At 61.8% G+C, this 112,215-nt stretch carries 105 protein-coding genes and 2 pseudogenes (1 of these 107 only partly in view); 53 read left to right on the forward strand and 54 right to left on the reverse strand.

Translation table 11 applies throughout. The annotated features are described in order from the left end of the window. Positions 1 to 61 precede the first annotated feature (61 nt). Positions 62 to 2,128 (reverse strand): carbon starvation CstA family protein, encoded by a 2,067-nt coding sequence (locus AD665_RS05505; RefSeq protein WP_053191313.1) that lies wholly within the window; start codon positions 2,126 to 2,128, stop codon positions 62 to 64. A gap of 158 nt (positions 2,129 to 2,286) precedes the next feature. Here AD665_RS05505 and AD665_RS05510 point away from each other — a divergent pair, with 158 nt between their 5' ends. Continuing rightward, positions 2,287 to 2,643 (forward strand): PilZ domain-containing protein, encoded by a 357-nt coding sequence (locus AD665_RS05510; protein WP_024780335.1) that lies wholly within the window; start codon positions 2,287 to 2,289, stop codon positions 2,641 to 2,643. Positions 2,644 to 2,662: 19 nt separating this feature from the next. Here the strand turns inward: AD665_RS05510 and radA are convergent, their stop codons facing one another. From radA to katB, 3 genes are all read right to left on the reverse strand, one after another. Further along, positions 2,663 to 4,030, reverse strand: coding sequence for a DNA repair protein RadA (gene radA / locus AD665_RS05515; RefSeq protein WP_024780334.1), 1,368 nt, complete (start codon positions 4,028 to 4,030; stop codon positions 2,663 to 2,665). 93 nt (positions 4,031 to 4,123) lie between these two features. Continuing rightward, positions 4,124 to 4,672 carry an ankyrin repeat domain-containing protein gene (locus tag AD665_RS05520; protein WP_024780333.1) on the reverse strand — a complete coding sequence of 183 codons (549 nt, stop codon included), beginning with the start codon at positions 4,670 to 4,672 and terminating at the stop codon, positions 4,124 to 4,126. Between the two features lie 78 nt (positions 4,673 to 4,750). Continuing rightward, positions 4,751 to 6,292, reverse strand: a complete 1,542-nt coding sequence (gene katB, locus AD665_RS05525; protein WP_053191315.1) for a catalase KatB — start codon at positions 6,290 to 6,292, stop codon at positions 4,751 to 4,753. Between the two features lie 280 nt (positions 6,293 to 6,572). Here katB and mscL point away from each other — a divergent pair, with 280 nt between their 5' ends. Further along, positions 6,573 to 6,986, forward strand: coding sequence for a large-conductance mechanosensitive channel protein MscL (mscL, locus tag AD665_RS05530; protein ID WP_024780331.1), 414 nt, complete (start codon positions 6,573 to 6,575; stop codon positions 6,984 to 6,986). A gap of 116 nt (positions 6,987 to 7,102) precedes the next feature. On the opposite strand, the gene AD665_RS05535 is transcribed toward mscL, so the two are convergent. Continuing rightward, positions 7,103 to 7,879 (reverse strand): ferredoxin--NADP reductase, encoded by a 777-nt coding sequence (locus AD665_RS05535; RefSeq protein ID WP_053191317.1) that lies wholly within the window; start codon positions 7,877 to 7,879, stop codon positions 7,103 to 7,105. Between the two features lie 293 nt (positions 7,880 to 8,172). Between AD665_RS05535 and AD665_RS05540 the strand changes: the two genes are divergently transcribed. Beyond that, complete coding sequence (locus AD665_RS05540) at positions 8,173 to 8,886, forward strand: autoinducer binding domain-containing protein (protein WP_024780329.1); 714 nt, start codon at positions 8,173 to 8,175, stop codon at positions 8,884 to 8,886. Between the two features lie 177 nt (positions 8,887 to 9,063). Continuing rightward, the gene (locus AD665_RS05545) at positions 9,064 to 10,194 is read left to right on the forward strand and encodes a methyltransferase (protein WP_024780328.1); all 1,131 of its coding nucleotides are present in this window, start codon (positions 9,064 to 9,066) and stop codon (positions 10,192 to 10,194) included. A 37-nt stretch (positions 10,195 to 10,231) separates the two neighbouring features. Here the strand turns inward: AD665_RS05545 and AD665_RS26710 are convergent, their stop codons facing one another. Genes AD665_RS26710 through AD665_RS05555 form a run of 3 tightly spaced genes read right to left on the reverse strand, consistent with a single transcriptional unit; the run spans position 10,232 to position 12,866 of the window. Next, complete coding sequence (locus AD665_RS26710) at positions 10,232 to 10,396, reverse strand: DUF2474 domain-containing protein (protein WP_069018334.1); 165 nt, start codon at positions 10,394 to 10,396, stop codon at positions 10,232 to 10,234. Positions 10,397 to 10,415: 19 nt separating this feature from the next. Further along, on the reverse strand, positions 10,416 to 11,423 hold the full coding sequence (cydB, locus tag AD665_RS05550) for a cytochrome d ubiquinol oxidase subunit II (protein WP_024780327.1): 1,008 nt from the start codon (positions 11,421 to 11,423) through the stop codon (positions 10,416 to 10,418). A 3-nt stretch (positions 11,424 to 11,426) separates the two neighbouring features. Continuing rightward, on the reverse strand, positions 11,427 to 12,866 hold the full coding sequence (locus tag AD665_RS05555; protein WP_024780326.1) for a cytochrome ubiquinol oxidase subunit I: 1,440 nt from the start codon (positions 12,864 to 12,866) through the stop codon (positions 11,427 to 11,429). 483 nt (positions 12,867 to 13,349) lie between these two features. Between AD665_RS05555 and AD665_RS05560 the strand changes: the two genes are divergently transcribed. Beyond that, a complete protein-coding gene (locus AD665_RS05560; RefSeq protein WP_024780325.1) occupies positions 13,350 to 14,600 on the forward strand; it encodes an MFS transporter in 1,251 nt (416 codons plus the stop codon). Here AD665_RS05560 and AD665_RS05565 read toward each other — a convergent pair. Genes AD665_RS05565 through AD665_RS05575 form a run of 3 tightly spaced genes read right to left on the reverse strand, consistent with a single transcriptional unit; the run spans position 14,578 to position 18,286 of the window. Continuing rightward, on the reverse strand, positions 14,578 to 16,779 hold the full coding sequence (locus tag AD665_RS05565) for a xanthine dehydrogenase family protein molybdopterin-binding subunit (protein ID WP_053191319.1): 2,202 nt from the start codon (positions 16,777 to 16,779) through the stop codon (positions 14,578 to 14,580). The two genes, AD665_RS05560 and AD665_RS05565, sit on opposite strands and share 23 nt — an antisense overlap. Then, positions 16,776 to 17,765: an FAD binding domain-containing protein gene (locus AD665_RS05570; RefSeq protein ID WP_024780323.1), complete on the reverse strand. Its 990-nt coding sequence runs from the start codon at positions 17,763 to 17,765 to the stop codon at positions 16,776 to 16,778. The genes AD665_RS05565 and AD665_RS05570 overlap by 4 nt, the downstream gene beginning before the upstream one ends. Then, complete coding sequence (locus AD665_RS05575; RefSeq protein WP_024780322.1) at positions 17,762 to 18,286, reverse strand: (2Fe-2S)-binding protein; 525 nt, start codon at positions 18,284 to 18,286, stop codon at positions 17,762 to 17,764. Before AD665_RS05575 ends, AD665_RS05570 begins: the two co-directional genes overlap by 4 nt. A gap of 202 nt (positions 18,287 to 18,488) precedes the next feature. On the opposite strand from AD665_RS05575, the pseudogene AD665_RS27800 reads away from it, so the two are divergent. The 3 genes and pseudogenes from AD665_RS27800 to AD665_RS05585 form a co-directional block, all read left to right on the forward strand. Continuing rightward, positions 18,489 to 18,623 (forward strand): annotated as a pseudogene (locus tag AD665_RS27800) (type II toxin-antitoxin system RelE/ParE family toxin); the annotation flags it as partial. 159 nt (positions 18,624 to 18,782) lie between these two features. Further along, positions 18,783 to 18,926, forward strand: a pseudogene (locus AD665_RS26720) (type II toxin-antitoxin system RelE/ParE family toxin); the annotation flags it as partial. A 14-nt stretch (positions 18,927 to 18,940) separates the two neighbouring features. Then, positions 18,941 to 19,228 (forward strand): HigA family addiction module antitoxin, encoded by a 288-nt coding sequence (locus tag AD665_RS05585; protein ID WP_024780321.1) that lies wholly within the window; start codon positions 18,941 to 18,943, stop codon positions 19,226 to 19,228. 6 nt (positions 19,229 to 19,234) lie between these two features. On the opposite strand, the gene AD665_RS05590 is transcribed toward AD665_RS05585, so the two are convergent. Both AD665_RS05590 and AD665_RS05595 read right to left on the reverse strand, forming a co-directional pair. Then, entirely contained in the window at positions 19,235 to 19,801 is a 567-nt protein-coding gene (locus tag AD665_RS05590) for a DJ-1 family glyoxalase III (RefSeq protein ID WP_024780320.1), read from the reverse strand. 148 nt (positions 19,802 to 19,949) lie between these two features. Beyond that, on the reverse strand, positions 19,950 to 20,393 hold the full coding sequence (locus AD665_RS05595) for a DUF4879 domain-containing protein (RefSeq protein ID WP_053191321.1): 444 nt from the start codon (positions 20,391 to 20,393) through the stop codon (positions 19,950 to 19,952). Between the two features lie 214 nt (positions 20,394 to 20,607). Here AD665_RS05595 and AD665_RS05600 point away from each other — a divergent pair, with 214 nt between their 5' ends. From AD665_RS05600 to AD665_RS05615, 4 genes are all read left to right on the forward strand, one after another. After that, entirely contained in the window at positions 20,608 to 21,903 is a 1,296-nt protein-coding gene (locus AD665_RS05600; RefSeq protein WP_053191323.1) for an NCS2 family permease, read from the forward strand. Further along, positions 21,900 to 22,979 carry a tRNA (uridine(54)-C5)-methyltransferase TrmA gene (gene trmA / locus AD665_RS05605; protein WP_053191325.1) on the forward strand — a complete coding sequence of 360 codons (1,080 nt, stop codon included), beginning with the start codon at positions 21,900 to 21,902 and terminating at the stop codon, positions 22,977 to 22,979. The genes AD665_RS05600 and trmA overlap by 4 nt, the downstream gene beginning before the upstream one ends. Before the next feature lie 306 nt (positions 22,980 to 23,285). Continuing rightward, positions 23,286 to 23,726 carry a type II 3-dehydroquinate dehydratase gene (gene aroQ, locus AD665_RS05610; RefSeq protein WP_024780316.1) on the forward strand — a complete coding sequence of 147 codons (441 nt, stop codon included), beginning with the start codon at positions 23,286 to 23,288 and terminating at the stop codon, positions 23,724 to 23,726. A 5-nt stretch (positions 23,727 to 23,731) separates the two neighbouring features. Continuing rightward, a complete protein-coding gene (locus AD665_RS05615) occupies positions 23,732 to 24,583 on the forward strand; it encodes a shikimate dehydrogenase (protein WP_053191327.1) in 852 nt (283 codons plus the stop codon). Between the two features lie 104 nt (positions 24,584 to 24,687). Here the strand turns inward: AD665_RS05615 and AD665_RS05620 are convergent, their stop codons facing one another. Both AD665_RS05620 and quiC read right to left on the reverse strand, forming a co-directional pair. Beyond that, entirely contained in the window at positions 24,688 to 25,365 is a 678-nt protein-coding gene (locus tag AD665_RS05620) for a TetR/AcrR family transcriptional regulator (RefSeq protein ID WP_024780314.1), read from the reverse strand. A gap of 102 nt (positions 25,366 to 25,467) precedes the next feature. Further along, positions 25,468 to 27,369, reverse strand: coding sequence for a 3-dehydroshikimate dehydratase QuiC (quiC, locus tag AD665_RS05625; protein WP_053191330.1), 1,902 nt, complete (start codon positions 27,367 to 27,369; stop codon positions 25,468 to 25,470). A gap of 274 nt (positions 27,370 to 27,643) precedes the next feature. Between quiC and AD665_RS05630 the strand changes: the two genes are divergently transcribed. Further along, positions 27,644 to 28,981, forward strand: a complete 1,338-nt coding sequence (locus tag AD665_RS05630) for an MFS transporter (RefSeq protein WP_053191332.1) — start codon at positions 27,644 to 27,646, stop codon at positions 28,979 to 28,981. A gap of 156 nt (positions 28,982 to 29,137) precedes the next feature. Here AD665_RS05630 and AD665_RS05635 read toward each other — a convergent pair whose 3' ends face one another. Both AD665_RS05635 and AD665_RS05640 read right to left on the reverse strand, forming a co-directional pair. Then, positions 29,138 to 30,016 (reverse strand): DMT family transporter, encoded by an 879-nt coding sequence (locus AD665_RS05635; protein WP_024780311.1) that lies wholly within the window; start codon positions 30,014 to 30,016, stop codon positions 29,138 to 29,140. A 37-nt stretch (positions 30,017 to 30,053) separates the two neighbouring features. Beyond that, positions 30,054 to 30,830, reverse strand: a complete 777-nt coding sequence (locus tag AD665_RS05640) for an IclR family transcriptional regulator (protein ID WP_024780310.1) — start codon at positions 30,828 to 30,830, stop codon at positions 30,054 to 30,056. A gap of 219 nt (positions 30,831 to 31,049) precedes the next feature. On the opposite strand from AD665_RS05640, the gene ypfJ reads away from it, so the two are divergent. Together ypfJ and AD665_RS05650 are read left to right on the forward strand one after the other, a co-directional pair. Next, positions 31,050 to 31,931: a KPN_02809 family neutral zinc metallopeptidase gene (gene ypfJ / locus AD665_RS05645; RefSeq protein ID WP_024780309.1), complete on the forward strand. Its 882-nt coding sequence runs from the start codon at positions 31,050 to 31,052 to the stop codon at positions 31,929 to 31,931. Further along, the gene (locus AD665_RS05650) at positions 31,932 to 32,879 is read left to right on the forward strand and encodes a hypothetical protein (RefSeq protein WP_053191334.1); all 948 of its coding nucleotides are present in this window, start codon (positions 31,932 to 31,934) and stop codon (positions 32,877 to 32,879) included. It abuts the gene before it with no gap. 120 nt (positions 32,880 to 32,999) lie between these two features. Here the strand turns inward: AD665_RS05650 and AD665_RS05655 are convergent, their stop codons facing one another. The 3 genes from AD665_RS05655 to AD665_RS05665 form a co-directional block, all read right to left on the reverse strand. Continuing rightward, positions 33,000 to 33,593 carry an HAD family hydrolase gene (locus AD665_RS05655; RefSeq protein WP_053191336.1) on the reverse strand — a complete coding sequence of 198 codons (594 nt, stop codon included), beginning with the start codon at positions 33,591 to 33,593 and terminating at the stop codon, positions 33,000 to 33,002. Continuing rightward, complete coding sequence (tesB, locus tag AD665_RS05660; protein ID WP_024780306.1) at positions 33,590 to 34,459, reverse strand: acyl-CoA thioesterase II; 870 nt, start codon at positions 34,457 to 34,459, stop codon at positions 33,590 to 33,592. The genes AD665_RS05655 and tesB overlap by 4 nt, the downstream gene beginning before the upstream one ends. Positions 34,460 to 34,553: 94 nt before the next feature. After that, complete coding sequence (locus AD665_RS05665) at positions 34,554 to 35,123, reverse strand: GNAT family N-acetyltransferase (protein WP_024780305.1); 570 nt, start codon at positions 35,121 to 35,123, stop codon at positions 34,554 to 34,556. Between the two features lie 122 nt (positions 35,124 to 35,245). On the opposite strand from AD665_RS05665, the gene AD665_RS05670 reads away from it, so the two are divergent. Then, positions 35,246 to 36,166 carry a histone deacetylase family protein gene (locus AD665_RS05670; RefSeq protein WP_024780304.1) on the forward strand — a complete coding sequence of 307 codons (921 nt, stop codon included), beginning with the start codon at positions 35,246 to 35,248 and terminating at the stop codon, positions 36,164 to 36,166. 280 nt (positions 36,167 to 36,446) lie between these two features. Beyond that, the gene (locus AD665_RS05675; RefSeq protein ID WP_024780303.1) at positions 36,447 to 37,682 is read left to right on the forward strand and encodes a TIGR03862 family flavoprotein; all 1,236 of its coding nucleotides are present in this window, start codon (positions 36,447 to 36,449) and stop codon (positions 37,680 to 37,682) included. 111 nt (positions 37,683 to 37,793) lie between these two features. Here the strand turns inward: AD665_RS05675 and rhlE1 are convergent, their stop codons facing one another. Then, positions 37,794 to 39,131 (reverse strand): RNA helicase RhlE1, encoded by a 1,338-nt coding sequence (rhlE1, locus tag AD665_RS05680; protein WP_053191338.1) that lies wholly within the window; start codon positions 39,129 to 39,131, stop codon positions 37,794 to 37,796. A gap of 58 nt (positions 39,132 to 39,189) precedes the next feature. Then, entirely contained in the window at positions 39,190 to 40,092 is a 903-nt protein-coding gene (gene yedA / locus AD665_RS05685) for a drug/metabolite exporter YedA (RefSeq protein WP_024780301.1), read from the reverse strand. Between the two features lie 161 nt (positions 40,093 to 40,253). Between yedA and AD665_RS05690 the strand changes: the two genes are divergently transcribed. Continuing rightward, the gene (locus AD665_RS05690; protein WP_024780300.1) at positions 40,254 to 40,706 is read left to right on the forward strand and encodes an Lrp/AsnC family transcriptional regulator; all 453 of its coding nucleotides are present in this window, start codon (positions 40,254 to 40,256) and stop codon (positions 40,704 to 40,706) included. Between the two features lie 230 nt (positions 40,707 to 40,936). On the opposite strand, the gene AD665_RS05695 is transcribed toward AD665_RS05690, so the two are convergent. The 3 genes from AD665_RS05695 to AD665_RS05705 all read right to left on the reverse strand — a co-directional run bounded on the left by AD665_RS05695 (position 40,937) and on the right by AD665_RS05705 (position 42,963). Then, entirely contained in the window at positions 40,937 to 41,548 is a 612-nt protein-coding gene (locus tag AD665_RS05695; protein ID WP_024780299.1) for a 3'-5' exonuclease, read from the reverse strand. Positions 41,549 to 41,570: 22 nt separating this feature from the next. Continuing rightward, entirely contained in the window at positions 41,571 to 42,050 is a 480-nt protein-coding gene (locus tag AD665_RS05700; protein ID WP_024780298.1) for a LabA-like NYN domain-containing protein, read from the reverse strand. A 139-nt stretch (positions 42,051 to 42,189) separates the two neighbouring features. After that, the gene (locus AD665_RS05705; protein ID WP_053191339.1) at positions 42,190 to 42,963 is read right to left on the reverse strand and encodes a DUF2076 domain-containing protein; all 774 of its coding nucleotides are present in this window, start codon (positions 42,961 to 42,963) and stop codon (positions 42,190 to 42,192) included. 177 nt (positions 42,964 to 43,140) lie between these two features. On the opposite strand from AD665_RS05705, the gene AD665_RS05710 reads away from it, so the two are divergent. Together AD665_RS05710 and AD665_RS05715 are read left to right on the forward strand one after the other, a co-directional pair. Further along, positions 43,141 to 43,800, forward strand: a complete 660-nt coding sequence (locus tag AD665_RS05710; RefSeq protein WP_024780296.1) for a membrane protein — start codon at positions 43,141 to 43,143, stop codon at positions 43,798 to 43,800. After that, positions 43,797 to 44,876, forward strand: coding sequence for an endonuclease/exonuclease/phosphatase family protein (locus tag AD665_RS05715; protein ID WP_024780295.1), 1,080 nt, complete (start codon positions 43,797 to 43,799; stop codon positions 44,874 to 44,876). The genes AD665_RS05710 and AD665_RS05715 overlap by 4 nt, the downstream gene beginning before the upstream one ends. Before the next feature lie 258 nt (positions 44,877 to 45,134). Here the strand turns inward: AD665_RS05715 and hrpB are convergent, their stop codons facing one another. Continuing rightward, positions 45,135 to 47,651 carry an ATP-dependent helicase HrpB gene (gene hrpB / locus AD665_RS05720; RefSeq protein ID WP_053191341.1) on the reverse strand — a complete coding sequence of 839 codons (2,517 nt, stop codon included), beginning with the start codon at positions 47,649 to 47,651 and terminating at the stop codon, positions 45,135 to 45,137. A gap of 93 nt (positions 47,652 to 47,744) precedes the next feature. On the opposite strand from hrpB, the gene AD665_RS05725 reads away from it, so the two are divergent. Then, complete coding sequence (locus AD665_RS05725) at positions 47,745 to 48,164, forward strand: hypothetical protein (RefSeq protein WP_024780293.1); 420 nt, start codon at positions 47,745 to 47,747, stop codon at positions 48,162 to 48,164. Positions 48,165 to 48,192: 28 nt separating this feature from the next. Continuing rightward, positions 48,193 to 49,086 carry a cation diffusion facilitator family transporter gene (locus AD665_RS05730; protein WP_024780292.1) on the forward strand — a complete coding sequence of 298 codons (894 nt, stop codon included), beginning with the start codon at positions 48,193 to 48,195 and terminating at the stop codon, positions 49,084 to 49,086. Positions 49,087 to 49,237: 151 nt separating this feature from the next. On the opposite strand, the gene AD665_RS05735 is transcribed toward AD665_RS05730, so the two are convergent. Next, positions 49,238 to 50,251, reverse strand: a complete 1,014-nt coding sequence (locus tag AD665_RS05735) for a DUF6515 family protein (protein WP_053191343.1) — start codon at positions 50,249 to 50,251, stop codon at positions 49,238 to 49,240. Positions 50,252 to 50,685: 434 nt separating this feature from the next. Here AD665_RS05735 and AD665_RS05740 point away from each other — a divergent pair, with 434 nt between their 5' ends. Continuing rightward, positions 50,686 to 51,165 (forward strand): Lrp/AsnC family transcriptional regulator, encoded by a 480-nt coding sequence (locus tag AD665_RS05740; RefSeq protein WP_024780290.1) that lies wholly within the window; start codon positions 50,686 to 50,688, stop codon positions 51,163 to 51,165. A gap of 239 nt (positions 51,166 to 51,404) precedes the next feature. Beyond that, the gene (locus AD665_RS05745) at positions 51,405 to 51,614 is read left to right on the forward strand and encodes a DUF2788 domain-containing protein (RefSeq protein WP_003185724.1); all 210 of its coding nucleotides are present in this window, start codon (positions 51,405 to 51,407) and stop codon (positions 51,612 to 51,614) included. Here AD665_RS05745 and AD665_RS05750 read toward each other — a convergent pair. From AD665_RS05750 to AD665_RS05765, 4 genes are all read right to left on the reverse strand, one after another. After that, positions 51,609 to 52,244 (reverse strand): pseudouridine synthase, encoded by a 636-nt coding sequence (locus AD665_RS05750; protein ID WP_024780289.1) that lies wholly within the window; start codon positions 52,242 to 52,244, stop codon positions 51,609 to 51,611. The two genes, AD665_RS05745 and AD665_RS05750, sit on opposite strands and share 6 nt — an antisense overlap. 73 nt (positions 52,245 to 52,317) lie before the next feature. Next, positions 52,318 to 53,817 carry an AMP nucleosidase gene (gene amn / locus AD665_RS05755; RefSeq protein WP_162164417.1) on the reverse strand — a complete coding sequence of 500 codons (1,500 nt, stop codon included), beginning with the start codon at positions 53,815 to 53,817 and terminating at the stop codon, positions 52,318 to 52,320. A gap of 320 nt (positions 53,818 to 54,137) precedes the next feature. Further along, positions 54,138 to 55,787: an acyl-CoA dehydrogenase family protein gene (locus AD665_RS05760; RefSeq protein ID WP_053191345.1), complete on the reverse strand. Its 1,650-nt coding sequence runs from the start codon at positions 55,785 to 55,787 to the stop codon at positions 54,138 to 54,140. Between the two features lie 73 nt (positions 55,788 to 55,860). After that, the gene (locus AD665_RS05765; protein ID WP_024780854.1) at positions 55,861 to 58,245 is read right to left on the reverse strand and encodes a hybrid sensor histidine kinase/response regulator; all 2,385 of its coding nucleotides are present in this window, start codon (positions 58,243 to 58,245) and stop codon (positions 55,861 to 55,863) included. Between the two features lie 302 nt (positions 58,246 to 58,547). Between AD665_RS05765 and AD665_RS05770 the strand changes: the two genes are divergently transcribed. The 4 genes from AD665_RS05770 to AD665_RS05785 all read left to right on the forward strand — a co-directional run bounded on the left by AD665_RS05770 (position 58,548) and on the right by AD665_RS05785 (position 62,080). Further along, on the forward strand, positions 58,548 to 59,345 hold the full coding sequence (locus AD665_RS05770; RefSeq protein ID WP_024780853.1) for a hydroxymethylpyrimidine/phosphomethylpyrimidine kinase: 798 nt from the start codon (positions 58,548 to 58,550) through the stop codon (positions 59,343 to 59,345). Between the two features lie 29 nt (positions 59,346 to 59,374). Next, the gene (gene thiE / locus AD665_RS05775; protein ID WP_024780852.1) at positions 59,375 to 60,001 is read left to right on the forward strand and encodes a thiamine phosphate synthase; all 627 of its coding nucleotides are present in this window, start codon (positions 59,375 to 59,377) and stop codon (positions 59,999 to 60,001) included. Positions 60,002 to 60,024: 23 nt separating this feature from the next. Beyond that, positions 60,025 to 61,308, forward strand: a complete 1,284-nt coding sequence (gene hemL, locus AD665_RS05780) for a glutamate-1-semialdehyde 2,1-aminomutase (protein WP_024780851.1) — start codon at positions 60,025 to 60,027, stop codon at positions 61,306 to 61,308. A gap of 217 nt (positions 61,309 to 61,525) precedes the next feature. Beyond that, positions 61,526 to 62,080, forward strand: coding sequence for a tetratricopeptide repeat protein (locus AD665_RS05785; RefSeq protein WP_024780850.1), 555 nt, complete (start codon positions 61,526 to 61,528; stop codon positions 62,078 to 62,080). 139 nt (positions 62,081 to 62,219) lie between these two features. Here AD665_RS05785 and AD665_RS05790 read toward each other — a convergent pair whose 3' ends face one another. After that, a complete protein-coding gene (locus tag AD665_RS05790) occupies positions 62,220 to 62,549 on the reverse strand; it encodes a DUF1820 family protein (RefSeq protein ID WP_024780849.1) in 330 nt (109 codons plus the stop codon). A 133-nt stretch (positions 62,550 to 62,682) separates the two neighbouring features. On the opposite strand from AD665_RS05790, the gene miaB reads away from it, so the two are divergent. The 5 genes from miaB to lnt all read left to right on the forward strand — a co-directional run bounded on the left by miaB (position 62,683) and on the right by lnt (position 68,139). Continuing rightward, positions 62,683 to 64,011, forward strand: coding sequence for a tRNA (N6-isopentenyl adenosine(37)-C2)-methylthiotransferase MiaB (gene miaB, locus AD665_RS05795; protein ID WP_053191347.1), 1,329 nt, complete (start codon positions 62,683 to 62,685; stop codon positions 64,009 to 64,011). Between the two features lie 238 nt (positions 64,012 to 64,249). Then, complete coding sequence (locus AD665_RS05800) at positions 64,250 to 65,257, forward strand: PhoH family protein (RefSeq protein WP_024780847.1); 1,008 nt, start codon at positions 64,250 to 64,252, stop codon at positions 65,255 to 65,257. Further along, a complete protein-coding gene (gene ybeY / locus AD665_RS05805) occupies positions 65,250 to 65,708 on the forward strand; it encodes an rRNA maturation RNase YbeY (protein ID WP_024780846.1) in 459 nt (152 codons plus the stop codon). The genes AD665_RS05800 and ybeY overlap by 8 nt, the downstream gene beginning before the upstream one ends. Positions 65,709 to 65,748: 40 nt before the next feature. After that, the gene (locus AD665_RS05810) at positions 65,749 to 66,588 is read left to right on the forward strand and encodes a CorC family transporter (RefSeq protein ID WP_024780845.1); all 840 of its coding nucleotides are present in this window, start codon (positions 65,749 to 65,751) and stop codon (positions 66,586 to 66,588) included. Between the two features lie 27 nt (positions 66,589 to 66,615). After that, positions 66,616 to 68,139 carry an apolipoprotein N-acyltransferase gene (gene lnt, locus AD665_RS05815; RefSeq protein ID WP_053191349.1) on the forward strand — a complete coding sequence of 508 codons (1,524 nt, stop codon included), beginning with the start codon at positions 66,616 to 66,618 and terminating at the stop codon, positions 68,137 to 68,139. A gap of 156 nt (positions 68,140 to 68,295) precedes the next feature. On the opposite strand, the gene AD665_RS05820 is transcribed toward lnt, so the two are convergent. Then, on the reverse strand, positions 68,296 to 69,057 hold the full coding sequence (locus AD665_RS05820) for a YdcF family protein (RefSeq protein ID WP_053191351.1): 762 nt from the start codon (positions 69,055 to 69,057) through the stop codon (positions 68,296 to 68,298). Between the two features lie 115 nt (positions 69,058 to 69,172). Next, positions 69,173 to 69,493: a hypothetical protein gene (locus AD665_RS05825; protein ID WP_053191353.1), complete on the reverse strand. Its 321-nt coding sequence runs from the start codon at positions 69,491 to 69,493 to the stop codon at positions 69,173 to 69,175. Positions 69,494 to 69,785: 292 nt separating this feature from the next. On the opposite strand from AD665_RS05825, the gene leuS reads away from it, so the two are divergent. The 5 genes from leuS to AD665_RS05850 all read left to right on the forward strand — a co-directional run bounded on the left by leuS (position 69,786) and on the right by AD665_RS05850 (position 75,984). Then, positions 69,786 to 72,392: a leucine--tRNA ligase gene (leuS, locus tag AD665_RS05830; protein ID WP_053191355.1), complete on the forward strand. Its 2,607-nt coding sequence runs from the start codon at positions 69,786 to 69,788 to the stop codon at positions 72,390 to 72,392. Between the two features lie 90 nt (positions 72,393 to 72,482). After that, positions 72,483 to 73,088 carry an LPS-assembly lipoprotein LptE gene (locus tag AD665_RS05835; RefSeq protein ID WP_053191357.1) on the forward strand — a complete coding sequence of 202 codons (606 nt, stop codon included), beginning with the start codon at positions 72,483 to 72,485 and terminating at the stop codon, positions 73,086 to 73,088. 39 nt (positions 73,089 to 73,127) lie between these two features. After that, complete coding sequence (holA, locus tag AD665_RS05840) at positions 73,128 to 74,165, forward strand: DNA polymerase III subunit delta (protein WP_024780839.1); 1,038 nt, start codon at positions 73,128 to 73,130, stop codon at positions 74,163 to 74,165. A 259-nt stretch (positions 74,166 to 74,424) separates the two neighbouring features. Further along, entirely contained in the window at positions 74,425 to 74,589 is a 165-nt protein-coding gene (gene arfA, locus AD665_RS05845; RefSeq protein WP_041022108.1) for an alternative ribosome rescue factor ArfA, read from the forward strand. 72 nt (positions 74,590 to 74,661) lie between these two features. Then, positions 74,662 to 75,984, forward strand: a complete 1,323-nt coding sequence (locus tag AD665_RS05850; RefSeq protein ID WP_024780837.1) for a lytic murein transglycosylase — start codon at positions 74,662 to 74,664, stop codon at positions 75,982 to 75,984. Between the two features lie 110 nt (positions 75,985 to 76,094). On the opposite strand, the gene AD665_RS05855 is transcribed toward AD665_RS05850, so the two are convergent. From AD665_RS05855 to AD665_RS05915, 13 genes are all read right to left on the reverse strand, one after another. Then, a complete protein-coding gene (locus AD665_RS05855) occupies positions 76,095 to 77,045 on the reverse strand; it encodes a S66 peptidase family protein (RefSeq protein ID WP_053191359.1) in 951 nt (316 codons plus the stop codon). Positions 77,046 to 77,481: 436 nt separating this feature from the next. Next, positions 77,482 to 78,504: a lipoyl synthase gene (gene lipA / locus AD665_RS05860; protein ID WP_024776648.1), complete on the reverse strand. Its 1,023-nt coding sequence runs from the start codon at positions 78,502 to 78,504 to the stop codon at positions 77,482 to 77,484. Position 78,505: 1 nt separating this feature from the next. After that, entirely contained in the window at positions 78,506 to 79,153 is a 648-nt protein-coding gene (gene lipB, locus AD665_RS05865) for a lipoyl(octanoyl) transferase LipB (RefSeq protein ID WP_024776647.1), read from the reverse strand. Next, positions 79,153 to 79,428, reverse strand: coding sequence for a DUF493 domain-containing protein (locus tag AD665_RS05870; protein ID WP_024776646.1), 276 nt, complete (start codon positions 79,426 to 79,428; stop codon positions 79,153 to 79,155). The genes lipB and AD665_RS05870 overlap by 1 nt, the downstream gene beginning before the upstream one ends. Before the next feature lie 79 nt (positions 79,429 to 79,507). Next, on the reverse strand, positions 79,508 to 80,665 hold the full coding sequence (locus AD665_RS05875) for a D-alanyl-D-alanine carboxypeptidase family protein (protein WP_053191361.1): 1,158 nt from the start codon (positions 80,663 to 80,665) through the stop codon (positions 79,508 to 79,510). 167 nt (positions 80,666 to 80,832) lie between these two features. Beyond that, complete coding sequence (locus AD665_RS05880; RefSeq protein WP_024776644.1) at positions 80,833 to 81,858, reverse strand: septal ring lytic transglycosylase RlpA family protein; 1,026 nt, start codon at positions 81,856 to 81,858, stop codon at positions 80,833 to 80,835. Next, positions 81,858 to 82,865 carry a lytic murein transglycosylase B gene (gene mltB / locus AD665_RS05885; RefSeq protein WP_024776643.1) on the reverse strand — a complete coding sequence of 336 codons (1,008 nt, stop codon included), beginning with the start codon at positions 82,863 to 82,865 and terminating at the stop codon, positions 81,858 to 81,860. The genes AD665_RS05880 and mltB overlap by 1 nt, the downstream gene beginning before the upstream one ends. A gap of 17 nt (positions 82,866 to 82,882) precedes the next feature. Beyond that, positions 82,883 to 83,986 (reverse strand): rod shape-determining protein RodA, encoded by a 1,104-nt coding sequence (gene rodA, locus AD665_RS05890; protein WP_050593776.1) that lies wholly within the window; start codon positions 83,984 to 83,986, stop codon positions 82,883 to 82,885. A gap of 31 nt (positions 83,987 to 84,017) precedes the next feature. Beyond that, complete coding sequence (gene mrdA, locus AD665_RS05895; RefSeq protein ID WP_024776641.1) at positions 84,018 to 85,913, reverse strand: penicillin-binding protein 2; 1,896 nt, start codon at positions 85,911 to 85,913, stop codon at positions 84,018 to 84,020. A 10-nt stretch (positions 85,914 to 85,923) separates the two neighbouring features. Continuing rightward, positions 85,924 to 86,391, reverse strand: a complete 468-nt coding sequence (gene rlmH / locus AD665_RS05900) for a 23S rRNA (pseudouridine(1915)-N(3))-methyltransferase RlmH (protein WP_003185785.1) — start codon at positions 86,389 to 86,391, stop codon at positions 85,924 to 85,926. A 9-nt stretch (positions 86,392 to 86,400) separates the two neighbouring features. Next, entirely contained in the window at positions 86,401 to 86,895 is a 495-nt protein-coding gene (gene rsfS / locus AD665_RS05905) for a ribosome silencing factor (protein ID WP_024776640.1), read from the reverse strand. Positions 86,896 to 86,965: 70 nt separating this feature from the next. Next, positions 86,966 to 87,685 (reverse strand): nicotinate-nucleotide adenylyltransferase, encoded by a 720-nt coding sequence (nadD, locus tag AD665_RS05910; RefSeq protein WP_033034070.1) that lies wholly within the window; start codon positions 87,683 to 87,685, stop codon positions 86,966 to 86,968. Next, positions 87,654 to 88,925 carry a glutamate-5-semialdehyde dehydrogenase gene (locus tag AD665_RS05915; protein WP_024776638.1) on the reverse strand — a complete coding sequence of 424 codons (1,272 nt, stop codon included), beginning with the start codon at positions 88,923 to 88,925 and terminating at the stop codon, positions 87,654 to 87,656. Before AD665_RS05915 ends, nadD begins: the two co-directional genes overlap by 32 nt. 186 nt (positions 88,926 to 89,111) lie before the next feature. Between AD665_RS05915 and AD665_RS05920 the strand changes: the two genes are divergently transcribed. Together AD665_RS05920 and AD665_RS05925 are read left to right on the forward strand one after the other, a co-directional pair. Further along, on the forward strand, positions 89,112 to 89,792 hold the full coding sequence (locus AD665_RS05920) for a DNA-3-methyladenine glycosylase (RefSeq protein WP_053191363.1): 681 nt from the start codon (positions 89,112 to 89,114) through the stop codon (positions 89,790 to 89,792). Positions 89,793 to 90,071: 279 nt separating this feature from the next. Next, positions 90,072 to 91,388, forward strand: coding sequence for a bifunctional DedA family/phosphatase PAP2 family protein (locus tag AD665_RS05925; protein WP_024780110.1), 1,317 nt, complete (start codon positions 90,072 to 90,074; stop codon positions 91,386 to 91,388). Positions 91,389 to 91,527: 139 nt separating this feature from the next. On the opposite strand, the gene AD665_RS05930 is transcribed toward AD665_RS05925, so the two are convergent. From AD665_RS05930 to AD665_RS05940, 3 genes are read right to left on the reverse strand one after another with little or no spacing between them, the layout of a single operon-like run. After that, on the reverse strand, positions 91,528 to 92,118 hold the full coding sequence (locus AD665_RS05930; RefSeq protein WP_024780109.1) for an LON peptidase substrate-binding domain-containing protein: 591 nt from the start codon (positions 92,116 to 92,118) through the stop codon (positions 91,528 to 91,530). A gap of 9 nt (positions 92,119 to 92,127) precedes the next feature. Beyond that, complete coding sequence (locus tag AD665_RS05935) at positions 92,128 to 92,844, reverse strand: LrgB family protein (protein WP_024780108.1); 717 nt, start codon at positions 92,842 to 92,844, stop codon at positions 92,128 to 92,130. Then, positions 92,841 to 93,209 (reverse strand): CidA/LrgA family protein, encoded by a 369-nt coding sequence (locus tag AD665_RS05940; RefSeq protein ID WP_024780107.1) that lies wholly within the window; start codon positions 93,207 to 93,209, stop codon positions 92,841 to 92,843. Before AD665_RS05940 ends, AD665_RS05935 begins: the two co-directional genes overlap by 4 nt. 230 nt (positions 93,210 to 93,439) lie before the next feature. Between AD665_RS05940 and AD665_RS05945 the strand changes: the two genes are divergently transcribed. The 3 genes from AD665_RS05945 to AD665_RS05955 all read left to right on the forward strand — a co-directional run bounded on the left by AD665_RS05945 (position 93,440) and on the right by AD665_RS05955 (position 96,385). Next, positions 93,440 to 93,895, forward strand: coding sequence for a MaoC family dehydratase (locus AD665_RS05945; protein WP_024780106.1), 456 nt, complete (start codon positions 93,440 to 93,442; stop codon positions 93,893 to 93,895). Positions 93,896 to 93,997: 102 nt separating this feature from the next. Beyond that, complete coding sequence (locus AD665_RS05950; protein ID WP_024780105.1) at positions 93,998 to 95,716, forward strand: C13 family peptidase; 1,719 nt, start codon at positions 93,998 to 94,000, stop codon at positions 95,714 to 95,716. A 27-nt stretch (positions 95,717 to 95,743) separates the two neighbouring features. Next, positions 95,744 to 96,385, forward strand: coding sequence for an oxidoreductase (locus tag AD665_RS05955; protein WP_024780104.1), 642 nt, complete (start codon positions 95,744 to 95,746; stop codon positions 96,383 to 96,385). 165 nt (positions 96,386 to 96,550) lie between these two features. Here the strand turns inward: AD665_RS05955 and AD665_RS05960 are convergent, their stop codons facing one another. From AD665_RS05960 to AD665_RS05975, 4 genes are all read right to left on the reverse strand, one after another. Then, the gene (locus tag AD665_RS05960; protein ID WP_024780103.1) at positions 96,551 to 96,835 is read right to left on the reverse strand and encodes a YceK/YidQ family lipoprotein; all 285 of its coding nucleotides are present in this window, start codon (positions 96,833 to 96,835) and stop codon (positions 96,551 to 96,553) included. Further along, positions 96,828 to 97,475, reverse strand: a complete 648-nt coding sequence (gene ubiX, locus AD665_RS05965; RefSeq protein WP_024780102.1) for a flavin prenyltransferase UbiX — start codon at positions 97,473 to 97,475, stop codon at positions 96,828 to 96,830. Before ubiX ends, AD665_RS05960 begins: the two co-directional genes overlap by 8 nt. Beyond that, positions 97,472 to 98,821 (reverse strand): UDP-N-acetylmuramate:L-alanyl-gamma-D-glutamyl-meso-diaminopimelate ligase, encoded by a 1,350-nt coding sequence (gene mpl, locus AD665_RS05970; RefSeq protein WP_024780101.1) that lies wholly within the window; start codon positions 98,819 to 98,821, stop codon positions 97,472 to 97,474. The genes ubiX and mpl overlap by 4 nt, the downstream gene beginning before the upstream one ends. 184 nt (positions 98,822 to 99,005) lie before the next feature. Beyond that, complete coding sequence (locus AD665_RS05975) at positions 99,006 to 100,913, reverse strand: sigma-54-dependent Fis family transcriptional regulator (protein WP_053191365.1); 1,908 nt, start codon at positions 100,911 to 100,913, stop codon at positions 99,006 to 99,008. Positions 100,914 to 101,384: 471 nt separating this feature from the next. Between AD665_RS05975 and exaC the strand changes: the two genes are divergently transcribed. From exaC to AD665_RS06025, 10 genes are all read left to right on the forward strand, one after another. Beyond that, entirely contained in the window at positions 101,385 to 102,905 is a 1,521-nt protein-coding gene (gene exaC, locus AD665_RS05980; protein WP_053191367.1) for an acetaldehyde dehydrogenase ExaC, read from the forward strand. A gap of 234 nt (positions 102,906 to 103,139) precedes the next feature. Continuing rightward, positions 103,140 to 104,510, forward strand: a complete 1,371-nt coding sequence (gene eat / locus AD665_RS05985) for an ethanolamine permease (RefSeq protein WP_024780099.1) — start codon at positions 103,140 to 103,142, stop codon at positions 104,508 to 104,510. A 240-nt stretch (positions 104,511 to 104,750) separates the two neighbouring features. Then, positions 104,751 to 106,145 (forward strand): ethanolamine ammonia-lyase subunit EutB, encoded by a 1,395-nt coding sequence (locus tag AD665_RS05990; RefSeq protein WP_024780098.1) that lies wholly within the window; start codon positions 104,751 to 104,753, stop codon positions 106,143 to 106,145. A gap of 11 nt (positions 106,146 to 106,156) precedes the next feature. Then, on the forward strand, positions 106,157 to 106,981 hold the full coding sequence (eutC, locus tag AD665_RS05995; RefSeq protein ID WP_053191469.1) for an ethanolamine ammonia-lyase subunit EutC: 825 nt from the start codon (positions 106,157 to 106,159) through the stop codon (positions 106,979 to 106,981). Between the two features lie 107 nt (positions 106,982 to 107,088). Then, entirely contained in the window at positions 107,089 to 107,553 is a 465-nt protein-coding gene (locus AD665_RS06000; protein ID WP_024780096.1) for a GNAT family N-acetyltransferase, read from the forward strand. Between the two features lie 296 nt (positions 107,554 to 107,849). Then, complete coding sequence (locus tag AD665_RS06005; RefSeq protein ID WP_024780095.1) at positions 107,850 to 108,497, forward strand: DedA family protein; 648 nt, start codon at positions 107,850 to 107,852, stop codon at positions 108,495 to 108,497. A 6-nt stretch (positions 108,498 to 108,503) separates the two neighbouring features. Then, a complete protein-coding gene (locus AD665_RS06010) occupies positions 108,504 to 109,316 on the forward strand; it encodes a M90 family metallopeptidase (RefSeq protein WP_024780094.1) in 813 nt (270 codons plus the stop codon). 110 nt (positions 109,317 to 109,426) lie between these two features. Continuing rightward, on the forward strand, positions 109,427 to 109,954 hold the full coding sequence (ppa, locus tag AD665_RS06015) for an inorganic diphosphatase (protein WP_024780093.1): 528 nt from the start codon (positions 109,427 to 109,429) through the stop codon (positions 109,952 to 109,954). Between the two features lie 195 nt (positions 109,955 to 110,149). Beyond that, positions 110,150 to 110,881 carry a LexA family transcriptional regulator gene (locus tag AD665_RS06020; RefSeq protein WP_024780092.1) on the forward strand — a complete coding sequence of 244 codons (732 nt, stop codon included), beginning with the start codon at positions 110,150 to 110,152 and terminating at the stop codon, positions 110,879 to 110,881. Positions 110,882 to 111,467: 586 nt separating this feature from the next. Then, positions 111,468 to 112,215 carry the 5' portion of a restriction endonuclease gene (locus tag AD665_RS06025; RefSeq protein WP_024780091.1) on the forward strand. It continues 164 nt past the right edge of the window, so 748 of the gene's 912 nt are visible here — the first part of the coding sequence; the start codon lies at positions 111,468 to 111,470; its stop codon lies off the right edge, out of view.

Consider the following 112,215-nt stretch of genomic DNA (forward strand, 5'->3'; position numbering starts at 1 on the left):
GGCCTGACCGAGGTATTTACCGAGGCGACTCAAGTCATTGAACATTGTTGCAATCCTCGCGTCAGGCGTCCGGCAGGGCCTGGAATGGTGCTTCTTTATCCGTGCGCTCTTTCGTCCCCCAGGCGGCAACACCGACCTTGATCGCGTAGAACAGGATACTGAGCACCACGAACAGGAACAGCGTTGTCAGCGTGGCGTTGGTGTAGGCGTTGAACACCACATGCTGCATCTGCTCGATGCTCTTGGCCGGGGCCAGGATCTGCCCTGCCGCCAGGGCATCGTTGTATTTGCGCGCCAGGGCCAGGAAGCCGATCGCCGGATTGGCGTCGAACAGCTTGATCAGGCCCGCCGTGGTGGTGCAGATCAGCAGCCAGGCCGCCGGTAGCAGCGTGACCCAGATGTAGCGCTGGCGCTTCATCTTGATCAGCACCACGGTGCCGAGCATCAGGGCAATACCGGCCAGCATCTGGTTGGAGATGCCGAACAGCGGCCACAAGGTGTTGATGCCGCCCAGCGGATCGATCACGCCCTGGTACAGCAGGTAGCCCCACAGCGCCACGCAACCGGCGGTGGCGATCAGGTTGGCGGTCCAGGATTCGGTGCGCTTGAGCGAGGGCACGAACGAGCCCAACAGGTCCTGCAGCATGAACCGCCCGGCACGGGTGCCGGCGTCTACCGCCGTGAGGATGAACAGCGCTTCGAACAGGATCGCGAAGTGGTACCAGAACGCCATGGTGTCCTCACCCGGCAGCACCGAATGCAGGATCTGCGCGATACCGACCGCCAGGGTCGGCGCACCGCCGGCACGGGCCAGGACGGTGGTTTCGCCAATGTCCCGGGCCACCGCCTGCAGCGCGTCCGGAGTGACGGCAAAGCCCCAGCCGCTGATGGTCTGGGCCACGGCCACGACGTCACCGCCGACCACCGCCGCCGGGCTGTTCATGGCGAAATACACGCCCGGTTCGATCACCGACGCGGCAACCATCGCCATGATCGCCACGAAGGACTCCATCAGCATGCCGCCGTAGCCGATGTAGCGGGCGTTGGTTTCATTGTCCAGCAGCTTGGGCGTGGTGCCCGAGGAGATCAGCGCGTGGAAACCCGAGACCGCGCCGCAGGCGATGGTGATGAACAGGAACGGGAACAGCCCGCCCTTCCACACCGGGCCCATGCCGTTGGTGAACTGGGTCAGCGCCGGCATTTTCAGCTCGGGCATGGTGATCAGGATGCCGATCGCCAGGGCGACGATGGTGCCGATCTTGAGGAAGGTCGACAGGTAGTCCCGCGGGGCCAGGATCAGCCACACCGGCAGCACCGCCGCGACGAAACCATAGCCGATCAGCATCCAGGTGATCTGGATCCCGGTAAAGCTGAAGGCCTTGGCCCAGACTGGATCGGCAGCGACCTGCCCGCCCAGCCAGATCGAACCCAGCAGCAACAGCACGCCAATGAGCGAGATTTCACCGATGCGGCCCGGGCGGATATAGCGCATGTAGATGCCCATGAACATCGCGATCGGAATGGTTGCCATCACCGTGAAGATCCCCCACGGGCTCTCGGCCAGGGCCTTGACCACGATCAGCGCCAGCACCGCGAGGATGATGATCATGATCAGGAAGCAGCCGAACAGCGCGATGGTGCCGGGGATGCGGCCCATTTCCTCACGGACCATGTCACCCAGGGAGCGCCCGTTGCGGCGGGTGGACAGGAACAGGATCATGAAGTCCTGCACGGCCCCCGCCAGCACCACGCCGGCGATCAGCCAGAGCGTGCCGGGCAGGTAGCCCATCTGCGCCGCCAGCACCGGCCCGACCAATGGCCCTGCGCCGGCAATGGCGGCGAAGTGGTGACCGAAGAGGATATGCTTGTTGGTCGGAACGAAGTCCAGGCCATCGTTGTTGAGCACGGCAGGGGTGGCCCGGCGCGCATCGAGTTGCATCACGTTGTTGGCGATGAAGAGGCTGTAGTAGCGGTAGGCGACCAGGTAGATGGCCACGGCTGCGACGACGATCCAGAGGGCGTTGATGGGTTCGCCGCGGCGCAAGGCCACTACGCCCAGGGCGCATGCGCCTGCAACGGCCAGCAGGAGCCAGGGTATATGGCGCAGCAGGCTATTATTGTTTTTCATTTTTTTATTCCAGCCAGGGTTGGACAAGAAAGACAGCCACCGAAGTTTAGCCCTAACGACAGCAAAGGCCATCCCGGCATTCTCCTGTCTCCGGTCGAACGGTGACGATGACGCTTCAGTTGGGTCTATAGTCAGTGAATATTCAGAGGGATTGGGCTATGAGCGAACGCCGCCGCTTCGTACGAATCGAGTTTCATGCCAGGACCGAACTGAGCCAGGGCGAGTACATCTGGCCAGTGAAGCTGCTGGACCTGTCTCTGAAAGGCCTGCTGATCGAGAAGCCCGAGCCATGGCTGGGTGACCCCGAGCAGCCTTTCGAAGCCGATATCCACCTGGGCAAGGATGTCGACTTGAAAATGGAGGTTCGACTCGCCCACGACGACAACGGCCACTTGGGTTTTGTCTGCGAACATATCGACCTGGATTCCATCGCGCACCTGCGCCGCCTGGTGGAGTTGAATCTGGCCGATCACAACGAGCTGGAGCGGGAATTGGCGGCGTTGATCCAGATCTGACAGATATGCAGCCGCTGCACTACTCGAACAACGCGTCCAGCGCCTGCTCCAACCGCGTCACGGCAATGATCTGCAAACCTGCCGGCGCTTCCTTCGGCGCGTTGCCCTTGGGCACGATGGCGCGTTTGAAACCATGCTTGGCCGCCTCCTTGAGTCGTTCCTGCCCGCTGGGCACCGGTCGGACTTCGCCCGACAGACCGACTTCACCGAACACCAGCAAATCATGGGGCAGCGGTCGATTGCGCAGGCTGGACATGACGGCCGCCATCAACGCCAGGTCGGACGCGGTTTCCAGTACCTTCACGCCACCCACCACGTTGAGGAAAACGTCCTGGTCATGGGTAGGAATACCACCGTGTCGATGCAGCACGGCCAGCAACATCGCGAGCCGGTTCTGATCCAGCCCCAGCGTGACCCGGCGCGGGTTCGCCAGGTGGCTGTCGTCTACCAGCGCCTGCACTTCCACCAACATCGGTCGAGTCCCTTCCCAAGTCGCCATGACCACGCTGCCCGGCACTTCTTCCTGGGCACGCGTCAGAAAGATCGCAGAAGGATTGGAGACCTCTTTCAGGCCCCTGTCGGTCATGCCGAACACACCCAGCTCATTCACGGCACCAAAGCGATTCTTCACCGCCCGTAACAAACGCAGGCGACCATCGGACTCGCCCTCGAAATACAGCACGGTATCGACCATGTGCTCCAGCACCCGCGGCCCCGCCAGCGCACCTTCCTTGGTGACATGGCCTACCAGGAAGATCGCCGTGCCGCTCTGCTTGGCGTAACGAACCAGCAACGCCGCGCTTTCACGAACCTGGGACACACCACCCGGCGCCGATTGCAGTTGCTCGGTGAAAATCGTCTGGATCGAGTCGATCACCATCACCTTGGGCTTTTCCAGGCGCGCCGTGGCGATGATCGTTTCGATACAGGTCTCGGTCATGACCCGCAACTGATCCTGGGGCAACCCAAGACGCCGCGCGCGCATGGCGACTTGCTGCTGGGACTCTTCGCCGGTGACGTACAACGCCGGCATGCGTGTGGCGATGTTGCACAAGGTTTGCAACAGGATGGTGGATTTGCCGATACCCGGGTCACCGCCGATCAAGACCACCGAACCGTCCACCAGACCGCCACCCAACACGCGGTCCAGTTCACCGGAAGCGGTGGAGAACCGAGGGATCTCCTCGACACTGACTTCGGCCAGGGTCTTGATCTGTGCTTGCTGGCCGGCCCACCCGGTGCGTCCGGTGGGCGCCGCGGCACCGCCACTTTCCACCATGGTTTCGGTCAATGTGTTCCAGGCGCCGCACTCACCGCACTGGCCAGCCCATTTGGGAAAGGTCGAGCCGCACTCGGTGCAGCCGTACATGCGCTTTGCCTTGGCCATCTGAACTCCGGGAGAAAAACCGCGATGATAGCCCAGCTGGTGGCCTGTACGGTCAACTCGAGCACTCAAATCAACCTTACAGGGCACCAGGGTTCAGCGCGGGGCCGGCATTCTGATTTCACCCCGGGCCAGGTCCATCGCGGTATTGCCCAACGGATCCTGGGCCTGGAGGTCGGCGCCCTTGGCCTTCAAGGCGTCGAGCAGCTCCGTACGCTTGAACAAGCCGGCGTACATCGCGGCAGTCTGCCCCGCGCCGTTGCGCTGGTCGGGGCTGCAATCAGTGGATAACAGACGTCGCGCGATCTGCACTTCGCCCTTGAAAATAGCGCCCATCAACGCCGTATTGCCGCGCTTGTCCTGGACACAGGCATCGGCCCCCGCAGCCAGCAGCCGCTCCACCGCAGGGCCATGACCGTGATAAGCCGCCAGGATCAGGGCGGTGTAGCCCTTCTCGTCCTGGGTATCGAGTGAGTAATGAGCGTCGATAAAGGCATCGAGCATGGACACGTCCCCCCGACGGGCGGCGTCGAAATAATAAGTTTGCAACTCTTCTTGTACAGCTGCCGGGTCGGTCGCAGCGGGCTGATCGGCCAACGCGGACAGTGACCAGATGGCAAGCAGGGAACACAGGAAATAACGCATCACGGTGCCTCCTTTTTGACTCAAGACTGTGGGAGCAAGCCTTGCTCCCACAGGGCATGTAGCTGCCAGACTGACGGATCAGTCGGTCAGTTTTTCCGCCAGCGCCTTGACGCGGGCCAGGTCACCTTTGGCGACACGAGCCACGCCGGTGCCATATTCCGGGTCGGCCTTGTAGAGGAACGACAGGATGATGTGCTTGCTCTCGTCATCGGTGGTGGCCAATGACCCACCGAAGCTTTCAATCAGGTCATTGCGTTCCTTCTGGTTGAATGAGCGGTACAGGTCGCCGGCCTGCTTGAAGTTCTGCTCACGCTGGATCTTCGCCTGCTGGGTGCTGCCGCTCAGCGCGGTCTGGCTGTAGCGCGCCGATTGCAGCTCTTCGCGGGGCATCAGGCGACTCGGCTGGTAATTCACCCCGGTGCTGGTGCTCCCAGGGTTCATCGCGCCGTCCTGATTACCGGTGTTCACCGCCACCTTGGGGGCATTGATCGGTAATTGAAGGGCATTGGCGCCTATCCGGTACATTTGCGTATCGGCGTAGGAGAACACCCGCCCCTGCAACAGACGATCCTCCGAAGGCTCGATGCCCGGAACAACATTGGCCGGTGCCATCGCCACCTGTTCGGTTTCCTGGAAGACATTGGCCGGATTGCGGTTCAAAACCATCTGCCCGACTTTACGCTCAGGCACGCCCGGCCAGATCTTGGTTGCATCCAACGGGTCGAAATCGAACTTGGACAAGTCCTGAGGTTTCAGGACCTGGACATACAGGTCCCACTTCGGAAAGTCGCCCTTATTGATATGACTCACCAAGTCGTTGGTCATATGGCTGTAATCCTGCCCTTGAACCTTCACCACTTCTTTCGGATCGAGATTCTTCAAGCCCTGCAAACTTTTCCAATGAAACTTGACGTAGTGGACTTCGCCCTTGGCATTCACCAACTTGTAGGCATGCACACCATTACCGTCCATTTCACGGTAACTGGCCGGAGTACCGGAGTTGGAATACAACTCGGTCAGCGTCCGGGTTGCTTCTGGTACATGGGAGAAGAAGTCGAAACGACGTGAGTCGTCGTCCAGGTTGGTCCGTGGATCAGGTTTGAACGCATGGACCATGTCAGGAAACTTGATGGCATCGCGAATGAAGAAGGTCGGGAAGTTGTTCCCCACCAGGTCCCAGTTACCGTCGGCCGTGTAGAACTTGGTGGCAAAGCCCCGAGGGTCACGCAAGGTTTCCGGCGAATGATTGCCATGTACCACGGCAGAAAAACGCACGAACACGGGAGTGGCCTGCCCTGCCGCAAAGACCTTCGCCTTGGTCAAGTCACTGAGGTCGCTGGACACGGTGAAGGTGCCATGGGCGCCGGTGCCACGGGCATGCACCACACGCTCGGGAATGCGCTCACGATCGAAACGCTGGAGTTTCTGGATCAGTTGCACGTCCTGCAGCAAAGCCGGCCCATTGGGGCCTGCCGTCTGCGAGTTCTGGTTGTCGCCGACGGCCGCTCCGTTGTCGCGGGTCAGGGTGGCAGCGTTGACGGAAAAGGACAGCAGGCCAGCGCTCAGCACAAAAAGAGCGCGACGTTGGGGAAAAGTCCCACCGCCAAGGGAAGTATTCATAGCGTTTCCTCTGATGTTATAGAGCGCATCCATGTGCGCTTGTCAGAGGCTAGTGCCCGAAAAAGCAAAACCTAAATAGAAATGCCGTACCACACTGATAGAGAAAACCTTGTAGGGCGTCCGCTTGAAACCGCGTATCACGCGCGATTGATGGCACTTTGTAAACTTTTAGAAGGGAGCCAGGTCGATAGCTGGGGAGCTTTGTAAGTAGACGTGTCGAGCGAGACGCGTTTAGCTGAATTACACTGCCATTCAATTCATTTATCACAAGGAACTGTTCATGGGCATGTTAAGCGAGTTCAAGGCCTTCGCGGTCAAAGGCAATGTCGTCGACATGGCCGTCGGGATCATCATCGGGGCCGCTTTCGGCAAAATCGTATCGTCATTCGTGGGCGATGTCGTCATGCCTCCGATCGGCCTGCTGATTGGCGGGGTGGACTTCAGTGACCTGGCCATCACTCTCAAGGCTGCCCAAGGTGACGCACCTGCAGTGGTACTGGCCTACGGCAAGTTCATCCAGAGCACCATTGATTTCATCATCGTCGCGTTCGCCATCTTCATGGGCGTCAAAGCGATCAACCGCCTCAAGCGTGAAGAGGCCGTTGCCCCGAGTGCGCCGCCGGTTCCGAGCAAGGAAGAACTGCTGCTGAGCGAGATTCGCGACCTGCTCAAGGCCCAGAACGAAAAGCCCTGAGCGCTATTTGCTGGAGTGGTTCGTCACGCAACGCTGAGGCAGCCCTGATGTGGGGCTGCTACACAGCCCAGCGGGAGCAAGCTCCCTCGCCGCAAGACTCGTGCTTGGCTCTACGCCTACCAATAGTTTTCCACCGCCACCTGGCCCGGCCGCCGGGAAAGGCTCAGTTGCAGGCCCCTGGCCTTGAGCAGCTTGCGCGTGTCGTCGATCATCTGGGGATTGCCACACAACATGACCCGCGAATGCTCCGGCGTCAGCGCTACCCCGGCCGCTCGTTCCAGTTCGCCATTTTCAAGCAGCGCCGTGATGCGTCCGTTCAGTGCCCCGGGATGCTGTTCACGGGTCACGGTCGCGATAAAACGAAACTTATGGGCGTGCTCGGCCAGGTAATCGCGTCGACCCAGCCCGTCGATCAGGTCCTGATACGCCAGCTCCTTGGCCTCGCGGACGCTGTACACGAGAATGATCCGCTCGAATCTCTCCCACACCTCGAAATCCTGGAGAATCGAAAGGAACGGCGCCACTCCCGTCCCGGTGGACAGCAACCATAGATCCCGTCCGTCAACGAAACGGTCCAGCGTCAGGTAACCAAATGCCTGACGATCAACCAACAAGCTGTCATCCGGTTTCAAGCGGCTGAGTTCACTGGTGAACTCGCCATCCGGAACGACGATGGAAAAAAATTCCAGAAACTCGTCGAACGGCGAGGACACCATGGAATAGGCCCTCCAGACGGTATTGCCGTCCGCTTTGACCACCCCCAGCCGGGCGAACTGGCCCGCCCGGAAACGAAAACCACGATCCCGGGAGATGCGCAAGGTAAACAAATGGGAGGTCAACGGCTGCACGTCCAGCAGGGTTTGACGGGTGAACTTCTCTGCGCTGTCGGTCATGAGCCACTCCAAAGGGACGAGGATCACAGTGTCCCGCAAAGTGAGCGTCTTAACCACCGACAAAGAGTAATGGCATTTTAATTACAACTGCTTCACCCACTCACTGGAAACATCTACCAAAGCTGTACAAGTATAAAAAACTTGTAGCAGTAGAAACTTCACGACGTATATTCGTAAATACCGCCCGTAGTCAGTGACATTAAAAATTCTAACTACTGCGTAGGAAAAGTCCTACACTGTGTGTTCGCACCAGATTGGATCCACGCAGTTGAACGTCAATCCAGGAGACGACGATGGACAAGTGGAAGGACTTACAGTTAAGGAAATTATCCTGCGAAAAAGACCTGCAGACAGCCTATCGCCTGGTCCTGAATTTCTTTAATAATCAAGGCTTTGAATTTTGTGCATTTGCATCTTATCTCGGCAGCCCGGTTAAACATGCCAGCAAGGTGAACCTGAACAACTACCCCTATGGTTGGGACAGGTTATATGAACAGAATGGCTATGCCTCCAGCGACCCAGTAGTAGCACACTGCAATCAATCGCCTCTTCCCATCCTTTGGGATGAGAGTCTTTTTGTCCAGGCACCCAAGTTATGGCTTGAACTGAATCGACAAGGTCTCAGATATGGTTGGACACAAGCCGTTCATGACGACCATGGGGGTCACTGCAGTCTTTTCAGCCTCGCTCGGACTCACTCTCCTATCGATATCGAGGAACATTATGGAAATCTCGGCTACGCCATCTTCGCCAGTCGACGACTGCATGCGCTGGCGAGCAGGAGAATGGCAGACACCACTGCAACCACGCAGAAATGCCATTTGTCACCGAGGGAAATCGAAGTACTGAGATGGTCAGCCGAAGGGAAGACCGCGTCGGAGGTAGGCAGGATATTGTGTCTTTCCGAACGCACAGTGAACTTCCATGTCTGCAGTTGCATGCGAAAGCTGAACGTCAGCAATAAGATTTCAGCCGTGGCCAAGGCGGCTCACATCCATGTGATCTGATCCGGACCGGCCTTGCAGACTTTGAAAACCCTCGGGTAATGCGCAGCAAAAAAAAGTACCATCACGGCCCCACTTGAATGATGTCGCCCTCAGCACCCGACGTAGTTCATTCAGGCGGCCCGCTGAAGCACCTGCCTCAGAGCAGCGGGACATTCGTCGATTGCCAGAGTCCCAACCATGCCTTTGCTTGTCAGTCCCTTCGCCCAACTCGATCTGATCCGCCAACCCGAACAGCCGAACGAACCGCTGCAAGCTTTTGATGCAGCCGATGAATACCTGCTCGCTCACCTGGCCGAACAGCAACCGACTGCAAGTACTCGGGTCCTGGTGCTCAATGACGGATTCGGTGCCCTCGCCGCCAGCCTGAGCGGCCAGGTTGAAGTAACCAGCAGCAGCGACTCGTTCCTGGCATTGCAAGCGTTGCAGAAGAACCTGGTTCGTAACGGACGCCCCTTCGATGCGGTGCCGACGTTGCCGGCCAGCGAGCCGTTGACCGGGCCCTTTGACCACGTCCTGATCAAAGTGCCGAAGACCCTGGCCCTGCTGGAAGAACAACTGATTCGCCTGCAAGGCCAATTGGCTCCCGGCGCCCAGGTGGTCGCTGGCGCGATGATCAAGCATCTGCCCCGGGCTGCCGGCGACCTGTTGGAGCGTTACATCGGCTCGGTGCAGGCGTCACTGGCGGTGAAAAAGGCTCGCCTGTTGATCGCCACGCCGCAAGCCGTCTCGTCAGCCCCCCAGGTATCCCCCTACCCCACCCGCTACACGCTGGACGAGCCGAAGATTGAATTGCTCAACCACGCCAACGTGTTCTGCCGTGAAGGACTCGATATCGGCACCCGGGCGTTCCTGCCGCATCTGCCAGCCAACCTGGGGACAGCCCAGGTCGCGGACCTGGGATGCGGCAACGGCGTGCTGGCCATTGCCAGCGCCCTGCGCAACCCCGACGCCTGCTACACGTTGGTGGATGAGTCCTTCATGGCCGTGCAATCGGCCGCCGAGAACTGGCGAGCCGCCCTGGGCGAGCGCGAGGTCATCGTACGGGCCGGCGATGGTCTGGCCGGGCAACAGGCGCAGTCGCTGGACGTGGTGCTGTGCAACCCACCATTCCATCAACAACAAGTGGTGGGCGATTTCCTGGCCTGGCGAATGTTCCAGCAGGCCCGTGAAGCGCTGGTGGTCGGCGGCGCGCTGTACATCGTCGGCAACCGGCACCTGGGCTATCACAGCAAACTGGCGCGGTTGTTCCGCAGCGTCGAGCAAGTGGCCGCGACCCCGAAGTTCGTGATTCTCAAGGCTCGGAAATAACTGGCGCGGTGGGGGCAACGTTGCCCCCAGCGGCCTATCAATGGGTGGTCAGCCCCGCGGCATTCATGAACATCCGCATCAGGCTGGCGACGATGAACAGCGCCAGCACACTGCCCACCCAGATTCCCGCCAACCAACCCAGACGCTGCCAGAGCGGTTTGCGTTCGGCGGCTTCGATATCTTTCAAATCCGGCTTGGCCATTCAACCCCCCGCAGCTCGATCAATGGTAACCGTCATCATGGTTCACCTTGCCCCGGAACACGTAGTAGCTCCAGAAGGTGTACACCAGGATCAACGGGATAATGAACAAGGTACCTACCAGCATGAAGCCCTGGCTCTGGGGCGGCGAGGCGGCATCCCAGATCGAGATGGACGGCGGCACGATGTTCGGCCACAGGCTGATGCCCAGGCCGCTGTAGCCGAGGAATATCAGCACCAGCGTCAGGATGAACGGCGTGTAGTGCGCGTTGCGGGCGACCGCGCGGAATAACCCATACATCGTCACCAGCACCAGGACCGGCACCGGCAGGAACCAGAACAGGTTCGGCAAAGTAAACCAGCGAGCGGCGATATCGGCGTGGGCCAGCGGTGTCCAGAGGCTGACGATGCCGATCACCGCCAGCACCACGAAAGCCAGCGGTCGGGCGAGGTCGTGCATCTGCTCCTGCAATTTGCCTTCGGTCTTCATGATCAGCCAGGTACACCCGAGCAAGGCATAGGCCGCGATCAGGGCCAGGCCGCAGAACATCGTGAACGGCGTGAACCAGTCCAGAGAACCGCCGGCGAACTGGCGATTGACCACCTGGAACCCGTCGATGAATGCGCCCAGCGCCACGCCCTGGAAGAAGGTGGCCGTCAGCGATCCACCAATGAACGCCTTGTCCCAGAGATGCCGTTTCTCGGCCTTGGCCTTGAAGCGGAACTCGAAGGCGACACCGCGAAAGATCAGCCCGATCAGCATCAGGATCAACGGCAGGTAAAGCGCCGACAGCACCACCGAGTAGGCCAGCGGAAACGCCCCGAACAGACCGGCACCGCCCAGCACCAGCCAGGTTTCATTACCGTCCCAGACCGGCGCCACGGTGTTCATCATCACGTCGCGGTCGCGCTCGCCCTTGATGAAGGGGAAAAGAATGCCGATCCCCAGGTCGAAACCGTCCATGATCACGTACATCATGATGCCGAAGATGATCACCACGGCCCAGATCAGCGGAAGATCAATACCCATGACTCAATTCCCCTTGTTCGAGCGGTCGTTGTGGTCCATCTCTTCGTCGCCCTCGTTGGCGGCCGACAATGGCCGCGCCGGGGTACGTTTCTGGCCCGGGCCGCCATCGGTCGGCTCGACCTCGTGGGCCACCGGCCCCTTGCGCACCAGGCGCATCATGTAACTCAGGCCGGCACCGAAGAGCGCGAAATAGACCACGACGAACAACACCAGGGTGATGCTCATCTGAGCGAAGCTATGCCCGGACGAGGCATCGGCCGTGCGCATCAGGCCGTAGACCACCCACGGCTGGCGACCGATCTCGGTGGTGAACCAGCCAGCCAGGATCGCGACCAGGCCGGACGGGCCCATCCACAGCACCAGATGGAGGAACGGTCGTGATTGATAGAGCCGGCCGTTGCGACGCAACCAGAAGCTGCACAGACCGGTGAAAATCATCAGCAGCCCCAGGCCCACCATGACCCGGAACGACCAGAACACGATGGTCGAATTCGGTCGATCCTCAGGCGGGAACTCCTTGAGGGCCGGTACCTGCTTGTCCAGGCTGTGGGTCAGGATCAGGCTGCCCAGATAAGGAATCTCCACGGCGAAGCGGGTCTTCTCCGCCTTCATGTCCGGCAGGCCGAACAGGATCAGCGGCGTGGGCTCGTTGCCGACGTTTTCCCAGTGACCTTCAATGGCCGCGATCTTCGCCGGCTGATGCTTGAGGGTGTTGAGGCCGTGAAAGTCGCCAATGACCGCCTGTATCGGCGCCACCACCAAGGCCATCCACATCGCCATCGACAGCATGCGGCGGATGGCCGGGTTGTCGCGCCCACGCAGCAGATGCCAGGCCGCCGATGAGCCGACAAAGAACGCCGTGGCGACAAACGCCGCGGTGGCCATGTGCAGCAGACGATAGGGAAACGAAGGGTTGAAAACCACCGCCAGCCAGTCCACCGGGATGACCCGGCCATCAACGATTTCATAGCCCTGGGGCGTCTGCATCCAGCTGTTGGAAGACAGAATCCAAAACGTCGAGATCAGCGTGCCGATCGCCACCATGACCGTGGAAAAGAAGTGCAGGCCCCGGCCGACGCGACTCCAGCCGAACAACATCACGCCGAGGAAACCCGCTTCGAGGAAGAACGCAGTGAGCACCTCATAGGTCAGGAGCGGTCCGGTCACGGCTCCCGCGAAGTCCGAGAAGCGGCTCCAGTTGGTGCCGAACTGATAGGCCATGACCAACCCGGACACCACCCCCATGCCGAAGTTGACGGCAAATATCTTCGACCAGAAGTGGTAAAGATCGCGGTAGGTGTCGTCGCGGGTCTTGAGCCACAAGCCTTCGAGCACCGCCAGGTAACTCGCCAGACCGATGGTGATCGCCGGAAACAGGATGTGGAACGAGATTGTGAATGCAAACTGGATCCGGGCGAGATCGAGCGCCTCCAAACCGAACATAAGTCTTCCTCTATCAGGTAAAACCGGCTGCGGGTGGCCTGCATCACGCCCCCTCGGATATGGAGTGCGATGCCTTCCAAATCGTTCTTTTTAAAACCGTCACGACGCAGCTATCTGGCCGAATGGGCCACCAGGTCAATGCCTCGAACGGTATTGATCTGGATCAAGCAATGTTCAAAGCGTAGTCGCATTCTTGCCGATGAACGGCGTGGTCTTTTGTCGCGTGACAGGTTGACTCAGTGGCTGGCAACGCTGTTGCAGCTTGGCTGTGCTACAAATTTGTGGGAGCAAGGCTTGCCCGCGATGCAGGCACCCCGGTCTCGGGGGGGACTTCGAACAGCATCGCGAGCAAGCTTTGCTCCCACAAGAAATTCGGTGCTCCACCCATAGATCGATGTTTGGCTAACTATTTTTCCGCTGGTCGCAACTTCCAATTACAGCTCGGTGATAATCTCGTTGCCTTCATCAGTGGATCCGTCATCGATGCCCAGCCAAGCGCCAACGCTGCTCCGTCACCACCGCCCCTTCATCGCCTTCTGGCTGGCCCGGATCTTCACCGCCAGCGGCTTTCAGATGCTCACTGTGGCCATCGGCTGGAACCTCTACCAACTGACCGGCAACGTCCTGGACCTGGGCCTTGTCGGGCTGGTGGAATTCGCGCCGCGAGTGTTGTTCATGTTGCACACCGGGCATGTAGCGGACCGCTATGACCGGCGCAAGGTCGCTGCGATCTGCCAATCGTTGCAGGCGATGATTGCCCTGGCGCTGGTCCTCGGCAGCGCCACCGACCAAGTCACCCGCGAGATGATCTTCATCCTCGCCTTCCTGCTCGGTGCCGCCCGCTCCTTTGAAATGCCGACCACCCAGGCACTGTTGCCAAGCATAGTGCCCTCCGCGCTGTTCCCTCGTGCCGTGGCCGCCGCGCAATCGGCCCAGCAATCGGCGACCATCGTCGCCCCGGCCCTCGGCGGCTTGCTGTATGCCTTCGGCAGCGTCTGGGTCTACGGACCGACCGTAGTGCTCTACCTCATCGCCTGCTGCCTGATGCTCAACCTGCCCGCTCGCCAGACGCCGCTGAACAAAGGCAAGGCGACCCTGGACTCACTGCTGGCCGGGATCCGCTTCATCCGCAGCCGCCCGGACATTCTCGGCGCCATTTCCCTGGATCTGTTTGCGGTACTGCTGGGCGGCGCGACGGCACTGCTGCCGGTATTCGCCAAGGACATCCTGCTCACCGGTCCCTGGGGCCTTGGCCTGTTACGCTCGGCTCCGGCGGTGGGAGCCCTGCTGATGTCGCTGTGGCTGGCGCGGTTCGCCGTGGAGCGCAACGTGGGCCGGGTGATGTTCACCGCCGTGGGTGTGTTCGGCGTCGCCACTATTGCGTTCGGCCTCTCCACGTCGTTCTGGTTTTCCCTGGCGGTGCTAGTGGTGCTGGGGGCGGCGGACATGATCAGCATGGTGATCCGCGCGTCCTTCGTGCAGTTGGAAACTCCGGATGAAATGCGCGGCCGGGTCAGCGCGGTGAACGGGCTGTTCATTGGTGCCTCGAACCAGTTGGGCGAGTTCGAATCCGGCCTGACCGCCCACTGGTTCGGCACGGTGCCGGCGGTGGTCATGGGCGGTGTCGGCACGCTGCTGGTGACCGGGGCCTGGATCAAACTATTCCCGACCCTGGCCAATCGCGACCGGATGCATGAGCCGATGGACGACGCTAAAGCAACTTATCCAGGGTGATGGGGAAATCCCGGATCCGCTTGCCGGTGGCGTGATAAATCGCATTGGCCACGGCCGCCGCCACGCCGACGATACCGATTTCACCGACACCCTTGGAGCCCAGCGCATTCACAATTTCGTCCTGTTCCTCGACGAAAACCACATCGATGTCACCGATATCGGCGTTCACCGGCACGTGGTACTCGGCCAGGTTGTGGTTCATGTGGCGACCCAGGGCATGGTCGGTCAGGGTCTCTTCATGCAACGCCATGCCGACGCCCCAGACCACGCCACCGAGGATCTGGCTGCGGGCCGTTTTCGGGTTGATCACCCTGCCTGCCGCAATGGCACTGACCACCCGATTGACCTTCACCGTCCCCAAGTCCTCGTCCACCCAGACTTCGACGAACACCGCCGAATGCGTGGCGGTGGCATAGGCCTGGCGCTTCTTATCCGGCTCGGCGGTCACCTGGACCTGTAACGGCGTTTCACCACTGTTTCGCGCCAGCTCCGCCAACGACACGCAGGCATCGCCCAGGCGCAACTGACCGTCGGCCAACGTCACCAGCTCAAGGGTCGCGCCGCTGAAGGCCGGACAGGTCTGCCGGGCCACGGCCAGCAGTTTTTCCTTCAGGGCCTCACACGCCTGTTGCACCGCGGTGCCCACCGACGAGACGGTGAACGAGCCGCCTTGCAGCGGCGCGGTAGGCAGGGACGAATCGCCCAGGATGAAACTGACGTTTTCCAGGGCAACCCCTGACGCCTCGGCGGCGATCTGAGTCATGACCGTGTAGGTGCCGGTACCAATGTCCGTGGTGGCGCTGCTGACGGTCAGCTTGCCATCAGCCGCCAGCGAAGCCTGTGCGCTGGCCTTCTGCTGCATCGCTTCCCAGACGCCGCCCGCCATACCCCAGCCCACCAGTTGCCGGCCTGTGCGCATGCTGCGTGGCTCCGGATTGCGCTTGTCCCAGCCGAAACGCCGGGCGCCCTCGGCATAGCACTCGCGTAACGCCTTGCTGGAGTAAGGTTTGCCTTCGTTCTCGTTACGCTCGGCATAGTTGATCAACCGTAACTGGAGCGGATCGATCGCCAGGGCACAGGCCAGCTCGTCCATGGCGCATTCCAGGCCGATCAGCCCGAGCGCAGCGCCGGGCGCTCGCATGTCCAGCGGCGTGTAGACATCCAACGGCACCAGTTTGTAGGCCAGCTCCACGTTGTCGCAGTGATAGAGCATGCCGCTCCACTCCACCACGTGCTCGGTGAAGTCTTCGAAGCGCGAGATCTGGCCGATGGCGGTGTGCGCCACGGCCAGCAACCGTCCATTGGCCGCAGCGCCCAATTGCAGGCGCTGAAAGGTCCTCGGCCGGTAACCGAAGGTAAACATTTGCTGCCGCGTCAGGCTGACCCGTATCGAGCGCTTGAGCGCCAGCGCGGCCATCACCGCCAGGGGCAGTTGGTATTGCGGCCTCAGCCCGGAGCCGAAGGCACCACCGACAAACGCGGCGAACACGCGCACCTGTTCTTTGTCGAGCCCGAACACCTTTTGCACGTAGGCCTGGCAGTTTTGCGTGCCCTGGGTCTTGTCATGGATGTGCAGACTGCCGTCAGGTTGGTACAGCACAGTGCTGGCGTGGGGCTCCATCGGGTTGTGATGCTCCACGGGGGTGCTGTAAGACACATCCACATTGATCGCGGAACTGGCGTATTCACCCTGAAAATTCCCACGGGGCTTGGGCAGTTCGGCCGGTGCCGCATGGGCTTCGTTTTGCAGGATGGTCAGATCGGTCTGATGGTCTTGGGCTTCATATTCGATTTCAATGAGTGAACCGGCGTAACGGGCCAGTTCGAGATTTTCCGCAACCACCAGGGCCAGCGGCTGGCCACTGTAGAGCACCTGGTCGTTGTACAACGGCCGGAACGGCGAACCGTCCGCTGCATCGGCATCCTGGTAGGGCTCATCATAGCTGGCGATTCTGGGCCGATTGGTATGGTCGATCACCGCGACCACGCCGGGCAGCGCCAGGGCTCGGGAGGCATCGATGCGCACTACGCGGCCACGGGCGAGGGTGCCGGACACGATGCTGCCGTGCAGCAAGCCTTCCTCGGGGTACTCGCCCGCATAACGGGCCTGGCCTGTCACCTTGAGCAGACCATCGACCCGGTCCAGCGGCTGTCCTATGGGTTTGTTCGGAGCATTCATCTGGCGTGTCCTCCCAGTGCGGCATCGCTCAAGGCGCGAATGATCGCCCGACGTGCCAGCCTGACCTTGAAGCCGTTGTGTGCCAATGGCTCGGCGTGCTGCAACAGCGCATCGGCGGCAGCCGTGAAGGTTTCGCGGCTGACGGTCTCGCCCGCCAGCCAACTCTCCACGGCCCGGTCGCGCCAGGGTTTGTGGGCCACGCCGCCCAGGGTCAGGCGCGCCTGGCGGATGACCGGCCCGTCCAGCTCCAGCGCCGCCGCCACGGATACCAGCGCAAACGCGTAGGAAGCCCGGTCCCGAATCTTCAGGTAATGGCTGTGTTCGGCAAAACCGGCGGCAGGCAACTCGATGGCGGTGATCAGTTCGTCATCGGCCAGTTGGTTGTCCCGCTCCGGTGCATCTCCGGGCAGACGGTGGAAGTCGGCGAACTCGATGGTCCGCGCACCACCCCGACCGAGGACATGAACCACTGCCTCGAGGGCGGCCAGTGCGACACACATGTCGGAAGGGTGGGTCGCCACGCAATGATCGCTGGCGCCGAAAATCGCATGGATCCGGTTCAAACCGTCCCGCGCCGGACAACCACTGCCGGGCCGGCGCTTGTTGCAGGGCACGTTGGCGTCATAGAAGTAATAACAGCGGGTGCGTTGCAACAGGTTGCCGCCGGTGCTGGCCATGTTGCGCAGCTGCGGTGAGGCACCCGCCAGGATCGCCTGGGATAACAGCGGATAACGACGCTCGATCCACGGATGCCAGGCCAGATCGGCATTGCTCACCAAGGCGCCGATCATCACGCCGCCGGAAGGCGTTTCACTGAGGTCCGCCAAGGGCAATCCGGTTATGTCGATCAAGTGTGCGGGCCGGGTGAGGTTTTCTTTCATCAGGTCCAGCAGGTTGGTACCGCCGGCGATGAAGCGTGACGAGGGGCTCGACAAGTCGATGGCCGCCTGAACGGTGTCGGGCTTGCTGTAGTGGAAGGGGTTCATTGGTCATCCCCCTGCTGCTGGCACAGCGGCAACGCCTCTTCGATCGCGTCACGGATGTTGTTGTAGGCGCCGCATCGGCACAGATTGCCACTCATCAGTTCGCTGATCTGTCCGCTCGTCTGCGCCCTCCCCTCGTTGACCAGCCCCACCGCCGAACAGACCTGTCCAGGCGTGCAATAGCCGCACTGGAAAGCGTCGTGCCTGATGAACGCCTGCTGCATGGGATGCAGTCGGTCACCGTCGGCCAAGCCTTCAATGGTGGTCAGCTCGACGCCGTCGCACATCACCGCCAGGGTCAGGCAGGCATTGATGCGCTTGCCATCGCGCAACACCGTACAGGCACCGCATTGGCCGTGATCACAACCTTTCTTGCTGCCCACCAGATCCAACTGCTCGCGCAACAGGTCCAGCAGCGTAGCCCAGGGCAACACCTGCAATTCACGCACTTGCCCATTAAGAGTCAGACGGATCGGATGACGGACGAAGGACGCCTGCGTCGCTTCGGACAGGGTCGCGCTCATGGAACACCTCACGGTTGGTCGTACACGCGGCGTTTTGGAAAACCGCCGTCATAAGGGGTACGACTTCGGGGTGAGGTGAGTGTTCAAGGTAATTGCACAGACCAAGGACAAGCACCAACATTGCGCGACGCATAAATTTGTCGGCCATGTGCGGTATATAGATACCGCACCGAGTGTAATGTATCGCCTTACACTCTTTTCCATGACTAAATCCTTCCAGCACAAAGGTCTTCGCATTTTCTATGAAACGGGTTCGACTCGTGGCATCCGGGCCGACCATGGAAAGCGCCTGGCTCGCATGCTTCAGTTCATGGACAGGGCGACCGCACCGAACGACCTAGTGTCCTGTTTCGCAAATACGTTCTTTTTTGACGAGTGGCTGTTGTCGTCAGGCAAGGCGCCGCGACGAGTCATAGCCCCGCTATGGCGAGGAACGGCAACGCAGCATGACGGCAACAGACACCGTCAAAAAAAGCAGTATTTGTGATACAGGACACTCGATATCCCGGGATGGCGCCTGCACCCACTCAGGGGAGAACTGGCTGAATACTGGTCCCTGATCGTTTCGGGAAATTGGCGAATCATTTTTCGTTTTATCGGATCGGATATCGAACTGGTCGATTATCTGGATTACCACTGACAGGAGGCTGGAAAATGCCCATGCACAACCCGCCACACCCTGGCGAAACGTTGTTGATGGACGTACTGCCCGAATTGGGTATCACCGTCACCGAGCTGGCACGGCACCTTGGCTTCGCCCGGCCTCATCTCTCTCGGGTGTTGCATGGCCATGCACCTGTCAGCCCGGATCTGGCTGTTCGCCTGGAACGGGCAGGGATCGGGAAGGCCAGGGTCTGGTTGGGGGTTCAGACCGACTACGACTTATGGCAAGCCGAACAGCGCGAACAACCTGTTATCGAACCTTTCCCACAGCACGCCTGACGTCTGTCAGGCCAGCAACTCCGCCGCCACCACAGCCCGCACGCCTTTGCCACTGAGCTGTTCCACCAGCGTCAAGGCAAACGCCAGGGCGGCCGCCGAGCTCTGGGCGGTGATGCAGTTGCCGTCCACCACCACGGGTTGATCGACGAAACTGCACCCGGACAATTGCTGGCTGACGGCGGGCAGGCACGTCATGCGCCGCTGACGCAGGACGCCGAAAGCCTGCAGCGCCAATGCCGGCGCTTCGGCAATGGCGGCGAAGAAACGTCCGGTGGCAGCCTGATCCTTGATCAACTGTTGCAGGGGCTGATGAGCCGCCAGGTGCTGGGCACCGACAATGCCACCGGGCAGGACGATCAGGTCGAAGTCCTGCACGAGCATATCCACCAACATGCCATCGGCCGTCAGGCGTGTACCGCGGGCACAGGTCAGCATCCGTCGCCCTTCGATACTCGCCACGACCACTTCGACCTGCGCCCGGCGCAGCACATCGATCAGGGTGACGGCCTGCAAGTCGTCGACCCCTTCGGCAACGACGATCAGGGCCCTGGGGATCTTGGTTCCAGGATTCATGGCGACTCTCCGCTGAGTGATTACTGGAAGCCTAGTAGGAGCTGCCAAAGGCTGCGATCTTTGATTTTGATCTTCCGCTCGGGACTCGACCGACCGGGGAAAGATCGCAGCCTCGCTTCGCTCGACAGCTCCTACAGAGCCAGGCGGGCTATTTGATGTACAACTGGGTCGACATGCGATTGCCTGGGGCGTTGATCGACGTATTGCTGAAATTGAAGGTGCCTTCCTGCTTGCCCTTCAGGTCGAAGATATACAGATAGCCGACCACTTTGGTTCGGATGGAACAATCATTGAGATTGCCATTGCTGAACGCACACACCGGCGAACGGGTGCCGTCGACTTCGAAACCGTCGAGCGTGACATGGGGCTGGTGGCCGTAGCCAACCTCCAGCACGTAGACCTTGATATTCGGGCCTCGGTGGTCACATCGGGTCTGTGCCTGGCCTTCGGTAATGTCTTCAAAGCCACAGGCCGGCGACTCGACCTTGAGCACCTTGACCTGGCTCAAGGGAGGAGCCGATGCGGCATTGACGATCTGTCCGGGCAACCACAAGGCCACTGCGCATGCCACTGTCAGCAGATTTCTTTTCATGCGACACCTAATCGACCTCCGGGAACCGCGCGCAGTATGGCCCTCTTTTTGCTTCGATAAAACATCGACGACGATCGCAGTCACATCGCCACGCTGCTGGTATGATGCGCGGCTTTTTCCGACCCGCAGAAAACTCCCGGACGCCATTGGCCGTCTGTGCTTTGCTGTTGAGGTCGATACATTCACGGCGCCCGGCGCGCCACGGGGAGCAGACATGCTGGAAAGGCTGTTTCAACTCAAGGCACACAACACCAACGTGCGGACCGAGATCCTGGCGGGCATCACGACATTCCTGGCCATGGCCTACATTCTATTCGTCAACCCGAGCATCCTCGGCGAAACCGGCATGGACAAGGGCGCGGTGTTCGTCGCTACCTGCCTGGCGGCAGCCATCGGCTCCACGGTCATGGGCCTGATCGCCAACTACCCGATCGCCCTCGCCCCGGGCATGGGCCTGAACGCCTTCTTTACCTACACCGTGGTTCTGCACATGGGCCATACCTGGCAAGTGGCGCTGGGTGCGGTGTTCATCTCAGCCGTGCTGTTCTTCCTGTTGTCGATCTTTCGCATCCGCGAGTGGATCATCAACAGCATCCCCCTGCCCCTGCGCTCGGCCATTGCCGCCGGCATCGGCCTGTTCCTGGCGCTGATCGCCCTGGGCAACGCCGGCATCGTGGTAAAGAACCCGGCCACCATGGTCGGCCTTGGCGACTTGAAGCAACCGGCGCCGATTCTCGCCACGCTCGGTTTCGTCCTGATCGTCGCCCTCGAAGCACTGAAAGTGCGCGGAGCAGTGCTGATCGGCATTCTCGCGGTCACCATCGTTTCGATCCTGATGGGCTTCACTCCGTTCGGCGGCGTGATGTCGATGCCGCCATCCCTGGCCCCAACCTTCCTGCAACTGGACATCAAGGGCGCCCTGGACATCGGCCTGGTCAGCGTGATCTTCGCCTTCCTCTTCGTCGACCTGTTCGATAACTCCGGCACCCTGATCGGCGTCGCCAAGCGCGCCGGGCTGATGGGCAAGGACGGCCACATGCCGAAGATGGGCCGTGCGCTGATCGCCGACAGCACCGCGGCCATGGCCGGTTCGCTGCTGGGCACCTCCACCACCACCAGCTACATCGAATCGGCGGCGGGCGTCAGCGCCGGTGGCCGCACCGGGTTGACCGCCATCGTCGTGGCGATCCTGTTCCTGCTGGCGCTGTTCTTCTCCCCACTGGCCGCCAGCGTGCCAGCCTTTGCCACCGCACCGGCCTTGCTGTTCGTGGCTGTGCTGATGACGTCGGGCCTGGCGGAAATCGACTGGGACGACATCACCGTCGCCGCCCCGGTCGTGATTACCGCACTGGCGATGCCGTTCACCTACTCCATCGCCAACGGCATTGCCTTCGGTTTCATCGCCTGGACCGCCATCAAGCTGGTGTCCGGTCGCGGCCGTGAGCTGAACCCGGCGCTGGTCATCCTGTCGATTCTGTTCGTGATCAAGTTGGGTTGGTTCAACGCATGACTTTTGATACCCAGGCCTACACCGCCCAGCTCCAGGACAAGGTCGCCCGCCTGCGCGACCTGCTGGCCCCGTTCGATGCACCGGAACCGGCCGTGTTCGACTCGCCGCTGCAGCACTTCCGTTTGCGCGCCGAATTCCGTCTCTGGCGCGAGGCCGGCGAACGGCATTACGCGATGTTCTCCCAGGACGACAAGCGCACGCCGATCCTCATCGAAACGTTTCCCATCGCCAGCCTGCGCATCAACCAGTTGATGCCGCAGCTCAAGGCCGCCTGGCAGGCCAGTGCGCCCCTGAGCCACAAGTTGTTCCAGGTGGAGTTCCTGACCACCCTGGCGGGCGATGCGATGATCACCCTGTGTTATCACCGCCCCCTGGATGAGCACTGGCATGCAGCGGCCTCGAAGCTGGCGAGCGACCTGGGCGTCAGCATCATTGGTCGCTCCAAGGGCAAGAGGGAAGTGATCGGCCACGACTACGTGGTGGAGAAACTGGACGTGGGCGGTCGCACCTTCAGCTATCGCCAGCCCGAAGGCGCCTTCACCCAGCCCAACGGCACCGTGAACCAGAAGATGCTCAACTGGGCTTATGAAGCCCTGGGCGATCGCAGCGACGACCTGCTGGAGTTGTACTGCGGCAACGGCAACTTCACCCTGCCCCTGGCGACCCGTGTGCGCAAGGTGCTGGCCACCGAAATCAGCAAGACTTCGGTGAACGCGGCGCTGAGCAACCTCAGTGAAAACGCAGTGGATAACGTAACGCTGGTGCGCCTGTCGGCCGAAGAACTGACCGAAGCCTTGAACGAAGTCCGTCCGTTCCGCCGCCTGCACGGCATCGACCTGAAAAGCTATGCATTCGGCAGCGTCTTCGTCGACCCGCCGCGCGCCGGCATGGACCCGGACACCTGCGAGCTGACCCGGCGTTTCGACAACATCCTGTACATCTCCTGCAACCCGGAAACCCTCGCCGCGAACATCGCGCAACTGCACGATACCCACCGCATCACGCGCTGCGCGTTATTCGACCAGTTTCCATGGACCCATCACATGGAATCCGGGGTGTTGCTGACCCGGCGTTGAGCCAATGCCTGTGGCGAGGGGATTTATCCCCGCTGAACGCTGTAGGAGCTGGCGAAGCCTGCGATCTTTTGATCCTGATCTTTCCCTTTCAAACCCATTGGCAGTGAAAAGATCGCTGCCTCGCCTCGCTCGACAGCTCCTACAGGGCCCAGCGAGAGCAAAGCTCCCTCGTCTCTGTGTCCGATCATCGAACACTTATTAGCCAACAACAGCGGCTTCGTTTGACCAAATTAACTATCTAGTACAATTTATCTCCACCGGCTGAAATCCGACCGAAGCCAACAATAACAATGTGGAGAAATTGCAATGCCTCCGATCGTTCTGGTGCTGAACGGCCCGAACCTGAACCTGCTCGGCACCCGAGAGCCCGCCACCTACGGCCATGAAACCCTGGCGGATATCTCGGCGCTGTGCGGCCGCGCCGCTGAAGAACTCGGCCTGGCGATGGAATTTCGCCAGACCAACCAGGAAAGCGAGTTGCTGGACTGGATTCATGGCGCCCGCGGCCGATGTGCCGGCATCGTGATCAACCCGGCGGCCTGGACACACACGTCGGTAGCGATCCGCGATGCATTGGTCGCCAGCGAAGTTCCGGTGATCGAAGTCCACCTGTCCAATGTTCATGCCCGGGAAACGTTTCGCCACCACTCCTTCGTTTCGTCCGTCGCCATCGGTGTGATGTGCGGCTTTGGCAGCCATGGCTATCGCCTGGCCCTGGAACATTTCAGTCAGCGGTTGAAAGGTTGAAGCGCATGTCGAATAGCACCGTACTGGCCGGCCTGATTGGCGCAGGCATCCAGGCGTCTCGCACGCCCGCGCTCCATGAGCATGAGGGGGATGCCCAAGGCATGCGCTATCTCTACCGCTTGATCGATCTTGATGCGTTGAAACTCGACAGCAGTGCCTTGCCCGATCTGCTAACGGCTGCCGAGCACATGAACTTCACCGGCCTGAACATCACCTTCCCCTGCAAACAGGCGATCATCCCGCTTCTGGATGACCTCTCCAGCGAAGCCCGCGGCATTGGCGCGGTGAATACCGTTGTGTTCAAGGACGGCAAGCGCATCGGCCACAACACCGACTGCCTCGGGTTTGCCGAGGGTTTTCGCCGCGGCCTGGAGGAAGTTTTGCGTCGATCTGTGGTGCAGATGGGCGCCGGAGGTGCCGGCGCAGCGGTTGCCCACGCGCTGCTGGCGGAAGGTGTCCAGACGCTGAGCATTTTTGACGTCGAGTTCAGCCGTGCCGAAGCCCTGGCAAACAATCTTAACCAGCACTTCGGCGCCGGCCGCGCCCGTGCCGGGCACGATTTGCCCACCGCCATGGCCGAGGCGAACGGCCTGGTCAACACCACGCCGATGGGCATGGCGAAACTACCCGGCATGCCGGTTCCGGTCGAATTGCTGCGGGGCGAACTGTGGGTCGCCGAGATCGTCTATTTCCCGCTGGAAACCGAACTGTTGCGCAACGCCCGGGCCCTGGGTTGCCGCACGCTGGATGGCGGCAACATGGCAGTGTTCCAGGCCGTGAAGGCGTTCGAACTGTTCAGCGGCATCGTGCCGGATGCGCAGCGGATGCTGGAGCATTTCCAAAGCATGAATCACTGAAGACCCTGTGGGAGCGAGCCTGCTCGCGAAGCGGTGTGTCAGTCACTTTTGTTTCGACTGACACACCGTCTCGCGAGCAGGCTCGCTCCCACAAGGGTTTGCACTCAGGCTTGCAGATACCGCAACACCGACTCGCAAATCATCTGGCGATGACGCTGCTTGATCGCCTCGTCCGACAGATCGATCTGAAAAATCTCGCCGAAGGTGTGACGGTTGGACACCCGGTGGAAACAGAACGAACTGATCAGCAGATGCACATCCTGGGGTTCGAGGCCGGCGCGGAACACGCCTTCTTCGGCACCGCGACGCAGGATCAGGTCCAGGGCGTCGAGGATGCTGCTGTTCATCGCCTTGATCACGCCTGATTGCTTGACGTACTCGGCGTTGTGGATGTTCTCGATAGAGACGATGCGCACGAAATCCACATTGCGGTCGTGGTGGTCGAAAGTGAACTCCACCAGGCGCCGGATCGCATCGACCGGAGCCAACTCCGCCAGGTGCAGGCGGCTCTCGGTGCTGCGGATATCACCGTAGAGTTTTTCCAGCACCTCGATGTACAACTGCTCCTTGCTGTTGAAGTAGTAGTAGATCATCCGCTTGGACGTGTGGATGCGCTCAGCGATGGCATCGACCCGGGCGCCGGCCAGACCCTGCTGCACAAACTCGACGATGGCTTCCTGAAGAATGTTTTCCCGGGTCTTCTCCGGGTTGTTCTTGCGACTCTTGCGCGGCGCGACGAGAGGCTCGTCGAGGGCGTCGGACAGTTCTGGATTCATAGTCATTGCGGGCTCACGGCCATCACTGCACAAGCTGGCGATTATGGGCTGGCCCGTGCAGTGAAGGAAGGCACAGGATTACCGTTTTACTGCCGCGTTACGATTTCCCTACAACTTGGCGTGCCGCAAGCCACCGCTGCGGGACTTGGCCATGGCCGCCAGTCGCACCGCGACGTTGGCCGCGCCATACCCGGCATAGCCGCCCTTGCGCTGGATGATTTCAAAGAAAAATCGCCCTTCGAACGGCTCAGTGTAGACATGAAACAGTTCACCACCCTGTGCGTCGCGGTCGTACAGCACATTGAAATACGCCAGTTCGCTGAGAAACTCATCGTCGAAATCGAAGCGTGCCGCCAGGTCGTCGTAATAGTTGAGCGGAATATCGAGCAACGGCACGCCGGCCTCCTTGGCACGGCTGACCTGGGCGAAGATGTCATCGCAGTCGAAGGCGATGTGATGCACGCCGGAACCGCGATAGCTCGACAGCGCGTGAGAGATCGCAGTGTTGCGGTTTTCGGAAATGTTCAGGGGCAACCGGATCGAACTGCAGCGACTGCGCAGGGCCCGACTCTTCACCAGGCCATAAGGATCGGGCAACACCACTTCGTCATCGGCTTCGAAATCCAGCAGGCTCTTGTAGAACAGCACCCAACTGTCGAGGCTGTCGGCCGGCAGCGCCATTGCCATATGGTCGATACGCTTGAGCCCGGCCCCGATGACCGCACCCGTTTGCAGGTTGAAATCCGTTCCGTAGACGTCCGCCTGCTGGTCCACCAGGTAGATCAGGCTGCCGTCCGGTGCGCGCACCGCCGCCAGCTCCAATTCGTTGGGCCCCACCAGGCCGCGATAGGGCTGCCCCTTGTAATCCACGGCCCGTTTAAGGGCACTGGCACTGTCTTTTACCCGCACCGCGGTGGCGCATAGCGACGGTCCGTGGGCTTCGAAGAAGCTGTGGGCAAAGGAGTATGGCTCGCAGTTGAGGATCAAATTGATATCGCCCTGGCGCAGCAGGCTCACATTCTTGGAGCGATGCTGGCCGGCCTTGACGAACCCCAACCTTTGCAGCCAGTGGGACAGCTTGGCGCCGAGGTTATCGTCCACGGCAAATTCAAGAAACTCGATGCCGTCATAGTCGCTGGCCGACGGTGGGGCAAACAGGCTATCGAGGTTGTCCACCTGCGCAGCTTCCGCGGCCAGGCGCTGGCGGGTCTTCTCCTCCAGGTACAGCAACGAACGCAGGCCATCGGCGGCATTGGCCCGTGGCGGCGCGGCCCGGAAACCGTCGTTGAAGATCTCCAGCGACAGTGGCCCGGTATAACCACTCTTGATGATCGGCGCCAGGAAGCCCGGCAGGTCGAATTCCCCCTGCCCCGGGAAACAACGGAAATGCCGGCTCCACTCCAGCACGTCCATCGCCAGGATCGGCGCATCGGCCATCTGCACGAAGAAAATCTTTTCGCCTGGGATCTCGGCAATGGCACTCGGATCGCCCTTGAGGGACAAGGTATGAAAGCTGTCGAGCAAGACGCCCAGGCTGGGGTGATCAGCCTGGCGCACAATGTTCCAGACCTGTTGATAAGTGTTCACGTGCCGCCCCCAGGCCAGCGCCTCGTAACCGATGCGCAAGCCCCGCGCGCCGGCCCGCTCGGCCAATAGCCGCAGGTCATCCACCAGAATCCGCTCATCGCCCAGGCTGTCGGCCGAGGCGTTGCTGCACACCAGCACCAGGTCGGTGCCGAGTTCCTGCATCAGGTCGAATTTGCGCTCGGCGCGCTCCAGGTTGCGGGTCAGGCGATCACGGCGGCAACCTTCGAAGTCACGAAACGGCTGGAACAGTGTGATCGCGATCCCAAGATCAGCGCACATCTGCCGGATTTCCCGAGGGCTGCCGTCGTAATAGAGCAGGTCGTTCTCGAAGATCTCTACCCCGTCGAAACCGGCGGCGGCAATGGCTTCGAGCTTTTCCGGCAGGGTACCGCTCAAGGATACGGTGGCAATGGAACGCTGCATGGGTTCGGCTCCCGGGACAGACATCGGCTACAGAAGGTTCGCCGCTTTTGAAAGAATGGAGAGATTATTGAGGTGCCAACGCCTTTCAGCAATTCAATATGTACCATTCAGTTAGTTTTTTGGGCGATTATCGAACAGAATGCCCTGGGGCGAATTGACGACTTTTCCCTCCACTGCGCACCATCGGCTCCACATTGCTGCAGGCCAAAAGCGCCGACATCAATGGATGAAACCCAGATCACCCCATAAAAATTTCAAAAACGGGCACACACCTATGAACCCTTCCCAAAGTTCCCCCCTGACCCCGGGCATGGGCGTCACGACCGGCGGTGTCGGCGACAAGATCCGCGGCGCCCTGGCTGTGGGCAAGACCCGTTGGGGCATGCTCGCGCTGGTGTTTTTCGCCACCACGCTGAACTACATCGACCGCGCTGCCCTGGGCGTGATGCAACCCATCCTGGCCAAGGAAATGAGCTGGACGGCGATGGATTACGCCAACATCAACTTCTGGTTCCAGGTCGGCTATGCGGTCGGCTTCATACTGCAGGGCCGATTGATTGACCGGATCGGCGTCAAGCGCGTGTTCTTCTTCGCCGTGCTGCTCTGGAGCCTGGCGACCGGCGCCCATGGCCTGGCGACTTCCGCGGCGGGCTTCATGGTCTGCCGTTTCATCCTGGGCCTCACCGAAGCCGCCAACTACCCCGCCTGTGTGAAGACCACCCGACTGTGGTTCCCGGCGGGTGAACGGGCCGTGGCAACCGGCATCTTCAACGCCGGGACCAACGTCGGCGCCATGTTCACACCCATGCTGCTGCCGCTGGTCCTGCAAGTGTGGGGCTGGCAGGCTGCGTTCCTGTGCATGGCTGCATTGGGCGGGATCTGGCTACTGTTCTGGGGCCTGAAATACTTCAACCCCGAAGACCACCCCAGCGTCAAACAGTCGGAACTGGACTACATCCAGCGTGAAAGCGAACCGGACCAGGCCCGCGTGCCCTTCTCCCGCATCCTGCGCATGCGCGGTACCTGGGCGTTCGCCCTGGCCTACTCGATCACGGCGCCGGTGTTCTGGTTCTACCTCTACTGGTTGCCACCGTTTCTGAACCAGCAATACAGCCTGGGCATCAACGTGACGCAGATGGGCATCCCGCTGATCATCATCTACCTCAGCGCCGACTTCGGTAGCGTGGGTGGCGGTATCCTGTCTTCGTTCCTGATCGGCCGCGGGCTGGATCCGATCAAGGCTCGGCTGGTCTCCATGCTGCTGTTCGCCTGCTGTATTGTCGGCGTGATCATGGCCGCCGGTGCCAGCAACCTGTGGATGGCGGTGTTCGCCATTTCCCTGGCCATCGGCGCGCATCAGGCCTGGACTGCCAACATCTGGAGCCTGGTGATGGACTACACGCCCAAGCACATGATGAGCACGGTGTTCGGCTTCGGCGGCATGTGCGCGGCCATCGGCGGGATGTTCATGACCCAACTGGTGGGACACATCCTGACGGTGACCCATAACAACTACACCGTACTGTTCACCCTGATCCCGGCGATGTACTTCATTGCTCTGATCTGGCTTTACCTCATGTCGCCGCGCAAGGTTCCGACGCTGGAAAACTGATTCACGCGGTGAAGAGAGATCCCAGAGAAATCTGTGGGAGCAAAGCCTGTGGGAGCAAAGCTTGCTCGCGACGAAGGCACCTCGATTTACAGATCGTGTTTCCGCTCATCGCGAGCAAGCTTTGCTCCCACAAGCCCCCCTCGCCACAGGTCCGTGTCATCTGCGCCGCTGCTGCCACGCGGCAGCCAACCCACTGAGACAGATCAGCACAATACCCAGCACCGTGGTCAGGGTCGGTGTGTGGCTGAACAGCAACCAACCCAGCAGGCCGGCGAACACGATCTGGCAATAGCTGAAGGGCGCCAGTAATGCCGGAGCGGCGACGCGGAAAGCCTGGGTCAGCATCAGGTGCGCCGTCATCCCACAGGCCCCCAGCGCCAGCATCATCGCCCCGTGCAACAGGCTCGGCACGTGCCAGAAGAACGGCACCAACGCGCTCATCACCAACGTGTTGCACAGACCGGCGAAAAAGTTGCTGGTGGTGGGACTGTCGATTTCGCTGAGCTTGCGCGTGAGCAATTGATAAAAACAGAAAAACAGCGCCGAACAGAACGGCAACAGCACGGCTGGTGTGAACAGGTCGCCACCGGGATGGACAATGATCAGCACGCCGATGAAGCCGAAAATCACCGCCACCCACTGCCCGCGTGTCACCCGTTCGCCCAGCAGAGGTACCGACAAAGCGGTGACCAGCACGGGTGCCAGGAAGTTGACCGCAGTCGCCTCGGCCAACGGGATGTACAGCAACGACGTGGTGAAAAACAGACTGGTGCCCAACAGGCACAAGGCCCGCGCCAACTGCCAGAACGGACGCTTCGTGCGCAGCACCCGCAGCCCCGAGCGCGGCAGGAAGATGCCGGCCATCAGCAGGGTATGCACCACATAGCGGGCCCACACCACCATGATGATCGGATAGAAACCCGAGAGGTATTTCGACAGCGCGTCATGGCTGGAAAACAGGAACGTCGCGAAGACAATCAACAGGATGCCCTTGAAGGCCTGATTGACACCGGAAAGCGGGGTGCTGACAGTCATGTGGTGATCCTGATTGAAAGGCCAATATCTGCAAGTATCAGTCGAACAGTTCCGACGCCTGGCTCGCTTGCGACAGCTCTTCGGCAAACGTCAGCAAGGTCGGGGCCAATTCATGCAACCGCGCCCGCGTCATTCGCGCACTGGGCCCGGCAACGCTGAGTACGCCGACGATCCGGCTGTCCTGCGGATGTCGCACCACGGCGGCAATGGCCGAAGTGCCGACCGCCGAGCTTTCCTCGACACAGGCATACCCCTGCTCGCGGGCAGTGCGAAGGTACTCGAGCAGTTCATGGGTGCTGTGGGGCGCGTTTGGCCCTACGTCGGCGGGCACCTGCGCAGCCTGGCGCTCGACCAGCGCCAGCGCCTCGGCATCGCTCATGCACGCCAGCCAGGCATGGCCCGACGCCGTGTAGAACAGCGGCGTCTCGCGCCCCATGTCCGGGTCGTAGCGCAAACCGGACCGCGCCCCTTGGGACTTGGCGATCCAGGTCTGGCGTTCCCCTTCGATGACCCCCAGGCGCACCAGCTCACCCGTTTCCCGGGCCAGACGGTCCAGCACCGGCTGCACGATGTCGGCACCACTGCGCGAGAGATAGCGAAACCCCAAGGCGATCAGCCGGGTAGACATGTGATAGCGCAGGTTCTCGGGGTTCTGGCGCACGTAGCCCAGGCGCATCAGCTCGGCGAGCAAGCGGTGAGTGGCGCTTTTGGGGATCTGCAGTTGTTCGGCCAGCCCTTGGAGTGGCCAGCCGCGAGGTTCGCTGGCGAGACACTCCAAGACATCGAAAACCCGTTCAATTTGACTTCCAGCCATGGGGCATCCTGATTAAGCAGCCAATTCCAGAATATTCGGAGTCTAATGCAAATTCTGGAACCGAATACAGTATTCATCCATCGATGAACCAAAACCTTCAGCCATTGCCTGAAAGCTTCAGGAAGGGCATGCACCCAGGCCTCAAAAACCGCGCTTGCCACTGGCAGCATCCACACTCAACGGCAACACTGTCCACACGGTCAATCAGAGGACTCCCACATGCTATGGAAAAAAGGTCGCCGCAGTGACAACGTGGTGGACGCCCGTGGTGACGGCGGCGGTGGCGGGATGCGCTTTGGCGGTGGCAAGGGACTGAGCCTGACGGCCATTCTCCTGATTGTCGGCATCGGCTGGATCACCGGTCAGGATCCGATGCAGATCCTCGGGCAACTGGCCGGGCAGATGGATCAGTCCGCACCGACCTCGTCTCAAACCCGCCAGGCGCCACCGGCCAACGATGAACAGGCCGAGTTCGTACGTTCGATCCTCGGTGATACCGAAGACACCTGGGGCCAGGTCTTCCAGCAGGCCGGACGCCAGTACCAGCAACCCAAACTGGTGCTGTTCAGCGGTCGGGTCAACTCGGCATGCGGCCTCGCCTCATCGGCAACCGGCCCGTTCTATTGCCCGGCGGATCGGCAGGTCTACCTGGACATGAGTTTCTTCAAGGAGATGTCCCAACGCTTCTCCGCCGCCGGGGACTTTGCCCAGGCCTATGTCATCGCCCATGAAGTCGGCCACCATGTGCAGACGTTGCTCGGCGTGTCGGCGAAAATCCAGGAGGCTCGCCAGCAAGGCCGGCAGATGGAAGGTGACGGCGGTTTGCTGGTGCGCCAGGAGTTGCAGGCCGATTGCCTGGCCGGCGTCTGGGCCAACCATGCACAGAAGCGCCTGAACTGGCTGGAGCCCGGAGATGTTGAAGAAGCCTTGAACGCCGCCAACGCCATCGGTGACGATCGCTTGCAGCAACAAGGCCAGGGGCGCGTGGTGCCGGACTCCTTCACCCACGGCACTTCGGCGCAGCGGGTGCGCTGGTTCAAGGCCGGGTTCGCCCAAGGCCAGGTCAACCAATGCGACACTTTCGCGGCGAAAAACCTGTAGATGAAATGGGCAGCATCAATCGCACTGGTACTGTGCGGCCTCTTCGCCCAGGCTGACGAACACGGTGTGAATACGGTGGCTGAGGGGCGGCTGCAGCTCAAAGGCGGCAGCATGGTCGTCGGGGTGAGCCCGCCCCCGACGTCTATCCAGCGCGTGCTGATCATCCTCCATGGACGCCTGCGCAATGCCGACACCGACCTGCATAGCGCCGAGAAAGCGGCCGGCCAGGCCGGACAGCTGGCCACCACGCTGATCATCGCCCCACAGTTTCTCAACGAGCAGGACGTCGCTCACCATCAACTCCCCAACGATCTGCTGCGCTGGCAAGGAAATGACTGGATGGCCGGTGGCTTATCCACAGGACCGAATCCGGTCAGTTCCTACCAGGTTCTCGACGACATCGTTGCGCGGGTCAGCGACCGGCAGCAGTTTCCCGACGTGAAGGAAATCGTCATCGCCGGTCATTCCGGCGGCGCCCAGGTGGTTCAGCGCTACGCCCTGCTTGCCCACGGGCAATATCGGATTGCCCCGCGCTTCGTCATTGCCAACCCATCGTCCTATGCCTATTTCGATGCACAGCGGCCCATGGCCTTCGACCCTGGCGGTTGCCCCGGTTTCAATCATTGGAAATACGGCCTGCACAACCTCCCCGCCTATGCCGCCGGGAAAACAGCCGCCCAGCTGGAGGAAAACTACATCAAGTACGACATCACCTACCTGCTCGGGCAGCAGGACGTCGACCCGGAGCACCCGGCACTGGATAAAAGCTGTGAGGCGCAGACCCAGGGGCCGTATCGGTTGCTGCGTGGGCATTTCTTCTTCGACTACTTGACCCGACGCCATCCAGAAGGATTGAACCAGCGGCTGATCGAAGTACCCGGCGTGGGGCATGATGGGGATGGGATGTTCAATTCGGCTGAGGGGCTGAAGGCCTTGTTTGGGCCGTAAAGGCCTCATCGCGAGCAGGCTCGCTCCCACGGGACGGTGTCGATTACATCATCAGCGTCCACAGAATCCCCATTGTGTGCGAGCCTGCTCGCGATAGCGATCAAACTGCCGACCTGTCTCTCAAGCCGAAATCATCCGCCGCAACTCGCCACAATCCCGGGCGTGCCAATCCGTCAGCTCCGGCCACGGATTGTCCGGCAGGTTCACCAGCACGGTCCGCGCGCCCGCCGCACGGCCACAGTCCAGGTCGAAGCGGTAATCGCCGACCATGACCATGTCCGCCGGCGGCACGTTCCAGGCCTCGGCCAGTTTCAACAGACCACCCGGGTGCGGCTTGGGCGGTGCTTCGTCACGACCCAGCACGTCCTCCACGGCGAAACAATCGGCCAGGCCAATGGCCTCGAGCGTTACATGGGCCAGTTCCCGGGCGTTGCGGGTCAGGATCCCCAAGCGATAGCCACGCCCGGCCAAGTCACGTACCAGCTCGACCGCACCCGGTGCTGGCCTGGAGCCCAGCGCCAGGTCCCGCTCGTGCTCCAGCAGCCAGGCATGCTTGGCCGTGGCTTCATCAGCCGGCAATGCCGCCAGGTGGGTCAGGATGTCGTCTTCGGGCGGAATTGCCAGGGCCACGCGAATCGCCGCGAAATCATGCACGGCGACGGTCAGCGTGCCATCCATGTCGAAGACCCAGTGCCGTACATCAACCAGGTTCATGCCCAGTCCTTGCGATGCCGGATCAGGCCTTCCTGGGTGACCGAGGCCACCAGTTGTCCGGCGCGGTTGAACACGCTGCCACGGGAAAACCCACGGGAATTACCCGCCCAAGGGCTGTCCATGGCGTAGAGCAACCAGTCGTCGGCACGCAGGTCAGCATGGAACCACAAGGCGTGGTCGAGGCTGGCGACCTGCATGTCCTTCTGCCAGACCGATTTGCCATGGGGGAGCATCGAAGTAGTCAGCAGGCCGAAGTCCGAAGCGTAGGCCAGCAGGTACTTGTGCAGCGCCGGCGAATCCGCCAAGGCGCCATCGGCACGGAACCACACGTATTTGACCGGGTCGGCCGGTTGCGGGTTGTACGGGTCCTTTTCCGTGACCGGGCGCACCTCGATCGGCTTGGGGCACAGCAGTTTTTCCCGCATGTGCTCGGGCAACAGATGCGCCCGCTGCTGGGTCAGCTCCAGTTCGGAGGGAAGGTTTTCCGGTCCGACGACCTGGGGCATGGTGCTTTGGTGCTCGAAACCCTGTTCGTCGTACTGGAACGAAGCACTGCAGGTGAAGATCGGGTTTCCTTTCTGGATCGCCGTGACCCTGCGGGTGCTGAAGCTGCCGCCGTCACGCACCCTGTCCACCTGGTAGACCACTGGCAACGCCGCGTCGCCCGGACGCAGGAAATAGCCGTGCATCGAATGCACATGGCGCGCCTCTTCCACCGTCTGGCTGGCCGCCGATAACGACTGGCCCAGCACTTGACCGCCGAACAACTGGCGGAACCCCAGGTCCTGGCTGCGGCCGCGAAACAGATTTTCTTCGATCGGTTCCAGGGTCAGCAGGTCGACCAGATCTTCCAACACGTGGCTCATTCAGACTTCCTCACACAGCACACCGCGCAGTCTGCGCCGCGACGGTGGATCAATTATTGCCCATTCTGGCGGGCAGTGTAGACGTCCGTGTCGGTTAACCGTGCAGGGTCTGCAGCCACTGCTCCCGGTTGATGCGATAGAGCACATGGTGACGCAATGGATGACCGACCGCGAGTTTTGGATGTTCGAAATCGTCAGCCGGGTCATGGTGCATGCCGATCGCCTGCATGACCTTTTGCGACGGCAGGTTGTCGGTGGAGGTGAATGCCACCACTTCGTCCAGCCCCAAGCGGTCAAACCCACAGCGCAACGCCGTCCAGGCAGCTTCGCTGGCATAACCCAGGCCCCAGTGCTCCCGGGACAGGCGCCAGCCGATCTCGACTGCTGGCGTGAAATGCGCGTCGAACCCCACCACACCCAAGCCGGTGAAACCGATAAAGGCACCGGTGTCCTTGCGCTCCAGGGCCCACAAGCCAAAACCATGTTCGGCAAAATGCCCGCGCACGCGCCCGATCAGCGCGGCGCTTTCAAGGCGGCTCAGGGGCACCGGGAAATAACGCATCACCTGCGGATCGGCAGACATGGCGGCAAATTCCGGCAAATCTTCATCGTGCCACTGCCGCATGAGCAGCCGCGCACTTTCCAGTTCCAGTATCGGCTCCATCTTCACTCCCTTTCCATGCCCGGTGGCCTGTACGGTGAATTTGAGTACACGAATTAGCCACACAGGCCACTAAAGTCTACATCGCTGGTAGGATCCGTCACTCAATCACCGCTGAAAACACCATGCCGCTGCCGCTTATCTATCACGAAGACTACAGTCCCGAGTTCCCGGCGGAACACCGTTTCCCCATGGACAAATTCCGTCTGCTGCGCGACCACCTGGTGGACAGTGGGCTGACCCGCGACGCGGACCTGCTGCGCCCGTCGCTGTGCCCGCCCGAGGTCCTCGCCCTGGCCCACGATCGCAGCTATATCGAACGCTACATGAGCGGCGAGTTGTCCCGCGAAGACCAACGGCGGCTCGGCCTGCCCTGGAGCGAAGCCCTGGCCAGGCGAACGGTACGGGCCGTGGGCGGTTCGCTGCTGGCGGCCGAGCAGGCCCTCGAACATGGCCTGGCCTGTCATCTGGCCGGAGGCACCCACCATGCCCACTACGACCACCCTGCCGGTTTTTGCATTTTCAACGACCTGGCGGTGATCAGCCGTTATTTCCTCGCCAGCGGCCGCGTCTCGCGGGTGCTGATTTTCGACTGCGACGTACATCAGGGCGACGGTACCGCGCGAATACTCCATGACACCCCGGACGCAGTGACAGTTTCCTTGCACTGCGAAAAGAATTTTCCCGCACGCAAGGCCCAAAGCGACTGGGACATTCCGCTGCCGATGGGCATGGAAGACTCCGCGTATCTGCAGGTGGTGGACGATGCCCTCAACTATCTGTTGCCGCTCTACCAGCCTGATCTGGTGCTGTATGACGCGGGTGTCGACGTACACAAGGACGACGCCCTTGGGTACCTGAAACTGACAGACGAAGGGCTCGCCGCCCGGGATGAGAGCGTCATGCGCCATTGTCTCGGGCGTGACATCCCGGTGGTCGGGGTGATCGGCGGCGGCTACAGCAAGGATCGCAGGGCCCTGGCCCGACGCCACGGGATCCTGCATCACAGCGCACAAAAGGTCTGGACGTCATCAGGGTGTCATTGAAGCCTGGATGCGTTACCCACAATGCCTGTGGAGCGGCCTGTGGATAACCTGAGCGAAACGGCCTACAGGCTATACCGGGTATAGCTTGCAGAGGACTGGTTGTTTTTTGAGCACATTTCAGCAACACCCTCATCCCCTGTGGGAGCGAGCCTGCTCGCGATAGCGGTCCACCCTCCAACATTGATGTCGCTGATCCACCGCAATCGCGAGCAGGCTCGCTCCCACAGGATTTTCGTGCTGATAGAATGCCGCGCTTATTCCCATCTCTGCAGTCCACACCATGACCCAAGCTTCCAAGCCCTCCACTCCCCACGTCGCCATCATCGGCGGCGGCCCTGCCGGCTTGATGGCGGCCGAGGTGTTGAGCCAGGCCGGCATTCAGGTCGACCTGTACGACGGCATGCCCTCGGTGGGCAGGAAGTTCCTGCTGGCCGGCGTCGGTGGTATGAATATCACCCATTCGGAAGCCTTCCCGGCATTCCTGTCCCGCTACGCCGAACGGGCACCGAATCTAGCCCCATTGCTACGAGCATTCGGCTCGGACGAACTGTGTACATGGATTCACGGGCTGGGCATCGAAACCTTTGTCGGCAGCTCCGGGCGGGTATTTCCTACCGATATGAAAGCCGCTCCGCTGCTGCGTGCCTGGCTCAAGCGCCTGCGCGACGCCGGCGTGGCAATCCATACACGACATCGCTGGCTCGGCTGGAACTCCGACAACAGCCTGCGAATAGCTGGTCCGGAAGGTGAAAAAACGCTCCAGCCCGACGCCACGCTGCTGGCATTGGGCGGCGGCAGTTGGTCGCGCCTGGGCTCCGACGGCGCCTGGATGCTGGCGTTGGAACAGCGCTGCGTCGCCCTTGCGCCATTGCAGCCGAGTAACTGCGGCTTCGACGTGCAGGCCTGGAGCGACCTGATGATCAGCAGGTTCGCCGGCGCTGCGCTGAAAAACATCGCCATTGGCATGAACGACGACGTCCCCCGTCTCGGCGAGTGTGTGATCACCGCCACCGGCATCGAAGGCAGCCTGATCTACGCCCTGTCGGCACCGATTCGCGAGGCCATCAATCGCCATGGCAGCGCGACGATCCATCTGGACCTGCTGCCGGGCCGGCCTGTGGATAAAGTTCTCCAGGCCTTGAGCAAGCCGCGCGGTTCACGCTCGATGGCCAAGCACCTGCACAGCCAGTTGGGGATCGATGGGGTCAAGGCGGCGTTGTTACGCGAGCTGACACCCGCCGACCGTTTCGCCGACCCGGCACGCCTGGCCCAGGCCATCAAGGCGTTGCCCATCACTCTGGTAAAGGCCCGCCCTCTGGATGAAGCCATCAGCAGCGCTGGTGGCGTGATGTTCGAAGCCATGGACGAAAGCCTGATGCTCAAGCGGATACCCGGCGTGTTCTGCGCGGGGGAAATGCTCGACTGGGAAGCACCGACCGGTGGTTATCTGCTGACGGCGTGCTTCGCCAGTGGGCGAGCGGCGGGGCTGGGGATGCTGGAGTTCTTAAGGCAGTAATCATTCCCACGCTCCGCGTGGGAATGCCTCAACGGACGCTCCGCGTTCGACTTTTATGACGCCGAGCGTCCTCGGATGCATTCCCACGCGGAGCGTGGGAACGATCACGGATCAGGGTTTCTTTTTACGCGGCCCGGTATTGAACACCGGCACCTTGCGCACCGGCTTGACCGAGGGCTCCACCGGCGCCGAGTCCCCGCTGTCCACCCACTTGCCCAGGTTGCGCTTGCCGCCACCGCCCGAGGTTTTTGGCTTCTTCGGCTTTTTCGGTTTCTTGACCACCTGGCCACTGGCGTCGGTATCCGGCACCCGATGCTCAGGCTCGAAGTCCTGTTCCATCTGGCGGGTCAACGTCTGGCGGGTCAACATCTCAATGGCTGACAGCAGGTTCACTTCATCGGCGCACACCAGGGAAATCGCTTGCCCCGTGGCGCCTGCTCGGCCAGTACGGCCGATACGATGGATGTAGTCTTCGGCAACGATCGGCAAATCGAAATTCACCACCAGCGGCAAGTCTTCGATATCCAGCCCACGGGCCGCGACGTCGGTGGCCACCAGGATCTGGACTTCACCGAGCTTGAAACGGTCCAGTGCGCGCTGGCGGGTGGCCTGGGGTTTGTCGCCGTGGATGCCATCGGCGTTGACGCCCAGGCCCTGGAGCTTTTCCACCAGCGCATCGACGCCGTTGCGGGTCTTGGCAAATACCAATACCTGCTTCCACTTGTTCTTGCGCAACAGGTGCACGAACAACTCTGGCTTGCGCTTCTTGTCCACCGTCACCACCCATTGCTTGACGGTGTTGGCCGCGACGTTGCGCGGGCTCACTTCGATGCTCAGCGGATCGTTGAGCATCTGCCCGGCCAGCAAACGAATGGCGTCGGAAAAGGTCGCCGAGAACAGCAGCGTCTGGCGTTTTTTCGGCAGCGCTTTGTAGATATTCGCCAGTTCCTCGGAAAAACCCAGGTCAAGCATGCGATCGGCTTCGTCCAGCACCAGGGTCTGCAACTGGTTGAACTTCAGCGCGTTCTGTCGGAACAGATCGAGCAAGCGCCCCGGCGTGGCGACGAGCAGGTCGACGCCCTTGCGCAGTTTCATCATCTGCGGGTTGATGCTGACGCCACCGTACACGGCGTAGGTGCTCAATGGCAGGTTCTGAGCGTATTGGCGCACGCTTTCATGGACCTGCTCGGCCAGTTCGCGGGTCGGCACCAGAATCAGCGCCCGTACCGAGTTGGCAGCCACTTTCGGTCCTTCGGTGGTCAGCAACTGCAACAGCGGCACCGCGAAACCGGCGGTCTTGCCAGTGCCGGTCTGGGCCGCGGCCATCAGGTCGCGACCGGCCAGCACCGCCGGTATGGCCTGGGCCTGCACCGGGGTCGGGGTCTGGTAGCCGAGCGTCTCGAGGGCGCGCAACAAGGGTTCGATCAGGCCAAGGGTGGCGAAAGTCATGGAAGTACCGTAGGAAAAATCAGCGCAGGGTGTGCAATGCGCGGCAGTTTACCTTAATTCAGGATTCAACCGGCGCAGGCTTGGGTTTGCGCCACTGAGGCAGCCCGATCAACACCACTGCACTGATGATCACCAGCATCGCCAGGGACTCTTCGATGCCTATACTTTCGCCGGCAAACACAATCCCCAGCAGCACCGCCACCGCCGGATTGACGTAGGCATAACTGGTGGCCGCCGCCGGCCGTACATGCTTGAGCAGGTACATGTAGGCGTTGAAGGCAATGATCGAACCGAAGCAGGTCAGGTAGGCCAGGGCGAACCAGCCTTCGAACGGTGGAATGCGCTCCAGGTGTTCACCACTGGCGAAGCTGCCGATCAATAGCACCACGCCGCCCACCAGCATTTCCACGGCACTGGCCATTGCCCCCGCTGGCAATGGCAGATGCTTGCTCAGCACCGAACCGAACGCCCACGACGCTGCCGCGAACACCAGCAGGGTTGCACCCAGCGGACTGGATTGCAGATTGGAACCCAGGTTGAGCATTGCGATACCGATCAACCCGAGCACGATTCCCGCCCATTCCAGGCGCGTATTACGCGCGCCCCAGAAATACCCGCAAAGCAGGGTAAACAAAGGCACCGTCGCCACGGCCAACGCCGCGACCCCGGACGCCACGCCGGTGTGCTCGGCGACACTGACCGCGCCGTTGCCAAAACTGAGCAGCAGCACGCCGATGATTGCCCCGGCCTTCCACTGCGCCCAGGTCGGTGCCGGCGCCCCGCGCCAGCGCAGGAAGCCATACATGAGCGAGCCAGCCAGCACGAAGCGAATCCCGGCCAGCAACAGCGGCGGCCAATGCTCCACGCCGATGCGAATCACCAGATAGGTCGACCCCCAGATGATATACAGGGCGAAGAAGGCAGCGATCAGCGGCAGTGGAAAACGGCGTGGGCCAGGCATGGTCAGCTCGAAGTCAGGACAATGAGAGGCGTTATTCTAGAAAGGCGACGGGCGGAAAATAAGCTACAAAACCTGTTTATCCTGGCCATACACTTTTCAAACCAAGGAGATCAGCGCTATAAACCGTGCTTTCGAAAGTCATCTCACCTGGAAGCCAAACCGTGGATAAATACGACCGCATGCTGCTCAGCACCTTGTTGGAAAACGGTCGTGCGTCCTTTGCCGAACTGGCCCGCAAAGTGAACCTCTCGGCCCCGGCCGTAGCCGAGCGGGTCAGCAAGCTGGAGGCCAGCGGGATCATTACCGGCTACCAGGCCAAGGTCGACATGGCCAAGATCGGCCTGCCGGTACAGTGCGTGATCGAATTGCGGATGAACCAGCACGGCAACCAGAAGGCCTACGACGACTTGTGCAAGATTCCCCAATTGACCGAATGCCACCGGGTGACCGGCGACCCCTGCGTGATCATGCAAGCGGCGGTCGGCTCGATGCCGGAGCTGGAAGAGCTGATCAACCGGATCGCCAAGTTCGGCTTCAGCAAGACTTCGATCGTACTGTCCAGTGCCATTGAAAAGCGGGTGCCATTGGGGCAGTTGGAAGGCAACGGCAAGTAAATCGCCCAACACCGATCAAACCCTGTGGGAGCAACTGTTTTATCTTTGCCGCCGCCATCGCGAGCAGGCTCGCTCCCACAGTTATTCGGGTTGATCCGATCCCCGCGCCCACCATCAATCCCCTGTGGGAGCGAGCCTGCTCGCGAAAGCGCCAGGTCAGTCAATATTTGCAGTGGCTGACACACCGCCATCGCGAGCAGGCTCGCTCCCACATTTGGATGGCGGTGATCTTAGAACCCGCGATGACGCTTGAGATGCTCATTGATCTTGGCCGCCGGGACCTTCTGCAAGCTGCACAACAGATCGTGGGACAGCTCCCGCAGCCCATGCTTGTGTCGCAGTTCCGACGCCAGGTGCGCGGTGAGGTTGGCGGCCATTTCGGCGTCGGCCATGGCCCGGTGGGCCTGGCCGGTATGGGGCAGGCCGGCGAAGGCGTTGAGGGTGCCGAGCTTGTGGTTCGGCGCGGCCGGCATCAGGCGTCGGGCGAGCAACAACGAACAGGCAAAATTCTGCAGGCGAGTGCGCTTGATCCGCCCCAGTTCGAAGTCCCAGAACTTCTGGTCGAACGCGGCGTTATGCGCCAGCAGCGGCGTGATACCGACGAATTCGTTGACCTCGTTCATCACCCGCTCGGCCGAAGGCGCGCTGCGCAGCATGGCATTGCTGATGCCGGTCAGTTGCTCGATGAAGGCCGGCACCCGCACGCCGGCATTCATCAGGCTCTGGTAGCGGTCGACGATCCGGCCTTGCTCGAGAATCACCACGGCGATTTCCGTGGCTCGGCAACTGCTGCTCGGGGTGATTCCGGTGGTTTCAAAGTCGATGACTGCGATGCGTTCCAAACCTGTCTGAACTCCGTAACGATCAATTCTTGAGCAGCAGCGCGCCTTCGATGGGCACGTAACGACTGGCGGCACGGATCAGCGAGTTGGCCGTCAACCCCGGCACGCCGTACGCCACCGCCTGCACACCGTGCTTGCTGATGATGCGTTCGAGCAACATGTCGAAATCGCCGTCACCCGAGGCCAGCACGACCTCGTCGACATGGTCGGCAGCGTCCATGATGTCCAGCGTGATACCCACGTCCCAATCGCCTTTGGCCGAGCCGTCGCTGCGCTGGATGTAGGGCTTGAGCTTCACGGTGAAACCCAGGTTGCGCAGGATCTGCTGGAATTGCTGCTGCTTGCTGTCACCGCGATCGATCGCGTAGGCATAGGCCTCGACGATCTGCCCCTGTTTGCTGATATCGGCCCACAGGGCGGCGTAGTTGAAGTGACAACCATAGGCCTGGCGCACGGTGTAATAGAGGTTCTGGACATCGGCGAACACTGCGATTTTCTTCACCGCGGTTCCTCTTGAATGCACAAGCGCACAGGCTCTGGGTCAGGCACCGGGCCCGAAAAGGCGCCCAGTATGCCAGTCCAAGGGAGGGTTCCGCGAATAATCGATCCGAGGCGCGTAGGCACCCCGGACGAATGGCAGGTCAGACGAAGGAATCGTCGTCGCCAAAGAAGGAAGAGTCGTCGCCGTAATCCGCGTCGCTGAAGCCGCCCTGATCGTTGCTGTAGCCATCGTTGCCGGCCATGCGCTGGTCGTCCCCCCATCCATTGTTGTCGCCGCTGCTGCCGACATCATTGACCGGCTGGGCCGGTTCTTCCTTGATGATCTCGACGATCTCCTGGGGCTGCTGGCCGCTATGGAACAAACTGCTGATCCCTTGCGCCAGCATCACGCCACCGGCCACGCCGGCCGCAGTTTTGAGGGCGCCACCCAGGAAGCTGCTCGCTGCCGGGGCTTGTTGCTGCGGGGCACCATAGCCCGCTGGCGGCGCACCGAAGCCCTGCTGAGCCGGGGCATTGTTGAAGGATGGCCGCGCCGGTTCGCGCCAGCCGCCACCGCCGGTTGCCGGAGCGCTTGGAGCAGGGGCAGGTCGCGCATCACGACTGCTGCCACCGAAAATACTCGAGAGGAAACCACCGCCCCCGCTGGGTGCCGAAGCCTGGCTGCGGGCGTTCTGCAGGTCCGCCTGCAGTTGCTGGACTTGCTCGGTCAGTTGCCTGTTCTGCTCGTCGAGGCGCTTGATTGCCGCCTCTTGCACCAGAATCGCCTGGGCCATGAAATAACCGGCCGTGGGCTGGCTGGCCAGATGCTCCTTGATCCGCGCCTCGGCCTGGGCGTCGCGCGGGGCTGAATCCTTCTCGGCCTGTTGCAGCCGTGAAAACAGTCCATCGATCAGGGTTTGTTCTTCGCTGTTCATGGCGACCTCATCAGATTGCCGGGTAGAAAACCAAGCCGGTTCCGCAGAACCGGTGCCCAACAGTAATGGGGCTTGCCGCGAAGGATTCAATGGTCTTTACCTGATGTTTACGTTTGCTAGTGCGGGTGCCTGATCGGTTAAAGTGTCGGACCGCTTCTGGACCTGCGATCCCGACTCATGAATCCGTTTGACGTGCTGCGCGACTCTTTGTATTTCTTCAAGCGCCATCTGGGCCGGATCGCCCAGCTGTGCCTGCCACTGGTGATACTCGAGGCCGTGCTGCAACAAGCCGTCGACCGCGCCGTCGGCCCGGATGGCTTTCCCGGCTATAGCGTGATCGTCGGGCTGCTGGTGTATCCGGTGTACACCGCTGCGCTGATCCTGTTTCTCGACGCCCGCAGCCGAGGCGAATCGCCGCACATTCGTGACCTCCTCGCCGCGGCCCTCACCCTCTGGCCGCGCTTTGCGTTGCTGACCGCCCTCAACACATTGCTGATCCTGCTGGGTATTTCGTTGTACATCCTGCCGGGCCTGTGGCTGATGGTGACCCTGGCATTCAGCGAATACCTGCTGGTGCTCCGAGGCTTGGCTCCATTGACGGCGATGAAGGAAAGCCTGCGCATGAGCCGTGGCCAATTCTGGCGGATCCTGTTGTGCATCATTGGCGTGATGGCCCCTCTGTGGCTGCTCAAGGGCGCCAGCGTCTCGGTTTATCCGCCACCTCAGAATCCTTGGCTCGGCCTGTTGATCGACAGCATTCACAGCTTCCTGCAACTGTTCACCAGCGTGGTGCTGTTCCGGATATTCATGCTGATCGGGGAAAAAACCGAGCCATGACCCGTTTACTGCGTTACAGCCTGCTGGGCTTGTTGCTGGTTGTCTGCCTGGCTGCCCTGGCGATCTATGGCCTGACCTGGCGCCCACAAGCCCGGGAAGCACTGCCAGTCAGTTGCGCCGCCAACGCCGCGCCGCTGATGCCTGGCCAAGCCGTGAAGGTGATGACCTGGAATGTCCAGTTCCTGGCCGGCAAGCGCTACGTGTTCTGGCACGACCTGGCCAAGGGCGACGATGAAAGCCCGACCCTGGAAGACATGGCCTTCAGCCTCGACGAAGTGGCCCGGGTGATCCGTGATGAGCAACCTGACATCGTCCTGCTGCAGGAACTGGACAACGGCGCCAAGGCCAGCGATTACCAGAACCAGCTCAAGTTACTGCAGGAGCGGCTCGCCGACCTGTATCCCTGCAGCACCAGCGCCTTCGACTGGAAGGCCGATTTCATACCCGCCCCCCATATCTTCGGCAGCGTCGGCCGACAACTGGCAACGCTGAGCCGCTACCGTATCGATCACGCCGAACGGGTGCAGTTGCCGGTAGCCGAGGCCAACATCATCAGCCGTCAGTTCCAACCGAAGAATGCGCTGCTGGTGAGCTACATTCCGCTGAGCGATGGCAGCCAACTGGCCGTGCTCAACACGCATCTGGAGCGGGCCACGCAGCCTGACGAAACTCTGCCGAACCAGGTGACTGCCGTGGCCAAGGCCCTGGACAAGTTCGAGTCCCGAGGCATGCCCTGGCTGATCGGCGGCGACTTCAACCTGCTGCCCCTGGGTCAGTACCTGCGCCTGCCGCCCGAACAACGCACCCCCTACTCCGCCGACAGCCCGCTGCACCTGCTGTGGGACAAGTACCCGATGATTCCCACCAACAACGAGGCCAGCGGCATCGACCGTGCGCACTGGCTGACCCACTACCCGAACGACCCCGGCCTCAACGGCCCGGACCGCACCGTCGATTATCTGTTCTACAGCCCGCGCATCAAACGGGTCGAGGCCCAGGTACGGCAGGACGATACCTTGCGCATCTCTGATCATTTGCCGGTGATTGCGCGTTTTTTGTTGCCGGTTACGCCATAGCCGCAGACCTGTGGCAACGAGTCTGCTCGCGAATGCACTGTGTCAGCCAACTTCTATGCGACTGATAGGCCGCTATCGCGAGCAGGCTCGCTCCCACAGGAATCCTGCGGTGAATAACGATCGTGCGGCCAGCCCGGAGCCCATGTGGGAGCGAGCCTGCTCGCGATAGCGGGTGCTCAGCCAGTTTTGATGTGACTGACAGATAGCCATCGCAAGCGGGCTCCCACAGGGTTCGGGTCCACTCGGATTAACGTCTGTTCACTTACGCGGCTTGACCCGCGCCGTCGCCTCCGCCACCAGCGGATCATCCGGCCAGTAATGCTTGGGATAGCGTCCCTTGAGGTCCTTCTTCACTTCGGCGTAGGTGCTGCGCCAGAAGTTCGCCAGGTCCTGGGTCACCTGCACCGGTCGGCGTGCCGGTGACAACAAGTGCAATTTGACGACCTGGCGGCCACCGGCAATGCGCGGGGTGTCGGCCAGACCGAACAGTTCCTGCAAGCGCACCGCCAGGATCGGCGGATGCTCGCTGTAATCCAAACGGATCGACGAACCCGAGGGCACGCTCAAATGGTGCGGCGCCAGTTCCTCCAAGCGTTGCGGCAGGGGCCAGGGCAACAGGTTGTGAACGATGCTCGACAAGTCCAGGTTGGCAAAATGGCTGAGCCGCGACACCCGCCCCAGATACGGCATCAGCCAATGTTCAAGACTGTCGAGCAGCGCTGCGTCGCTGACGTCGGGCCATTCGCTTTCGTCCCGGGTCTCCAGGTCCAGCCGACGCAGCAGTGCCAGCCGCGCCTGCCATTGCCGCAGTTCCGGCGTCCAGGGCAGCAGTTCCAGGCCCTTGCGCCGCACCAGGTTGACCAGGGCCTGGCTGCGCGTCGACTCATCCAGGCCAGTCAATGGTTCGCGACTGAGCACCAGTTCGCCGACCTTGCGCTGGCGCTCGGCCCTCAGCACGCCTTCGCGCTCGTCCCAATCCAGTTCATCCACCGTGTGCACCTGCTCGGCCAGCACGGAATCGAACAGCGCCGCGTCGAAATCCGTTGCCAGGTAGATCCGCTCTTCCCGCTGGCCCTGGCGGCTGCCGAGGTCGGCGATCACCAGCCACGGCTGCTTCATCAGGCTGTCGACCTCGGCAAACAGCGCCGCACGACCGTTGGCCAGGCGGTATTCCGCGCCGCCGGGTCGTCGCTGCTGCGCGACCCGATCCGGATAGGCCAACGCCAGCAGCGCACCGAGCCAGCGCGGGTGATCGGGATCGGCCACGGCTTCTTCGGCCTTGCCCCGCAAGTAGCCGCGATACTGCCGGGCCAGTTGCCGCGCCCGCGTCACCCCGCCTTGCGCGCCTCGCGCCGCCCGCTCTTCGCCAGACAGCAACGCCAGGCGACTGTGCAAGTCCGCACCGGCGCCGCGCAGAATGTCGCGCTCGCCCAATAGCGCGGCGACGTTGCACGCCATGTCTGCCAACCCCAACGCCTGGCCGCGCAATAACAGATGAGCGATACGCGGGTGAGCCGGCAGTTCGGCCATGGCCTGGCCGTGGCGGGTCAGTTGCTCGCCGTCCAGCGCGCCCAGACGTTGCAGTAGATCCTGAGCCTGGGCATACGCAGCCGCCGGAGGGACGTCGAGCCAGACCAATTGCTGCGGCGTCACGCCCCAGCGTCCCAGCTGCAGGGCCAGCCCGGCCAGGTCGGCGCAAAGGATTTCCGCGCTGCCATAGGCGGCCAATTGTTCATGCTGGTCTTCGGACCATAGCCGATAACACACCCCTGGCTCCAGTCGCCCAGCCCGACCGGCCCGCTGGGTGGCACTGGCCCGGGAAATACGTTGTGTGTCGAGGCGGGTCATGCCGCTGCCCGGGTCGAAACGCGGCACCCTGGCCAGTCCCGCGTCAATCACCACCCGCACGCCATTGATGGTCAGGCTGGTTTCGGCAATGTTGGTCGCCAGCACCACCTTGCGCAGACCAGGCGGCGCCGGGTCGATGGCGGCGCGCTGGGCCGCGAGATCCAGCTCGCCATGCAGGGGGCATAGCAACACGCTACCGCCCTCGCCCAGGGCATCGGCCAATTGCTGATGGACCCGGCGGATCTCCGCCTGCCCGGGCAGGAACACCAAGACGCTGCCGGTTTCATCGTGCAGGGCTTCGAGCACAGTCTGCACCAGCCGCGGCTCGATGAACTCACCGGGCTGGAATGGCCGGCCCCAACGTACCGTCACCGGGAACATGCGGCCTTCGCTGCGCAGTATTGGCGCGTTGTCCAGCAACCCGGCCAGGCGCTCGCCTTCCAGGGTCGCGGACATCAACAGGATTTTCAGCGGCTGGTCTTCGCGAAACAACTCCCGGCCGTTGAGACTCAAGGCCAGGGCCAGATCGGCGTCGAGGCTGCGCTCGTGAAATTCATCGAAAATCAGCAGCCCCACCCCTTCCAATGCAGGATCGTCCTGCAAGCGACGGGTGAGAATCCCTTCGGTGACCACTTCAATACGGGTCCTTGGGCCAACCTTGCTGTCCAGACGAATCCGGTAGCCAACGGTTTCACCGACCTTTTCACCCAATTCACTGGCCAATCGCTCCGCCGCCGCCCGTGCCGCCAAGCGTCGGGGTTCGAGCATCAGGATGGTCTGTCCGGCCAGCCAGGGCTCGTTCAACAGGGCCAGGGGAACACGGGTGGTCTTACCGGCACCGGGCGGCGCTTCGAGCACGGCTTCATGGCGTGATGCCAAGGCTTGACGCAAGGCGGGTAAAACTTCATCAATCGGCAGAGAAATCATGCTGGCTCCAAAACAGAGGGCCGAGTATAACGGCGAACTGTTTGGCGTGGTCTGGACTCAAACCATCAACCCTTACCTGCTCAGGAGATTGTTATGCGTATTCCCTTTCGCGTGATCGGCGGCGTCCTGGTCGCCACCCTGCTGACCCAGGTCAGCGCCTGCGGCTCGATCTTCTACCCGGACCGTCGCGGCCAGATCGACGGCAAGATCGACCCGGCTATTGCCGCGCTCGACGCCGTCGGCCTGCTGTTCTACATCATCCCCGGCCTGATCGCATTCGCGGTGGACTTCGCCACCGGCGCCATTTACTTCGAGCCGGGCAAGACCGCCCAGATCGCGCCGGAAAAGCTCAAGCAGGCCGTCAACCCTGACGGCAGCGTCGACAACCATAAACTGCAGGCCATCCTGGAAAGCGAACTGGGTCGCAGCTTCCCGCTGGACGATCCACGGCTGATCCAGCACAAGGGCAGCGCGCAGCAACTGGCCGCCCTCGGCCTCAAACCGGCCGCATGACGGGCGCCACTGAAGGAACGACCGCTCCATGACCAGCACTACCGAACACGCTCGCCTGCTACGCCTGGCCACCCGCGCCTCGGTGGCGGTGGCGTTGATCCTGACTATCTCCAAGGCACTGGCCTGGTGGCTGAGCGGTTCGGTGAGCATGCTTGCCGGCCTGACCGACTCGGCCCTGGACGGCGTCACATCGCTGCTCAACCTGCTGGCAGTGCATTACGCCTTGCGCCCCGCCGATGCCGATCATCGCTATGGTCATGGCAAGGCCGAGTCCCTGGCCGGCATGGCCCAGGCGCTCTTCATCGGCGGCAGTGCCGTGTTGATTGCCCTGCAGGCATTCGAGCGCCTGAAAAACCCGGTCCCGGTGGATGCGCCATGGCTCAGTGTCGGCGTGATCGTATTTTCCCTGGCACTGACCCTGGCACTGCTGGCATTGCAGCATCGGGTTATCCGCGCCACGGGCTCCAATGCCGTGCGCGCCGACTCGCTGCATTACCGTTCCGACCTGTTGCTCAACGGCAGTATTCTGGTGGCGCTGGTGCTGGCCGGGTTCGGCTGGTATCAAGTCGATGCCTGGTTCGGACTGGGCATCGCCGCTTACATTCTCTGGAGCGCCATCCAGATCGCCCGGGAAAGTTTCGCCGTATTGATGGACGAAGAACTGCCGCCCGACGTCAGCCAGCACATGCTCGAACTGGCCTGCGCCGTGCCCGGCGTACTCGGTGCCCATGACCTGCGCACGCGGATTTCCGGCAACCACTGGTTCGTGCAACTGCATCTGGAGTTGCCGGGGGAACTGACCCTGTCAGTGGCCCATGGCATCAGCGACCAGGCCGCCGATGCTATCCACCGCGCCTACCCGAAGGCCGAAGTGCTGGTGCATGCCGATCCGTCGGAAGTGGTGAAAGTCGCCAGCGCCTGATGCGCTTCACCTCTGTGGGAGTAAAGCTTGCTCACGATAGCGGCCGAGCAGCCAACATTGTTGTCGACTGACTGACCCCCATCGCGAGCAAGCTTTGCTCCCACAGGTTTGTGGCGTTCGGCACCCAGCCTTTCTTACTGAACAACAAACCTCAGTAACTCACCTGATACCCACGACTGCTCAAGCAACTCCCCTGGGCCTGCCGGTAGGTCTGTACCACTTCCGGCGCGGGCGGGTAGGTGTAGTTGCGCGGATCGAAACCGCTCTGCTGCACCGCCCAGCGATAACATTCGTAGCCATCCTGGTTGACCTGCTCAGGTGACTGGCCGTTGGCTGGGTACGCCACCACGTCATAGCTGTTGCCCTGGGGTTGTGGCTGCGGGTTGGCAACCGGCGCGTCGACCACGACGTAGTCCTGGGTGTTGGCTTCGTAAATGTAATAGGCACCGGCGGCGAGGAAGAACAGCGAGCTGCCGATCCAGACTTCCCGGGCATAATCGGGCAGGTAACGGGTGCGGATGCCCCGTGGCGGTTGAACCACGACATAACGCGGCCCTTGTGGGCGATACCAGTAGCCGCCGGAAAAGAAATAGTCCTGCCCGCGATAGGGCACGCGGTAATTGCGATCAGGGAAACGGTCGATGACATAACCGGGACGATACTGCGGCCCCGGCCCCCAACCAGTGCCATGGCCGTCCGGACGACCGGCCCAGTGCTGGTCGGGATGATTGTCATGCTCGGGGCGCGGCCGATTGCTCGGATAACCGTCGCTGCGACGTGGGATATCGCGGTAGTAGCCCGGTTGCGGCTCCCGGGTCTGGGTCACGCTGTCGGGCCGGCCCTGGATCGGCAGGTTATTGCCCGGCGGCTGTTGCTGCTGCGGCGGACGACCATGACCGTTGGGGTCCTGGGGTGATCGATCATAGGATGGCGCGCCCTGGCGCTGGGCGCCGGGTTCGAACTGGCGACTGTTGTCGCCACGGATGATTTCATTGCTCTGGGGCCGCGGCTGGCCGGAGTAACCCTGACCGTTGCCGCCACGTCCATCGTGTCCTCGATCACCGTCGGGGCCGCCACGATTCTGCTGATCATCGGACATCCCTTGCGCACTGACACTTGCCCACAACAGACCAACACCTGCCAGACGCCAGATGCGCGACTTCATGTTATTCCTCACAACGGTTCAGGGCCTGATGATAAGACCGGGAAAAGCCCAGGCCGGTTCTGCACCAGATTATCAGCAGCGCCACATATTTCGCAGGCATTAAAAAAGGGAGACCCGTCGGCCTCCCCTTGAGAACTTCGTCCGTGCTCGACGCTTGTGGCGTCGGCTCACCTCACACCGTCTTCTGGACAGCATGCAGCTCGGGGGTCATGAGTGGCCTGTCTGGCTACCAGGCACCGGTGGGTGCCGCGACCGCAGCCGGCCTGCTTGGGCGGGCTGCATTGGACTGTTTGTCCGAGCAGTGATCTTGGTGATAAGAATAAGCCTGGACCGGCGACAGATGATTGCTAAGATTGCTCAATTAAACATCGCTTGCGCAATTTTTACCCCCGGATAGATAATCCCACGCAATTATCAAGATAAAGGCCCGACCGATGAGCAAACTCGACCGTTACGACCTGAGCATTCTGGCGGAATTGCAGCGCGACGCGCGCATCTCCAATCAGGAACTGGCCGAGCGCATCGGCCTGTCACCCTCGCCCTGCTCGCGGCGGGTCAAACAGTTGGAAGACGACGGTTACATTACCCGCCAGGTCGCGTTGCTCGACCGCAAAATGCTCGGCCTGAGCCTGACCGCCTACGTGCTGATCGGCATGGACCGTCACACCCCCGAACGCTTCGAAAACTTCGAAGCCGCGATTCGCAACCTGCCGCAAGTGCTGGAGTGCAGCCTGGTGACCGGAATGGATGCGGACTATCAGCTCAAGGTGGTGGTGCCGGACATGGACCACTACCAGAAACTGCTGCTGGGCCACCTGACCCGGATCGACGGCGTCACCAGCGTGCGCTCCAGTTTCGTGCTGAACCAGGTGCTCAGCAGTACCGAGTTGCCGTTGACCCATCTGCGCAGTTGAAACCGCCTCAACCACTGTAGGAGCCGAGCTTGCTCGCGATGGCGGCATTACAGTCGACAATGACTTGGCTGATCCACCGCCATCGCGAGCAAGCTCGGCTCCCACAGGGTCCGGGGCAGTCACATCATCGAGAAGGCGATGAATAGCTGCGACACACCGCCGCAGGCCAATCCCCCGCCCGGCCCCCATGCCGTATACTCGCCCCCGCCTTTCAACCCCGCCCACGCCGGAGTGTTTCGATGGATCCTGCTGTTTTCGAAGAGTGGATGATGACCGGTCTGGTCAGCATTCTGATCATTTTCATGGGTTTCATCGTCTGGGATCTGGCGAAGAAGTCCAAAGCCGGGCGTTTCGGTTCGTTCATCCTGTTTTTCGTGCTGGGGCTCGGCGTGGCGGCATTCGTCATCAAGAGCGTAGTGATCGGCCTGATCGAGTCCGGAGCGCTATAAGCGCGCCGGGACTTCTTTCCACTGGCCCTGATCAAGCCCTTCGATCGTCCAGTCGCCGATCCTGACCCGCACCAGCCGCAGCGTCGGCAAGCCCACGGCAGCGGTCATGCGCCGCACCTGGCGATTGCGCCCCTCACGTATCACCAGTTCCAGCCAACTCGTGGGTACACTTTTACGAAAGCGCACCGGCGGGTTGCGCGGCCATAGCTGCGGTTCGTCCAGTGATCGTGCCTCGGCGGGCAGCGTCATGCCGTCGTTCAATTCGACACCTTCGCGCAGACGCTGAAGCTGTTCGGCGCTCGGTTCACCCTCCACCTGCACCCAATAGGTCTTGGCCAATTTGTGTCTGGGGTCGGCGATACGTGCCTGCAATTGCCCATCGTTGGTGAGCAACAGCAGCCCTTCGCTGTCGCGATCCAGCCGCCCGGCCGGGTAAATGCCCGGGATGTCGATAAAATCCTTGAGCGTCGCCCTCCCCTCGCCATCGCTGAATTGGGTCAGCACATCAAAAGGCTTGTTGAACAGGATCAGCTTGGGCTCAGCCGGGGGCGCCTTCGCGACCCGGCGCGAGGCAGATGCAAGAGACTTCACGCCGGGGCGGCGGGAAGCGGGACGTGGGGGACGGGACATGGCGGCAATATCTGACGGTCAGGGCCGACCATGCTAGTGGCCTGACCGTTAAATAACCACCGCCTGCACGGTATCAGCGGAACGGCGGCTCGTCGAAGCTGCGCAGTTTGCGCGAATGCAATGAATTGAGCTGGTTGCGCAATAGATCCAAAGCCTCGATACCGATTTTCAAGTGTTGGTTGACCGCCCGCTCATAGAACGCGTTGGCCGAGCCCGGCAGCTTGATTTCGCTGTGCAGCGGTTTGTCCGAGACGCAAAGCAACGTGCCATAGGGCACCCGCAGGCGATAACCCTGGGCGGCGATGGTGCCACTCTCCATGTCCACCGCCACCGCACGGGACAGGTTGATCAGCGGACGCTCCTGGGCCCAGCGCAGCTCCCAGTTGCGGTCGTCATAGGTCAGCACGGTGCCGGTACGCAGGCGTTTTTTCAGCTCATCGCCTTTTTCGCCGGTGATGTTCGCCGCGGCCTGCTGAAGCGCCAACTGCACCTCCGCCAGGGCGGGAATCGGGATGTTCGGTGGCACCACCCGGTCAAGGATGCCATCACGGCGCATGTAGGCATGGGCCAGCACGTAGTCGCCGATGGTCTGGGACTGCCGCAGCCCTCCGCAGTGACCGATCATCAGCCAGCAATGAGGTCGCAGCACGGCCAGGTGGTCGGTGATGTTCTTGGCATTGGAAGGGCCGACACCGATGTTCACCAGGGTCACGCCATGACCGTCACTGGCCTGCAGGTGATAGGCCGGCATCTGGTAGCGGTGCCAGACCACGCCCGCGGCGATGGCCGAGGCCTCGCTGTGGTCCATGTTCTTATCGATGATCACATTGCCCGGCAAGACCATGCGCACGAAGCGCGGGTCGCTGCGCAACTGCTCCAGGCCATGGACGATGAACTGGTCGACATAGCGGTGGTAGTTGGTCAGCAGGATCCACGGCTGCACATGACGCCAATCGCTGCCGGTGTAATGCACAAGGCGGCGCAGGGAGAAGTCCACGCGGGCGGCGTCGAACAGCGACAGGGGCAGCGGGTCGGTGTTTTCCCAGTCATAGAGGCCGTCGGCGATGCCGTCGGTAGCGGCCGACAGGTCGGTGCTGGGGAACACCCGCGCCAGGACCGCCGCCGTCACACCGGAACCGGCCAGTTCATCGCCCTGTTCCACCACATACGGGTAAGGAATGTTCTGCTCGCTGACGCCCACTTCCACGGTGACGGTAAAGTCATGCATCAGCGGGACGAGTTGTTCGAGCAGGTATTTACGGAACGCGGCAGGATGGGTGACGGTGACGCTGTAGGTGCCCGGCAACTGGACCTTGGCATAGGCGCGGGTGGTTTGCGGGACCTCGCCGTGGCAGTGGTAGGTCAGCCGCAGCGCCGGATAGCGGAACAGCGCACGTTGCTCGGCATCCGGCTCGATGCGGTCCTTGAGGTAGCGCATGAGCGCCTGGTTCAACGCGGTGGTCGCACGCTCGTGCAGGGCCGCCAGGCGATCCACGGCTTGTTCGGCGGTTTGAACGACAATAAACGCTTCGGTCACGATCAGCTTCCTGTGTTCTGACTTGCAGACCTTCATCTTGCCTGCATCGTCGTCCGACGGGAACAGTGGCGTGTTGGACACCCTCGATCATCCACCGAAGCCCCACTGCGGGAGCGAGCCTACTCGCGATAGCGCCGGGTCAACTTGCATCGATGTTGGATGGGCCGACGCCTTCGCGAGCAGGCTCGCTCCCACCCTGATCTCGGGTGGACACGCCCTCCATGCTCACCGCCAATCCCCTGTGGGAGCGAGCCTGCTCGCGATAGCGGTGGGTCAGCTTGCATTGATGCCGGATGTACCGACGCCATCGCGAGCAGGCTCGCTCCCACATTGGGCTGGTGCCTGTCGCGAGCTTCTCAAAACCCTTGCGGGGTAGAACGCGTCACGATGGCTTCCACATTCAACCCCCGCGGCAAGGCGCCGTAGACCCGGCCGGTCGAACCCAGGCGGCTGGCGATGAAGGCATCACTGACGTCGCTGTTGCCCGCCTCCAGCAACAGCTTGGCTTGCAGGCCCACGGCGATGTCTTCGGTCAATTGCCGGGCACGGTACTGGATGTCATCGGTGTCCTTGAACGCCCCATGCAGTTGATCGATATGGGCAGCCAGGCGTTTATCACCATGACCGTCACCCAATTCGCTGAACAGCACCTCAAGTACCCCTGGCTCCTTGGACAGGGCACGCAACACATCGAGGCATTGCACGTTGCCGGAGCCTTCCCACGTTGAATTGACCGGCGCTTCCCGGTACAGGCGCGGCAGGATGCTGTCTTCGACATAGCCGGCGCCCCCCATGCACTCGGCGGCTTCATTGATCATCGCGGGGGCGCGCTTGCAGATCCAGTACTTGCCTACCGCCGTCACCAGCCGGGCGAACTTGGCTTCGTGCTCATCACTCAAGTGATCCAGCGCCCGCCCCATGCGCAAGCTCAAGGCCAATGCCGACTCGCTCTCCAGCGCCAGGTCGGCCAGCACGTTTTGCATCAACGGCTGCTCACTCAACAGCTTGCCGCCGACGTTGCGATGGGCACAGTGATGACTGGCCTGGGTCAGTGCCTGGCGCATCAGGGCGCTGGAGCCGACCATGCAATCGAAGCGAGTCATGGCGACCATCTCGATAATGGTCGGCACGCCTCGCCCCTCCTCACCAATCATCCAGGCCAGGGCACCGCGAAATTCAACTTCGCTGGAAGCATTGGAACAGTTGCCCAGCTTGTTTTTCAGGCGCTGGATGTAGAACTGGTTGCGGGTGTCGTCCGGACGATGGCGCGGCAGCAGAAAACAGGTCAGCCCCTTGTCGGTCTGGGCCAGGGTCAGAAACGCATCGCACATCGGCGCCGAACAGAACCACTTGTGGCCCACCAGTTCATAAGCCTGGCCTGGTCCCCGGGGCCCCACCGGGAACGCCTTGGTGGTATTGGCGCGCACATCGGTACCGCCCTGTTTCTCGGTCATGGCCATGCCAAGGGTAATCCCGGCCTTGTGGGCCATTCCGACATTGCGCGGGTCGTACTCGGTGGCGAGTACTTTCGGCAGCCATTGCTCAGCCAGGTCCGGCTGCAAACGCAGCGCCGGAACACTGGCAAAAGTCATGGTCAGTGGACAGCCCGTGCCGGCTTCGGCCTGGCTGTGCAGATACGTCATCGACGCACGGGCCACATGGGCACCGGGCTGCGGATGGGCCCAGGGCAGGCTGGGCAGGCCGTGCTCGATAGCGGTACGCATCAGTTGGTGATAAGCGGGATGGAACTCCACCAGATCAATGCGATGACCATAGCGATCATGGCTGGTGAACACCGGTTTGTTCTGGTTGGCCAGGAACCCCGCCTCCATCAGCGACCCGCCGGCCAACCCACCATACTCATCGATCCGTGACTGGGCCCAGCCGGCACCGAAACGTTGTGACCATTGCTGCAGCGGCAAGTCGATGCGATACAGGTTGACGCCGTCCAGGGAAGGCGGCTGATTGGTGACGTCGTGGGTTTCGGCGAACTGGTGCAGGTTCATGACGGGGGCTCCTCGGTCGGCCAGCAGAACCAGTTAAGCACCGCCTCCAGGCGGAACAAAGTGTCATACCCGCCTAAATGTCGGCGCTTTCGCCCTGCCTCGGACACAGCACACGACGCTGCAAAATTCCTTGCAGAGCCTCGAATTTCACCGGTTTGCCCAAGTAATCGACCAACGCACCCGCCGGGCAACCATTCGGGCTCAGGTTCGGACCGACCACCAGCACCGGCAAATCTTCACAGCCAGCCAGGGTACGGATCTGACAGCAGACCGATACGCCGTCCAGCGGCGACGACTGGCAATCGAGCACCACGGCATCGAAACTGCCGTCCCGCAACATCTGCAGCGCCCCCTGCCCACTGTCGGCGGTGCGTACCCGGTAGCCCAACTTGAGCAACATGCCGCGCATGACCAGTTGATCGATGCTGTCGTCATCGGCCAGCAGCACCGTGCAGTCCTGGGGCTGACGGGTACCATGCCTGCTGCTAAATGAGAACGGCGTAGGGGCCGCCGTCGGCAAGGCCATTTCAAACTCGATATCCAGTTGGAAACGGCTGCCGCGCCCGGGCTCGGAGGTATGGGTCAAGCGTCCGCCCATCAATCCCACCAGTTGTCGACAGATCGCCAGACCCACGCCCAGGCCGCCGTACTCACGGGTCATGGAACCGTCGAGCTGGAAGAAGCGCTGGTACAAGGTTGCCTCGCCCAGATCGGTGAAACCGATCCCCGTATCGATCACGGCGAAGGACAACCCCCACCGGTCATGTTCCATCGGCTTGCCGCTGACTCGCAGCGCCAGGCCGCCCACCCGGGTGAACTTGACGGCGTTGTCCAGCAAGCATTCCAGGCACTGGGCCAGTTTGCAGCTGTCACCGAGCAATCGATCCGCCAGGCCCGGCGCCACATCGACCTTGAAATCCAGGCCCTTGGCCTGCGCAATGGCCGCGAACTGCACTTGCAAGACATCGATCACCCCGCGCAGGCTGAACGAAGCCGGATTGACCTTGAGCTTGCCGGCCTGCAACTCCGTGAGGGTCAGCATACCGTTGACCATGCGCATCATGTCCCGCGCCGAACCGGCGGCGGTCTGTTGGTATTGGGTCAGTTCCTCGTCCATCTCGACGGTTTCCATCAACTCCAGCGAGCCGATCACGCCATTCATGGGCGTACGCAGTTCATGGGTCAGGGTCGCGAGGAATTCATCCTTGAGCTTGTTACCGTGAGCCAGTTGCTGGTTGAGCACTTCCAGCTTCTGCCCGGCATCCAGCAGGGTCTGGGCCTGTTGCTCGCGCATGGCATTGATACGGTCGGCCAGGGCCAGGGACAGCAACGCCACTTCAATGGCCGAGCCGATCTGGCTGGCGTACATGGTCAGGAACACGTTCGGCAAATAACCAAGCACCATCAAGGTATTGACGATGCCTCCGAGCAAAAACGCCGACCAGGCAATGATGAAGTAGCGCGCCACCCGCAGCCCACGCCACCAGGCGAACAGGCCGGCGGCAAAAATCACCACCGTGAACACCAGGGCCAACGCCGTCGCCAGACGCAGGGCCAAGGCGTAACTGGCCATCAGCGACAGGCTCACCACCACCGCGCTGAAGACGATCAGCGCCAACAGCAGGCGATCGAGCCAGCGGCTGTGTTGGGCGGTTTGCAGGAAGCTGCGGGCAAACTGGCTACCGAACAGGCCCGCGCAGCCGATGAAGAACGGGGTCGCGGCGTTGGTCCACCAAGGATTGTCCGGCCAGAAATACTCGGCTGCGGCACCGTTGACCGACAACTGGTAAAGGCCGAACGAGGCGATATAGACGATGTAATAGAGGTAACTGGTGTCGCGTACACTCAGGTAGATGAACAGGTTGTACACCAACATGCCCAACAGCACGCCATAGATGATCCCCAGCACATACAAGCGCACCGGCTGCTGTTCAAGATAAGCGGTGCTGGACCATAACGTCAGCGGCGCCTGGATAGATCCCTGGCTCTGCAGGCGCAGATAGACGGCCTGGCGCTGGTCGGGAACAAAATCCAGGCTGAACAGATAGCTGTTCTGACGAATTTCCCGGGCGCCGAACGGCAGCGCATCGCCGGTCTGGCGAACCAGGCGATAGGCACCGCTGGCATCAGGCAGATACAGATCAAGGTGATCCAAGGGCGGATAGGCCAGCTCCAGCAACCAGGTGCGCTGGGCATTCACATTGCGGGGGCGGTAGTGGAGGTCGATTTTCAGCCAGAACGCCGACCGCGAATAACCGGCATTCAGCGTTTCCTTGTCATGGGGCTTGAAGCGACCGGCTGCGGCCTCGGCCAGCACATCGTCGAGGGTGGCGGTGCCGTTTGCGTCTTCGAACACTTGCAGCGCCTGGCCCAGGGGCAGGCTTTGGGTGAACTCGTCGAATTCGAGGGCGCTTGCCAAGGGGGACAAGCACAGCAGCAACATCAGCAAATAGCGCATTTAAGCCCCAGCGCGGCCTGTCCGGTTGAGTCAGGAAGCCCCCCATTCCCTGAGTAGACGTAAAACCGGCATTACCTGTTATTTAAGTTGGATCCATCCTTAGCATAGCCGTTGATGGCCAACTTGCACCATTGAAATTTCTCCAGCAGAGGGCTCTAGAACGGGCATTTGAGAGCAAAGTATTGAGATAGAGCTGTTGCTTTGGTCAAGTTGCCACGCGGCTTCGGAACATCGCTTACCCAATGGCAGGGAAATTTATCGGTGGAGCCGACCGAAGGGGTTTGGTGGTAAGCTCGCGCACCATGAATATCTACAGCTCTCGCCCCGTTGTCCTCTGTCTCTCCGGCCACGACCCCAGTGGTGGCGCCGGCTTGCAGGCAGATATTGAAGCCCTGCTCGCCCAGGGCTGCCATGCCGCCCCGGCTGTTACCGCGCTGACCGTGCAAGACACGGTGAACGTAAGCGACTTCCGCGTACTGGATCGCGAGTGGGTACTGGCGCAAGCCAATGCCGTGCTCAACGATTCGCAGGTCGCCGCGGTCAAGCTGGGCATGCTCGGTTCCCTGGAGATGGTCGACACCGTGGTCGAGCTGCTCCAGGCGCACCCGCACCTGCCCATGGTCTGCGACCCAGTGTTGCGCGCCGGCGGTGGCGGACGCCTGGGCAAGGATGAAGTCGGCTATGCCATGCGCGAACGGCTGCTGCCCCTGGCGATCATCGCCACCCCGAACCTGCCGGAAGCACGCATCCTCGCCGAACTGCCCGAGGGCAGCGCCGATGAGTGCGCCGAGAAACTGCTGCCCTTCGTCAAGCACCTGTTGATCACCGGCGGGCATGGCGACGAACATGAAGTCCATAATCGCCTGTACAGCCGTGACGGTCGCCGCGAGACGTTTACCTGCCAGCGCTTGCCCGGCAGTTACCATGGTTCCGGCTGCACACTCGCCAGCGCCCTGACCGGTCGACTGGCCCAGGGCGAACAGCTCGCCAGCGCCGTGCGCACAGCCCTGGATTACACCTGGCGCACCCTGCGCGACGCTGAACAACTGGGCAAAGGCCAGTTCGTGCCACGTCGTCTGCCGCTGGATTTCTGCTCATAACATTTTTGCCAGATACAGAGGGCTGTGGAATGAAATTACGTGGCCTCTATGCCATCACTGATAGCCAGTTGCTGGCCGGTAAATTCCTCGCCTATGTAGAAGCGGCACTGGAAGGCGGCGTCACCCTGCTGCAATACCGTGACAAAAGCAGCGATGAGGCCCGGCGCCTGCGCGAAGCCGAAGCCCTGCGTGACCTGTGCGAGCGCTACAAGACCCAGTTGATCATCAACGACGACGCCGAACTGGCCGCGCGCCTGGGCGTCGGCGTGCACCTGGGACAGACCGATGGGCCGTTGGCGCCGGTACGGGCATTGCTCGGGCACAAGGCGATCATCGGGTCCACCTGCCACGCCAGCCTGGAACTGGCCGTACAGGCCGCTGCCGAAGGTGCGAGCTACGTCGCCTTCGGCCGCTTCTTCAATTCCAACACCAAGCCTGGCGCGCCCAGCGCAGACCTTGAACTGCTCGAACAGGCCCGCCTCAAACTGCATGTACCCGTGTGCGCCATTGGCGGCATCACCCTGGACAACGCCGCCCCGCTGGTGGCCCACGGCGTCGATCTGCTGGCAGTGGTCCACGGCCTGTTCGGTGCCGACAGCACTCATGAAGTGACGCGCCGCGCCCGCGCATTCAACGATCTGTTGAAGATCAAATAATTTCCGTTTTCGAGAGACCGACCATGTCCCGTTCCGAAACCCTGTTTGCCAACGCCCAAAAACATATTCCCGGCGGCGTGAACTCCCCTGTTCGTGCGTTCAAGAGCGTCGGCGGTACCCCGCTGTTCTTCAAACACGCCGAAGGCGCGTATGTAACGGACGAAGACGACAAACGCTATGTGGATTACGTGGGTTCGTGGGGGCCGATGATCCTGGGCCACAGCCACCCGGACGTGCTGGATGCCGTGCGCAAGCAGCTGGAACACGGACTGTCCTACGGCGCCCCGACGGCCATGGAAACCGAAATGGCCGACCTGGTCTGCGCCATCGTGCCGTCGATGGAAATGGTGCGCATGGTCAGCTCCGGCACCGAGGCAACCATGAGCGCGATTCGCCTGGCACGGGGCTACACCGGCCGCGACAGCATCATCAAGTTCGAAGGTTGCTACCACGGCCACTCCGACAGTCTGCTGGTCAAAGCCGGTTCCGGCGCATTGACCCAGGGCGTACCAAGTTCCGCCGGTGTGCCGGCGGCGTTTGCCAAACACACCCTGACCCTGCCGTTCAACGACCTCGAAGAAGTCGAAAAGATGCTCGCTGACGTCGGCCAGGAAGTGGCTTGCATCATCGTCGAGCCGGTGGCCGGCAACATGAACTGCGTACCACCGGCTCCGGGCTTCCTCGAAGGCTTGCGAAGCCTGTGCGACAAACACGGCGTAGTCTTGATCTTCGACGAAGTGATGACCGGTTTCCGGGTCGCCCTCGGCGGTGCCCAGGCCCATTACGGCGTGACGCCGGACCTGAGCACCTTCGGCAAGATCATCGGCGGCGGCATGCCGGTTGGCTGCTTCGGCGGCAAGCGCGCAATCATGGAATGCATCGCGCCCCTGGGCCCGGTCTACCAGGCCGGCACGCTGTCGGGCAACCCGTTGGCCATGGCCGCCGGCCTCACCACACTGCGCCTGATCAGCCGGCCCGGCTTCCACGCCGAGCTGACCGCCTTCACCACCCGCTTGCTCGACGGCCTGCAGATTCGCGCCGACGCGGCCGGCATCCCGTTTGTCACCACCCAGGCCGGCGGCATGTTCGGCCTGTATTTCAGTGGCGCCGACGACATCGTGACGTTCGAAGACGTGATGGCCAGCGATGCTGATCGCTTCAAGCGCTTCTTCCACCTGATGCTCGAGGGCGGCGTCTACCTGGCGCCGAGCGCGTTCGAAGCCGGCTTCACCTCAATCGCCCATGGCGAGACAGAGCTGAAGATCACCCTCGACGCCGCCGAACGGGCCTTCGCCGCAATGAAATAAGCCTGCGGATAACTGACGCTGGCTGACACCGGCGTCAGTGATTACCGACAAGCTTCGCCTCTTTTCCTACGTATTAATCGATAAAGTGGCCATCTACACGTTCTGGCAGCAGAAAAACGAGTAAAGACTTTGTAAGGATGGCCCTGCTTATTTCATAATGCGCGCTTATTGGATCCCCCGAAGGGTCCGCGCGCCCCTCAGAGGTAAGTCGATTCCCATGAACCGCACCGGCCGCACCCTTGCCCTGGGCTGCCTGTTGCTCCTTCAGCCGCTGCTCGCGAATGCACAAGCAGGCGGCAACTCGTTGTTGATCCCGGCGGTGGGCCGTTGCACGCTCAATACCCAGCCACAAGATCTCGCACAGGCACTCGACGCCTGTCGAAAAGCGGCGGACGCCGGCGATGCGCAAGCACAATACGAGTTGGGCGAGTTCTACTACGAAGGCAAGGCTGCGCCGCGCGACCTCAAGCAAGCCCTCGATTATTTCGAAAAAGCCTCACTGCAAGGCCATGCCCAGGCGCAATTCAAGCTCGGTGGCATGTTCTTCCATGGCGAAGGGGTACCTGCCAATAACGTCCAGGCCTACATCGTGCTGAAGATGGCGGCGGTCAACGGCGCCGAAGATGCCCTGGACACCGCCGACGAAGTCGCCGAGCAGATGCCCCGTGACGAACTGGAAGTGGCGACCCAGGTGCTGGGACAGATCTTCCGCAAATACCTGATGGAACTGCAGAACGCCGATGGGCGTACGCCCTTCTCGCCGTTACCCTGATTTTGCTGTGGCCTTGATGGCCTCATCGCGAGCAGGCTCGCTCCCACATTGGCACTCTGTGAGCACAAGATTTGTGAACACCTGTTATCCCGTGTGGGAGCGAGCCTGCTCGCGATTAGCAGCGACTCGGACTTGAACCTTACTTCTCAGGCATCGGCATCGGAAACGGCATCACATTGCCGACCGTGCCCCGGGCTTCGCTGATTTTCGGAGTGCCCAAGCGCTCGACTTCGTCGATGCGCACGATCGAATGCATCGGCACGAAACTGCGCACCACGCCTTCGAACTGGGCCTTGAGCTTTTCTTCGCTCGGGTCGACGACCACTTGCGTGCGCTCGCCAAAGACGAACTCTTCCACCTCCAGAAAGCCCCACAGATCACTTTGATAGATCTGCTTGGCGTACATTTCGAACACCTGGCCCTGGTTGAGGAAAATCACCTTGTAGATTGGAGCTTCACGTTTGGTCATGGCGGGCGAAACACATCGGCAGGTAAAAATGAGGGCGCAGACTATAGCATAGCCACTGCTCGCACAGCGGTAGGAACCGCGGGACTTGTTCCCTATAATGCGCGGTTCTTTGAATCACGTGATGACTCCCTCCATGGCCAAGAAGCTTTACATCGAAACCCACGGTTGCCAGATGAACGAGTACGACAGCTCGCGCATGGTCGATCTGCTGGGCGAGCACCAGGCCCTGGAAGTCACCGCACGCGCCGAAGATGCGGACGTGATTCTGCTCAACACCTGTTCGATCCGCGAACGCGCCCAGGACCGGGTCTATTCCCAGCTCGGCCGCTGGCGCGAACTGAAGCTGGCCAATCCGGAAATGGTCATCGCCGTGGGCGGTTGCGTGGCCAGCCAGGAAGGCGCCGCCATTCGTGACCGTGCGCCGTACGTGGACGTGGTCTTTGGTCCGCAGACCCTGCACCGCCTGCCTGAGATGATCGACGCGGCCCGTGTCACCAAGCTGCCGCAGGTGGACGTTTCGTTCCCGGAAATCGAGAAATTCGACCACCTGCCCGAGCCGCGCATCGACGGCCCGAGCGCCTATGTCTCGGTCATGGAAGGCTGCAGCAAGTACTGCACGTTCTGCGTGGTGCCCTATACCCGGGGCGAAGAAGTCAGCCGCCCCTTCGACGACGTGATCGCCGAGATCATTCACCTGGCGGAGAACGGTGTACGGGAAGTGACGCTGCTGGGGCAGAACGTCAACGGCTATCGCGGCCTGACCCACGACGGACGGCTGGCGGACCTCGCCGAACTGATCCGCGTGGTGGCGGCAGTGGATGGCATCGACCGCATTCGCTACACCACCTCCCATCCGCTGGAGTTCTCCGATAGCCTGATCCGCGCCCATGCAGAGGTCCCTGAACTGGTCAAGCACCTGCACCTGCCGGTGCAGTCGGGCTCCGACCGGATCCTGGCGGCCATGAAGCGCAACCACACGGCACTGGAATACAAATCCAAGCTGCGCAAATTGCGGGCAGCGGTGCCGGGGATCTGCATCAGTTCGGACTTCATCGTGGGCTTTCCCGGTGAAACCGAGAAAGACTTCCAACAGACCATGAAGCTGATCGAGGACGTTGGGTTCGACTTCTCCTACTCGTTTGTCTACAGCCAGCGCCCCGGCACCCCGGCGGCCGACCTGGCGGACGATACCCCCGAAGAACTGAAAAAAGAGCGGCTCAACGCCCTGCAGCACCGCCTCAACCAGCAGGGTTTCGAGATCAGCCGACAAATGGTCGGCTCCCTCCAACGGATTCTGGTCACCGATTATTCGAAGAAAGACCCGGGCGAACTGCAAGGCCGGACCGAAAACAATCGCATCGTCAACTTCCGTTGCGACACCCCGGCCCTGATCGGCCAGTTCGCCGACGTGTACATCGACTCCGCGCAACCGCACTCCCTGCGGGGCTCGTTGATCCAGTAACCTTTTCAAAAACACTATTGCCTGTGCAAGCAAGACCTGTGGGAGCAAGGCTTGCCCGCGATCAAGGCAGCGCGAACTTCAGCAAGGTTGCGGTGCTTTCATCGCGGGCAAGCCTTGCTCCCACTATGGGTTGTGCCAACCCTGTGATCGGATTCGCCTGTTTAAGAGCTTTCGCACCCAGCCTACTGGCGTTATCCTTGATTTCATCTCAATTGCCCCTGGGCGGCTAAAAACGACCTTGAACGCACCCATCGAACCCCATCGTTTCATTCTCGAGCCCTTTGAGGCTCGCCGCTTCGCCAATCTGTGCGGGCAATTCGACGAGCATCTGCGCTTGATCGAACAGCGCCTGGCCATCGAGATCCGCAACCGCGGAAATCAGTTCGAGCTGATCGGCGAACCCAAGCACACCACCTCCGCGGAAAACCTGCTGCGCCGCCTCTACCGGGAAACCAAGGGAAGCGAGCTGTCGCCGGACACTGTCCATCTGTTCCTGCAGGAGTCGGCCGTCGAAGAGCTCGACAACCACGCCCCGGCTGAACCTGCCGTGGCCCTGCGCACGAAGAAAGGCATGATTCGCCCTCGCGGCTTGAATCAGCAGCGCTACGTGAAGGAAATCCTGGGCAACGACATCAATTTCGGTATCGGCCCGGCCGGTACGGGCAAGACCTACCTGGCCGTGGCTTGCGCGGTCGATGCCCTGGAGCGCGAACAGGTGCGACGCATCCTGCTGGTGCGTCCAGCAGTCGAAGCCGGGGAGAAACTCGGATTCCTGCCCGGCGACCTGACCCAGAAAATCGACCCGTACCTGCGCCCGCTCTATGACGCGCTGTATGAAATGCTCGGCTTCGAATACGTCGCCAAGCTGATCGAACGCCAGGTCATCGAAGTCGCGCCGCTGGCCTACATGCGTGGCCGGACCCTGAACAACAGCTTCATCATCCTCGACGAAAGCCAGAACACCACCGTCGAGCAGATGAAAATGTTCCTGACCCGGATCGGCTTCGGCTCCACCGCCGTCATCACCGGGGACATCACCCAGGTCGACCTGCCTCGCGGCACCAAGTCCGGGCTGAACCATGTGATCCAGGTGCTCAAGGATGTCCCGGGCATCAGTTTCACCCACTTCCTGCCCAAGGACGTGGTGCGCCATCCATTGGTGCAACGCATCGTCGAAGCCTACGAGCGCTTCGAGCAGCGCGCCGAGGATCTGCATGAAAGCAGAGGCAGCCGCCAAGATGCTTGAACTTGACCTGCAATTGGCCAGCGCACACGCCGTCCCCAGCGAAGTCCAGTTCCGCCAGTGGTGCGAGCTGGCCCTGCGCCAGCGCAGCGCCGACTCGGAACTGACGATCCGTCTGGTGGACGAACCCGAAGGCCGCGAACTGAACCATACCTGGCGGCAGAAAGACTACGCGACCAACGTGCTGTCCTTCCCCGCCGATGTGCCCGACGAACTGCTCGATATCCCGCTGTTGGGGGACCTGGTGATCTGCGTCCCGGTCGTGGAGCGCGAGGCCACCGAACAAGGCAAACCTTCCGAGGCCCACTGGGCCCATCTGGTCATTCACGGCTGCTTGCATCTGCTTGGTTACGACCATATGGAAGATGACGAAGCCGAAGAAATGGAAGCACTGGAACGAACGTTGCTTGCAGAGCTGGGTCATGCCGACCCTTACGCCGGCGACGAGCACTGATACATCAACCTGTAACGACAAAGGATTCAGAGTAATCGCTATGAGCGAAGATCGATCGAGCAACGGGCAAAAGTCATGGCTGGGCAAGCTCACCCAGGCTTTTGCCCATGAGCCGAAAAACCGCCAGGAGCTGCTGGAGCTGCTGCGCGATGCACACCAGAACAAACTCCTGGACAGCGAAGCGCTGGCCATCGTCGAAGGCGCCATCCAGGTCGCTGACCTGCAAGTACGGGACATCATGGTGCCGCGCTCGCAGATGGTCAGCATCAAGGCGACCCAGACACCCCGCGAGTTCCTGCCCGCCGTGGTCGATTCCGCCCACTCGCGCTACCCGGTGATCGGTGAAAGCCATGACGACGTCATGGGTGTGCTGCTGGCCAAGGATCTGCTGCCCCTGATCCTCCAGGAGAACGGCGACAGCTTCAATATCAAGGACTTGCTGCGCCCGGCCACTTTCGTGCCCGAGTCCAAGCGCCTGAACGTGCTGCTGCGTGAGTTCCGCGCCAACCACAACCATATGGCCATCGTCATCGACGAATACGGCGGCGTGGCCGGGTTGGTCACCATCGAGGATGTGCTCGAGCAGATCGTCGGCGACATCGAGGACGAGCACGATGTCGAAGAAGACAGCTACATCAAGCCACTGCCCAGCGGCGACTTCCTGATCAAGGCCCTGACGCCGATCGAGAACTTCAACGAATTCTTCGACAGCCAATTCTCCGACGACGAGTTCGACACCGTCGGCGGCCTGGTGATGAGTGCTTTCGGACATCTGCCCAAGCGCAACGAAACCACGGAAATCGGTTCCTGGCGCTTCCGCATCCTGAACGCCGACAGCCGCCGGATCCACCTGCTGCGCCTGTCACCCATTGGCCGATAACCCCTGCGAGACCCGCTAAGGACACACATGCGCTGGATAACCCGCCCCGGCTGGCCCGGTAACCTGCTGGCCGTGGCGGCCGGTGCGATCACCACCCTGGCCCTGGCACCGTTCGACATCTGGCCGCTGGCATTGCTGGCGGTCGGGCTGTTCTATGCCGGGCTGCGCGAACTCTCGCCGCGCCAGGCCCTGGGCCGGGGCTGGTGCTTCGGTTTTGGCCTGTTTGGCGCGGGCACCAGTTGGATCTACGTCAGCATCCATAACTTCGGCGGCGCCTCGGTGCTGCTCGCCGGGCTGCTGATGCTGCTGTTCGTGGCCGCCATCGCCTGGTTTTTTGCCCTGCCCGCCTGGCTTTGGGCGCGCTGGCTGCGGCGCAATGAAGCCCCGTTGGCCGATGCCCTGGCATTCGCCGCGCTGTGGTTGGGACAGGAAGCGTTTCGCGGCTGGTTCCTCACCGGTTTCCCATGGCTCTATTCCGGTTATAGCCAGCTCGATGGCCCCTTGGCCGGTCTCGCGCCGGTGGGTGGGATGTGGCTGATATCCTTCACCCTGGCCCTGACCGCCGCGCTGCTGTACAACACCCCCCGCCTGATCCGCGCCGGACGCAAAGGCTTTATCGCGGCGGGCGTGGTCCTGCTGATCGGCCCCTGGGCCGCCGGCGTGGCGCTCAAGGGTCATGCCTGGACCAGCCCCTCGGGCGATCCGCTCAGCGTTGCCGCCATTCAGGGCAACATCGAGCAAAGCATGAAGTGGGACCCGGAACAGCTCAACGCCCAACTGGCGCTGTACCGCGACATGAGCTTTACCTCCAAGCGCGTCGATTTGCTGATCTGGCCGGAAACCGCGGTGCCGGTGCTCAAGGAGTCTGCCCAGGGCTATCTGGACATGATGGGCAGTTTCGCTGCCGAGCGGCATTCGGCGTTGATTACCGGGGTGCCGATTCGCCAGCTTGTACGTCATGAGAAACGCTACTTCAACGGCATTACCGTGACCGGAGAAGGTGACGGTACTTACCTGAAGCAGAAACTGGTTCCGTTCGGCGAGTACGTCCCTCTGCAGGACCTGCTGCGCGGCTTGATCGCCTTCTTCGACCTGCCCATGTCGGACTTCGCCCGGGGGCCGGCCGACCAGCCGTTGCTGCAAGCCAAGGGTTACCAGATCGCACCGTTCATCTGTTATGAAGTGGTGTACCCGGAGTTTGCCGCCGGCCTTTCGGCCCGCAGCGACCTGCTGCTGACCATCAGCAACGACACCTGGTTCGGCACCTCGATCGGCCCGTTGCAGCACCTGCAGATGGCCCAGATGCGCGCCCTGGAAGCCGGTCGCTGGATGATTCGCGCCACCAACAATGGCGTGACCGGGCTGATCAACCCCTTCGGCCAGATCACTGCCCGGATCCCGCAGTTCGAACGTGGCATCCTGTACGGCGAAGTGGTGCCGATGCACGACCTGACGCCATACCTGCAATGGCGCTCGTGGCCGTTGATCATTTTGTGCGTGCTGCTGCTGGGTTGGGCGTTGGTGACCAGCCGGATCGCCAAGACCGTTTAACCGACTTGCGAATCCCCCTTGTGGGAGCCAAAGCTTGCTCGCCATAGCGACAGATCAGTCAACATTGTTGCTGACTGACTTACCGCAATCGCGAGCAAGCTTTGCTCCCACAGGTTTGTGGCTTGACTGATCGGGCCCCTTGAGGCTTCGTTCTCTTCAGCGGTAGAACAACCAATACCCCACCAACCCCACCGCCTCATTCATCAACTGCCCCGACTGCCAGATCGACTTGAACTCCGGCATCCAGCCGCCCAGCGGCCGGGCATTGTCCTGCCCCAGGAAGCCCACCGGTGCAGCGACCACTTCGAACCCGGCTCGCTGGAAGCTCCAGACAGCTCGCGGCATATGCCAGGCCTGGGTCACCAACACGACACGACGAATCCCTTCCGGGTGGAGGATCCCGGCGCTCATCTGCGCGTTTTCCCAGGTGGTGCGGCTGAGCCCCTCTTGCCAGCGCACGGTGACGCCAAAATCATCCAACATCGAATCGGCCATCAGCTTTGCCTCGCTGGGCGGCGTGCCGTAGTGCAAGCCGCCGGAGGTCAGCACGGGTAAACCAGACGCCTTGGCCAGCCGCGCCGCATAACGCTGGCGCTCCAGCCCGACCCCGGTGGGCTGGTCGGCTCCCCAGGCAAGGTCACCACGCTCGCGGCCCGAGCCCAGCACCACGATGGCATCGGCACGCTCGGCCAGGGTCGCCCACTCACTGCGAGACAGCGGCGGCTCTCGCTCCAGCGCCTTGGCACTCCATTGCACCACTACAGGCAGGCTCAACAGCCAGAAACCGCCCAGTCCTGCGATAAAACACACGCGAGCCAGGCGCGGCCGGGAGTTGCGCCACCACCAGGCAAGCGCCAGCAGCAGCAAAAGAATACCGGGCGGCAGTAACAGTTGTTTGATGAAATAGCGAAATGGCATCGGGCATCTCCATAGATGCCCGAAGCCTAGGTGGATTGACGCAAAGCGACAACTGATTCGAAAGAAGCCTGAATCAAAAGCTTGGACCAAAAAAGCGCAACGCGTGAATCCGGCTTTACTTGAACTGCAGCGACCGGACTTTTACAGCATCCTTGTCGGGCGTCCGATCCTTGAGCCAGACAACCTTGGCCGAACGGGGCGCATCAAGACGCTGGAGTACCTGAGCCCCGCTTATGCGGGCCTGATGTCCGACCTGTTCGAGATAAGCCTTGACCAGTTCGAACTCTGCGGGGCTCAAGCCACGCAGTTCCAGCTCTGCCGGACGTTCATTACGCAAGCGTCCGGCGGTTCTTGCAGCGTCCAGGGCCACCCCGAGACGATCGATCAGTTTTTCATACAACTCCGGTGTAGCGACTTCTCGTTGTGATTCAACCATCCCTCACCTCATTGAAGATAAGACTCACTCCCCATTGAGAAGCTTAGCTTCGCTGGGCAAACCGACAGGACGCCGCGACCAACGGCCCTGAACGCCCGACGGCGCCGGCTGTCGACACTGCCCGACACGCAATCAGGGTTTCCCTCCGCAGAGTGCGGTCATGTATGCTACGGCGCTTCCTGTAACTCCACTTCCAGCTCCGCTGGGCATCGAAAGCGCCGCACCTGGCGCCGTCTGCGTCCAGCATGGCAACGAAGAGGATTGGGCCACCCCATTCAGTACAAAAGTAGCCATGCACGAACACTATCAGCCCCGTGAAATCGAAGCCGCCGCCCAGTCGTTCTGGGACGAGCAAAAGTCCTTTGAAGTCAGTGAACAGCCAGGCAAGGAAACCTACTACTGCCTGTCGATGTTCCCTTACCCCAGCGGCAAGCTGCACATGGGGCACGTGCGCAACTACACCATTGGCGACGTGATTTCCCGCTACCAGCGCATGCAAGGCAAAAACGTCCTGCAACCCATGGGTTGGGACGCCTTCGGCATGCCGGCGGAAAACGCCGCGATGAAGAACAACGTGGCGCCCGCCAAGTGGACCTACGAAAACATCGCCTACATGAAGTCCCAGCTGCGCAGCCTGGGCCTGGCGGTGGACTGGTCCCGCGAAGTCACTACCTGCAAGCCCGACTACTACCGTTGGGAGCAGTGGCTGTTCACCCGCCTGTTCGAAAAAGGCGTGATCTATCGCAAGAACGGCACCGTGAACTGGGACCCGGTGGACCAGACCGTGCTGGCCAACGAGCAAGTGATCGATGGTCGCGGCTGGCGTTCCGGCGCGCTGATCGAAAAGCGCGAGATCCCGATGTACTACTTCAAGATCACCGCCTACGCGGATGAGCTCCTGGAGAGTCTCGACGAGCTGACCGGCTGGCCCGAGCAGGTCAAGACCATGCAACGCAACTGGATCGGCAAGTCCCGGGGCATGGAAGTGCAGTTCCCCTACGACGTCGCCTCCATTGGCGAAGCCGGCACCCTGAAGGTTTTCACCACCCGTCCGGACACCCTGATGGGCGCCACCTATGTAGCCGTAGCGGCCGAGCACCCGCTGGCGACCCTGGCGGCACAGAGCGATCCCGCGCTGCAGGCATTCATTGCCGAATGCAAAGGCGGCAGCGTCGCCGAAGCCGATGTCGCCACCCAGGAAAAGAAAGGCCTGCCGACCGCCCTGTTCGTCGAGCACCCGCTGACCGGTGAAAAGCTCCCGGTGTGGGTCGCCAACTACGTGCTGATGCACTACGGCGATGGCGCTGTAATGGCGGTACCGGCCCACGACGAACGCGATTTCGAGTTCGCCCACAAGTACAACCTGCCGGTCAAGACCGTGGTTCGCACCAGTGCTGGTGACCAGACCCCGGCCCCTTGGCAGGACGCCTACGGCGAACACGGCGAACTGATCAACTCCGGCGAGTTCGATGGCCTGGATTTCGCCGGCGCGTTCGACGCCATCGAAGTGGCCCTGATCAAGAAGAACCTGGGCGCCTCCCGCACCCAGTTCCGCCTGCGCGATTGGGGCATCAGCCGCCAGCGTTACTGGGGCTGCCCGATCCCGATCGTGCATTGCGGTACCTGCGGTGACGTACCGGTACCGGAAGATCAACTGCCCGTGGTCCTGCCGGAAGACGTCGTACCCGACGGCGCCGGTTCGCCCCTGGCACGCATGCCCGAGTTCTACGAGTGCAGTTGCCCGAAATGCGGCGCGCCGGCCAAGCGTGAAACCGACACCATGGACACCTTCGTCGAGTCCTCGTGGTACTACGCCCGCTACGCCTCGCCGCACTACACAGGCGGCCTGGTGGAAAAATCCGCCGCCGACCACTGGCTGCCGGTGGATCAATACATCGGCGGCATCGAACACGCCATTCTCCACCTGCTCTACGCGCGCTTCTTCCACAAGCTGATGCGTGACGAAGGCCTGGTGAGCTCCAACGAGCCGTTCAAGAACCTGCTGACCCAGGGCATGGTGGTCGCCGAGACTTACTACCGTCGCGAAGCCAACGGTGCCTACACCTGGTTCAACCCGGCCGACGTCGAACTTGAGCGCGACAGCAAGGCCAAGGTCATCAGCGCCAAGCTGATCGCAGACGGCCTGCCGGTGGAAATCGGCGGCACCGAGAAGATGGCCAAGTCGAAGAACAACGGCGTCGACCCACAGTCGATGATCGACCAGTTCGGCGCAGACACCTGCCGCCTGTTCATGATGTTCGCCTCGCCACCCGACATGAGCGCGGAGTGGTCCGATTCCGGCGTCGAAGGTTCGCACCGTTTCCTCAAGCGCGTCTGGCGCCTGGCCCAGGCTCACGTTGTTCAGGGCCTGCCAGGTAAACTGGACGTCGCGAGCCTGAACGACGAACAGAAAGCCATTCGCCGTTCGATCCACCTGGCCATCAAGCAGGCCAGCCATGACGTCGGCCAGAACCACAAGTTCAACACCGCCATCGCCCAGGTGATGACGCTGATGAATGTGCTGGAAAAAGCCGCGCAGGTGACCGAACAGGATCGCGCACTGATGCACGAAGGTCTGGAGGCCGTGACGCTGTTGCTTGCCCCGATCACGCCGCACATCAGCCACGAGCTGTGGAACCAACTGGGCCACCCTGCCCCGGTGATCGACGCCGGCTGGCCGGTGGTGGACGAAAGCGCGCTGGTGCAGGACAGCCTGACCCTGGTCATCCAGGTCAACGGCAAGCTGCGCGGCCAGATCGACATGCCGGCCACCGCTACGCGCGAAGAAGTCGAAGCTGCCGCACGAACCAATGAAAACGTGCTGCGCTTCGTCGATGGCCTGACGATCCGGAAAGTGATCGTCGTGCCCGGCAAACTGGTCAACATCGTCGCAAGCTAATTGGATCGGGCACCGGGTCAGTGACCCGGCGCCGAATATGACCTGCCGGGGCCGCACTGCCGGCCCATAGGTTTCAAGGGGAGCAACAAGATGATGAAACGTAATCTGCTGGTCATGTGCCTGACGGTCCTGCTGAGCGCTTGCGGCTTCCAGCTGCGCGGCACCGGCACCACCGAACTGGCCATCAATGAGCTGGACCTCAGCGCACGTGACGCCTACGGCGACACCGTGAAGATGCTGCGCGAGATGCTGGAAAACAGCGGGGTGAAAGTCTATAGCGGAGCGCCGTACAAGCTGGTGTTGACCCGTGAACAACAAACCCAGCGCAGCCTGAGCTACGCCGGTGCCGGTCGTTCGGCCGAGTACGAGCTGAACAACGTGCTGAGCTATGAGATCCGCGGCCGGAACGACCTGGTGCTGCTGGACGACAAGCTCCAGGTGCAGAAGGTCTACCTGCACGACGGCAATAACATCACCGGTTCCGACCAGGAGTCGACCGAAGTACGCGAAGAAATGCGTCGCGACCTGGTCCAGCGCATGATGCTGCGCCTGCAACAGCTGAGCCCGGCCCAGCTGGAACAGTTGCAACAGACCGCCGACGCCAAGGCCAAGGCTGACGCCGAGGCGCTGGAAGCGGCACGCAAGGCTGAGGCGGAAACCCCGCAACAGTCGCCCATGCAAATCCCGGCTGAATAAGCTTCGTGGGGCGCTCCAGCGCCCCGCATGCTCTCTCCTATGAAACTCGCCCCCGCCCAACTCGGCAAACACCTGCAAGGTGCACTCGCGCCGGTCTATGTCATCAGCGGCGATGACCCGCTGTTGTGTCAGGAAGCCGCCGACGCCATTCGCTCTGCCGCCCGCCAGCAAGGCTTTGACGAACGCCAGGTGTTCGCCGCCGACGCCAGTTTCGACTGGGGTACGTTGCTGCAGGCCGGGGCGAGCATGTCGCTGTTTGCCGAAAAGCGTCTGCTGGAACTGCGCCTGCCCTCGGGCAAACCCGGTGACAAGGGCGCTGCCGCGCTCATCGAGTACTGCTCAAGGCCGGCCGAGGACACGGTGTTGCTCATCAGCCTGCCAAAACTCGACGGCAGCGCGCAAAAGACCAAATGGGGCAAGGCCCTGGTCGAAGGCCCACAGACCCAGTTCGTGCAGATCTGGCCGGTGGACGTCAGCCAACTGCCGAGCTGGATCCGCCAACGCCTGTCCCAGGCCGGCCTGTCGGCCAGTCAGGATGCGGTGGAACTGATCGCCGCCCGGGTCGAAGGCAACCTGCTGGCTGCCGCCCAGGAGATCGAGAAGCTCAAGCTGATGGCCGAGGGTGGTCAGATCACCGTGGAAACGGTACAGGCCGCCGTGGCCGACAGCGCGCGTTTCGACGTCTTCGGGTTGACCGATGCGATCCTCAACGGCGAGGCTGCCCATGCCCTGCGCATGCTTGAAGGCCTGCGCGGAGAAGGTGTCGAGCCGCCGGTGATCCTCTGGGCCCTGGCCCGGGAGCTACGGCTGCTGGCCAACCTGTCATTGCAATACAGCCAGGGCGTGCCGCTGGACAAAGCGTTCAGTCAGGCCCGCCCGCCAGTGTGGGACAAGCGCAAACCGCTGATGAGCAAGGCGCTGCAACGCTACTCGGCACCGCGCTGGGCACAATTGCTGCTGGAGGCCCAGCGCATCGACGCACAGATCAAGGGGCAGGCTGCCGGATCGCCATGGATGAGCCTCAGTCGCCTGTCCCTGCTGATGGCCGGCCAGCGACTGGCGCTGCCTGCCGAATAACCTATCGCTCTGCCAGACGCCTTTGTGGCGAGGGAGCTTGCTGTGGGAGCAAAGCTTGCTCGCGACACAGGCGCCTCGGTTTAAGGACAAACCGCGTCAGCTTCGTCGCGGGCAAGCCTTGCTCCCACAACTCCCTCGCCACAAAGCTCGCTGGTCGCAACTTCCGCACACATTTCCTCCAGCCTGCAAGGACTGGACAACACCCCAGCCCTGCCCCATGATTTGCCCCGCAAAACCCACCCCCACGAGAGATCCGAGCATGAGCAAAAAGCCATCCAAGCATGGCCCCAACAAGGCCAAATCCATCATCGCCCAGCCCCTGTTCCGCAGCCGTCAGGAACGGCCCGCCAAGGGCAAAGGCAGCTACCGCCGCGAAGCCTTCCAGTCTGACAACTGGGAGGCTTCTTGCTTTATGGCGGCTTGAAACATCCGGACAAGCCCTTTGCACCCTGCCCATGTTAAGGTCAGCACCTGATTTGCATTTCTGGACCCCTGCATGCCCTTTTGTCTTACCCGCCGCTGGCCAGTGCGCCAATTGATGGCCGCCACAAGCTTCGCGCTGCTTGTCGCCTGCGCAGAAAAACCCACCGCCGCCGATGCCCAACCGCTCCAGACCGTTCCTGCCGTGACCGCCCCGGCCATGGTTCCGCCTGTGGTGCCGACCGGCGAAAACCTGGATATCGTCCCGACCCAGACCTTCGCTGAATGGCAGGCAGGGTTTCGCAAGGAAGCACTGGCTGCCGGGATCCGCGCCGACCTGTTCGATCGCGCCTTTATCGGCGTGAGCCCCGACATGAGTGTGATCAAGGCCGATCGCAGCCAGCCGGAATTCGCCCGGCCCGTATGGGAATACCTGGACGGCGCGCTGTCACCCCTGCGGGTGCGCAAAGGCCAGAGCCTGATCCAGGAACATGCCGAGATTCTGCAAAGCATCGAACAGCGCTACGGCGTCGACCGCCAGGCACTGGTGGCGGTATGGGGCATGGAGAGCAATTTCGGCCAGTTCCAGGGCACGAAGTCAGTGATCAATTCCCTGGCGACCCTGGCCTATGAAGGACGACGTCCGGGCTTTGCCCATGCGCAACTGATCGCCGCCCTGCAGATCCTGCAACAAGGTGATATCGCCCCGGAAAAAATGCTCGGCTCCTGGGCTGGTGCCATGGGCCAGACCCAGTTCATCCCCACCACATACAACACCCACGCGGTGGATTTCGACGGTGACGGCCGCCGCGACATCTGGGGCAGCGCCACCGACGCCCTGGCCTCGACCGCGCATTACCTGCAAAGCTCCGGCTGGCAACGCGGGCAGCCGTGGGGATTCGAGGTCCGGCTGAAGGAAGGATTCAACTACCCCTTGGCCGACGGTTCGATTCGCAAACCCGTGTCCGAATGGCTGCAGTTGGGCGTCAGCCTGCCCAATGGCGGCCGGATTCCGGCCGACACCGAACACCTGTCGGCCGCCTTGCTGCTACCGGCCGGTTATCGTGGACCGGCGTTCCTGGTATTCGACAACTTCCGCGCGATTCTCAAGTACAACAACTCTTCGTCCTACGCGCTGGCAGTGAGCCTGCTCTCGGAGCGCTTCGTTGGTGCGGGATTGATCAACGGCCAATGGCCAAAAGACGACCTGCCCTTGAGCCGCAGCGAACGAATCGAACTGCAGACGCTGCTGGGACAGCATCAATATGATGCCGGCAACCCCGACGGCATCATCGGTGCCAATACCCGTAAAGCGATCCGTAGCGCCCAGCAGTCGCTCGGCTGGCCCGCGGACGGGTATCCGACGCACCAGTTGCTGGAGAACCTGCGCCAGCGTTGAGTCGTCGTTTGGCCGCTACCGTTTCGCGAGCAGGCTCGCTCCCACAGGGAATTGCATTTCAATGTGGGAGCGAGCCTGCTCGCGAAGACTGCCTTCCAATCAACGCCGGACTACCGACCCACCACCACATCCTGCTGCAACACCAACCTCTTCTCCCCCGCATCCAGCCTCACCAATGCCCCCAGGGGCAAGGTCAGGTTCGGATCGCAGTGGCCACTGCGCCAGCCGGACAGCACCGGTATCCGCAACGGCCCGAAGGTCTGCTTGAGCAACTGGTTCAACGCCTCGCCATCCACCCCGGCCACGTCGCCCACCAGCACTCCGCGCAGCTTCTGCAATGTGCCGGCCAACCGTAGCTGGGTCAGCAATCGGTCGATCCGATACAGCGGCTCGTTGACGTCCTCGATGAACAGGATCACCCCTTCGGCGTCGATCTGATAAGGCGTGCCCATGGTCGCCGCAATGATCGACAGATTGCCCCCCAGCAAGCGCCCCTGGGCGACGCCAGGCTCAACCGCGGTCAGTGGATAAGCCTCGGGATGGCTCAGCACACTGCCGGCCTTCAATTGCCCACGCAGCAGACTGAAAAACGAGGTAACCGTAGGCGGCTCCTTGTCCCCCAGGAGATCGGCATTGAGCAGCGGCCCGTGGAAGGTGACGAACCCCGCGTAACGGCTGATAGCCAGGTGCAGCGCGGTGATATCGCTGTAGCCGACGAAAGGCTTGGCGTTGCGCCGCAAGAGTTCGAAGTCGACGCGATCCAGCAGACGTGGCGTGCCATAGCCGCCGCGCAAGCAAATGATGGCGTTGACCTCCGGGTCAGCGAAGGCCCCGTGCAGGTCGTTGAGTCGCGTATCGTCGCTGCCGGCCAGGTAACCGTCCTTCTCATAGACACCCGGGAATATCCGCAGCTCATGACCACGGGCGCGCATCCATTGCACCGCCTTATCCGTGTCCAACGGCGCCGGGCCGGCGGGCGCGATCACGCCGATCAGCCCTCCAGATGGCAGGGCCGGGACAGGTTGGTGGGGGCACAGGGTTTGGGTGGAGTGAAGGGGCATTCGTGGGGTTCCCTGTGGGGGTCAGATTGGTTTGCAGATCCGTTGCTTCATGCAAACTGAGCCACCGCTATCGCGAGCAGGCTCGCTCCCACAAGGGAAGCATGTACGCTTCAAAGACAGATCATCTGAACCGCTTTGCTTTTGCTTTTGATCTTCGGCCCCGTTAACCACGCTGGCCGAACGCAGGTATTGCGCAGTGGGCAACCCGGCATGGATGCCGGGTTAGCCGCGCTGGGCCATGGATGGCCCTTCGCGGCGGGCCCACGGAGCAATGCCGGAGTGAGGGCATGCCGAGCCTAGGCGAGGCACCGAGTGGTGGGGCCAAGACCTTTTGGTTACTTTTGGGGCGTTTGCCAAAAGTAACCCGCCGTAAGGGCGGAACCGTCAGCCGCCATTACCGCAGCAACGGATATACCCCCATACGGCCCGACCCCAATCAGGAACCCAACAACTCCGCCTTGACCAACTTGGCCTGCTCATCAGCATGGTACGAAGACCGTACCAACGGCCCCGAAGCCACGTTCTTGAAGCCCATCTTGTACCCTTCCTCGGCAAACCAGGCAAAGGTATCCGGATGCACGAACCGCTGCACCGGCAAGTGGCTACGCGAAGGTTGCAGATACTGCCCCAGGGTCAGCATATCGATGTCATGCTCGCGCATGCGCTTCATGACCTCGATGACCTCCTCGTCGGTCTCGCCCAGGCCCAGCATCAAGCCAGACTTGGTCGGAATGTGCGGCATCATCTGCTTGAAGCGCTGCAGCAAGGTCAACGACCATTGGTAGTCCGAACCCGGACGCGCAGCCTTGTACAGGCGCGGCACGGTTTCCAGGTTATGGTTGAACACATCCGGCGGCTCGGCGGCGGTGATTTCCAAGGCGATGTCCATGCGACCGCGATAGTCCGGCACCAGCGTTTCGAGCTGCACGTTCGGCGACAGCTTGCGGATTTCACGGATGCAGTCGGCAAAGTGCTGGGCACCGCCGTCACGCAGGTCGTCGCGGTCCACCGAGGTGATGACCACATACTTGAGCTTCAGGTCGGCAATGGCGATGGCCAGGCTTTCCGGCTCATTGACGTCCAGTGGTTTCGGACGGCCGTGGCCGACGTCGCAGAACGGGCAGCGACGGGTGCAGATGTCACCCATGATCATGAAGGTCGCGGTGCCGCCAGAGAAGCACTCGCCCAGGTTCGGGCAGGAGGCTTCTTCGCAGACGCTGTGCAGCTTGTGCTTGCGCAGCAGGGCCTTGATACGGTCGACTTCCGGGGACACCGGAATGCGCACGCGGATCCAGTCCGGTTTCTTCGGCAACTCGGTGGTCGGGATGATCTTGACCGGGATGCGTGCAACCTTCTCGGCGCCGCGCAGCTTGACGCCGGCTTCGACCTTGGCACGTGGGGCCGGACGCTCGGTAACGTCCTGCGTCGGGATCATGGTTTGCACTGCATCAGTAGTCATATCAGTCGATTCCGCCCGTGAGGGTCGTCTGCTCAGCATAGTCGAGGTGTTTGACGAGCTGCGCGCGCAGCCGGGCACTTACCTCGGCAAATTCAATCGATCCTGTGTGATCGCGCAGCTGGGTCATCGCCAGCCCCGCATAGCCACAGGGATTAATCCGTCGAAACGGCGAAAGGTCCATGTCCACGTTCAACGCCAGGCCGTGAAACGAGCAGCCGTGGCGGATCCGCAGGCCCAGGGAGGCGATTTTCGCCCCGTCGACGTAGACACCCGGCGCATCCGGCTTGGCCTGCGCCGAGACACCGTAGCTGGCCAGCAGCTCGATCAGGCAGGTCTCCATGCGCGTCACCAGCTCACGCACGCCAAACCCCAGCTTGCGCACGTCCAGCAACAGGTAGGCAACCAACTGGCCGGGGCCATGGTAAGTCACCTGCCCGCCCCGGTCGACCTTCACCACCGGAATGTCCCCGGGCAGCAGCAGGTGCTCGGCCTTGCCGGCCTGGCCCTGGGTGAATACCGGCGGGTGTTCCACCAGCCAGACTTCGTCTTCGGCGGTGTTGCCACGTTCGTTGGTGAAGCGCTGCATGGCATGCCAGACCGGCTCGTAAGCCATCTGCCCCAGCTCGCGAAAGCCTAGCGTGCCCGGCATCACAACACCATGTGCACGACGCCGGTCGCCCGCAGCTCACTATTGATGTCGTACAACTGCTCCTGGCCAGTAGCAACGATGTGCAACTGGATCGTCGTGTACTTGCCGTTGCTGCTCTGGCGCTCGGCCAGGGTCAGGAGATCAACGGTGGCATGTTTTTCCAGGATGGCAACGACCTTGTCCTTGAAGCCCACTCCGGTGTCGCCAATCACTTTGATCGGATAGTCATTGCAGGGGAATTCGATCTTTGGCGCCTTTACTTCTGAGTCTGTCATGGCGTAACGGCCTCGTAGACGTGATAACGAACAAGGCCCCGCACCGGACAGGAACGGGGCCATGCAGTCAACATTCGATTCAGTTGAACAAGCCGTAGAAGAATAGCCGGATGCTATCCCACATGCGGCGGAAGATACCACCTTCTTCGACCGCGTCCAGCGCGATCAAGTCGGCGCTGTGCACCACTTTGTCTTCCAGTTTGACTTCAACCTTACCGATCACGTCGCCCTTGGCGATAGGGGCGGTCAGTTGCGGGTTCAGGGTCATGCTTGCAGCGAGCTTCTTGAGCTGGCCTTTTGGCAGGGTCATGGTCAGGTCTTCGGCCAGACCGGCTTTAACCTGGCTGCTGGCGCCTTTCCAGACCTGGGCCTGGGCCAGTTCGGTGCCTTTCTGGTAGAACGTCTGGGTTTCGAAGAAGCGGAAACCGTAGGTCAGCAGCTTCTGGGTTTCAGCGGCACGGGCCACTTCACTGTTGGTGCCGAACACCACGGCGATCAGGCGCATGCCGTCACGCACCGCCGAAGACACCATGCAATAGCCGGCCTCTTCGGTATGGCCGGTCTTCAGGCCGTCGACAGTCTTGTCGCGCCACAGCAGCAGGTTGCGGTTGGGCTGCTTGATGCCGTTCCAGAAGAATTCCTTCTGGGAATAGATGGCGTAGTGCGCCGGATCTTCGTGGATGATCGCCCGCGCCAGGATCGCCATGTCGTGAGCCGACGAGTAGTGCTCGGGATTCGGCAGGCCGGTCGGGTTCATGAAGTGACTGTTGGTCATGCCCAGGTCGGTGACCGTTTTGTTCATCATGTCGGCGAATGCGTCTTCGCTGCCGGCGATGTGTTCGGCCAGGGCAACGCTGGCGTCATTGCCGGACTGGATGATGATGCCGTGCAGCAGGTCGCTGACGGTCACTTGCGAGCCGACCTTGATGAACATCCGCGAACCACCGGTGCGCCAGGCATTTTCACTGACGGTCACCAGATCGTTTTCACCAATCTGGCCGCGACGGATTTCCAGGGTCGCAATGTAGGCGGTCATCAGCTTGGTCAGGCTGGCCGGTGGCAGGCGCTGGTCACCATTGTTTTCCACCAGCACGTTGCCGCTGCTGGCATCCATGAGTACATAGGATTTAGCCGCCAGTTGCGGGGGCGACGGCATCATCTCGACCGCGAACGCGGCAGGTGAAAGAAGCAGCGGGACTAACAGGCAAAGGCGTTTGGCAAAGGTGGTAATGTTCATCCGTCTCTCGAAATCGCTAATGGACTGCCCGGAGGCAATACTGAACAGGCAGTCTTCTTGATGGACTGCCGCGTATTAAGTTGCTCACTCACATCCCTTGCCGGGCTTTTGTTATTCATGGAGCCAACAACCTGACCCGCTCGAACCGCAAGCGGGCCTTCAATCAATCATTCGGCGGTGACCAGGCTCGGCGAACCGAGATTGGCCAGGCGCACGCTGTTCTGTACCTGCTGGACTTCACCCGGAGAACCGATCGGCCCCAGGCGCACCCGATGCAGTGTCTGCTGGTTGCGCACGATCGAACTGATGAACACCGGGGCGCTCACCATCGAGCTGAGCTTCGAGCGGAGCAGTTCGGCAGCGTCCGGGTTGGCGAACGCGCCCACCTGCAGATACTGGCCAGACGCTGTTGCAGAAGCGTTTTTTTTTGCATCCGCCTGCACAGGCACTACGGTCGCGGCGTGTTGCTGCGGCGGTGGCGTCCATTGTTCGACCGTGCCGGTGGACGCCGTCACGGTCGGCGCGGCATTTTGCGCCACTTTTGGCTCGTTGAGCATCAAAGGCGCCGGACGGCCACGCTGGGCCCACCACTCCTGCGGATCAATACCCTCGACCTTGACCCGCGCGGTGCCGATTTCAGCGTAACCGAGTTTTTTCGCCGCGGCATACGACAGGTCGATGATCCGGTCGGAATAGAACGGCCCACGGTCATTGACCCGCAGGATCACGCTCTTGTTGTTGTCCAGGTTGGTCACCCGCACGTAACTGGGCAGCGGCAAGGTCTTGTGGGCCGCGCTCATGCCGTACAGGTCATACACCTCGCCATTGGCGGTGTTCTGGCCATGAAACTTGGTGCCATACCAGGACGCGGTGCCCGACGCGACGTAGCTCTTGGAGTCGGCCATCGGGAAATAGGTCTTGCCCAGCACCGTATACGGGTTGGCCTTGTAGGGGCCGGTGTGCAGGGTTGGGGTGGCGTCGGGAATGCGCGAGACATCCACGTCCCACCACGGCGCACCATCCTTGTGGGCACGGTTGATGTCCAGGCCCGGCATGGCGCGCACGGCGGTGGAGCTTTTCTGGGTTGGCGCGCGACCGGTCGAACAACTGACGACCAACAGCGACAGCGCAGCCAGTGCCACGAACTTCAGGGGCCTGGCTTTCAGGGGTTGATAGGTAGGCAATGCCTGCATTATTTGACGCCCCGTGCTTTGACCAGCTCTTCAGACAGTTGATGCACAGCCATGGCGTACATCACACTGCGGTTATAACGCGTAATCGCGTAGAAATTCTTCAGGCCCATCCAGTACTCAGGGCCCTGTTCGCCTTCCAGGCGAATGGCGGTGACAGGCATGTCGTCACGCAGCGCATCATGACTCGACCAGCCCAGCGCCCGCAACTCCCCGACGGTTTTCGTCGGTTCGATGCCCTCGCTCAGGCCCTCGTCCACCTGCTCGCCACGCACGTCGGCACGACTGACCACCGGTTGGCCGGCTTCCCAGCCGTGGCGCTTGAAATAGCTGGCAACACTGCCGATGGCATCGGTGGGGTTGGTCCAGATATTGATATGGCCATCGCCGTCGAAATCCACCGCATAGGCGCGGAAACTGCTGGGCATGAATTGTGGCAGGCCCATGGCCCCGGCATAGGACCCCTTGAGGGTCAGCGGATCGACCTGCTCCTCCCGGGCCAGCAACAGGAATTCACGCAATTCCTTGCGGAAGAACTCGGCGCGCGGCGGGTAATCGAAGCCCAGGGTCGACAGAGCATCGATCACCCGGAAATTCCCGGTATTGCGGCCAAAGAAGGTCTCGACGCCGATGATAGACACGATGACCTGGGCCGGCACGCCGTACTCCTGCTCGGCGCGGGCCAGGGCGGCCTCGTGCTGGCGCCAGAAGTCCACGCCCCGGGCGATGCGCGCCTCGGTGATGAACATCGGCCGGTACTCGCTCCACTGCTTGACCCGCTCGGCGGGCCGGGAGATCGCGTCGAGGATCGACTGCTTGCGTTCAGCCTCGCGGAACACCCCCATCAGTTGTTCACCGGCAAAGCCATAGTCGCGGGTCATTTCACCGACGAATTCGGCCACCTGCGGCGAGCCCTCGTATTCACCGGCCAAGGCGTGCGACGCACCGCCCAGGAGGCTGATCAGGCCGACCCACGCATGTCGCGTCGACCAGCCACGCATTGCTTGCATTGAACTCTTCACCTTATTCAAACCTGTGCGATCCACTTGCGGTGGGTATGGATCGACATCAAGACCCCAAACGCTGACAGTAGCGTCACCAGCGAAGTTCCTCCGTAGCTGATGAAGGGCAACGGCACTCCCACAACCGGCAACAAACCACTGACCATACCGATGTTGACGAAAACGTAAACAAAAAACGTCATGGTCAGGCTGCCCGCCAGCAACTTGCCGAACAGGGTTTGCGCCTGAGCGGTGATGACCAGCCCCCGGCCGATCAGCAACAGGTAGATCAGTAGCAGCAGGCAGATACCCACCAGGCCGAACTCCTCGCCCATCACGGCGATGATGAAGTCGGTGTGGCTTTCCGGCAGGAAGTCCAGGTGCGACTGGGTGCCCATCAGCCACCCCTTGCCGAATACCCCGCCGGAGCCGATAGCGGCCTTGGACTGAATGATGTTCCAGCCGGTGCCCAACGGATCGCTTTCCGGGTCGAGGAACGTCAGGATGCGCTGCTTCTGATAGTCGTGCATCACGAAGTACCACATGGCGATCGACACCGGTATCGCAATGGCAATCACGCTCAGGATCCAGCGCCAGCGCAACCCGCCCATGAACAACACGAAGGCGCCACCGGCCAGGATCAGCAGTGAAGTGCCGAGGTCCGGCTGGCGCACGATCAGGATGAACGGGATGCCGATCAGCAACAGGCTGATGCACACGTGCTTGAGCTGCGGCGGCAAGGTGCGCTTGGACAAGTACCAGGCGATGGTCGCCGGCATGATGATCTTCATGAATTCCGAAGGCTGGAAGCGGATCACCCCGGGGATGTTGATCCAGCGCGTGGCCCCCATGGCGTTATGGCCCATCACGTCCACCACCACCAACAGGCTCACGCCCACCACATAGGCCAGCGGCACCCAGCGCGCCATGAACCGTGGTTCGAGCTGGGCAATGACGACCATCGACACCAGCCCGATGCCGAACGAAGTGGCCTGCTTGGCCAGCAGGTCCCAGCTCTTGCCACTGGCCGAATACAACACGAACAGGCTGCCCGCAGCCAGGATCAGCAGCAGGACCAGCAGCGGACCGTCGATGTGTATGCGCTGCAACAGTGTGGCGCGACGGCGCATCACATCTTCGCTGGAGAGGATCCGGTCGAAATTATTCTTCACGGGCCGGAGCCTCCGCGGTGGTGGGACTTGCGTACTCTGGCTTGAGCTGACCGTGTTCATCCAGCAGCCAGGCATCCATGACCTGGCGCACCACTGGCGCGGCGACGCCGGAGCCCGACTCACCGTTCTCGACCATGACCGCCACGACGATCTTCGGATTGTCGGCCGGGGCAAAACCGACGAACAGGGCGTGGTCACGGTGGCGTTCCTGGACCTTGGAGCGATCGTACTTCTCGCCCTGCTTGATCGCGACCACCTGGGCCGTACCGCTCTTGCCGGCGATGCGGTAAGGCGATCCGATTGCCGCCTTGCGCGCCGTACCCCGGGCACCGTGCATCACTTGCTGCATGCCGTTGTTGACCTTCTGCCAGTCCGACGGATTGTGCAGGATGATGTCCGGCATCGGGTCCGGGTCCACGGGCGCCTGGCCTTCGATGGTCTTGGCCAGGTGCGGGCGATGCCACTTACCCTTGCTCGCCACCAGCGCCGTGGCCTGGGCCAGTTGCAAAGGCGTTGCCTGCATGTAGCCCTGGCCGATCCCCAGGATCAGGGTTTCACCCGGGAACCACGCCTGGCGTCGGGTCGCCCGCTTCCATTCCCGGGACGGCATCAGGCCGGGCGATTCCTCGAACATGTCCAGGGAGACTTTCTTGCCGATGCCGAACTTGCCCAGGTAGGACGCCAGCCGATCGATCCCCAGCTTGTGTGCCAGGTCATAGAAGTAGGTATCGTTGGAACGCATGATCGCCGTTTCCAGGTCCACATAGCCGTCGCCGGTACGGTTCCAGTTGCGGTACTTGTGGTCGTAATTGGGCAGCATGTAGTAGCCGGGGTCGAAGACCCGGCTCGAAGCGGTCACCACGCCAGAGTCCAGCCCGGCAATCGCCACGGCCGGCTTGATGGTCGAGCCCGGCGGATAGAGGCCGCGCAATACACGGTTGAACAGGGGCCGGTCGATGGAATCGCGCAACTCGGCATAGGCCTTGAAGCTGATGCCGGTAACGAACAGGTTCGGGTCGAAACTCGGCTGGCTGACCATCGCCAGGACCTCGCCGGTGGCCGGGTCCAACGCAACCACGGCGCCGCGTCGTCCGCCCAGGGCCGCTTCGGCGGCTTCCTGCAACTTGATGTCCAGGCTCAGAACAATGTCCTTCCCGGGGATCGGGTCGGTGCGCTTGAGAACCCGCAATACGCGACCGCGGGCGTTGGTCTCGACTTCTTCGTAACCCACCTGGCCGTGCAGCTCGGGCTCGTAGAAGCGCTCGATGCCGGTCTTGCCGATGTGGTGGGTACCGCTGTAGTTGACCGGATCGAGGCTCTTGAGCTCTTTTTCGTTGATCCGCCCCATGTAACCGACCGAGTGGGCGAAATGCGCCCCCTGGGGATAATGACGCACCAACTGCGCCACCACCTCGACGCCCGGCAGGCGGAACTGGTTCACCGCAATCAGCGCTATCTGCTCTTCGGTCAATTCGAACAGGATCGGCACCGGCTCGAACGGTCGACGCCCCTGGCGCATGCGTTTTTCGAAGATGGCCCGGTCCTCGGGCGTCAGTTGCAGCACTTCGACGATGACATCCAGCACATGCTGCCAATCGCCGGAGCGCTCGCGGGTCATGCTCAGGCTGAAGCTGGGCCGGTTGTCGGCCACCACCACGCCATTGCGGTCGAAGATCAAGCCACGGGTCGGCGGGATCGGCTGCACATGCACACGGTTGTTTTCCGACAGGGTCGAGTGGTACTCGTACTGGATCACCTGGAGGAAATAGAGCCGCGCAATCAGCACGCCAATCAGCGTTATCACCGTGATAGCACCGAACACGACGCGACTTCGCACCAGGCGGGCGTCTTTTTCGTGGTCCTTGATGCGGATCGGCTGAGGCATGAGGGCAGGATTACTTGTGGTAAGGGTGCCCGGACAGGACTGTCCAGGCACGATACAACTGTTCACCGATCAGAATCCGCACCAACGGGTGCGGCAACGTCAAGGGCGACAACGACCAGCGCTGGTCAGCCCGGGCACAGACTTCCGGCGCCAGCCCTTCCGGGCCGCCGACCATGAAATTCACCGTGCGCGAGTCCAGCCGCCAGCGATCGAGCTCGACCGCCAGTTGCTCGGTGCTCCAGGGCTTGCCGTGGACCTCGAGGGTAACGATGCGCTCGTTCGGCCCGACCTTGGCCAGCATGGCTTCGCCTTCCTGGCGAATGAAGCGCGCCACGTCGGCGTTCTTCCCACGGGTGTTGAGCGGAATTTCCACCAGTTCCAGGGCCAGCTCGGAAGGAAGACGCTTGGCATACTCATGCCAGCCTTCTTCCACCCACTTGGGCATGCGGGAACCGACGGCGATCAGGCGCAGTCGCACAGCGATCCCTTACTGCTGGTCTTTGTTGAGCTTGGTGAAGTGCTCATGGGTGTTTTCAGGGCTGTGGTGACGGGCATCCGCCGCACGGCTCTGTTCGGCACCGGCCCACAGGCGCTCCAGGTCATAGAACTGGCGTGCCGAGGCGGTCATCATGTGCACGATGACATCATCCATATCCAGTAGCACCCAGTCGCTGTCGCCCTTGCCTTCTTCACCCAGGGGCTTGATACCCTGGGCTTTGACCGCTTCGCGGACTTTGTCCAGCATCGCGCCGATCTGGCGGTTGGAGGTACCGGTGGCGATGATCATGAAGTCCGTGATGCTCTGTTTTTCACGAACGTCGATCACCTGGATGTCCTGGGCCTTGACGTCTTCCAGGGCTGCAACGGCCACCTTGACCAGCTCTTCGCCGGCCAGTACGGCACCGGTGTGAGCCTCCACGGGCAGCGGGGCGCTCTTGAAGGTGCCCTTGCGCTTTACTTTGCTTACGTCTTTGTCAGTCATATAAAACTCGTTTTGCTCGTATATTCGGGCGCTTCGCTACACGCATTCACGTGCCTTGAAGCGGCCTCGTTCAGTTCGACGCACGGTACAGCCCGTGCGCATCGATGTAGGCCAGGACCGCGTCGGGCACCAGGAAACGTACCGACTTACCGCTGGCCAGCAGTTGACGGATCTGGGTGGCGGATACCGCGAGCGGTGTCTGCCAGACGAATGCAATCTGTCCGCTCGGCCCCTTGAGGGCCAGCGGGTCGCTCACCGAGCGTGCCGCCAACAGGTTGCGCAGGGCATCCGGCGGCTCGCTGTCGGCATCCGGGCGTTGCAGCACCAGGATGTGGCAATGCTGGAGCAACTCTTCCCAGCGGTGCCAAGTGGGCAGGCCGCAAAATGCGTCCCAGCCCAGAAGCAGAAAAACCTGGGCATCGGCGGGCATTTCAGCGCGCATCAGCTCCAGGGTGTCAATGGAGTAGGACGGTTTGTCCCGCTGCAATTCGCGGGCGTCCACCACCAGCGGCGACACTCCGGCCACCGCGCACTCGACCATCGCCAGACGGTCCTGCGCCGACACCTGCGGCGTATCCCGGTGAGGTGGCCTGGCGTTTGGCGTCAGGCGTAGCTCATCGAGGCCCAGGGCGTCGGCGACTTCCAGCGCACCGCGCAGATGGCCGATGTGCACCGGGTCGAACGTGCCGCCCAGGATACCTATACGCCGGGGCGGGACTGTCGTCGTCACAGCGGCTGACGGGTCGAGGTCGCCCAAGTCAGACCGGCTCCTGTCCGCGCAACTGGCCATCACCGACCACGACGTACTTCTCGCAGGTCAGGCCTTCGAGGCCCACTGGGCCGCGGGCGTGCAGCTTATCAGTAGAAATGCCGATTTCGGCGCCCAATCCGTATTCAAAGCCGTCGGCGAAGCAGGTCGGGGTGTTGATCATTACCGACGCCGAATCCACTTCAGCCACGAAGCGCCGGGTTTCGCCCAGATGCTCGCTGACGATGGCGTCGGTGTGATGGGAGCCATGACGATTGATGTGCTCGATGGCCTGGTCCAGCCCGTCGACCACGCGGATCGACAGGATCGGCGCCAGGTATTCGGTGTTCCAGTCCTCTTCGGTGGCTTGCGCCGCCTCGATGATCGCCCGGGTGCGCTCGCAACCCCGCAGTTCGACGCCTTTTTCGCGGAACTGGGCGGCCATCGCCGGCAGGAAGTCCTGGGCAACGGCCTGGTCCACCAGCAGGGTTTCCATCGCGCCGCAGATGCCGTAACGATAGGTCTTGGCGTTGAAGGCGATGCGCTGGGCCTTTGGCAGGTCGGCGTGAGCACTGACGTAGACGTGGCAGATCCCGTCCAGGTGCTTGATCACCGGTACGCGGGCATCGCGGCTGACCCGCTCGATCAGCCCCTTGCCGCCACGCGGCACGATGACATCGACGAATTCGGGCATGGTGATCAATGCGCCGACAGCGGCGCGGTCGGTGGTTTCCACCACTTGCACCACAGCGGCCGGCAGACCGGCTTCGGCCAGGCCGCGCTGGATGCAGGCGGCAATGGCACGGTTGGAATGAATCGCCTCGGAACCGCCGCGCAGGATGGTCGCGTTACCGGACTTCAGGCACAGGCTCGCGGCGTCGATGGTCACGTTCGGCCGCGACTCGTAGATGATCCCGACCACGCCCAGGGGCACGCGCATCTTGCCGACCTGAATACCCGATGGCCGGTAGCTCATGTCGCGGATCGCCCCGACCGGGTCCGGCAGCGCCGCCACCTGGCGCAGACCGACGATCATGCCGTCGATGCGCGCCGGGGTCAGGGCCAGGCGCTCGAGCATGGCCGGCTCTAGGCCATTGGCCCGGCCGGCGGCCAGGTCCAGCTCGTTGGCGGCGGACAACTCGGCGCGAGCGGCGTCCAGCGCATTGGCGGCGGCTTGCAGGGCGCGGTTTTTCTGCGCGGTGCTGGCACGGCCGATGATGCGCGACGCTTCGCGAGCGGCGCGACCCAGGCGGGTCATGTAGTCAAGAACGGACTCAGTCATGGTCTGTGTGGTCTTGGCGAAGAGGAAAGCGGCAGATTATAGCTGTCGTAACCCTCGACTAACAGCATGGACTCACAGTGGTGACCGGCGGAGGCGCAAAACTGTCAGGAATTTCACCTGTTCAGCGGTGATTAAGATTTCCATTGCTATGATCGCCCTTCCTTTGGCCTCAGTTCGTCTACCGCCATGACCGATTCGCCTCATACGCCAAACGCCCTGCCCCACGCCTTCTTCGACCGCGACGCCCAGGTGCTCGCCAGGGACCTGCTGGGCAAGATCATTCGCCACAAGGTCGGTGACCTGTGGCTCAGCGCCCGAATCATCGAGACCGAAGCCTACTATTTCGCCGAAAAGGGCAGCCACGCCTCCCTGGGCTATACGGAAAAACGCAAGGCCCTGTTTCTCGACGGCGGCCACATCTATATGTACTACGCCCGGGGTGGCGACTCATTGAACTTCAGCGCCCAGGGGCCGGGCAATGCGGTACTGATCAAATCGGCGTACCCCTGGGTCGATGGCATCTCCGGCCCGGACAGCCTGGCGCGGATGCAACTGAACAACCCCGACGCCCAGGGCCGTCCACGCACACCGCAGAAGCTCTGCGCCGGCCAGACCTTGCTGTGCAAGGCCCTGGGGCTGAAGGTGCCGGAATGGGACGCCAAACGCTTCGATCCCCAGCGGCTGTTGGTGGAAGATATCCAGGTACCGACGGTCAATGTGATCCAGACCACCCGCCTGGGCATCCCATTGGGACGCGACGAACACCTGCCCTACCGTTTCGTCGACGCCGCCTACGCGCCCTGGTGTACCCGCAACCCGTTGCGGCGTGGACAGGTCGAGGGGCGCGATTATTTTTTGCTGCCATGAGCGATGCAACACAATTTCCTGTGGGAGCCGAGCTTGCTCGCGATGGCGTCTGCACATTCAATGCTGATGTTGACTGACACACCGCTATCGCGAGCAAGCTCGGCTCCCACAGAGAACCTGCGCGAACCAGTTTTTTTTGCTTCACAACAGATCCCCTGTGGGAGCGAGCCTGCTCGCGATGGCGTCCGTACATCCAATATTGATGTTGACTGACACACCGCTATCGCGAGCAGGCTCGCTCCCACAGTAAAACAATGCACATTCAATGGAGTTGTATTTATGGGCCCATGGCTCGATAGCATCACTGGCTGGCTGGCTGCCAACCCGCAATGGCTGGCGGTGGCGGTGTTCATCGTGGCGTGCGTGGAGTGCCTGGCGATTGCCGGGTTGATCGTCCCGGGCACCGTGCTGCTGTTTGCCGTGGCGGTGCTGGCAGGCAGTGGCGCGCTATCCCTGGGCGAGACGCTGTTGCTGGGTTTGCTTGGGGGCTTGCTCGGGGACGTGGTGTCTTATTTTCTCGGCCGGCACTTCCACCAGAACATCCGACGCCTGCCGGGATTGCGACACCACCCGGAGTGGATGAGTGCGGCGGAAAGCTATTTCCAACGCTACGGCATCGCCAGCCTGCTGGTAGGGCGTTTTATCGGCCCGCTGCGACCGATGCTGCCGATGGTGGCCGGAATGTGCGACATGCCCTTCCCCCGCTTTGCCGCCGTCAGCCTGCTGGCCGCGTCGGGCTGGAGCGTGGCGTATCTGCTGCCCGGCTGGGCCACCGGAGCGGCGATTCGCCTGCCACTGCCCGAAGGTTTCTGGCCACAGGCCGGCATCGTCATCGGCAGCATTGCGGTAATGATCGGGTTGAGTGTCAACAGCAGCCTACGGCGTCATCGACACGCCACGGCGCTGATTGCCGGCCTGGGCCTGGTGATCCTGCTTGGCCTGTTCATCGGCTTCCGCTACCTGACGGCCTTCGACCAAGGGTTGATGACCCTGGTCCAGGAACATCGCAGCCCGATGCTGGACGAAATCGCCGTGACCTTCACGCTGATCGGCGAATTCCGCTTCATGCTGATCTTCAGCGCCTTGCTGACCGGATTGCTGTTGCTGGCCCGCCAATGGCGACAAGCAATCTTCGCCGGCGCCACCATGCTGTTCACTGCCCTGGCCAATACCGGCAGCAAGCACTTCTTTGCCCGCGTGCGCCCGGAGATCCTGACCGATCCGCTGACCAGCTATAGCATGCCCAGTGGCCATGCCTCCGGTTCGTTCGCGCTGTTCCTGACGCTCGCAGTCCTGGCCGGTCGCGGACAACCGCCACGCCTGCGCCTGACCTGGCTGCTGCTGGGCTGCCTGCCGGCGCTGGCGATTGCCTTGTCACGGGTGTATCTGGGCGCCCATTGGCCCAGCGACATCCTGGCCGGCGCCATGCTCGCCGCCTGCGTCTGCGCCGCCGTCCTCTGGCTGAGCCAGCGCCAGACCCCGTTGCCCGCCATGCCGCCGAAAATCTGGTGGCTGATCCTGCCGGCGCTGGTGGCGGCATTCAGCTTCTTCGCGCTGCGGCACCTGCCCCATGGGATGCTGCGGTATGCCTACTGAAACACTGGACCGGTAGGCACAGACGAACCCTGTGGGAGCGAGCCTGCTCGCGATGGCGGTGCCTCAGCCAGCACCTGCTTCGCTGACTCGCCGCCATCGCGAGCAGGCTCACTCCCACAATGATTTGCGGTGAACAGCCTCAGGCGAAGAGCTCGCCCTGCAACTCATCGAGCAGCGCCTGAATCGCATCCAGGCGCTGTTGCGGATCATCCAGTTGCAGCAAGTCGATCTTGTCCAGTTCATTGAACGGCAACAGGTAAGCCAGTTGATTGGCGAGCGACTGCTGGCCGGTCGCTTCGGTGCCCATGTTCAGGGCCTCGACCATCGGATGCTCGGCCAGGGCCTGGAGCAGCGCCACCAGGTCGGCGTCCTCGTCCTGCAGCGGTTGCTCCGGCTCATCCTCCAGCCACTCGACGTCGGCCACGGTGAGCTGGTCGGGCTGGACACTGCTGTCATGCACGATAAAACGGCGTCCGCCCTGCACACGAATTCCCAGCAGGCCATTGTCCTGCTGGGAAAAGTCGGTGATCAGCGCCTCACAGCCGACCCGTGCATAACCTAGCGGCGCAATCCCGACTTCCTGCCCGTCCAGGATGCACACCACTCCGAACCCTTCGCCCTTTTTCATGCAGCGCCCGATCATGTCGAGGTAACGTGCCTCGAATATCTGCAGATCGAGGATGCAGCCGGGGAACAGCACGGTGTTCAACGGAAAAAGCGGCAAATTCATAACTATTTCCTAGACCGTCATCGACACCACCAGCGGCAGCAGCACCGCCGTGGCCACACCCATCAGACTCATCGCCAGCGCCGCAAAGGCGCCGGACTCTTCGCTTTCCTGCAACGCCACCGAAGTCCCCACCGCATGAGCCGTCAGACCCAGGGCCATGCCCCGGGCTTCAGGGCTGTGAACGCCCAGCCGGTTCAGGATGCTCGGGCCCAGGATCGCCCCGAGCACACCGGTGATCAAGACGAACACCGCCGCCATGGCCGCCACGCCGCCAATCTGCTCGGCCACCAACATGGCGATCGGCGAGGTCACTGACTTGGGCGCCATGGTCATCAGGATCATGTGCTCGGCGCCGAACGCCCAGCCGAGCAACACTGCGGAACCCGTGGCGAACACCCCGCCTATCACCAGCGTAGTAAAGATCGGCCAGAACAATTGCCGGATCCGTCGCAGGTTCAGGTACAGCGGCACCGCCAGCGCGACCGTGGCCGGCCCCAGCAGGATGCTGAGGATTTCAGTACTCTTGCGGTATTCGGCGTAGGTAATGCCGCAACTGACCAGCACACCGATCAACAGCACCATCGACATCAATACCGGTTGCAGGAATACCCAGCGGGTCTTCTCGAATGCCGCCAGTACCAGTTGATAGGCCCCCAGGGTAATGCCGATGCCGAACAGCGGATGATGGATCACCGACGCCCAGGCGCCCTGCCAGTCGAGGATCATGGGTTGTCCTCCTCCACGGCAGCGACGTGACGCCGACCCAGGCGCTGCATCAGCACCCCGGTGAACGCCATGGACAGGACCAGCGACAACACCAGCGCGCCGACGATGGCCCAGAAATCGGCGGCGATGGCCCGGGCGTAGACCATCACTCCCACCGCAGGCGGCACCAGCAGCAGCGGCAGATAACGCAGCAGGCTGCTGGCGGCCAGGCTCAATGGCTCGGCGACTTCGCCACGAACGATCAAATAGCCGAGCAACAGCAGCAGGCCGATGATCGGCCCCGGCAGCACCGGCAAGAACAAATGATTGATGGCGGTGCCCAGCAATTGGAACAGCACCAGCCAGGTCAGGCCCCGTAGCAACATCCGTCCTCTCCCCTGCAACCTCTACCCAATGAAAGCGCCCGCATTATAAGCATGCCCAGGCTATGGACCGGCATTCGTAAAAAGCATGGTCAGTGACCTGCCCTGTGCGTCATGTTGATCTACAGTGGTTCCCCGGGGGCGCTAGTGGCCTGTACACGAATCAGCCACACAGGCCACCGGCCCCATATCCCCATATCAAAGATAGAACCGTTGAACCAAGGAGAGTCTCAATGCCCTATGTTCCCGTTGCAGCGCTCAAAGATTATGTCGGCAAGGAACTCGGACGTTCCGACTGGCTGACCATCGACCAGGAGCGCATCAACCTGTTCGCCGAAGCCACAGGCGACTTTCAGTTCATCCACGTCGATCCGGTCAAGGCCGCACAGACGCCGTTCGGCAGCACCATTGCCCACGGCTTTCTGTCGCTGTCGCTGATGCCCAAGCTGATGGAAGACATCCTGATCCTGCCCGAAGGCGTGAAAATGGTCGTCAACTACGGACTGGACAGCGTGCGCTTCATCCAACCGGTTAAAGTCGATTCCAAGGTCCGGCTCAAAGTCGACCTGGTGGACGCCACCGAGAAAAAACCCGGCCAATGGCTGCTCAAGGCCACCGCCACGCTGGAAATCGAAGGTTCGGACAAACCCGCCTACATCGCCGAACCGCTGTCGCTCTGCTTCGTGTAGCTTCTCGCGCATGCGAAACCGCCCAGGCAGTTTCGCACCGCTTCTCTAGTTCTATCGCGCATAGCTGCGGCATACTCGTCGCCTGATTATCTGGATCCCGTTATGCGCTTACTTTTCCCCCTGGCTTTGACCCTCTTGCTGGCCGCCTGCGGCGATGGCGAATCACTGTTGCCGCCTGACGCACGCCTGCCCGATGGCGGACGCTATCGCGGCGATCTGGTGAACGGACTGCTGCAGGGCCAGGGACGCGTCGACTATCCCAATGGCAGTTGGTATGCAGGACAGTTCGACAAAGGCCAATGGCATGGCACCGGGGAATGGCACGGCAGCAATGGCGAGGTCTATCGCGGCCAGTTCCAGCAGGGCCTGTTCCACGGCCAGGGCAGCCTCGACACCCCCACCAGCAGCTACACCGGCGGCTTCAAGCTCGGGCGGCGGGACGGCGAAGGTACGCTCAAGGAAAACGGCGTCACCTACCGTGGCGAATTCAAGGCCGACCGCTATTCAGGCCTCGGTCGCCTGGAACTCGCCGACGGCAGCCAGTACCAGGGCCCATTCGCCAACGGCAAGCCCAACGGCGATGGCCAGCGCTTCGATGCCGCCGGCAACCAGTTCACCGGGCATTTCGTCGATGGTCAGCTCCAGGGCAAAGGCACGTTCAACAGCGCCGACGGCGATGTTTATATCGGCAGCTTCAAGAACAACCAGCTCAACGGCCGCGGCCGCTACGAAAATGCCGACGGCGATGTCTGGATCGGCCAGTTCAAGGACGGCGCGCTCACCGGCAAGGGTGAGCTGATCGGCGCCGATGGGAGCCATTACCTCGGTCGGTTCAATGAGTGGCGCTTTACCGGCCAGGGCCGCCTGAACCTTCCCGATGGCAGTTTTTACATCGGTGAGTTCGAAAACGACGGTTACCACGGGCGCGGCACCCTGGTGCTGACCGATGGCACGGTGCAAAGCGGCACCTGGGCCAACGGCCAGCGGGTGCGCGATGCCGATGGCAAGCTGCTGCCGGACGTACTCGAACTCGGCCTGCTGGCGCAGGGCCGCCTGCTGGATGACGCCCTGGCCCAGATCCCTGCTTCAACACCGGCGGTGGAGCTGTACAGCCTGACCTTGGGCGGCGACGGCAAGCAAAGCGTGTTCCTGCGCGAATCCGACTATGTCGCCAACATGCTCGCCAGCCGTTTCGGCGCGCAGGGCCAGATCCGCCTGGTCAATCATCGCGATCACCTGGGCGACCGCCCCATGGCAACCCGCGAAAGCCTGCGCCGCGCCGCCAGTACCCTGGCCGAACGCAGCGGCCCGGAAGACCTGATTTTCATCTACCTGACCAGCCATGGCACCAGCGAACATGAACTGGTACTCGACCAGCCACGCATGGAACTGGCCGACCTGCCCGCCGACGAACTGGCCGTGGTGCTGGCACCGCTGAAGAACCGCGACAAGATCGTGGTGATCTCGGCCTGCTACTCCGGCGGTTTCATCCCGGCGCTCAAGGACGAACGCACCCTGGTCATGACCGCTTCACGGGCCGACCGGGTGTCCTTCGGTTGCTCCGAGGAAGCCAACTTCACCTATTTCGGCGATGCGTTGTTCGCCCAGGCGCTGAACCAGACCGACGACCTGGAACAGGCTTTCAAGCTGGCCAAGGCCACTGTGGCCGAACGGGAGCAGGCCGATAATTTCGAGGCGTCCGAGCCGCAGATCTGGGCCCCCAGGACGGTCCTGTCCCACTGGCAACTGCTGCGCAAATTGCAGGCACGAAAAGCATTGCAAAGTGCTGCACTGAACGACGAGGCCAAAAAGAGCAACTAAGCTGAACCGTATCAAGGGGGAAACACTATGTACTTGACGCCTCAGCATGTTTTGCTCGCCGGCGCTACCGGATTGACCGGGGAACACCTGCTGGATCGGCTGCTCAACGAGCCGACCATCAGCCGCGTCCTGGCGCCCTCCCGCCGGCCGTTGGCCGAGCATCCACGCCTGGAAAACCCGGTTGGGGAACCGGCCGACGTATTGCCTCGCCTCAGCGGCCAGGTCGACATCGCCTTCTGCTGCCTCGGCACCACCATCAAGAAGGCCGGCTCGGAACAAGCCTTTCGCGCGGTGGACCTGGACCTGGTCGTGGCCTTCGCCAAACGTGCCCGGGCGCTGGGCGCACGGCATCTGGTGGTGATCAGCGCCCTGGGGGCTGATGCAAAGTCATCCATCTTCTACAACCGGGTCAAAGGCGAAATGGAAGCCGCGCTCAAGGCCCAGGACTGGCCGCAGCTGACCATCTGCCGTCCTTCCCTGCTGTTGGGCGAGCGCGTCGAACCCCGCCTGGCCGAGCAATTGGCCGGGCCCTTGTCGAAACTGATTCCCGGCAAATACCACGGCATCGAAGCCTGCCAACTGGCCCGCGCCATGTGGCGCCTGGCGCTGGAAGAGCAGGATGGGGTGCGGGTGGTGGAGTCGGACGAGTTGCGTAAGTTGGGTAAGTGACTCTTAAGGCTGCTGAAACAGGATTTTCAGCAAGCAAACTGTGGGAGCAAGGCTTGCCCGCGATGAAGTTGACGCGGTTCTTGCCTTGGAACCGAGGCGACCGCATCGCGAGCGAGCTTTGCTCCCACCGAAAGTGCCCTCGCCATAAAGGCCAGGACTCGGTGGTTACAACCCACCCGTCGCCTGGAACCCCACCCCAATCGCCGTAAACAACGACAACGGCAATAACAAGGTGTCGAGCAACGCACTGCCCGGCAGATCGACGCCAGGATAGCTCGGGGCTTCGGCGCCAAAGCGATCCTTGGCGCAGCAGCCGCCGTTGAGGGCGTAAAGATCCAGGCGAGTGCCCGCATACACCACCGGCGCGCCAGGCTTGGCGGCATCGAGGGTGCGGACGGTGGCGCAGCCGGTCAGTTGCAGCGCCAGCAGTACGATCAGCAGCTTATTCATCGCTGCTCAAATGGTGCTCGCCCCAGCGCGGCAACATGTCCTGGGGGATATTCAACAGGTTGAGAATCCGCGCGACCACGAAATCGATCAGGTCGTCGATGGTCTGCGGCTGGTGATAGAAGCCCGGCGAGGCCGGCAGGATAGTCACGCCCATGTTCGACAGCTTGAGCATGTGCTCCAGGTGAATGCTCGAATACGGAGCCTCCCGCGGCACGAGGATCAACTGGCGACGCTCCTTGAGCGTCACATCCGCGGCCCGTTCGATCAGGTTGTTACAGGCCCCGGTGGCAATCGCCGACAGCGTGCCGGTGGAACACGGCACCACCACCATGGCCGCCGGCGAGCCGGAGCCCGACGCCACCGGCGACATCCAGTCTTCCTTGCCATACACCCGGATCTGCCCCGCCGCCGCACCGGTGTACTCGGTGAGGAAGGCCTGCATCATCTGGGTCCTGGCCGGCAGGGTCACGTCGGTTTCCGTGGCCATCACCAACTGCGCGGCCTTGGAAATGAGGAAATGCACCTCGCGGTCTTCGCGCACCAGACAATCGAGCAGACGCAAGCCGTACTGGGCGCCGGACGCACCGGTCATCGCCAGCGTGATGCGCTCCGGACCGTTGCTCTCGAAGCGAGTGTTCATTGCAGCGCCTCAGCCAGTTTGCCGTGCAGGCCGCCGAAGCCGCCGTTGCTCATGATCACCACGTGGGTGCCGGGCTGGGCCTGGCTCTTCACGCGCTCGATGATGCCCTCCAGAGAATCGCTGACAATCGACGGCACCGTGCACAGTGCGGCCGTGGCCCCCAGGTCCCAACCGAGGTTGGCCGGCGCATACCAGATCACCTGATCGGCATCGACCACGCTTTCCGGCAGGCCATCGCGGTGGGCGCCGAGCTTCATCGAGTTGGAGCGCGGCTCGATGATCGCGATCAGCGGCGCATCGCCAATACGCTTGCGCAAACCGTCGAGAGTGGTGGCAATGGCGGTCGGGTGGTGGGCGAAATCGTCATAGATGGTGATGCCCCGCACTTCAGCGACCTTCTCCATGCGGCGCTTGACGCTCTTGAACGCACTCAACGCGGCAATGCCCATCGACGGAACCACGCCCACATGACGGGCAGCCGCCAAGGTGGCCAGGGCATTGGCAACGTTGTGCTGGCCGGTCAGTTCCCACTCCACGACGCCTTGGGACTGGCCCTCGAACATCACCTCGAACTGCGAACCGTCATCCTTCAGCAACTTCACTTGCCACTGTCCGCCCGCGCCGGTGGTCTGCACCGGGGTCCAGCAGCCCATTTCGATGACCCGCTGCAAGGCCGGCTCGGTGGTCGGGTGAATCACCAGGCCTTCGCTTGGAATGGTGCGCACCAGATGGTGGAATTGCCGCTCGATGGCCGCCAGATCAGGGAAGATGTCCGCGTGATCGAATTCCAGGTTATTCAAGATCGCCGTGCGCGGGCGGTAGTGGACGAATTTCGAACGCTTGTCGAAAAACGCGCTGTCATATTCATCGGCTTCGATCACGAAGAACGGCGTACCGCCCAAGCGCGCCGACACCGAGAAATTCTGCGGCACGCCGCCGATCAGGAAGCCGGGGCTCATGCCCGCGTGCTCCAACACCCAGGCGAGCATGCTGCTGGTAGTGGTCTTGCCATGGGTACCCGCCACGGCAAGGACCCATCGGCCCTGCAATACGTGATCGGCCAGCCACTGCGGCCCGGACACATACGGCAGGCCTTTGTTGAGCACGTACTCCACCGCCGGATTGCCACGGGACATGGCGTTGCCGATGACCACCAGGTCCGGCGCCGGATCCAGTTGCGCCGGGTCATAACCCTGGGTCAGCTCGATGCCCTGAGCTTCCAGTTGAGTGCTCATCGGCGGGTAGACGTTGGCGTCGGAACCGGTCACATGATGGCCCAGCTCCTTGGCCAGGACCGCCATCGAACCCATGAAAGTGCCGCAAATACCGAGAATATGGATGTGCATAGTCGACCTCGTAAAACATGGCCGCAGGTTAGCCTAGGGAGGGGGAAATCGCACCTTGTCTTTCAACTTGTGGGAGCAAGGCTTGCCCGCGATGAACGATGACGCGGACTTTCATGGAATCGTGTCAAGGCTATCGCGGGCAAGCCTTGCTCCCACAGGGCTTCGGTGCCTGGAGGAGCTGTGATCAGCGAGCGATCGCGTGTTTGCGCAGTTTCCGGTAGAGGGTATTACGGCTGATGCCCAACTGCTCGGCCGTGTTGGTCATGTGCCAGCGGGTCTGTTCCAGCGCATTGAGCAATGCCAGCCGCTCCGCGTCTTCCAGCGGATGTTCGGACGCGGGTGTTTCCTCCAACGCCGGCCGTGTCTGGCGAATCATCGCCGGCAGGTCTTCCAGCCCGATCCTGCCACCGTCGCATAACGCGGCAAGGGTGCGCAGGACATTGCGCATCTGCCGCACATTGCCCGGCCAGTCGAACGCCAACAGCGCCCGGCGCGCCGGTTCGTCGATGGACACTGCCTCGGTGCCACTTTCCTCGGCCAGCAAGAAGTCCAGCAACTGCGACTTGTCGCTGCGCTCGCGCAACGCCGGCAGAGGGATTTCCAGGCCGTTGAGCCGGTAGTACAGATCTTCGCGGAAGCTGCCGTCCTGCACTCGCTCAAGCAATTGCCGGTGGGTGGCGCTGATGATGCGCACATTCACCGTCTCGGGTTCGCCACCGATGGGCACCACCTGACGATCTTCCAGCACCCGCAGCAAGCGGGTCTGCAAGGCCAAGGGCATGTCGCCGATTTCATCCAGGAACAGGGTGCCGCCGTCGGCCTGCTGCAGCTTGCCGCGCATGCCTTCCTTGCGGGCACCGGTAAAGCTGCCGCCGCGATAGCCGAACAGCTCGCTCTCGATCAGGCTTTCGGGGATGGCCGCGCAATTGAGGGCAACGAAGTTCTTCCCTGCACGCTGACTGGCGTGATGCACGGCCTTGGCGAAGGCTTCCTTGCCGCAACCGGTTTCCCCGTTGATCAGCAGCGGGACATCACGCTCGAACACCCGCAACGCCTTGCGAAAATGCTCCTGCAGTTGCGCATCCCCCAGGCAGATGCCCGACAGTCGCGCAGGCTCCATGGCTTTGGGCGCCGGGACAAGCGGAACCGGGATGCTACGAGGCTGCCCCCGCAGCACCGCGAACAAATGCCGACCGTCACGGGTGCGCAGCGGCCAGCTGGCGCTGGCATGGACGCTGGTCCGGCCCAGCAATTCATCCAGTGAACAATCGAAAAACGCTTCTACCGGCTGGCCCAGCAAGCCACCGCGAATATGCCCCAGCAGGTTGAGCGCACTCTGGTTGACGGCGCAGATCCGCCCTTCGCCGTCGAACGCCAGCAAGCCTTCGCTGAACAACCCCACGGACTCGGCCTGCAAATGAAAGCGCAGCAGCCAGTGATGGTCGAAGCAGCGCAGGAAATAGCAGCTCTCGATCATCTTCGCCGAGAGATTGACCAGCGCCATGGTGTGGAACTGGCTCTGGCGCGACACGTCCGGCCGGGCCGAGGACACGTCGAGCACCGCCAGCAGTTCGCCATGTGGGTCGAACACCGGGCTGGCCGAGCAGGTCAGGCCGGTGTGGCGACCACGAAAATGTTCTTCCTGATGGATGGTCAGTGCCTGGCGCTCCACCAGGCAGGTGCCGATGCCATTGGTGCCTTCGCAGGCTTCGCTCCAGTCGGCACCGAGCCAGAGCCCGGCCCGTTCGAAAATCTTGCGCTCGCTGGGAGCGGTGACACAGTTGAGGATCACGCCCCGGGCGTCGGTGAGCAGCACCGCGTGGCCGGCGCCGGACAATTGCTGGTGCAGGCTGGTCATTTCGGAACCGGCAATGTGCAGCACTTGCTGCAGACGCTCGCGGCTTTCCAGCACCCGACCATGTTCGAGCACCGTCGGCGCCAGGTTCTGGGCCGGGTCGAGGTGATAGTCCTCAAGGCAGCGCAGCCAGGAGCGGGCAATCGACGGATCGCTGCCGGGTCCTTGCAGATGGGCCTTGCCCTGGGTCACCGTCAGGACCTGCTGGGCATGGCGACTCAAATGGTTGCTGTGCATTTCTTATTATTCTCCCCGAAGGTTGCGGCCTTGCTGGAGTCACTGCTGAACACCTAGCCCCAGGTAAAGGGTTGTTTCTGTGGGAGCAAGGCTTGCCCGCGATTGCCTTGGCGCGGATCACAGGTAGACCGCGTCATCGTTCATCGCGGGCAAGCCTTGCTCCCACAGGATGCCCGACGTCTCCATCGATATTTGGGCAACTCACAGATCGCCCCAGCATCCTCCAGGCACAAGCGCTTTGCAATGCTGGCGTGACCCGTCGGTAAACGGCTGTCTCACAATTGGCACAAAGTGTCACACACCCTGTATCGCAATCGTCACGCGTAGCCTCCATTGGTCCGATGAAACCCTCCGAAAGTCTTGATTTTCGGGCTCTGCACGGCAATGGCCCAACCTTTGCTCTAGGCTTAATTACCGGCGCTCTATTTGCGCGGCCTCCCGTATAAGCACAAAAGCCAAGGAGAACTCATCATGCGTTACGCTCACCCCGGTACTGAAGGCGCTATCGTTTCGTTCAAGAGCAAATACGGTAACTACATCGGCGGCGAGTTCGTCGCGCCTGTCAAAGGTCAGTACTTCACCAATACTTCCCCGGTCAATGGCCAGCCCATTGCCGAATTCCCACGCTCCACGGCCGAAGACATCGAAAAAGCCCTGGACGCCGCCCACGCGGCCGCTGATGCCTGGGGCGCCACCTCGGTTCAGGCCCGTTCGCTGATCCTGCTGAAAATCGCCGACCGCATCGAACAGAACCTCGAAACCCTGGCGATCACCGAATCCTGGGACAACGGCAAGGCCGTGCGCGAAACCCTCAACGCCGACATCCCCCTGGCCGCCGACCACTTCCGTTACTTCGCCGGCTGCCTGCGGGCCCAGGAAGGCAGCGCCGCCGAGATCGATGGCAACACCGTGGCCTATCACATCCACGAGCCGCTGGGCGTGGTCGGGCAGATCATCCCGTGGAACTTCCCGCTGCTGATGGCCGCCTGGAAACTCGCCCCGGCCCTGGCCGCCGGCAACTGCGTGGTGCTCAAGCCCGCCGAGCAAACCCCACTGGGCATCTGCGTACTCATGGAACTGATCGGTGACCTGCTGCCGCCCGGCGTGCTGAACGTGGTGCAAGGCTTCGGCAAGGAAGCCGGCGAAGCCCTGGCGACCAGCAAGCGCATCGCCAAGATCGCTTTCACAGGTTCGACCCCAGTCGGCTCGCACATCATGAAATGCGCCGCCGAAAACATCATCCCGTCTACCGTGGAACTGGGCGGCAAATCGCCGAACATTTTCTTCGAAGACATCATGCAGGCCGAGCCGAGCTTCATCGAGAAGGCTGCCGAAGGCCTGGTGCTGGCGTTCTTCAACCAGGGTGAAGTCTGCACCTGCCCGTCCCGCGCCCTGGTGCAGGAATCGATCTACGACGAATTCATGCAAGTGGTGATGAAAAAAATCGAGCAGATCAAACGCGGCGACCCGCTGGACACCGACACCATGGTCGGCGCCCAGGCGTCCGAGCAACAGTTCGACAAGATCCTCTCGTACCTGGAAATCGCCAAGGGCGAAGGCGCCCAGTTGCTGACCGGCGGCCAGGTGGAAAAACTCGAAGGCAACCTCGCCAGCGGGTACTACATCCAGCCGACCCTGCTCAAGGGCACCAACAAAATGCGGGTGTTCCAGGAAGAAATCTTCGGCCCGGTGGTGAGCATTACCACCTTCAAGGATGAAGCCGAAGCCCTGGCGATCGCCAACGACACCGAGTTCGGCCTCGGCGCCGGCCTGTGGACCCGCGACATTAACCGCGCCTACCGCATGGGCCGGGCGATCAAGGCCGGTCGCGTCTGGACCAACTGCTACCACCTCTACCCGGCGCACGCCGCGTTCGGTGGCTACAAGAAATCCGGCGTGGGTCGTGAAACCCACAAAATGATGCTCGATCACTACCAGCAGACCAAGAACCTGCTGGTCAGCTACGACATCAATCCGTTGGGCTTCTTCTAAGCCTTGGGGGCGATGCAGGTCATCCTGCGTCGCCCTTTGGATAGCTATCGCGAGCAGGCTCGCTCCCACAGGGACTGTGGAGCAACACCTATCCCCTGTGGGAGCGAGCCTGCTCGCGATAGCGTCATCACCGACACACTCAGAATCAATGCCCTGTCGCTGGCATGAGCTTTGCGTATCCGCTCCAAACCCCCAACCGAAAGTCCAACAGATCAAAAAGAACAGCGAGGACTTATGACAACTACCACCCAACTCAAACCCACACTCGGCACACTCCATTTATGGGGCATTGCCGTCGGCCTGGTGATCTCCGGCGAATACTTCGGCTGGAGTTACGGCTGGGGCACCGCGGGGACCCTCGGGTTTCTGGTCACCGCGCTGATGGTGGCGCTGATGTACACCTGTTTCATCTTCAGCTTTACCGAACTGACCACCGCGATACCCCACGCGGGCGGGCCGTTCGCCTACAGCCGGCGGGCCTTTGGCGAGAAAGGCGGCCTGATTGCCGGGATCGCCACGCTGATCGAATTCGTCTTTGCGCCACCGGCCATCGCCATGGCCATCGGTGCTTACCTCAACGTGCAGTTTCCGGATCTGGACCCCAAGATCGCGGCGGTCGGTGCCTACATCGTGTTCATGACCCTCAACATTCTCGGCGTCAGCATCGCCGCGGCGTTCGAGCTGGTGGTCACCGTACTGGCGGTGGCCGAACTGCTGGTGTTCATGGGCGTGGTCGCACCGGGCTTCAGCTTCAGTAACTTCGTGCTCAACGGCTGGTCTGGTGCAAACGAGTTCAGCCTCGCTTCAATTCCGGGCATTTTTGCGGCGATCCCCTTCGCGATCTGGTTCTTCCTCGCCATCGAAGGCGCGGCCATGGCCGCCGAAGAAGCCAAGGACCCGAAACGCACGATCCCCCGCGCCTACGTCAGCGGCATCCTGACCCTGGTGTTCCTGGCCATCGGCGTAATGATCATGGCCGGCGGCGTGGGCGACTGGCGCCAGCTGTCGAACATCAACGACCCGCTGCCCCAGGCCATGAAAGCCGTGGTCGGCAACAACTCCACCTGGATGCACATGCTGGTGTGGATCGGCCTGTTCGGCCTGGTGGCGAGCTTCCACGGGATCATCCTCGGCTACTCGCGGCAGTTCTTCGCCCTGGCCCGGGCCGGCTACCTGCCACGGAGCCTGGCGAAACTGTCGCGCTTCCAGACCCCGCACCGGGCGATCCTGGCCGGCGGCGTCATCGGCATCGCGGCGATCTACAGCGATGGCCTGGTGAACCTGCAAGGCATGAGCCTGACGGCGGCGATGATCACCATGTCGGTGTTCGGCGCCATCGTGATGTACATCATCAGCATGCTCAGCCTGTTCCGCTTGCGTAAGGTCGAACCGAACCTGGAGCGCACCTTCCGCGCTCCGGGCTACCCCATCGTGCCGGGTATCGCACTGTTCCTGGCCGTGGTGTGCCTGGTGGCGATGGCCTGGTTCAATACCCTGATCGGGCTGGTATTCCTCGCCTTCATGATCGTCGGCTACCTGTACTTCCAACTGACCGCCAAGCAACGCTCCGATGCGCCGGCGGACGCTATGCTCACAGGTATCTGACAGTGCACCGGCGCCGGGCCAAACGGCCGGCGCCAGCCTTATGGAAGTGCACGCAGAGCCTGCTGGGGGATCTGTGTTCCTTGCCTGAACACAGATCCCCTTGTGTGCGAGCCTGCTCGCGATAGCGGTGTATCAGTCGACTAATGTTTTACTGACCCTCCGCTATCGCGAGCAGGCTCGCTCCCACATGGGTTTCTGCGGTGTACTTGAGTTATCAAGAGAACCAGGAGGACACCGCCCATGGCCGCATTCGCCCATTCCGTCGGCGCCCAGACCTATCGTTTCGACAGCCTCAAAGAGCTGATGGCCAAAGCCAGCCCGGCGCGTTCCGGGGATTTCCTTGCCGGTGTCGCGGCGCTCAACGACGGCGAGCGCGTGGCCGCGCAAATGGCCCTGGCTGACTTGCCCCTCAGCCATTTCCTGCAAGAAATGCTGATTCCCTACGAAGCCGACGAAGTCACCCGGCTGATCGTCGACACCCACGACAAACACGCCTTCGCCGTGGTCAGCCACCTCACGGTCGGCGGCTTTCGCGACTGGCTGCTCAGTGACGCCGCCGACGAACACAGCCTGCGGGCACTGGCCCCTGGCCTGACGCCGGAAATGGTCGCGGCCGTGTCCAAGATCATGCGGGTCCAGGACCTGGTGCTGGTGGCACAGAAAATCCGCGTGGTGACAAAATTCCGCGGCACCCTCGGCCTGCGCGGGCGTCTGTCCACGCGCCTGCAACCCAACCACCCCACCGACGAACCGGCCGGGATCGCCGCGAGCATCCTCGACGGCCTGCTCTACGGCAACGGCGACGCCATGATCGGCATCAACCCGGCCACCGACAGCACGGCCTCGATCTGCGCCATGCTGGAAATGCTCGACGCCATCATCCAACGCTACGACATCCCGACCCAGGGCTGCGTGCTGACCCACGTCACCACCTCCATCGAAGCGGCCAACCGTGGCGTGCCCCTGGACCTGGTGTTCCAATCCATCGCCGGCACCGAAGCGGCCAATGCCAGTTTCGGCATCAACCTCAACGTGTTGAAAGAAGGCTACGACGCCGGGCTCAGCCTCAATCGCGGCACCCTGGGCAACAACCTGATGTATTTCGAAACCGGTCAGGGCAGCGCACTGTCGGCCAACGCCCACCACGGCGTGGATCAACAGACCTGTGAAACCCGGGCCTACGCCGTGGCACGACACTTCAACCCGTTCCTGGTCAACACGGTTGTAGGCTTCATCGGCCCGGAATACCTGTACAACGGCAAACAAATCATCCGCGCCGGCCTCGAGGACCACTTCTGCGGCAAGCTGCTGGGCGTGCCGATGGGTTGCGACATCTGCTATACCAACCACGCCGAAGCCGACCAGGACGACATGGACACCCTACTGACCTTGCTGGGCGTGGCCGGGATCAACTTCATCATGGGCATCCCCGGCTCCGACGACATCATGCTCAACTACCAGACCACCTCGTTCCACGATGCCCTCTACGCCCGCCAGACCCTGGGCCTGAAGCCGGCGCCGGAGTTCGAGCAATGGCTGGCAAACATGGGCATCTTCACCCAGGCCGACGGCCGGGTGCGGTTCGGCGACAACCTGCCTCCGGCGTTTCGTCACGCCCTGGCTCACTTGGGATGAGTGACCTGCCGATGGACAAAAAACCTGTCGATTCGCAAAACCCCTGGCTGGAACTGCGTCGCCTGACCCCGGCGCGCATCGCCCTGGGCCGCACCGGCACCAGCCTGCCCACACAGGCGCAACTGGACTTCCAATACGCCCACGCCCAGGCGCGGGATGCGGTGCACCTGGCGTTCGACCACCAGGGCATTCGCGCACAACTGGCCGAGCGCGGCCGCGAGAGTCTGCTGCTGCACAGTGCCGCCAGCGACCGCAACAGTTATCTGCAACGCCCGGACCTGGGCCGACGCCTGGATGAAGCCTCGGCGCAAGCGCTGGACGATTATGCGGCGGCCCATCCCGGCGGTGTGGACCTCGCCATCGTGGTGGCCGATGGCCTGTCGGCGCTGGCGGTGCATCGCCATACCTTGCCGTTCCTGGCCCGCCTGGAAGAACAGATCGCCGCCGATGGGTGGTCGGTTTCGCCAGTCATCCTGGTGGAACAGGGCCGGGTCGCGGTGGCCGATGAAGTGGCTGAACGCCTTGGGGCAAAAATGTCGGTGATCCTGATCGGCGAACGTCCCGGCCTCAGCTCGCCCGACAGCCTGGGCCTGTATTTCACCTACAACCCCAAGGTCGGCCTGACCGACGCCTATCGCAACTGCATCTCCAATGTCCGGCTCGAAGGCCTGAGCTACGGCATGGCGGCCCATCGCCTGGTCTACCTGATGCGCGAGGCCTGTCGCCGACAGCTTTCGGGGGTCAATCTGAAGGACGAAGCCCAGGTGCACACTCTAGAGTCGGAAAACGGTGCCGATATGAAAGGTAACTTCCTACTGATGCCGCCCCAAAGCTGAACCGTGCATCCAATTGCGTTTTTGATCCAATTTCAGGCAGCATCAAAAGCACGGCAGCGCGCCGTTGTTGTCAGACTTTGTGTCGATCTTTGTAAACGGGACCTGCCATGCGGATTATTCAAGCGACCCTGGAACACCTGGACCTGCTGACCCCATTGTTCGTCAAATACCGGGAGTTCTATGGCTCGCTGCCATACCCGGACTCGTCCCGGGCCTTTCTCGAAAAGCGCCTGCGCCGCAAGGAATCGGTGATCTACCTGGCCTTGCCCGATGACGACGACAGCAAACTGCTGGGCTTCTGCCAGCTCTACCCAAGCTTTTCGTCGCTGTCCCTCAAGCGCGTGTGGATCCTCAACGACATCTACGTCGCCGAAGACGCCCGTCGCCAACTGGTGGCCGACCACCTGATCCGCACCGCGAAAAAAATGGCCAAGGAAACCAACGCCGTCCGCATGCGCGTCTCCACCAGCAGCAACAATGAAGTGGCGCAGAAGACCTACGAGTCCATCGGTTTCAAGGAAGACACCGAGTTCAAGAACTACGTGTTGCCAATCAGCGAAGATCTCACCTGAATGCCACTGATCGTTCCCACGCTCCGCGTGGGAACGCCGCCAGGGACGCTCCGCGTTCCGCTTCAGCAAAGGTGACGCAGAGCGTCACAGGATGCATTCCCACGCGGAGCGTGGGAACGATCAATCGACATTGCACAATCCGAAATCCCCCGCAACAAACTCAACACGCCCATCACATTACAGCCCGTATAATCCCGATCTTCCCGGCTTGTAAGGAAAAGCTACAAACCCGGTAGCCCTATTCAAAGCCAGACCCACAAGCCCGCCCAACCCGGCCGTCATCACAGGTGTATTGCATGGATTTCAATCCCCTCGACCTCATTCTGCATCTCGATGTGTACCTCGACATGCTGGTGACCAACTACGGCACGTGGGTCTACGCCATCCTGTTCCTGGTGATCTTCTGTGAAACCGGCCTGGTGGTAACGCCATTCCTGCCCGGTGACTCGCTGCTATTCATCGCCGGCGCCGTAGCCGCAGGCGGCAGCATGGACCCGGTGCTGCTGGGCGGCCTGCTGATGCTGGCGGCGATCCTCGGTGACAGCACCAACTACCTCATCGGCCGCACGGCGGGCGAGAAGCTGTTCAGCAACCCTAATTCAAAAATCTTCCGCCGCGACTACCTGCAGCAAACCCACGACTTCTACGACAAACACGGTGGCAAGACCGTGACCCTGGCGCGCTTCCTGCCGATCATCCGCACCTTCGCGCCCTTCGTCGCCGGCGTGGGGAAAATGCCCTATGCGCGCTTCTTCGGCTTCAGCGTGCTCGGCACCGTCCTGTGGGTCGGCGGCTTGGTCACCCTCGGCTACTTCTTCGGCAACGTACCCTTCATCAAGCAGAACCTGTCGCTGCTGGTGGTGGGCATCATTTTGGTATCGCTGTTGCCAATGATCATCAGCCTGGCCCGCAGCAAACTGGCCCAGCGTGCTTCGAAAGCCTGATCGCCCATGTGGTCCCTGAGCAACTGGTGCCGCCAACGCACCCTCGCCAAGCATCCCGTGGCCGAGGACACCTGGCAGCGCGTGCGTCATCACCTGAGCTTCCTCGACGGCATCAGCGCCGCCGAGGACCAGTGGCTGCGTGAAGCCTGCGTGCTGTTCCTGCGGGACAAACACCTGACCGCCCTGCCCGGCGTCGAATTGCATCAGGAACAACGCCTGCTGCTCGCCGCCCAGGCCCAATTGCCGCTGATGCACCTGGGCGAGCTGAACTGGTACCAGGGCTTCCACGAAATCGTCCTCTACCCCGACGACTTCCTCAGCCCCCAGCGCCATCGCGACGCCAGCGGCATCGAACACGAATGGGACGGCGAACACAGCGGCGAAGCCTGGCCCCAAGGCCCGATCATCCTGGCCTGGGACGGCGTGCTCGCCAGCGGTGGCTGGGACGGCTACAACCTGGTGATCCACGAACTGGCGCACAAACTCGACATGCTCAACGGCGACGCCAACGGCCTGCCACCGCTGCACGCCGACATGCGGGTCAGCGACTGGGCCGAAGCCATGCAACAGGCCTTCGACGACCTCAACCGCCAACTGGACCATAACCCGGACGCCGAAACCCTCATCGACCCCTACGCCGCAGAAAACCCGGCGGAATTCTTCGCCGTCACCAGCGAATACTTCTTCAGCGCCCCGGACCTGCTGCACCAGGCCTACCCGCGGGTCTATGAACAGCTAAAGGCTTTCTATCGCCAGGATCCTTTGGCCCGGCTGCGGCAACTTCAAGCTGAAGATCCGGTCTATCAGCCGTCATACTAAGGTCTCTAAGACCCTGGTAACGTGGCATCGATGGCTGAATATGCCTATAATCGCCGCCACTTTTGGTCAATCCGACCAGCCTTTTGGTCAACTAACGGGGGCACCGCCCAATGAGTTACAGCAAGATTCCGGCTGGCAAAGACCTGCCGAACGACATCTACGTTGCGATCGAAATTCCGGCCAACCACGCCCCGATCAAATACGAAATCGACAAGGACAGCGATTGCCTGTTCGTTGACCGCTTCATGGCCACCCCAATGTTCTACCCGGCCAACTACGGTTACATCCCCAACACCCTGGCCGACGATGGTGACCCCCTCGACGTGCTGGTCGTGACCCCTTACCCGGTTGCCCCTGGCTCGGTCATCCGCGCCCGTCCAGTCGGCATCCTGAACATGACCGACGACGGCGGCGGCGATGCCAAAGTCATCGCAGTGCCACACGATAAACTGTCGCAACTGTACGTCGACGTGAAGGAGTACACCGACCTGCCAGCGCTGCTGATCCAGCAGATCGAGCACTTCTTCGAGAACTACAAAGACCTCGAAAAAGGCAAGTGGGTCAAGATCGAAGGCTGGGCCGGTGCTGACGCCGCCCGCGAAGCGATCACCAAGTCGGTTGCCGCCTACAAAGGCTGAAACTGATTTAAAGAACAACCCCGGTTTGCACCGGGGTTTTTTTATGTCTTAATAGCGCTTAATACAAAATCGTATTAACAGCGTTTAACTGCGTTTATCCCGCCGCTTTCAAATCCTGCAAACGGAAAGATCGTCTTATAAATTTGAACGACTTGTTTATTGCTCAAAACACAGTCGCTCCTAAACTTTCCGTTTATGAAAAAGACCTCCAGTGGCGACCGCTTCAGAGCCCTTCTCAAAGAAGCACAAATCCGATCCGCCGACTTCGCGAAGTTATACGGCGTTAAATCGCAGCACGTGAACAACTGGTTCAACCGCGGCATCCCGCCGGGTCGTATCCACAGTATCGCCGGCCTGCTGACCGTCAGCCCGCAATGGCTCGCCCACGGCGAAGGTCCACAAACCCCGTTGGGCCTCGGCCCCGGCACCACCTATGACGCCGCCGAAGTCCAGGGCGTCTACAGCGTGGCGGAAACCCAGGACATCGAACTGCCCTTCTACACAGAAGCCCCCATCGCGACGGGCAGCAGCAAAACCCACATCACCGAAATCCCCGACCAATCCATCCGCCTGCCCCGCAGCCACCTCGAATCCCTGGAAATAAACCCCAACGACGCCATCTGCACCACCATGGTCGGCGACAGCATGGCCGAACGCATCGAAGACGGCTCCATCCTCGCCATCGACCGCGGCCTCACCCAGGTCATCGACGGCCAGATCTACGCCCTCGAACACGACGGCATGCTACGCATCAAATACCTCCACCGAATCCCCGGCAACCGCCTGCGCCTGCGCAGCCACAACAGCGCTGCCTACCCGGACGAAGTCTTCAGCGCCGAACAGATCGAAGCGCAAAACATCAAGGTACTGGGCTGGGTGTTCTGGTGGTCCACCCTCAACAAGCAACGCCCGCAAGTGTTTGATTGACCCTGCGGACAAAAGGACAGTAGCCAACGCTCCCCGCCTGAGGGAGATTGCTTGTACCAAGGAGATCCTCTGTGGCGAGGGGATTCATCCCCGCTGGGCTGCAAAGCAGCCCCCCGCTTTTCCCTTGAATCACCGGTAACCCAATGATTCCACACCACTTACCCCTGGGCTTCCGAAGAAAACCCGCGTATCCTGCGCCCCACATTTGCGAGCCCATGCCTCGCACCGACAAGGCAGATCACTTTCTGACCAAGTCCCACAGCCGGCCGCAAGAGCCGGATGTACGTTTTGAAGGCTGGTGAGGTTTGTCAAAAACGAACTGAGTCAGTCAACGAGAAGCCGGCCATAAGCCGGCTTTTTAATGCCCGGCTCTCAGGAGTGGATCCCAATAGTCGCTCACTTTTAGGCCTGCCAGACGCAACGGCACATGAGAACTGGTCGCACAAGCCCCCAAACGTGAGCCCCAAGGTGCTGCGGGAGCATAAAGGTCAAACGTGATCGCAAGCATCAACCTGAAGGGACGACAAGCCCAAACCGCACCTGCTTTAATACGCCAGTACGCCGGTAATCGAACAGGAAGTTACTCATGCCCATCCCTGATTTTCAGAGCGTCATGCGGCCGATACTGGCTACGGTAGCCAGCAGCACTTCGCTGTCACTGAGCGAACTACGCGAGCGCGTTGCCAACGAGTTTAAGCTCAGCGAAGAAGAGCGTAGCGAGCGCCTGCCTTCCGGCAAGCAAACGGTGATCAATAACCGCGTCGGTTGGGCGCGCACCTACCTGAACAAGGCTGGGCTGCTCAGCATTCCTACCAAAGGAATGGTAGAGATCACAGAGCGCGGTCAGGATGCTCTGAAACACGGTCCAGCACGCATCACTATCCGGTGGCTCAAACAATATCCGGAGTTCGCGGAGTTTCATTCAGCCAGCCCCGCCGACAGTTCAGCACTGCCCCTGCAGAGTGAGCCGGTCGAGCAAGCTACCCCCGATGAGCAATTGGCGGCGGCACATCAGGCGCTGACACAATCATTGGCGGATGATCTACTGGCCCAAGTGCGCGCCGCCTCGCCAACCTTTTTCGAGCAATTGGTAGTCGATCTGATGATCGCCATGGGTTACGGGGGATCACGCAAGGAAGCAGGCCAAGCGACGCAGCAAACCAACGACGACGGCATCGACGGCATTATCAAGGAAGACAAGCTGGGCTTGGACGTGATCTACCTGCAAGCCAAGCGTTGGTCGAACACCGTACACCGCCCGGAGATTGACAAGTTCATCGGCGCCCTTACTCGCCAGCGCGCCCGTAAGGGTGTGTTCATTACCACTTCCGACT

The organism is Pseudomonas corrugata (genome assembly GCF_001269905.1).
In the GTDB taxonomy this organism is placed as follows: Bacteria; Pseudomonadota; Gammaproteobacteria; order Pseudomonadales; family Pseudomonadaceae; genus Aquipseudomonas; species Aquipseudomonas corrugata.

What these genes read in the sequence shown, in the direction of transcription:
- AD665_RS05940 (WP_024780107.1), bottom strand. Translation starts at nt 93,209, where the DNA reads ATGTTGCTACGGGGCCTGACCTGGCTGGTGCTGTTCCAATTGCTGGGC.
- miaB (WP_053191347.1), top strand. Translation starts at nt 62,683, where the DNA reads ATGGCCAAGAAGCTTTACATCGAAACCCACGGTTGCCAGATGAACGAG.
- eat (WP_024780099.1), top strand. Translation starts at nt 103,140, where the DNA reads ATGACAACTACCACCCAACTCAAACCCACACTCGGCACACTCCATTTA.
- AD665_RS05785 (WP_024780850.1), top strand. Translation starts at nt 61,526, where the DNA reads ATGAACCGCACCGGCCGCACCCTTGCCCTGGGCTGCCTGTTGCTCCTT.
- AD665_RS05540 (WP_024780329.1), top strand. Translation starts at nt 8,173, where the DNA reads ATGGACAAGTGGAAGGACTTACAGTTAAGGAAATTATCCTGCGAAAAA.
- AD665_RS05510 (WP_024780335.1), top strand. Translation starts at nt 2,287, where the DNA reads ATGAGCGAACGCCGCCGCTTCGTACGAATCGAGTTTCATGCCAGGACC.
- cydB (WP_024780327.1), bottom strand. Translation starts at nt 11,423, where the DNA reads ATGGGTATTGATCTTCCGCTGATCTGGGCCGTGGTGATCATCTTCGGC.
- AD665_RS05595 (WP_053191321.1), bottom strand. Translation starts at nt 20,393, where the DNA reads ATGAAAAGAAATCTGCTGACAGTGGCATGCGCAGTGGCCTTGTGGTTG.
- AD665_RS05620 (WP_024780314.1), bottom strand. Translation starts at nt 25,365, where the DNA reads ATGACTATGAATCCAGAACTGTCCGACGCCCTCGACGAGCCTCTCGTC.
- AD665_RS26710 (WP_069018334.1), bottom strand. Translation starts at nt 10,396, where the DNA reads ATGGCCAAGCCGGATTTGAAAGATATCGAAGCCGCCGAACGCAAACCG.
- AD665_RS05575 (WP_024780322.1), bottom strand. Translation starts at nt 18,286, where the DNA reads ATGAGCGCGACCCTGTCCGAAGCGACGCAGGCGTCCTTCGTCCGTCAT.
- AD665_RS06000 (WP_024780096.1), top strand. Translation starts at nt 107,089, where the DNA reads ATGCGGATTATTCAAGCGACCCTGGAACACCTGGACCTGCTGACCCCA.
- leuS (WP_053191355.1), top strand. Translation starts at nt 69,786, where the DNA reads ATGCACGAACACTATCAGCCCCGTGAAATCGAAGCCGCCGCCCAGTCG.
- mltB (WP_024776643.1), bottom strand. Translation starts at nt 82,865, where the DNA reads ATGCAAGCAATGCGTGGCTGGTCGACGCGACATGCGTGGGTCGGCCTG.
- radA (WP_024780334.1), bottom strand. Translation starts at nt 4,030, where the DNA reads ATGGCCAAGGCAAAGCGCATGTACGGCTGCACCGAGTGCGGCTCGACC.
- AD665_RS05880 (WP_024776644.1), bottom strand. Translation starts at nt 81,858, where the DNA reads ATGCAGGCATTGCCTACCTATCAACCCCTGAAAGCCAGGCCCCTGAAG.
- AD665_RS05675 (WP_024780303.1), top strand. Translation starts at nt 36,447, where the DNA reads ATGACCCAAGCTTCCAAGCCCTCCACTCCCCACGTCGCCATCATCGGC.
- AD665_RS05665 (WP_024780305.1), bottom strand. Translation starts at nt 35,123, where the DNA reads ATGGAGCCGATACTGGAACTGGAAAGTGCGCGGCTGCTCATGCGGCAG.
- AD665_RS05560 (WP_024780325.1), top strand. Translation starts at nt 13,350, where the DNA reads ATGCCCAGCCAAGCGCCAACGCTGCTCCGTCACCACCGCCCCTTCATC.
- ybeY (WP_024780846.1), top strand. Translation starts at nt 65,250, where the DNA reads ATGCTTGAACTTGACCTGCAATTGGCCAGCGCACACGCCGTCCCCAGC.
- AD665_RS05920 (WP_053191363.1), top strand. Translation starts at nt 89,112, where the DNA reads ATGACCGATTCGCCTCATACGCCAAACGCCCTGCCCCACGCCTTCTTC.
- AD665_RS05710 (WP_024780296.1), top strand. Translation starts at nt 43,141, where the DNA reads ATGAATCCGTTTGACGTGCTGCGCGACTCTTTGTATTTCTTCAAGCGC.
- eutC (WP_053191469.1), top strand. Translation starts at nt 106,157, where the DNA reads ATGGACAAAAAACCTGTCGATTCGCAAAACCCCTGGCTGGAACTGCGT.
- thiE (WP_024780852.1), top strand. Translation starts at nt 59,375, where the DNA reads ATGAAATTACGTGGCCTCTATGCCATCACTGATAGCCAGTTGCTGGCC.
- AD665_RS05955 (WP_024780104.1), top strand. Translation starts at nt 95,744, where the DNA reads ATGTACTTGACGCCTCAGCATGTTTTGCTCGCCGGCGCTACCGGATTG.
- AD665_RS05835 (WP_053191357.1), top strand. Translation starts at nt 72,483, where the DNA reads ATGATGAAACGTAATCTGCTGGTCATGTGCCTGACGGTCCTGCTGAGC.
- AD665_RS05850 (WP_024780837.1), top strand. Translation starts at nt 74,662, where the DNA reads ATGCCCTTTTGTCTTACCCGCCGCTGGCCAGTGCGCCAATTGATGGCC.
- ubiX (WP_024780102.1), bottom strand. Translation starts at nt 97,475, where the DNA reads ATGAACACTCGCTTCGAGAGCAACGGTCCGGAGCGCATCACGCTGGCG.
- AD665_RS05650 (WP_053191334.1), top strand. Translation starts at nt 31,932, where the DNA reads ATGAAATGGGCAGCATCAATCGCACTGGTACTGTGCGGCCTCTTCGCC.
- AD665_RS05945 (WP_024780106.1), top strand. Translation starts at nt 93,440, where the DNA reads ATGCCCTATGTTCCCGTTGCAGCGCTCAAAGATTATGTCGGCAAGGAA.
- AD665_RS05825 (WP_053191353.1), bottom strand. Translation starts at nt 69,493, where the DNA reads ATGGTTGAATCACAACGAGAAGTCGCTACACCGGAGTTGTATGAAAAA.
- quiC (WP_053191330.1), bottom strand. Translation starts at nt 27,369, where the DNA reads ATGCAGCGTTCCATTGCCACCGTATCCTTGAGCGGTACCCTGCCGGAA.
- AD665_RS05790 (WP_024780849.1), bottom strand. Translation starts at nt 62,549, where the DNA reads ATGACCAAACGTGAAGCTCCAATCTACAAGGTGATTTTCCTCAACCAG.
- AD665_RS05570 (WP_024780323.1), bottom strand. Translation starts at nt 17,765, where the DNA reads ATGAACCCCTTCCACTACAGCAAGCCCGACACCGTTCAGGCGGCCATC.
- AD665_RS05930 (WP_024780109.1), bottom strand. Translation starts at nt 92,118, where the DNA reads ATGAATTTGCCGCTTTTTCCGTTGAACACCGTGCTGTTCCCCGGCTGC.
- AD665_RS05730 (WP_024780292.1), top strand. Translation starts at nt 48,193, where the DNA reads ATGACCAGCACTACCGAACACGCTCGCCTGCTACGCCTGGCCACCCGC.
- nadD (WP_033034070.1), bottom strand. Translation starts at nt 87,685, where the DNA reads ATGGCCAGTTGCGCGGACAGGAGCCGGTCTGACTTGGGCGACCTCGAC.
- AD665_RS05705 (WP_053191339.1), bottom strand. Translation starts at nt 42,963, where the DNA reads ATGAACAGCGAAGAACAAACCCTGATCGATGGACTGTTTTCACGGCTG.
- AD665_RS05745 (WP_003185724.1), top strand. Translation starts at nt 51,405, where the DNA reads ATGGATCCTGCTGTTTTCGAAGAGTGGATGATGACCGGTCTGGTCAGC.
- AD665_RS05615 (WP_053191327.1), top strand. Translation starts at nt 23,732, where the DNA reads ATGTCGAATAGCACCGTACTGGCCGGCCTGATTGGCGCAGGCATCCAG.
- AD665_RS06010 (WP_024780094.1), top strand. Translation starts at nt 108,504, where the DNA reads ATGTGGTCCCTGAGCAACTGGTGCCGCCAACGCACCCTCGCCAAGCAT.
- tesB (WP_024780306.1), bottom strand. Translation starts at nt 34,459, where the DNA reads ATGAGCCACGTGTTGGAAGATCTGGTCGACCTGCTGACCCTGGAACCG.
- AD665_RS05535 (WP_053191317.1), bottom strand. Translation starts at nt 7,879, where the DNA reads ATGACCGACAGCGCAGAGAAGTTCACCCGTCAAACCCTGCTGGACGTG.
- AD665_RS05635 (WP_024780311.1), bottom strand. Translation starts at nt 30,016, where the DNA reads ATGACTGTCAGCACCCCGCTTTCCGGTGTCAATCAGGCCTTCAAGGGC.
- amn (WP_162164417.1), bottom strand. Translation starts at nt 53,817, where the DNA reads ATGAAGGTCTGCAAGTCAGAACACAGGAAGCTGATCGTGACCGAAGCG.
- AD665_RS05600 (WP_053191323.1), top strand. Translation starts at nt 20,608, where the DNA reads ATGCTGGAAAGGCTGTTTCAACTCAAGGCACACAACACCAACGTGCGG.
- AD665_RS05855 (WP_053191359.1), bottom strand. Translation starts at nt 77,045, where the DNA reads ATGCCCCTTCACTCCACCCAAACCCTGTGCCCCCACCAACCTGTCCCG.
- rodA (WP_050593776.1), bottom strand. Translation starts at nt 83,986, where the DNA reads ATGCGCCGTCGCGCCACACTGTTGCAGCGCATACACATCGACGGTCCG.
- AD665_RS05765 (WP_024780854.1), bottom strand. Translation starts at nt 58,245, where the DNA reads ATGCGCTATTTGCTGATGTTGCTGCTGTGCTTGTCCCCCTTGGCAAGC.
- AD665_RS05960 (WP_024780103.1), bottom strand. Translation starts at nt 96,835, where the DNA reads ATGAATAAGCTGCTGATCGTACTGCTGGCGCTGCAACTGACCGGCTGC.
- ypfJ (WP_024780309.1), top strand. Translation starts at nt 31,050, where the DNA reads ATGCTATGGAAAAAAGGTCGCCGCAGTGACAACGTGGTGGACGCCCGT.
- AD665_RS05590 (WP_024780320.1), bottom strand. Translation starts at nt 19,801, where the DNA reads ATGAATCCTGGAACCAAGATCCCCAGGGCCCTGATCGTCGTTGCCGAA.
- AD665_RS05585 (WP_024780321.1), top strand. Translation starts at nt 18,941, where the DNA reads ATGCCCATGCACAACCCGCCACACCCTGGCGAAACGTTGTTGATGGAC.
- lnt (WP_053191349.1), top strand. Translation starts at nt 66,616, where the DNA reads ATGCGCTGGATAACCCGCCCCGGCTGGCCCGGTAACCTGCTGGCCGTG.
- mpl (WP_024780101.1), bottom strand. Translation starts at nt 98,821, where the DNA reads ATGCACATCCATATTCTCGGTATTTGCGGCACTTTCATGGGTTCGATG.
- AD665_RS05750 (WP_024780289.1), bottom strand. Translation starts at nt 52,244, where the DNA reads ATGTCCCGTCCCCCACGTCCCGCTTCCCGCCGCCCCGGCGTGAAGTCT.
- hrpB (WP_053191341.1), bottom strand. Translation starts at nt 47,651, where the DNA reads ATGATTTCTCTGCCGATTGATGAAGTTTTACCCGCCTTGCGTCAAGCC.
- AD665_RS06005 (WP_024780095.1), top strand. Translation starts at nt 107,850, where the DNA reads ATGGATTTCAATCCCCTCGACCTCATTCTGCATCTCGATGTGTACCTC.
- AD665_RS05810 (WP_024780845.1), top strand. Translation starts at nt 65,749, where the DNA reads ATGAGCGAAGATCGATCGAGCAACGGGCAAAAGTCATGGCTGGGCAAG.
- AD665_RS05655 (WP_053191336.1), bottom strand. Translation starts at nt 33,593, where the DNA reads ATGAACCTGGTTGATGTACGGCACTGGGTCTTCGACATGGATGGCACG.
- rhlE1 (WP_053191338.1), bottom strand. Translation starts at nt 39,131, where the DNA reads ATGACTTTCGCCACCCTTGGCCTGATCGAACCCTTGTTGCGCGCCCTC.
- yedA (WP_024780301.1), bottom strand. Translation starts at nt 40,092, where the DNA reads ATGCCTGGCCCACGCCGTTTTCCACTGCCGCTGATCGCTGCCTTCTTC.
- AD665_RS05715 (WP_024780295.1), top strand. Translation starts at nt 43,797, where the DNA reads ATGACCCGTTTACTGCGTTACAGCCTGCTGGGCTTGTTGCTGGTTGTC.
- AD665_RS05770 (WP_024780853.1), top strand. Translation starts at nt 58,548, where the DNA reads ATGAATATCTACAGCTCTCGCCCCGTTGTCCTCTGTCTCTCCGGCCAC.
- trmA (WP_053191325.1), top strand. Translation starts at nt 21,900, where the DNA reads ATGACTTTTGATACCCAGGCCTACACCGCCCAGCTCCAGGACAAGGTC.
- AD665_RS05735 (WP_053191343.1), bottom strand. Translation starts at nt 50,251, where the DNA reads ATGAAGTCGCGCATCTGGCGTCTGGCAGGTGTTGGTCTGTTGTGGGCA.
- AD665_RS05820 (WP_053191351.1), bottom strand. Translation starts at nt 69,057, where the DNA reads ATGCCATTTCGCTATTTCATCAAACAACTGTTACTGCCGCCCGGTATT.
- AD665_RS05990 (WP_024780098.1), top strand. Translation starts at nt 104,751, where the DNA reads ATGGCCGCATTCGCCCATTCCGTCGGCGCCCAGACCTATCGTTTCGAC.
- AD665_RS05975 (WP_053191365.1), bottom strand. Translation starts at nt 100,913, where the DNA reads ATGCACAGCAACCATTTGAGTCGCCATGCCCAGCAGGTCCTGACGGTG.
- arfA (WP_041022108.1), top strand. Translation starts at nt 74,425, where the DNA reads ATGAGCAAAAAGCCATCCAAGCATGGCCCCAACAAGGCCAAATCCATC.
- katB (WP_053191315.1), bottom strand. Translation starts at nt 6,292, where the DNA reads ATGAATACTTCCCTTGGCGGTGGGACTTTTCCCCAACGTCGCGCTCTT.
- lipA (WP_024776648.1), bottom strand. Translation starts at nt 78,504, where the DNA reads ATGACTACTGATGCAGTGCAAACCATGATCCCGACGCAGGACGTTACC.
- mrdA (WP_024776641.1), bottom strand. Translation starts at nt 85,913, where the DNA reads ATGCCTCAGCCGATCCGCATCAAGGACCACGAAAAAGACGCCCGCCTG.
- AD665_RS05545 (WP_024780328.1), top strand. Translation starts at nt 9,064, where the DNA reads ATGCCTTTGCTTGTCAGTCCCTTCGCCCAACTCGATCTGATCCGCCAA.
- AD665_RS05915 (WP_024776638.1), bottom strand. Translation starts at nt 88,925, where the DNA reads ATGACTGAGTCCGTTCTTGACTACATGACCCGCCTGGGTCGCGCCGCT.
- hemL (WP_024780851.1), top strand. Translation starts at nt 60,025, where the DNA reads ATGTCCCGTTCCGAAACCCTGTTTGCCAACGCCCAAAAACATATTCCC.
- AD665_RS05555 (WP_024780326.1), bottom strand. Translation starts at nt 12,866, where the DNA reads ATGTTCGGTTTGGAGGCGCTCGATCTCGCCCGGATCCAGTTTGCATTC.
- rsfS (WP_024776640.1), bottom strand. Translation starts at nt 86,895, where the DNA reads ATGACTGACAAAGACGTAAGCAAAGTAAAGCGCAAGGGCACCTTCAAG.
- AD665_RS05760 (WP_053191345.1), bottom strand. Translation starts at nt 55,787, where the DNA reads ATGAACCTGCACCAGTTCGCCGAAACCCACGACGTCACCAATCAGCCG.
- AD665_RS05935 (WP_024780108.1), bottom strand. Translation starts at nt 92,844, where the DNA reads ATGATCCTCGACTGGCAGGGCGCCTGGGCGTCGGTGATCCATCATCCG.
- ppa (WP_024780093.1), top strand. Translation starts at nt 109,427, where the DNA reads ATGAGTTACAGCAAGATTCCGGCTGGCAAAGACCTGCCGAACGACATC.
- lipB (WP_024776647.1), bottom strand. Translation starts at nt 79,153, where the DNA reads ATGCCGGGCACGCTAGGCTTTCGCGAGCTGGGGCAGATGGCTTACGAG.
- AD665_RS05670 (WP_024780304.1), top strand. Translation starts at nt 35,246, where the DNA reads ATGCCGCTGCCGCTTATCTATCACGAAGACTACAGTCCCGAGTTCCCG.
- AD665_RS05925 (WP_024780110.1), top strand. Translation starts at nt 90,072, where the DNA reads ATGGGCCCATGGCTCGATAGCATCACTGGCTGGCTGGCTGCCAACCCG.
- AD665_RS05505 (WP_053191313.1), bottom strand. Translation starts at nt 2,128, where the DNA reads ATGAAAAACAATAATAGCCTGCTGCGCCATATACCCTGGCTCCTGCTG.
- exaC (WP_053191367.1), top strand. Translation starts at nt 101,385, where the DNA reads ATGCGTTACGCTCACCCCGGTACTGAAGGCGCTATCGTTTCGTTCAAG.
- AD665_RS05725 (WP_024780293.1), top strand. Translation starts at nt 47,745, where the DNA reads ATGCGTATTCCCTTTCGCGTGATCGGCGGCGTCCTGGTCGCCACCCTG.
- AD665_RS05565 (WP_053191319.1), bottom strand. Translation starts at nt 16,779, where the DNA reads ATGAATGCTCCGAACAAACCCATAGGACAGCCGCTGGACCGGGTCGAT.
- AD665_RS05740 (WP_024780290.1), top strand. Translation starts at nt 50,686, where the DNA reads ATGAGCAAACTCGACCGTTACGACCTGAGCATTCTGGCGGAATTGCAG.
- AD665_RS05870 (WP_024776646.1), bottom strand. Translation starts at nt 79,428, where the DNA reads ATGACAGACTCAGAAGTAAAGGCGCCAAAGATCGAATTCCCCTGCAAT.
- AD665_RS06020 (WP_024780092.1), top strand. Translation starts at nt 110,150, where the DNA reads ATGAAAAAGACCTCCAGTGGCGACCGCTTCAGAGCCCTTCTCAAAGAA.
- AD665_RS05520 (WP_024780333.1), bottom strand. Translation starts at nt 4,672, where the DNA reads ATGCGTTATTTCCTGTGTTCCCTGCTTGCCATCTGGTCACTGTCCGCG.
- mscL (WP_024780331.1), top strand. Translation starts at nt 6,573, where the DNA reads ATGGGCATGTTAAGCGAGTTCAAGGCCTTCGCGGTCAAAGGCAATGTC.
- AD665_RS05875 (WP_053191361.1), bottom strand. Translation starts at nt 80,665, where the DNA reads ATGAACATTACCACCTTTGCCAAACGCCTTTGCCTGTTAGTCCCGCTG.
- aroQ (WP_024780316.1), top strand. Translation starts at nt 23,286, where the DNA reads ATGCCTCCGATCGTTCTGGTGCTGAACGGCCCGAACCTGAACCTGCTC.
- holA (WP_024780839.1), top strand. Translation starts at nt 73,128, where the DNA reads ATGAAACTCGCCCCCGCCCAACTCGGCAAACACCTGCAAGGTGCACTC.
- AD665_RS05950 (WP_024780105.1), top strand. Translation starts at nt 93,998, where the DNA reads ATGCGCTTACTTTTCCCCCTGGCTTTGACCCTCTTGCTGGCCGCCTGC.
- AD665_RS05630 (WP_053191332.1), top strand. Translation starts at nt 27,644, where the DNA reads ATGAACCCTTCCCAAAGTTCCCCCCTGACCCCGGGCATGGGCGTCACG.
- AD665_RS05640 (WP_024780310.1), bottom strand. Translation starts at nt 30,830, where the DNA reads ATGGCTGGAAGTCAAATTGAACGGGTTTTCGATGTCTTGGAGTGTCTC.